Consider the following 110,804-nt stretch of genomic DNA (forward strand, 5'->3'; position numbering starts at 1 on the left):
CCGGCCGAGCACGACAGGCTGGATGCTGACCTCGAACCCGGCCTGCTTCATCTCGCCGGCAATCCAGTCCGCCGTCGCGCGGTCGCCGGGCGAGCCGAAGCGGTGCAGGCCGAAGGAGGCGTAGCGCGCGACGTCCGCATAGAGGCTCGCGCCCGAAAGCACATCCTTGGCTGCCGCCTGCCCGACCATGAGAACCGCCATCGTTGCGATGAAGATAAGCCGCATATGAATCGTCCCCGGACCGATCCTTTTTTTGGAGGGCCAGTTTCGGCCTTCCACGGCCTCCGTCAACCGCCTGTCGACCACGGGACTGGACGAAACAAGCGAAGATTTCATATGCTTTCCTTTCCCTTGGTCCTTTCACTTGGGCTGCGAACTGTGATGCCGTCACGTGCCGCGACGATCCTGACCGTGCTCTCGGTTCTCACAGCAGGAGAAGCCATGGCCTTGGATCTCGAGGCGCATCGCGGCGGGCGGGCGCTGCTGCCGGAAAACACCCTGCCGGCCTTCGCCAACGCGCTGTCGATGGGCGTGGACACGCTGGAGCTCGACGTCGGCGTCACCGCCGATGGCGCGGTCATCATCTCGCATGAACGCGGGCTCAATCCCGATCTGGCACGGGATGCGAACGGCGCCTATGTCGCTCCGCCCGGCACGCCCTTCGTACGACTGCGGCTCGAAGAGGTCGGGAGCTATGACGTCGGCCAGCTCCGTCCGGACAGTGCCTACGCCAAGCAATTCCCCGAGCAGCGCGCCGTGCCGGGGACACGCATTCCCACCTTGAGGCAGTTGTTCGCGCTGGTGCGCAAATCCGGCAACGATCGCGTGCGCTTCAACATCGAGACCAAGATCGATCCGAACCATCCGGACGAATCCCTCGACCCGCAAGGTTTTGTCACCAAACTGCTCGGGCTGATCGAGGCCGAGAAGTTTTCCGAGCGCGTCATGATCCAGTCGTTCGACTGGAGGACCCTGCAGCTCGTCCAGCAGCAGGCACCGACCATTCCGACCGTGTACCTGACGCTCCAGCGCGGTTCAGGACAGACCGTGGTGCTGGACAAGGCCACCAACTGGACCGCGGGTTTCAGCCCCGCCGATCACGGCGGCTCGCTGCCGCGAACCATCAAGGCTGCGGGCGGCGCGATCTGGTCGCCCTATTTCGGCGATGTGACTGCGGCCCTCGTCTCGGAGGCTCACGGGCTCGGGCTGCGCGTCGTGGTCTGGACGGTCAACAAGCCCGAGGACATGACGCGCATGATCGAGATCGGCGTCGACGGAATCATCTCGGACCGGCCCGACCTGTTGCGGCAGGTTGCGGGCGAGAAGGGACTTGCGCTGCCGGCGGGAACGCCGGTGGCGCCTTGAGCGGTCTCGTGTCCCGGACGCAGCGCAGCGTGCAACGCTGCTCTGCAGAGCCGGGACCCGGAATGATGGGCCCCGGCTCTGCAGCGCACCGCTGAAGAAGCGCTGCGCTGCGTCCGGGGCACGAGACATCGCAAAAACCTACTCCCCATCCCTCAAGCGCCGATACAGCGCGCCCAAAATGTTGGAATAATCGTCGGTCCAGACCCGCACCCTGTCGTCGGCTTCGGTCTGCTCCCAGACCTTGGACGAGGCGATCTTGCCGACGTCGGCCTCCTCGCGCGCGGAGATGACGACGTCGGTCGAGAAGATGTAGTCGGCATCCCGCCCGGAATCCTCGTTGAAGACCCAGCTCTTGAGATCGTTGGCGTCGGCGATGCCGACCACGACGGTTTCGAGATCGAGATGCCGGTTGGACACGTGCATCACCACGGCGCCGTGCGGAGCGAGCTTGTCCTTGTAGATCTTCATCGCCTCCTCGGTCGCAAGATGGATCGGGATCGCATCCGACGAATAGGCATCGACGATGATCAAGTCATAGGCGCCGTCCGGCTCCTTCGCGAAGGTCAGGCGTGCGTCCCCGATCACCGGCTTCAGGTCCGGCAGGCAGCTCGAGATGTAGCGGAAATTCTTCGGGTCGCGCGCAGCATCCACCATCGACTGGTCGATCTCGAAGAATTTCCAGCTCTCCCCGGGCTCGGCGGCGCAGGCGAGCGTGCCCGATCCGACGCCGATCGCGGCGACCTTCAGCGGCGCGCCCTTGCGCTCGCGGAGCGCGGTGATGGCCTGACCGATGCCGCCGTCCTTGTGATAATAGGTGATCGCCTCGGGCCGCCCGGTGACCGGCGTGCCGTCATTGTTGCGGAAGCGCTCGGCGCCGTGGATCGTGGTGCCGTGCATCAGCACGTGGAAATAGCCGCCGGGCGTCTCCACGATCTTGTGGACGCCGAAGAAGCTGCGCACGGTGGTGACGCGGCCCTCATCCGCCGGATAGACACGGATCAACGCCAGCGCGAGCGCAACCGTGGCAAAGATCTTCCAGCGGCCGGCATTGAGCGCCAATGCCAGCAGCGCGGCGAGCACGCCGACGGAGCCGGCGATCCAGACGCGGTGATCCTCGAACCAGGTCGAAAGGCTGCCTGTGGTGTAGGACGGCGCAACGAGCGCCACCGCGAGCGCGGCGAGCGCCAGCCAGTACCATTTGACGATGCCGGCAAGGCGCTCGTTGGCGGACGGGCGGCACAGCGCCGCGAGCGCGATCAGGATCGGATATTCGGCGATCCATGAGAAGGTGAATGGAGCAACGAGGCCTGCAAAGAGGCCGCCGACCATGCCGCCGAACGACAGCGCGACATAGAAGCCGGTGAGATATTTGGCGGCCGGCCGGGTCCGCGCCAATTCGCCGTGACAGGCCATGGCGATGACGAAGAAGCACAATTGATGACCGCCGAGCGTCAGCAGCAGATTCTGTTCGCCCCCGAAGGCCAGCAGGAAGACCACGCCCGCGATCGCGACCGGCTGGAGCATCAGCATCCATTTGTGCGGCAGCAGCGGCCGCGACTGGAACACCACCACCCAGGTGAGCAAGTACAGCGACAGCGGCAGCACCCACAGCAGCGGCGCCGCCGCGACGTCGGTCGATATATGCGCGGTGACCGCGATGAGCAGGCCCGACGGCACCGCGGCGAGGAAGATCCAGCGCAGCCGCGTCACGAGGCCGGGGGCCGGCGCATTGATCTCCTCGGTCCGCGCATCGACCACCGCCAGTTTTGGCGAGCGCAGCAGCAGCACGCCGCAGGCGGCGATCAGGAGAATCAGGAGGCCATAGCCGCCGGTCCAGAACCGGTTCTGCGTGTGCAGCGTGAACATCGGCTCCAGCAGGAACGGATAGGACAACAGCGCCAGGAAGCTGCCGATGTTGGAGGACGCATAGAGGAAATAGGGATCGTGTCCGGCGGGATGGCCGGTGCGGACGAACCAGGCTTGCAGCAGCGGATTGTTGGCGGCGAGCGCGAAGAACGGCAGCCCGATCGAGACCACGAACAGGCCGAGCAGCCAGACCGCATAGCCCGACGCGGGCGGCTCGCCATAGGCGGTGGCGATGCCGAGCGGCAGCGTGGCGAAGGCCAGGGCCAGCAACACCAGATGCACCACCACCGGAACGATCCGGTTCCGGACCTGCATCAATAGATGCGCATAGGCGTAGCCCGCCAGCAGCAGCGACTGGAAGAACACCATGGCGACCGACCACACCGCCGGCGAGCCGCCCAGACGCGGCAGCACCATCTTCGTGAACAGCGGCTGCACCGAGAACAGCAGCAGCGCGCTGACGAAGATCGCCGCGGTGTAGACCGCCAGCAGCAGCCGGTTGCGCGACGACGACGGCTGCTCCGTGGCGGCGGGTTGCACGATCGAATCCATGAAAGCTCCGGCAAAAGCGTTTTCCGGCGAAGTGGGCACCGGTTCGCGCGAGAAGACGCGTCGGATAGTTCCTCCGGCGGGCGCCGGACGGGGCGCAATGGAGCACAAGGCGCCTGAACGGGCAATAAAGGGGCTCGTGATGTTGCAGCGAGGAATGCTTGATATAGAGATGTCATTCCGGGATGGTCCGAAGGACCAGACCACGGGTGCGCAGTTGCGCACCGGGGAATCTCGAGATTCCGGGTTCGATGCTCCGGGCCGCGCTACGCGGTCCCGTCGCATCGCCCCGGAATGACTGTGGAACATTCAGAAACTCCCATGACCGAAACCGACGTCGTCATCATCGGCGCTGGCCATAACGGCCTCACCTGCGCGGCCTATCTCGCGATGGCGGGGCTGCGCGTGCGCGTGGTCGAGCGTCGCAAGGTGGTCGGCGGGGCGGCGGTCACGGAGGAGTTTCATCCGGGTTTCCGCAATTCTGTCGCAGCCTACACCGTGAGCCTGCTCAATCCGCAGGTGATCCGCGACCTCGGGCTTGCCGAGCAGGGCCTGCGTATCGTCGAACGGCGGGCGCAGAATTTTCTGCCAGCGCCGGACGGCAGCTATCTGCTCACCGGCGAGGGACGGACAAAAGCGTCAGTCGCGCGGCTGAGCGCGCATGATGCGGAGGCACTCGACGGCTTCTCGCGCGAGCTGGAAGACATCGCCGACGTGCTGCGGCAGTTCGTGCTGCGCGCGCCGCCGAACCTGCTCGACGGTTTTGGCACCAACGCGATCCGCGAGGCCGTGAACGCATTGCAGAGCGCCAACATCCTGCGCGGCCTCACGCTGGAGCAAAGCCGCAGCCTGCTCGATCTCTTCACCCGCTCGGCCGGCGAGATGCTTGACGAGCGCTTCGAGCACGATCTGGTCAAGGCGCTGTTCGGCTTCGATGCCATCGTCGGCAATTATGCGAGCCCCTACGCCGCCGGCTCGGCCTATGTGATGCTGCATCACGCCTTCGGCGAGGTGAACGGCAAGAAGGGCGTCTGGGGCCACGCCATCGGCGGCATGGGCGCGATCACCCAGGCGATGGCGCGCGCCGCGCAGGGCCGGGGCGTGGCGATCGACACGGACGCCGGCGTGCGCGAGGTGATCGTCGAACGCGACCGCGCCGTCGGCGTCGTGCTGGACAACGGCGCGACGATCCGGGCGAAATACGTCGCGGCCAACGTCAATCCAAAGCTGCTCTATACGCGGCTGATCGCGGCCGACGCCCTGCCGAAGGACTTCCTCGCCCGCATCCGGCACTGGAAGAACGGCTCCGGCACCTTCCGCATGAACGTGGCGCTGGACCGCCTGCCCTCCTTCACGGCGCTGCCGGATGACGGCGATCACCTCACCTCGGGCATCATCCTGGCGCCGAGCCTCGGCTACATGGACCGGGCCTTTCTCGATGCGCGCGCGCACGGCTGGAGCCGCGAACCCGTGGTCGAGATGCTGATCCCCTCCACGCTCGACGACACGCTGGCGCCCGAAGGCAAGCATGTCGCGAGCCTGTTCTGCCAGCACGTCGCGCCGGAGCTTCCCGACGGCAGATCCTGGGACGACCATCGCGGCGAGGTCGCCGATCTCATGATCGCGACGGTGGACAGCTACGCGCCGGGTTTTGCGTCAAGCGTGCTCGGCCGCCAGATTCTCTCGCCGCTGGATCTCGAACGGCAGTTCGGCCTCCTCGGCGGCGACATCTTCCACGGCGCGCTGACGCTGAACCAGCTGTTCTCGGCACGGCCGATGCTGGGCCATGCCGATTATCGCGGCCCCCTGAAAGGCCTCTATCACTGCGGCTCCGGCGCCCATCCCGGCGGCGGCGTCACCGGCGCCCCCGGCCACAACGCAGCACAAGCGATCCTGCGGGATCACCGGTCGCTGTTCGGAAGCCGTGGATAGGTCTGTGGATAGGCTGTGGACAGGCTGTCGAGAGGTGTGTGCCCGGGAAGAGGATGGCGGCACCGGACCATCGGGACAAGTCTGGGGAAAGGCGGTGGAAAACCGCTGGCCAACGACGGGACGAGCCGGTGGATAACGCTCTGGCAAATGGCGGACAACCCGTGGACACCGGCCGGGAATCGCACGCGGGAAAATGACTTCGCCCGCCAGGAGCAATTCCCGAGCGGGCGCTAGTCAGACATTGCCTACGAAGAAAGGTGCCCCCGCTGGGAAATGGGAGGCGGAAATTACTTCAAGGAGGTGCTAATCGAAGTGAACTTTTCGTTCATCGTGGTGCCCAGGCCGTTCACCACGGTGATGATCGCCAGCGCGATACCGGCCGCGATAAGGCCGTACTCGATTGCGGTCGCACCGGATTCATTGGACCAGAACTTCAAAATCATGCGCGTCAAGACTCGCCTCCATTTCTATTTCAAGCTGCGTTGGTTCGCCCCAACATCCGAAAATCTACGGAGCGCAACCTTCGGACGGGTTAATCCCGGAACCGCAAGTTATGCGGAAAATTGGGAACAAAAGTTCCAAAAATTGAACCTGACGGAACCCTAGCATGCAGCCTTCCCCCACCCATCGCGCCAGCTTTTCGATCGGCAGCGAGGCCGCCGCCCGGCGCGTCGTCGACGTGCTCACCGAGGTGTTTTTCGAAGGCGATGCCGCGGTCGCCGCCTTCGAACGGCCGGACGGACAATGGGACGTCACGCTGCATTTTGCGGATGCGCCGGACCAGGCTTGGCTGCGCGAACTCGTTGTAAATTCAGCAGGAAATGAGATCGCCGACACGCTTGCCTTCGACACAGTCGAAGCCAAGGACTGGGTCAAGGCCAGCCTGGAAGACCTCGTCCCGGTGCCGGCCGGACGCTTCGTCGTGCACGGCAGCCATGACCGCGACCGCGTCGCGCCGAACAAGCTCAAGATCGAGATCGAGGCGGCGCTCGCCTTCGGCACCGGCCATCACGGCACCACGCGCGGCTGTTTACTCCTGCTTGACCATGTCCTGAAGAGTTCCCGCCCGAGCAACGTGCTCGACCTCGGCACCGGAACCGGCGTGCTGGCCATCGCGGCGGCGAAGGCACTGCATCGCGCCGTGCTTGCCTCCGACATCGACCCGCCCTCGGTGCGGGTGGCGGCCGAGAACGGCCGCCTGAACGAAGTCGGTCACCATGTGCGGGTGATCCGCGCCACCGGCTTCGCCGCGCCGGATTTTGCCCGGGCGGGCCCGTTCGACCTGGTGCTGGCCAACATCCTTGCCAATCCGCTGCGGCACCTGGCGAGCCCGATGGCGCGGCACCTGGCGCCCGGCGCGCGCGTCATCCTCTCCGGCCTGCTGACGCACCAGGCCCCCGCCGTGATCGCCGCCTATCGCGCACGCGGCCTCGTGCCGCTGCGGCATTTGCGGATCGAGGGGTGGAGCAGCCTGCTGCTGCGGAAGGTAGGGTAAGCTGATCAAGCATCCGCGACGGCGGTGTGCTCCCTCGCCCCGCTCTTGTCCGCCGAAGCTGTGGCGAAGGCGGATGCGGGGCCGCGACGAGCTTCGCTCGCGCTGAGAGGGTTGGGGTGAGGGGGAGTCTCCACGGGGGCGGTGAGAACTGGACTCGCGGAGAGTCCCCCTCACCCGGATTGCTTCGCAATCCGACCTCTCCCCGCAAGCGGGGCGAGGTGAACAAACACCGCCTACTCCGCCGGCTTCTCGTCCCGGCGCATCGCGCGCTCGCCCTGCAAGGCGCGCCGGGCGCGGCGCTCGGCGAAACGGTCGATCATCTGGCTGATGAGACCGCGCGGCTTCTTCGGTGTGGTTGTGGCCGGGGCCCGGCGGGCCGGCGGCGAAATCTTCTCAAACGTGAACGCTGGCATCGTGTGTCCCCTCGCCGTTGAGTAGAAACACTTGCTCGAATTTCCCTGTTATCCGGACGGAGCTCAAAGGCCGCATCCCTTTACTCCACTCGACTCAAGCGGAACTTTTTCAAGCACAGTCCATGCCAGATGCGCCGCGAATGCGTCCACATTGCGGAGCGATCCCCATAATCCTAAAGTGGTCCACCATGTTCGAAGCACACTTCCAGACATTCGAAGAGCCCGAGGCCGGCGTCGCATTGACGGCGCGCCTTGCGGCGCTCCGCGAAGAACTCGCCCGCCGCAAGCTGACCGGCTTCGTCATTCCGCGCGCCGACCAGCAGCAGAATGAATATGTGGCGCCCTCGGAAGAGCGGCTCGCCTGGCTGACCGGCTTCACCGGATCGGCGGGACTGGCGGTGGTGCTGATCCGCGAAGCCGCATTGTTCGTGGACGGCCGCTACACGATCCAGGCGGCCAAGCAGGTCGATGCAAAGGCCTGGGCGGTGGAGTCGCTGATCGACCCGCCGCCGGAGAGCTGGGTGTCGGCGCATCTGAAAGCCGGCGACCGCCTCGGATTTGATCCATGGCTGCACACTTTTGCGGCAGCCGAGCGCCTCGCCGCCGCCTGCACCAAGGCCGGCGCCGAGCTGGTGGCGGTCGACAGCAACCCGGTGGACGCGGTCTGGCACGACCGGCCGCAGCCGCCGCTTGCTCCCGTCGCCGTGCACGGAGTGCAACATGCCGGCATCGGCGAGGCCGAGAAGCTGGCTCAGATCAAAAGCGAGATCACCAAGCTCGGCGCCGATGCGCTGGTGCTGTCGGACAGTCATGCGGTAGCCTGGACTTTCAACATCCGCGGCGCCGACGTCGCGCATACCCCGCTGCCGCTGTCCTACGCGCTGGTGCCGAAGGACGGCCGGCCGACCATCTTCATCGACCACCGCAAGCTCTCCAACCTGACGCGCGACCATCTCGAGCAATCGGCCGACGTGCGCGAGCCCGATGCGATGGCGCCGACGCTGATGGCGCTGGCCAAGAGCGGCGCCGCGATCGCGCTCGACAATGCCACCGCGGCCGACGCGCTGAGCCGGCTGATCGCCGGCGCCGGCGGCAAGCCGGTGCGCGGCAGCGATCCGATTGCGCTGCTCAAGGCGGTCAAGAACACGACCGAGATCAAGGGCACGCAGACGGCGCATCGCCGCGATGCCGTGGCGCTGGCGCGCTTCCTCGCCTTCATCGATCGCGAGGCGCCCAGCGGCAAGCTCACCGAGATCGACGCGGTGGAGGCGCTGGAGACATTCCGCCGCGACACCGGCGCGCTGAAGGACGTGTCGTTCCCGACAATATCGGGCACCGGCCCGAACGGCGCCATCGTGCACTACCGCGTCACCCGCAAGAGCAACCGGCGCATCGCGCCCGGCGACCTGCTGCTGATCGATTCCGGCGCGCAATATGAAGACGGCACCACCGACGTGACGCGCACCATGGCGGTCGGCGAGCCCACGGGCGAGATGCGCGACCGCTTCACCCGCGTGCTGCGCGGCCACATCGCGATCGCGCGCGCGATCTTCCCCGACGGCACCAATGGCGCGCAGCTCGACACGCTGGCGCGGCAATATCTCTGGGCCGCCGGCGTCGATTTCGAGCACGGCACCGGCCATGGCGTCGGCAGCTATCTCAGTGTTCACGAAGGACCGGCGCGGATCTCGAAGCTCGGCACCACGCCGCTGAAGCGCGGCATGATCCTCTCCAACGAGCCCGGCTACTATAAGACCGACGGTTTCGGCATCCGCATCGAGAACCTCGAGCTGGTCGTCGCCGCCGACATCAAGGGCGCCGAGAAGCCGATGAACGCGTTCGAGACGCTGACCCTGGCACCGATCGACCGCCGGCTGATCGATGTCGCCATGCTGAGCAAAGACGAGCTCGACTGGCTCAATGCCTACCACGCGCGTGTGCGGGCCGAGGTAGGGCCGGCGCTGGACGAGGCAACGAAGGCGTGGCTCGATCAGGCGACGGCGGAGCTGAAGGCGTAAGGTCGTCATTCAGAGTGCAGCGCATAGCACTACGCGATTTGTGCAAGGCTGTTCCCTCACCCACAGCCGTCATGCCCCGCCACCGGGTCTCGCCTTCGGCGAGCCCGATGACAGGCTCCGGCGGGGCATCCAGTACGCCGCAGCGTCTCCGTATCCCACTTCCGTCCCTGGAATGCTGGATTCCCCGCCTTCGCGGGGAAAGACACCGCATTTGTGGAACGAGACGTGCGCCCAGTCGGTCTCCATCGCGCTGTTATTATAACCGTCCCAAAATCCGAATAGCCGCATTCCGAAACGCCGATATCCGTCTTGCGCGAGCACGCTACAGTCCGATTCGAACTGTCAGAGACGGACACGCATGCACGGCATGATCAGCAGGCCGCCGGAAGCGGCAATGAAGACCATCGCGACCTCGCGCGTGGTGTTGCTGCTGCTCGTCGTCATGACCGGCATTGCGCCGATCTCGCTCTACATGCTGGTTCCGGCGCTACCGGTGCTGGCGACGAACTTCGGCAGCGACATCTCGATCGCGCAGATGACGGTGTCGCTCTTCATGGTCGGCATCGCCTGCTCGCAGCTGATCATGGGGCCGCTGTCGGACAAGTTCGGGCGGCGCCCGGTGCTGCTCGCAGGGCTCGCGCTGATGGTGGCGGCGAGCGTTGCCTGCATCTTTGCGCAGAACCTGCCGCAACTGATCGCCGCACGCTTCTTCCAGGCGTTGGGCGGCGCCACCGGCATGGTGGTGAGCCGCGCCATCATCCGCGACATCTACGAGCGCCAGCGCGTCGCCTCCATGATCAGCCTCGTCGTCGCGGCCCTGATGATCGGACAGATGCTCTCGCCGCTCACCGGCGGCCTGATCGAGACCGCGTTCGGCTGGCGCGCGATCTTCTACGCCATCACCATCGGCGCAGTTGCGGTCGCCGTCGGCATCGCCGTGGCGCTGCCGGAAACGCGTCGCAGCCGCGCCGCCGGCAGCGGCTTTCGCGCCGACATCGGCACCCTGATCAGGAACCGCGCCTTCGTCGGCTACGTGATGTGCCAGGTGCTGGCCTCGCAGATCATCTTCACCTTCGCCGGCGGCGGCCCCTACATCGTGGTGACGCAGATGGGCCGCAGCAGCGCCGAATACGGCGCGTGGTTTGCTACGTCAGGCTTTGCGTATCTCGTCGGCAATCTGCTCTGCGTGCGCTTTGCGCCGCGCCATTCGCTGGAAAAGCTGATCTGGTTCGGGCTCGGTCTTCAGCTCGGCGGCAGCCTTTTGAACCTGTTCTGGAGTTTCGCCGGCTGGAATGAAGCGCCCGCCTGGCTGTTCGGCACGCAGATGATCGTGATGGCCGGCAATGCCTTCGTGATGGCGAATTCCGCCGCCGGCGCGATCAGCATCCGCCCCGAAGCGGCCGGCACCGCGTCGGGCGCGATGGGCTTCCTCCAGCAGGGCATCGGCGCGCTGATGTCGCAATTCGGCGCCTATCTCGGCGGCCACTCCTCAACGACACTGCCGCTGACCTCCGCCGTGCTCGCGATCTCGCTGCTCTGCGCCTGCATGATGATCTTCGTCGTCCCCCGCCGCGAGGTCGTGGTGAGCGAGGAATTGATCGAACAGGCGGAAGAGGAAGAGAGCGGGATGATGTGAGGGGTTTTCTCCGTCATTCCGGGGCGCCTCAAAGAGGCGAACCCGGAATCTCGAGATTCCGGGTTCGATGCTTCGCATCGCCCCGGAATGACGGAATCAAGATCACTCCCCGATCAGCTTCAGCCACTCGTCTTCGGTCAGCACCTTGACGCCGTGCTTGTTGGCCTCGGCGAGCTTCGAGCCGGCGCCCGGGCCGGCGACGACGAGATCGGTCTTCTTCGACACCGAGCCCGACACCTTGGCGCCGAGCCGCTCAGCGGTGGCCTTGGCTTCATCCCGCGTCATCTTCTCCAGCGAGCCCGTGAACACCACGGTCTTGCCGGCGACGGCCGAGTTGCTCTTCGGCTTCTCGGCGTCGACGATCTCGACCTCCTTGGTCAGGCGCTCGACGATGCCGCGGTTGTGGCTCTCGCCGAAATAATCGGCGATGCTCTTGATCACGGTGTCGCCGATCTGGTCGAGCGCATCCATGTCCGCCATCGCCTCCTCGTCGCCCTTGGCGACCTTGAGGCAGGCGTCGTGGAACGCCTCCCAGGAGCCGTAGCCGCGCGCCAGCGCCAGCGCGGTGGTCTCGCCGACATGGCGCATGCCGAGCGCATAGACGAAGCGCTCGAGCGCGATTCTGCGCCGGCTCTCGATGGCGGCGAAGAGGTTGCGCACGGAGGTGGCGCCGTAACCCTCGATCTCCTCGAGCTTGAGTTTCGCGTTGCGCTTCTCCAGCGTGAAGATGTCGGCGGGCTCTTTCACAAAACCTTCGTCGAAGAAATACTGGAGCTGCTTCTCGCCGAGGCCGTCGATGTCGAAGGCGCGCCGCGACACGAACAGCTTGAGGTGCTCGATCTTCTGATAGGGGCAGGCGAACTCACCGGTGCAGCGGGCGCGCGAGCCCTCTTCGCCCGCGGCCGTCTCCTCGCGCGTGACGTCGGTGTGCAGCGGGCACGGGCACGTCTTGGGGAAGTGAAATTCCCTGGCAGTCTTCGGCCGCTTGTCGAGGACGACGTCGACCACCTGCGGGATGACGTCGCCGGCGCGCTGGATCACGACGGTGTCGCCGATCCTGATGTCGCGCCCCTCGCGCAGCACCTCGCCCTTGTTGCCGATGCCCTTGATGTAGTCCTCATTGTGCAACGTGACGTTCTGCACGATCACGCCGCCGACGCCGACCGGCTCGAGCTTGCCGACCGGCGTGAACGAGCCGGTGCGGCCGACCTGTATCTCGATGTCGCGCAGGACCGTCATGGCCTGCTCGGCGGGGAATTTGTGCGCGATGCCCCAGCGCGGCGTGCGCGAGACGAAGCCGAGCCGTTCCTGCCAGTCGATGCGGTCGACCTTGTAGACGACGCCGTCGATGTCGTAGTCGAGCTCGGCGCGCTCTTCCTCGATCCTCTGGTGGAACGCGATCAGCTCCTCGACCGAGTGGCACAGCCTGGTCAGCGGATTGGTCTTGAAGCCGCAGCGCTCGAACCAGTGGATCATGCCGGTCTGCGTCTCCTCCGGCATCGCGCTCATCTCGCCCCAGGCATAGGCGAAGAAGCCGAGGGGGCGCGAGGCGGTGATGGTCGGATCCTTCTGGCGGAGCGAGCCGGCCGCCGAGTTGCGCGGATTGGCGAAGATCGTATCGCCGGCGGCCTTCTGCCGCTCGTTGAGCGCGAGGAACGCCTTCTTGGTCATGTAGACCTCGCCGCGCACCTCGCAGATGTCGGGGACATTGCGGCCCTTCAGCTTCTGCGGCACGTCTTCGAGCATGCGGATATTGGCGGTGACGTCCTCGCCCTCCGCACCGTCACCGCGCGTCGCGGCAGTGACGAGCTCGCCGCCCTCATAGCGCAGCGACATCGAGAGACCGTCGATCTTCGGCTCGGCGGAGAAGTCGATCTTGTCGTCGTCGAGCTTCAGGAAGCGCACGATGCGGCCGACGAAGTCGCGCACGTCCTCTTCGGCAAAGGCGTTGTCGAGCGACAGCATGGGGACGGCATGCCGGACCTTCCTGAAGCGGCCTGACGGCGCCGCGCCGACCTTCTGCGAGGGCGATTCCGCGCTGACGAATTCCGGAAAGCGTTTTTCGATCGCATTGAAGCGCTGGCGCAACGCGTCGTATTCGGCGTCGGTGACGGTGGGCGCGTCATCCTGATAGTAGCGCTTGTCATGCCCTTCGAGCTCCAGCGCGAGCCGCATGAGCTCGACCTTGGCCTGCGCCTTGGTGAGCTCGGCGACGTCACGGAGCGGTTTGGATTTTGCTGCTCTTGCCATCATACTTAAGGTTCTAGCTCGTCGTTCCGGGATGGTCCGAAGGACCAGACCCGGAACCTCGAGATTCCGGGTTCGCACTTCGTGCACCCCGGAATGACGGTGGGGAGGGGCTCATGGCGTATTACGTCTATATCCTAGCAAGCCGCCGCGATGGAGCAATCTATGTCGGCATCACCAACGACCTCGTACGCCGCACCTACGAGCATCGAATCAAGGCTGTTCCCGGATTCACAACGAAATACAATATTACTCGGCTGGTCTGGTTCGAGATTTATGATAATCCGACAGCGATATCGCGTGAGAAGGAGTTGAAGAAGTGGAAGCGAGCCTGGAAGGTTCAGTTGATCGAGAAAACGAACCCGACTTGGGATGATCTGTACGAATCGATTTGCAGCTAAGCCCGTCATTCCGGGGCGGCGAAGAGCCGAACCCGGAATCTCGAGATTCCGGGTTCGATGCTTCGCATCGCCCCGGAATGACAGTGTGCAACTAAGCCGTCGCCGCCTTGAGCAGCCGGTCCGCGGCCGCCCGTGCCTCGGCGGTGATCTCGGCGCCGGCGAGCATGCGGGCGATCTCCTCGCGGCGGTGGTCGGCGGCCAGCGCGTTGACGCGGGTGGCGACGCGCTTGCCCTTGTCGAGGGCGTCCTTGGAGATGAGCAGATGCTGGTCGGCCCGCGCGGCGACCTGCGGGGCGTGGGTCACGGCCATCACCTGGACCTTGCCGGCAAGCCGCGCCAGGCGCCCGCCGATGGCGTCGGCCACCGCGCCGCCGACGCCGGTGTCGATTTCGTCGAACACGAGCGTCGGCGCCGAGCCGCGGTCGGACAGCACGACCTTGAGCGCCAGGAGAAAGCGCGACAGCTCGCCGCCGGAGGCGACCTTCATCAGCGGGCCCGGCTTGGTGCCCGGATTGGTCTGCACCCAGAACTCGACGCGATCAAAACCTTGCGGCCCCGGCGCGGCCTCGTCGGTCTCGACCTGGGTCATGAATTTCGCGCGCTCGAGCTTGAGCGGGGCGAGCTCGGCATTGACGGCCTTGTTGAGCTTCTCGGCCGATTTCTGCCGCGCCATCGACAGTTTCTTGGCGGCAGCGGCATAGCGGCTATCTGCCTCGATCGCAGCCTGCTCCAGCTTCTTCAGGCGCGAGGCACCGGCATCGATCAGCACGACGTCGGCGGCGTATTTGGCGGCGAGCGCGGCGAGCCCGTCGACCGGCGTAGAATATTTGCGCGAGGCGGCGCGCAGGGCGAACAGCCGCTCCTCGATGCGTTCGAGCTCGGCCGGATCGAAATCGGTTGCGGCGAGCGCGGCCTGAAGATGCTGGTCGGCTTCCTCCAGCGCGTTGATCGCGGCGTCGATCGCCTTGACTGCGGGCTCGACCAGCGCCGGCGAATTGACGCCGCGGCGCTCCAGCCGGCGCACCGCGGCCGACAGCGCCGCGACCGGAGAGTGGTTGCCGCCCACCGCCTCCTGCGCCTCGCGCAGGTCGGAGGCGATCTTCTCGCCCTGCATCATCGTGGTCCGGCGGGACGCCAGCGAGGTCTCCTCGCCGTCCTTGGGGGCGAGCTGCTTCAGCTCGTCGGAGGCGTGGCGCAGATAGTCGGCCTCGCGCGCGGCCCGCTCCATGCCGGCGCGATGCTCCTCCAGCTCGGTGTTGGCGGTGCGGCGCGCATCCCAAAGCGACTCAACGACTGCAACGTCCTTCTCGAGGCCGGAAAAGGCATCGAGCAGGCGGCGGTGCGTGGCGGCATCGACCAGCGCGCGCTCGTCATGCTGGCCGTGAATCTCGACCAGAGCGGCGCCGACCGCCTTCAGCGTCTGCACGCTGATCGACTGGTCGTTGATGAAGGCGCGGGTGCGGCCGTCGGCGAGCTGGACGCGGCGGAGAATCATCTCGCCGGTGTCGTCGAGACCGTTCTCGGCGAGGATCGTCGCCGCGGGGTGATTTTTGGGGATATCGAAGACGGCCGTGACCTGCCCCTGCTCCGCGCCGTGGCGCACGAGGCCAGCGTCGCCGCGGCCGCCGAGCGCCAGCGCAAAGGCATCGAGGAGGATGGATTTGCCCGCACCGGTCTCGCCGGTCAAAACCGCGAGGCCCGTCGCGAATTCGATATCGAGCCGTTCGATCAGGACGATGTCACGGATCGACAGACGCGCTAGCATGGAACCAAATTTCCTAGCCGAGGCCCATTTTCTTGAAGGTCTTGCTGATCCAGGACCCCTGATTCTCGCTCGGCTCGAGACCACCCGATTTTACAAGATTATAGGCGTCCTTGTACCAACGGCTGTCAGGAAAATTGTGGCCAAGCACAGCGGCCGCGGTCTGCGCCTCGCCGACGATGCCGATCGCCATATAGGCTTCGGTCAGCCGGTAGAGCGCCTCCTCGACATGGCGCGTGGTCTGGTACTGCGTGACCACGGCCTTGTAGCGGTTGATAGCCGCCGTGTAGTCGCGCTTCTGCATGTAATAGCGGCCGACGTTCATTTCCTTGCCGGCGAGCTGGTCGCGCGCGCCCTCGATCTTGGCCTTGGCCGAGGTCGCGTATTCGGACGTCGGATATTTGCGGATCACCTCTTCCAGCGAGGCGATCGCCTTCTCGGTGCGGCTCTGGTCGCGGCTGATGTCCGGGATCTGGTCGTAATGCGAGGCGGCGATCAGGTATTGCGCATAGGCCGCGTCCGGGCTGCCGGGATGCAGCGTGACATAGCGAGTGGCGGCGCCGATGCAGCCGTCATAGTCGCCGCCCTGGTAGGACGCATAGGCGGACATCAGCAGCGATTTGCGGGCCCAGTCGGAATAAGGATGCTGGCGGTCGACCTCTTCGAACTTCTTGTTCGCCGCCTTCATGTCCTTCTTTTCGTTCATGAGGTACAGGCCCTCATTGTAGATCTTGTCGGCGGGCTCCTCGACGAAGGTGTCGTCCTTGGCGGTGAACTTGTCCCAGAGCGCGCCGGTGCCGCAGCCGGCCAGCGGCAGCGCGAGCATGATGAAGGTGACGGCCTGAAGCGCCCCGCGCGCGCGAGGCGAGATCGAGAGATATCCGCGCGTCATACGCTGTGCCGACATGAGTTTTAAGCCCTGACGCCCTGTGATGCGGTGCCCGCCAGCCCACGAACCCCGTCATGGGCGCGAAATGGTGCCGTGGTGCCTGCCATGCGACCACGCCGATGTATCCGAAAAACGATCGTTAACCAACCGTATGGGCAGGCATTTCGCCCGGATTAAGGCGAACGTGCCGCAATGCTAGTCGATCATGGTTACCAGGAGTTTCCCGGGGACAGCCGCCGCCAGACGCCCGCGGCCACAGGTGTCTTCAGGACACGTCCGGTCCGTAGGCCGCGGCAATCCGGCCGCCGACAATACCGCGACCGGTTTCGGCCACGGGACGCGTGGTGCGGCGGACCGCCTCGCCCTCGACCACCCGCCAGGCGGTACGATCGGCAAGCAGCGCGGTCAGAACGGCGTGGTTGAGCTTGTGGCCGCCGCGCACCGAGCGGTAGGCGCCAAGCAGCGGCAGCCCGGCCAGCGCGAGGTCGCCGATCACATCCAGCACCTTGTGGCGGACGCATTCGTCGGCGTAGCGCAGGCCCTCGGTGTTGAGCAGCCGCTCATCGTCGAACACGACGGTGTTGTCGAAGGAGGCGCCGAGCGCGTAGCCCGCGCTCCAGAGCCGGGCGACGTCGCACATCAGGCCGAACGTCCGGGCGCGGCCGACTTCGCGGCGGAAACGTTCCGGGTTGAGGTCGAAGGCGTAGCTCTGCCGGCCGATGACGGGGTTGGTGAAATCGATCTCGACCTCGGCGCGGAACCCGTTGGCGTGGGGCCGGATCTCGCCGAAGGAGTCGCCGATCTTGACCGAGATCGGCTTCAAAACCTGAATGAAGCGGCGCTGCGCCGGCTGGGTGACGATGTCGGCCTGCTCGATCGCCGCAATGAAGGCCGCGGCGCTGCCGTCCATGATCGGCACTTCCGGCCCGTCGATCTCGATAGCTGCGTTGTCAACGCCCATCCCCCGCAGCGCAGCAAGCACGTGCTCGGCGGTGGAGACCAGCGGACCGTCGCGATCGCCGAGGACGGTGGCGAGATCGGTCGCGATCACCTGCTCGGCGGTCGCCTGAACTTCGCGGTCACTTCCCTCAAGGCCGGTACGGACGAAAACAAAACCTGCGTCAACAGGCGCAGGTCCAAGCGTGAGGGTGACGGGAAGACCGGAATGAACGCCGACGCCAACCACGGTGGCTTGCGCACGAAGCGTTGTTTGCCGGCTAAATTTCATCAGGAACCGCCCCACTACGACCACTGCGACTTATACAAACCTGACAGACTGGCCAAGGCCGCCGTCCGAATCCGTATCCCCAAGTCACGGCAAACCATAGTCACTGCCTCAAACAGCGCCAACTCACGCTTTTTTACCGATTGTTACCCCAAACCTGCCGTATTCGCGCCAAGGCTTAACCAAATTGCACCGAGGTTTTGGGCTGCTGCCGGCGGTTTTACTGAACCACCCAATGCATAATTAATGATTTAAAATCAGTTGCTTGGCCATGCAATCCGGGCATGCCCGGTGAAAATGGAAAGGCCCCGGCAAGCTTGCTGCCGGGGCCTCTTTGCGTCTGCCTTATTGTAACAATCCTCAGGTCGCCTGACGCCGCAGGAAGGCCGGGATATCAAGATGGTCGTCACCCTGTGGCGCCGGCGCAACAGGCGCGGAACGGCCATGCACGTCGAGGCCCTGCGGCGCGGGACGCCGCGCATACTCCGATACCGGTTCGGTGGCCGCGATCTGCTGTGCCACGCTCTTCTGCGGACGACGCTCCGGCAGCGGCGGTATCGCCGGACCAGCGGTGCGGGCGGCGACCGGCGGCTCACTCTCCTCGTCGCGGCGGCCAAGGCCGACATTGGCGAGGCGCTGGAGCAGCGACAGGCGGGTCTTCTGCGGGGTCTCTTCTTCGACTTCGCCGCGGGCCTGACGAATCTCGGCCTGGGCCGGCATCGGCAGCTCCTCGAGGCGCGGCATCCGCGGCGCACGCATCGGCGCACGCTCGGCCTGCGGCGGGATGAAGGTTTCCGGCGTCATCGGCTCCTGCATCGCGACCGAGGCCTGCTCAGGCTCCGGGAACAGGGTCGGCTTCTGCGCGATCGGGCGCACGGTGACGTCGCCATAGGTCTGCATCGGCGCGGGCGCCTGCGGAACGTCGGCAACGGCAGCCGCGATTGCGGCGAGCGCAGCACGCTCGACGTTCGGACGCGGCGCCACCGACGCGGCAGCGGCCGGCGCGAATCCAGACACCGGGGCCTGCGCATCCAGCTTCTGGGCACGTTCGGCCAGGCGCTGGTTGTCGGCACGCAGACGCGCGGTCAGGTCGGCGAGACGGCTCTCGGCCGCGGCCGCCGGAGCTGCGGGAGCCTGCTGCACCTGCGGCGCTGCGTTCGCGACCGGAGCGGAGGTAGCCTGGCTGTTGCGGGCGATCGCGGCCTGCTCGATGCCGGTGGCGACGACCGAGACGCGGATCAGGCCATCGAGCGCTTCGTCGAAGGTGGCGCCGACGATGATGTTGGCGTCCTGGTCGACTTCCTCGCGGATGCGGGTTGCGGCCTCGTCGACCTCGAACAGCGTGAGGTCCTTGCCGCCGGTGATGGAGATGAGGAGGCCCTTGGCGCCCTTCATCGAGCTATCGTCGATCAGCGGGTTGGCGATCGCGGCTTCCGCGGCGGTCAGCGCGCGCTTGTCGCCGGAGGCCTCGCCGGTGCCCATCATCGCCTTGCCCATCTCCCTCATCACCGCTCTCACGTCGGCGAAGTCGAGGTTGATCAGGCCTTCCTTGACCATCAGGTCGGTGATGCAGGCGACGCCCGAATAGAGCACCTGGTCGGCCATCGCGAAGGCGTCGGCGAAGGTGGTCTTCTCGTTGGCAACCCGGAACAGGTTCTGGTTCGGGATGATCAGGAGCGTGTCGACAACCTTGTGCAGCTCGTTGATGCCGGCTTCGGCGGTGCGCATGCGGCGGCCGCCTTCGAAGTGGAACGGCTTGGTGACGACGCCGACGGTGAGGATGCCCATGTCGCGCGCAGTCTTGGCGATGACGGGAGCAGCGCCGGTGCCGGTGCCGCCGCCCATGCCGGCGGTGACGAACACCATGTTGGCGCCCGAGAGATGGTCGCGCAGCTCGTCGATCACCTCTTCCGCCGCCGCGGCGCCGACGTTCGGCTGCGAGCCGGCGCCGAGACCTTGCGTGACCGCCGTGCCCATCTGCACGATGCGCTGCGCCTTCGACATCGTCAGCGCCTGCGCGTCGGTGTTGGCGACGACGAAGTCGACGCCCTGCAGACCCGCCGTGATCATATTGTTGACGGCGTTGCCGCCGGCGCCGCCGACGCCGAACACGGTGATCCGGGGCTTCAGTTCGTGAATGTCAGGAACATTGATGCTGATGGTCATGTTTGCCTCTCGATCACGCGCGCGTGGGTTCGCCCCGGCCGGCGGCCGCGGGAGTTGGTGAAAATCGACAATTACAATTGCGGAAAGGAGTCATCAGAAGCCCTCGCGTAGCCATCGTCCAACCTTTCCGAAATAACCGCCGGTCCCTGTCCTGACCTGCTGCCGCGTATGCCGCGGTTCGACATGTTCCTGGTGAACATATTGCGGGTAGACGAGGAGTCCGGCGGGCACCGCGAACGCGGCGTTCTTCGCCTCGTTGGGCAGCCGGCCGAAGCCGAGCGGACGTCCGACCCGCACGGGCCGGCCGAGAATCTGTGTTCCGAGTTCGACGAGACCGGTCAGTTGCGAGGCGCCGCCCGAGAGCACGACGCGGCCGTTGGGCTCTGATGCGAAGGGCGAATCCTTCAACCGGTCCCGGACCATTTCGAAGATTTCCTCGGCACGGTGCTTGACGATGTTGGCGATGGTAGCGCGGGAGACGATCTGTGGCAGATCCTGCTCGTCACCGGCTGTCGGCACAGACATCAGCTCACGCGAGTCCGATCCGCCGGTGATGACGGTCCCGTATAACGTCTTGATTCGCTCGGCATCGGCAATGGTCGCGGACAGTCCGCGCGCGAGATCCATCGTGATGTGTTGCCCGCCGACCGCAAAACCGGCCGCGTGCACGAAGCGGCCGCCGGCATAGACCGCCATCGTGGTGGTGCCCGCGCCCATCTCGACGACGGCCGCGCCGAGATCGGCCTCGTCGTCGGTCAGCACCGACAGGCCGGCGACATAGGGGCTCGCCGCCATGGCTTCGACATTGATGTGGCAGCGCTCCACCGCGAGCATCAGGTTCCGCGCCACGGTGGCGTCACAGGTGACGACGTTCATGTCGACACCGAACTGATGCGCGACCATGCCGCGGGGATCGCGGATGCCCTTGACGCCGTCGAGCGTGTAGCCGACCGGCAGCGCGTGCAGCACGGTGCGGCCCTCGCCGGTGGCGTGGCGCATGCCGGTGGAGGTGACGCGGCTGACGTCGGCCGGCGTCACGGCGCCGCCGCGGATGTCGGCGGCGGCTTCGACCAGCTGGCCGGAGAGCCGGCCGCCGGAGACCGAGAGCAGCACGGACTCGACCCGCACCTTGGCCATCTTCTCCGCAAGCCCGACGGCCTGGCGCACCGCCTGCTCGCATTCGCCGAGATCGACCACCGCGCCGGCCTTCATGCCGCGCGACTGGATCTGGCTGTAACCGATGAGCTCCACCGCGTGGGTGCGGCCGCGCAACGCCTCGCTCGGCGCCGACGGCTTCAGCCGCGCGATCATGCAGGCGATCTTGCTGGTGCCGATGTCGAGACAGGCGACGAGCCCGCCGCGCTTGTGCGGCATCTGGCGCGTCTTCGGCGTCTGGGTGCGATCAAGACCGGTCATGCAGCGTCCCCGGCCTTCTTTTTCTTCTTGTCCTTGAACTGCTCTTCGCGCGCCTTGGCGGCGTCCTCGGACAGCTGCACCACCAGGCGATCGGGCAGGCGCATGTCGACGGCGACGATGTCGCGGGAGAACAGCTTGTCTTCCTTGTCGAGCCTGGACAGCATCGCAAGCGCGTTGCCGACGTCCTGCTCGGGCAGGCGGATGTCGAGGCCGTCCTTGAGCCTCAGGTTCCAGCGCCGCTCGCCGACGAAGATCGCGGCCTTGGTGATCGAGTTGACCTGCGGATAGCGCGCCAGCAGCGCGAGGAAATCGCGGGCCTGCGTGTCGGCGCCCTTGCCGACCACGAGCGGCAGCGACAGGAACCGGCGCGAGACATAGGGCTCGAGCACGGCGCCGTCATCGGCGATGACGGAGAGGCGGCCGGCCTCCTGCCACAGCGCGAACGCCTTGCGCTCGGTGAGCTCGATCATGAGCTGGCCCGGATAGAGCTTGAGCACGGTCGCATCCGCGATCCAGGGATTGGCCTTGAGCTTGTCGCGCACGGCGTCGGCGTCGAGGAACAGCAGCGAGGAACGGCCGCTGACGCCGCCGATTGCGAGGATCTCGTCCTGGGTGAGCTGCTTGCGGCCGTTGATCACGACGGAGGTGATGCGGAAGCCGGCGGAATTGGCCATCGCGTTGCGGGCGTCGCTGACCGCCGTGACGAAATCCTGGAGATGGCCGCCTTTGACGATGCCGAAGCCGCAGCTGCCGATCAGCAGCAGCACGGTCATGCTGATCCCGACCCGGCGCGGCAGATAGCGCTCGACCAGCGCGACCACGCGCGGCGGCGGCTCGCGCTCGACCACGGCCTTCGCTTTGATCTTGTCCTTGGCGGCAGCGCGTGCGGCGTGAAGTCTTTCCTGGCGCTTGTCCTGCACCCACTCGCGCAGAAGCACGACCGCTCCGATAGCGGCCGCCTTCAGATCAGCTTGGGGCCTCAGCGATCTGAAAAACGACCGGGTGAGGCTTCCTGCACCATCCATTGCACGAGCTCGTCAACAGTTTGCCCGCGACATCGCGCGGGTCCTGGCGAACATGACGTCTCGGACTTGCCGGGTCGGATCAGCAGACGAAGCCTCTCCCATCAAAGCGTTCGCTGGAGGTGACATCACCCGCAACAGCTCACGCGCCGGCAGCCAAAGCGCCATATGCGCCGCCAGCGTTAACCTTCGGATGTCCTGGTAAACAAAAGGTAAAGTTCGTTAACGCGGGACGCTTTTTGCCCAGCCATGTGAGGCATTTATGCCGCGATCTCCGGCATTTTACCGGATTTGGGGCCCAAAACGGGCCGTTTCGCCCGTTTGGCCGTTAACCAGTCCTAATTATTTCCGTACACCCCGCCCGGCGAGCTCGACCAGGCCGCGCAGGAAGTCGACGAACGCGATGCCCTCGGCCTTCAGCGCCTTGGGGTAGAGCGAGGACTTGGTCAACCCGGGGAGCGTGTTGGTTTCGAGATAGACGAGCCCCTTGGCCGAGACGATGAAGTCCGAGCGGGAATAGCCGGTGCAGGACATCGCCCGGTGCGCCAGCATCGCCTGCTGCTTCAGCGCGGCGGTGATCTCGGGCGTGAAACGGCCGGGGCAGATCTCCTGCGTCGTCGACAGAAGGTACTTTGCGGCGTAGTCGAAATTGCCCTCGCCCGGAATGATCTCGATCGGCGGCAGCGAGACGATCGAGCCGTCGGTGCGCTCCAGCACGCCGCAGGTCGCCTCGACGCCGGCGATATAGGGCTCGATCACATACTCCTCGTGCTTCGCGGCATTGCGGACGGCGACGAGGTCCTGCCTGGCGTTGACGAAGATCAGGCCATAGCTCGACCCGTCCCGCGCCGGCTTTGCGATCAGCCGGCCGTATTCGGCGAAGGCCTCGTCGATATCGTCCAGCGCGATGTTTGCGGGCGGCGTCACGCCGCCGAGCGCGGCGAAATGCTTGGCCGCGATCTTGTCGAAGGCGAGATGCGAGGAGGCCGAGCCCGAACCGGTGAACGGCACGCCGCGCGCCTCGCACATCACCTGCAATTCGCCGTTCTCGGCACATCCGCCATGCAGGCCGAGCACCAGCACGCGATCTTCCGCCTTGGCCTGGTCGAGCGCCTGCACCAGCGGAATGCCTGATGTGCCGGGCTTGAACTCGTCCTCGAACGGACGGGCATGTTCGAGCAACTGCTTCGACTGGACGACATGCACCCTGTCCTCGACGTCCCACCACCACAGATCGGCCTCGGGCAGCGCCTGATGCAGCGCCTGGGCCGAGGCAACCGAAACCAGACGCTCCCGGTTGGAGCCGCCGAAGAGGATGGTGATGCGCATGTTCATAGTCCGCAATCTCTCTAGTTCGTCATTCCGGGGCGCGACGAAGTCGCGAACTACGATGCGCAATTGCGCATCTGAGAATCCATCTCTCCACCGTCTCTGCCGCCCGATGGATTCCGGGCTCTCGCTTCGCGAGCCACGGAATGACGGTGATCATGAAACCCCGATCCGCTTGATTTCCCAATGTAGCTCAATTCCGGAATTCGCCTTCACGCGCGCGCGCACGGTCTCGCCCAGCGTCTCGATGTCGTGCGCGGTGGCATCGCCCGTGTTGATCAGGAAATTGCAGTGCATCTCGGAGACCTGCGCGCCGCCGACGCGCAAACCGCGACAGCCGGCAGCGTCGACCAGCTTCCAGGCGGAATGGCCGGGCGGATTCTTGAACGTCGAGCCGCCGGTCTTTTCGCGGATCGGCTGCGCGGTCTCGCGATGGCTCTGCACCTCCGCCATGCGCGCGCGGATCGCGTCCGCATCCTTGACCTCTCCACGAAAGCGCGCAGACGTGAAGATGATGGAGGGATCGACGCCGCTGTTGCGATAGACGAACTTCATGTCGGCATTGGAGAAGACGTGCTTCTTGCCGTCGCGCCCGACGCCTCGCGCCTCGATCAGCACGTCCTTGGTCTCACCGCCATTGGCGCCCGCGTTCATGCGCAGCGCGCCCCCGATCGTGCCGGGAATGCCGAAATAGAATTCGAGGCCGCCGATGTTGGCGGATGCCGCCACCTCCGCCACGCGCTTGTCGAGCGCGGCAGCGCCTGCGGTGACGATGTCACCGCTCGCGCTCGCTTCGCCAAAGGCGCGCGGCGCGAGGCGTATCACCACGCCCGCGATGCCGCCGTCGCGCACGATCAGGTTGGAGCCGACGCCGACGACGTAGACCGGAATGTCGGACGCGAGATGCGCGAGGAAATAAGCGAGATCGTCCTCGTCCGCCGGCGTGAACAGCACCTGCGCGGGGCCGCCGACGCGAAACCAGGTCAGCTCGGCCAGCGACTGGTTGGCCAGCAGCCGGCCGCGCAGATCAGGCATCGTCGCTTTGAGTGAGGGTGTGATGTCGGGGAAGCTCATGCGCGAACGCTCCCCAAAAGTGAGGGACGCAGACTGCTTCCGTACCCTCCCCCCTTGTGGGGGAGGGTAAGGGAGGGGGGTAGCCCCAAGCGAGATCGGAGTTCGTGGCTACCCCTCTCCCCCACCCTCCCCCACAAGGGGGGAGGGAGCGCACCATTCCGTGTGGCAAGCAACGAGTGCAGCATCGCCGCCCTACCCCAGCGCCTTCAATTCGCCGGGCAGTGCATAAGCCCATTGCGTGATGTTGCCGGCGCCAAGGCACACGACGAGATCGCCGGACTTCGCCAGCCCCTGGACGATGCCCGCGAGCTCCGGCGCCGCCGGCAGCGGGACCACCTCGCGATGCCCGTGGGCGCGCAGGCCCGCGACGAAATGATCGCGATCGATGCCCTCGATCGGCGCTTCGCCGGCGGCATAGACGTCGGCGACGATCACCGCATCGGCGTCGTTGAAGCAGGTGCAGAATTCTTCGAACAGCGACTGCAGGCGGGTGTAGCGATGCGGCTGCACCACGGCGACGATCTTGCCGTTGGTGGATTCCCGCGCCGCCTTCAGCACCGCCGCGATCTCGACGGGGTGGTGGCCGTAATCGTCGATCACGGTGACGCCGTTCCATTCGCCGGTCTTGGTGAAGCGCCGCTTGACGCCGCCGAAGCCGGCGATCGCGCTGCGGATCGCTTCGTCCGACACGCCGAGCTCGCGCGCGACCGCGATCGCGGCCGTGGCGTTGGAGGCGTTGTGCCGACCCGGCATCGGCAGCATCAGATCGGGAATCTCGTGCACGGCACCGGTCTTGCGATCGCGGAACGCGACCTTGAACTTCGATCCACCACCCATCGGGGTGAGGTCGACCAGCCGCACATCGGCCTGCGGATTCTCGCCATAGGTGATGATGCGGCGATCCTCGATCTTGCCGACGAGACTCTGCACCACGGGATGGTCGATGCACATCACCGCAAAGCCGTAGAACGGCAGGTTCTCGACGAAATGGCGGAAGGCGTCCTGCACCGCCTCGAAGGTCTTGAAGTGATCGAGATGCTCGGGGTCGACATTGGTGACGATCGCGACATCGGTCGGCAGCTTCAGGAACGTGCCGTCACTCTCGTCCGCTTCCACCACCATCCAGTCGCCGGCGCCGAGGCGCGCGTTGGAGCCGTAGGCGTTGATGATGCCGCCGTTGATGACGGTGGGATCGAGACCGCCGGCATCGAGCAGCGTTGCAACCATCGTCGTCGTGGTGGTCTTGCCGTGCGTGCCGGCAATCGCGACGCAGCTCTTCAGCCGCATCAGCTCGGCCAGCATCTCGGCGCGGCGCACCACGGGAATGCGACGTTCGCGCGCCGCCATCAATTCCGGATTGTCGCGCTTGATCGCGGTGGAGACCACGACGACCTCGGCGCCGTCGACATTCTCGGCCTTGTGGCCGACCGAGACCTTGGCGCCCTTCTTGCGCAGACGGTCGAGATTGTAGTTGTCGGAGGCGTCCGAGCCCTGCACGGCATAGCCGAGATTGACCAGCACCTCGGCGATCCCGCTCATGCCGATCCCGCCGATCCCGACGAAGTGGATGGGTCCGATCTCGCGCGGCAGTCTCATGCTCTATCCCGTCGTTCGGTCGTCATGCCCGGGCTTGTCCCGGGCATCCACGAATCCCAGCGTCTTTCTTGCAAGACGTGGATGCATAGGCACTCGGTATACCGAGTGCCGTCATTTTTAAAAGAACCAAGTCGGATAAATCCGACTTGGTCGGACAAGCCCGGCCATGACGAGTAACATTCAAAAGTCGGCCCTTTTTCGTCATTCCGGGGCGCTCGCAACGCGCGCGAACCCGGAATCTCGAGATTCCGGATCGGTCCGCCTTGCGGCCCGTCCGGAATGACGAGTGCTAAAGGCCCGCGACCTTGACCACCAGATTGGCCAGCCGCTCGGCGGCATCGAGCCGCCCCGCCCCCTTCGCGGCCGCGGCCATGGCGGTAAGGCGCGCCGGCTCGGCGGCCAGGGCGGAGATTTCGGAAGCCAACCGATCCGAGGTGAACTCGGTCTGCGGGATGCGGATCGCGCCATCGACCTTGGCCAGCACGCCGGCATTGGCGAACTGGTCCTGGTCGATCGAGCCCGGCAGCGGCACCAGGATCGAGGGCCGGCCGATGGCGGCGAGCTCGGCGACCGTGCCGGCGCCGGAGCGCGACACCACCAGATGGTTGGAAGCGAGCCGCGCCGGCAGATCGGTGAAGAACGGCGCGAGCTCGGCGTTGATCTTGAGCTTGTCGTAGACGGCGCGCACCCGATTCATGTCCTCGTCGCGCACCTGCTGGGTGAGGATGAGCCGGCCCCACAGCGCTGGCTCGAGCCGCTCGATCGCGCCCGGCACGATGTCGGCCATGATGCGCGCGCCCTGGCTGCCACCGACGACGAGCAGGCGCAGCGGACCGTTCGCCTCGGGCGCGGCATAGGGCACGGCGGCAGCGGCAAGGACCGCCGGCCGCATCGGCGTGCCGACGGTCGTGGTCTTGCCCGATAGCGCGGGGTCGCGGTCGAGCACGCCCGGCAAGGACGTCGCGATGGCGCGGACGCGGCTCGACAGAAACCGGTTGGCGCGGCCGAGCACCGCATTGGCGTCATGGATGATGCCGGGCACGCCGGCGAACTTTGCCGCGACCAGCGGCGGCAGCGTCGGATAGCCGCCGAAGCCGACGACGGCGACGGGCTTCAATCGCTTGATCAGGCTGTAGGCCGATAGCGTGCCGGCGGCGAGCGTGAGGCCGGCATAGGCGACTTGGAACGGATTGCGGCCGCGCGCGGTCTCGCTCGAGACGACGTCGATCATATCCTTGCTGAACAGCCCGCTATAGCGCAGCGCCCGCTCATCCGTGACGAGGCGGACGCGAAAGCCGCGCCGGATCAGCTCTACGCCGAGCGCCTCGGCCGGAAACAGATGGCCGCCGGTGCCGCCCGCGGCGAGAAGAATCAAAGGGGAGGTATCCATGAACGCCCTTTTACAAGGCCTCCGCCGTCATTGCGAGCCGGGCAACGAAGGTGCTCGTGCCCCGGGCGCAGCGCAGCGCGCCGCCCCTCGCGGCGTGGTGCGCTGCTGAACCGGGGCCTACTGGTGCGGCATTCTGGGTCCCGGCTCAGCGGAGCGTCACTTCGTGCCGCACCGCGTCCGGGACACGAGAGCGGTCACGCGTAGCTGCGCATCGCTTCGGCGTGGCCGCTTGCCTCGACCTCGGTGCGCGGGCGCAGCCGCGTCAGCGCCAGCATCATGCCGACGCCATAGGCGAGCGACACGATCGAGGAGCCACCATAGGAGATGAAGGGCAGCGTCATGCCCTTGGCGGGGATGAGCTGAAGGTTGACCGACATGTTGATCGCCGCCTGCACGCCGAACAGGATCGCAAGGCCGGAGGCCGCAAAGCGCGAGAACATGTCCTCATTGGCGTAGGCCCGCGACAGCGTGCGGATGACGACGAAGGCGAACAGCGCCAGCATGGCAAGGCACAGGATGATGCCGAACTCTTCGGCGGCAACCGCGAACACGAAGTCGGTATGACTGTCCGGCAGGCTGCGCTTGGCGATGCCCTCGCCCGGTCCGAGCCCGAACCAGCCGCCGTTGTAGAAGGCCTCCATGGCGGTATCGACCTGGAAGGTATCGCCCGAGGCCGGATTCATGAAGCGCTTGATGCGGCCGGCGACGTGCGGGACGAACAAATAGGCGCTGAACAGCCCGGCGGCGCCGAGACCGGCGAGCCCGAACACCCAGATCATGCGCATGCCCGCGATGAAGAACAGCGAACCCCACACCATCAGGATCAGCATGGTCTGGCCGAAGTCGGGCTCCATCACCAGCAGCGAGACCAGCATCAGGAGCAGCACCAGCGCCATCGAGGTCGCCGGCATCTCAGGCCGCCTGGTCGATTCCGCGAACAGCCAGGCAGCAATGACGACGAACGATGGCTTTGCGATTTCGGAGGCCTGGATGTTGACGCCGAGCAGCGTGATCCAGCGCCGCGAGCCCTTCACTTCGGGGCCGATCGCGAGCGTCACCGCGATCAGGATGATGCTGACCGCGAAGATGAGTAGCGCGCTTCGCCGGATCGCGCGCGGCGACAGGAAGGAGACGCCGAGCAGCACCAGGCAGGACGGCGCCAGGAACATCACGTGCCGGCTGAAGAAGTGGAACGGGTCGAGCCCGATGCGGGTCGCAACCGGCGGGCTCGCCGCCAGCGACAGGATCACGCCGGTCAGCATCAGCGCCAGGATGGCGCCCATCAGCGGCTTGTCGACGGTCCACCACCACTCGGAAAAGGGGGTGCGTTCTTCACGGGAGAGCATGGGCGGCCGCTTTCGGACAGAGGTCGGTCCATTGGTCGCCGAGGTTGGTTACCGGGGGGTTAAGGAAAAGCGGATGTTTCGAGATAGGGGGAGCGCTCACCTCACATGCTCGTCATGCCCCGCGCAGGCGGGGCATCCAGTACGCCGCGGCCGCTCGGCTCAAGCACCGTCTCTGGGATACTGGGTCGCCCGGTCAAGCCGGACGACGACAGCGGAGATGTGGAGCCAGTGCACCCTCACACCACCGGCTTCACACCCGGCAGCGCCTGCACCAGCTCGCGGAACTTGGTGCCGCGGATCTCGAAGTTGCGGTACTGGTCGAAGGACGCGCAGGCCGGCGACAGCAGCACGACCGCGTCGGTGAGACCCGAGGCTTCCGCATCGCGCGCAGCGTGCTCGACGGCAACGTCGAGCGTCTGGCTGATCTCGTGGGCGACCTGTGTCCCCAGCGTGCCGGAAAACTCCTGCGCGGCTTCGCCGATCAGATAGGCCTTGCGGATGCGCGGGAAGTAGCCGGTCAGGCTGGTGATACCGCCCGCCTTCGGCTTGCCGCCGGCGATCCAGAAGATTTCCGAAAAGGACGACAGCGCATGCGCGGTGGCATCCGCATTGGTGCCCTTGGAGTCGTTGACGAACAGCACGTTGCCGCGGCGGCCGACCTGCTCCATGCGATGCGCGAGGCCCGGAAAGCTGCGCAGGCCGTCCTGGAGCACCTCAAAGCTGATGCCCATCGCGAGCGCCGCGGCGGCGGCGCAGGCCGCGTTCTGCGCGTTGTGCAGGCCGCGCAGCGAACCGATGCCGCCGAGCTTGGCGACTTCGCTGCGGGCGCCGCCCGCGGTGCGCACGATGGTGCCGTGCTCGACATGGATTCCGCTCGCCAGCGGGTTCTTGACGGAAATGCGCACCACGTTCTTACCGGCGCGGTCGAGCCGGTCGGCGATGTCGCGGCAATAACCGTCGTCGACGCCGACGATCGAGGTGCCGCCTGCCTGCACGCCCGCAACAAGGCGCTCCTTCACCGCGGCGTAGTGCGCGATGGTGCCGTGGCGGTCGATGTGGTCTTCGCTGACATTGAGCAGGATGCCGACGGAGGGATCGAGCGAGGGCGTGAGGTCGATCTGGTAGGACGACATCTCGATGACGTGGACGCGGCCCGTGCGCGGCGGCTCCAGCGACAGGATCGCGGTGCCGATATTGCCGCCCATCTGGGTATCGTAGCCGGCGACCTTGGTCAGGTGCGCGATCAGCGCCGTCGTGGTCGACTTGCCGTTGGTGCCGGTGATGGCGACGAACGGTGCATCCGGCGCGTGCCGCCGCCGCTCGCGGCAGAACAGCTCGATGTCGCCGATGACTTCGACACCGGCCTCGCGCGCCTTCAGCACGCTCCAGTGCGGCACGGGATGGGTCAGCGGCACGCCGGGTGCGAGCACCAGCGTTGCGAAACCGGCCCACGAGACGTCGCGCAAGTCCGCGGTGATGAAGCCGGCCTGCGCGGCCTTGGCGACGTTCTCGGCATTGTCGTCGGCGGCGATCACCTCGGCGCCGCCCGCTTTCAACGCGTGACAGGACGCGAGCCCCGAACCGCCGAGGCCGAACACCGCGACTGTCTTGCCGGCGAAGGACGTAACCGGGATCATGACCTCGCCCTCGTCATTCCGGGGCTCGCGAAGCGAGAACCCGGAATCTCGAGATTCCGGATCGCCGCTTCGCGTCGTCCGGAATGACAGCGAAAATCAACCACCATAGAAGTCACCGCAGCTTCAGCGTCGACAGGCCGGCCAGCGCCAGCATCACCGAGATGATCCAGAAGCGGATCACGATCTGCGGCTCGGTCCAGCCGAGCTGCTCGAAATGGTGGTGGATCGGCGCCATGCGGAAGATGCGTTTTCCGGTGAGCTTGAACGACACCACCTGCACGATGACGGAGACCGCCTCCAGCACGAACAGGCCGCCGATCACCGCGAGCACGATCTCGTGCTTCACCGCGACCGCGATCGCGCCCAGCATGCCGCCGAGCGCCAGCGAGCCGGTGTCGCCCATGAAGATCGAAGCCGGCGGCGCGTTGAACCAGAGGAAGCCGAGGCCGGCGCCCAGCAGCGCGCCGCAGAGCACGGCGAGCTCGCCGGTGCCGGCGACATATTTGATCTGGAGGTAGTCGGCGAACACCGCGTTGCCGGCGAGATAGGCGATCATCGCAAAGCTCGCGGTCGCGATCATCACGGGCACGATGGCGAGGCCGTCGAGACCGTCGGTGAGATTCACCGCATTGCCGGCGCCGACGATGACGAAGGCGCCGAACACGACGAAGAACCAGCCGAAATGCAGCACGGTGTCCTTCAGGAAGGGAATCGTCAGCGCGGTGGACGCGGGATCGCGGTTCAAGCGTACCAGCGCGTAGCAGGCCACCAGCGCGATCGCCGCCTCGATCAGCAGGCGAAGTTTGCTGCCGAATCCGGTCGTGGTCTGCTTGGTCACCTTGAGGTAGTCGTCATAGAAGCCGACGAAGCCGAAACCGAGCGTCACCGCCAGCACGATCCAGACATACGGGTTGAGCGGATTGGCCCACAGCACCGTGCCGACCGTGAGGCCGGACAGGATCATCAGCCCGCCCATGGTGGGCGTGCCCTTCTTGGCGAGATGCGATTGCGGACCATCGGTCCGGATCGGCTGGCCCTTGCCCTGGCGGATGCGCAAATGATCGATGATCCAGGGCCCGAACAGGAACACGAACAGCGCGCCGGTGACCACCGCGCCGCCGGTGCGGAAGGTGATGTAGCGGAAGACGTTCAGGAAGGTGCGAAAGGCACCGAAGCCCGGAAATGTGTTGGAGAGCTCGATCAGCCAGTAAAACATTCAGACGGTCCTATGGCGCCTTTCGCACGCGGCCTTGTTATCGGCCTTGGCCTTATCGACGTGCCTCACGCGCATTCGCTGGTCTTCATCATGGGTCGGGCGACCTGTGGGAAAACGGACGGCTTCGCGCCGAAAAGGGAGGATTCGGAAACAGCGCCTTCCAAGCAGTTTACGCCTTTGCCTGCAAGGCGGCCACTAGGCCCGGCACAAACTTGTTGACCCAGAACATCTTCTTGCTGCCCTTGACAACCACCACATCGCCTGCCTTCAGCAGGCTTGCGACCTCGCCCGGCTTCAGCGTGGCGGGATCGTCGTGCCAGCCAAGCGCCTTGCCCGATGGAAGCACCTCGAAGAGGTGACGCATGAGGGGGCCGACACAGTACACACCGTCGATGCCGTCCAAATGCTTGGTGAGGCCGGTGTGGTAGCTTGGTGCGTCATCGCCCAGTTCCAGCATATCGCCGAGCACGGCAATGCGGCGGCCGCCGGTTACGTTGCGCGCCTGCAGGCTTTGCAGCGCAGCAGCCACGCTGGCCGGGTTGCCGTTGAAGCTGTCGTCGATCACGGTGACACCGCCGACCGCCTGCTCGACGCCGCGGCCGGTCATGATGCCGACCCGATCGAGCTTGATCGCGAGCGTCGCGGCATCGAGGTTCGCCGCGCGGATCGAAGCGAGCGCGGCGAGCGCATTCTGCACGCGGTGCGGCGCGCCCGGCGTCAGGCTGAAGGCGATCTGCTTCTTGCCGATCATCGCCACGACCTGCCAGCTCTCGCCATGCGGCGCGTGCGTGACCTCGTGCACCTCGGCATGCTCGCCGAAGCGTACCACCTTGCCCTTCCATTCGGACGCCTTGAGCCCGGCGGGCAGCACCAGCACGCCGTCCTCGGGCAGGCCGAGCGCGATCGACACCTTCTCGCGCCGGATCGCCTCCAGCGAGCCGAGCTTTTCCAGATGCACGGGCTGGACGTTGACGACGAGCGCGACCGTCGGCCGCGTCAGCTCGCTGAGCCGCGCGATCTCGCCCGTCTGGTTCATGCCCATCTCGACGACCCAGAGGCTGGCATCGGGCCGCGCATTGCACAGTGTCAGCGGCACGCCCCAGAAATTGTTGAAGCTCGACGGGCTGGCATAGGCGTTCGGATAGGCCGCCAGAAATTCCTTGGTGCTGGTCTTGCCCGCGCTGCCGGTGAGCCCGATCACCGGCCCGTTGAAGCGCGCGCGTGCGGCGCGCGCGAGGCCCCAGAGGCCGTCGATCAGCGTGTCCTTCACGACGATCTGCGGGACGCGGATGCCCGCGATCTCGTGCGGCACGATCATCGCGGCCGCGCCCGCGGCTTCCGCCTTGTCGGCGAATTCCCAGCCGTCGCGCGCGCTGGCGAAGGCCGAGATGAAGCCGCCGCTCGGCGTGCCGCTGAGCGCGACGAACAGGCTGCCGGGCTTCACCAGGCGGCTGTCCTGCGTCACGAAGTCGATCGGCGTGTCCGGGAATGATCCGGCAGCGCCCAGCGCGCGCGCGACCTCCGCAACCGTCCATATTGGCGCGCTCATGCAACCCTCGACGCTAGGGCGGCGGCAACCGCCTCGTGATCACTGAAGGGCAACACCTCGCTGCCGACGATCTGCCCGGTCTCGTGGCCCTTGCCGGCGATGAGCAGCGCATCGCCCTGTTCCAGTTCCTCGATCGCGGCGCGGATCGCCGCGGCGCGGTCGCCGATCTCGCGGGCGCCTTTTGCGGTGGCGAGGATCGCCGCGCGGATCGCTTCGGGCTGCTCACTGCGCGGATTGTCGTCGGTGATGATGACGCCGTCGGCATTCTCCGCGGCGATCTCGCCCATGATCGGACGCTTGCCGGCATCGCGGTCGCCGCCGGCGCCGAACACGACGACCAGCCTGCGCTTGGCGTAAGGCCGCAGCGCCTGCAACGCCTTCGCCAGCGCGTCGGGCTTGTGCGCATAGTCGACGAAGATCGGCGCGCCGTTGCGCTCGCCGACGCGCTCGAGCCGGCCCTTGGCACCTTCGAGATGTTCGAGGCTCGCGAACACGTTGGCGGCATCGCTGCCGGTGCCGATCGCGAGGCCGGCCGACACCAGCGCATTCTCGATCTGGAATTCGCCGGCGAGCGGCAGCCGGACCACATAACGCTTGCCGCAATGTTCAAGTGCGAGCTTTTGCGAGAAACCCTCGACCTCGACACCGGCGAGACGGATGCCCTCGCCTGCCCCGTCGCCGTTGCGGCCGACCGCCATCACGCGCAGGCCACGCGCCTTCGCGGCACTGATCGCTTCGGCCGAGCAATCATGATCGGCCGAAATCACGGCGGCGCCGCCAAGCGGGACCAGTTCGCGGAACAGCCGGAGCTTCGCCGCTAGATAATGCGCGACGGTCGGGTGGTAATCCATGTGGTCGCGCGACAGATTGGTGAAGCCGCCGGCGGAGACGCGCACGCCGTCGAGGCGATATTGATCGAGACCGTGCGAGGACGCCTCGAACGCAAGATGGGTGACGCCCTCGCGCGCGATCTCATCGATCTGCCGGTGCAGCGCGACCGGATCCGGCGTCGTCAGCGAGCCGTAGACGGTGCGCTTCGGCGACACGAGACCGATGGTGCCGATGCTGGCGGAGGCATGGCCCAGCCGCTCCCAGATCTGGCGCGTGAACGCCGCGACCGATGTCTTGCCGCTGGTGCCGGTCACCGCGACGATGGTCGCGGGCTGCGCGGGAAAAAATCTGGCGGCGGCCAGCGCCAGGGCGCGACGCGGATTGGGGACGGCGATGAACGGCACCTTGCCGCCACCGGGCGCATGATCGCCGACGATCGCAACCGCACCTGCGGCGACCGCCGCATCGATGAAGCGTGCGCCGTCGGTCTTGCTGCCCGCGAGCGCGAAGAAGAGATCGCCCGGCCTGACCACGCGGCTGTCGAGCGCAAGCCCCGTCACCTCGAGCGCCGCGATAGCGGGCTCGATTGCGGCGTCATTGCCTATGAGATCGCGCAGTTTCATGGTCGTCCAGTCGACATGCCGGAAAGCCGAAAACCTCCGACTCAGCACCGGCGATGGCCTACCCGGTTGATTACTGGGTTGTCCTGGATGCTGCAAGAATAAGGCGGTCGGACGGCGGCAGGTCGAATCGCGGCTCGATGCCCAAAAGCGGCGCGATCCGCTCGATCACCTTGCCGCCCGTGGGCACCGCGTTGAAGCCCGAGGTGATGAAGCCATGCGTCTCAGGCAGCGCCTGCGGCTCGTCCAGCATGACGAGAATCTGATATTTCGGATCGTCGGACGGCATGATCGCGGTGAAGGAGTTGAGCACCCGCTTCTTGGCATAGCGGCCGTTGATGACCTTCTCGGACGTGCCGGTCTTGCCGCCGACATAGTAGCCCTTCACGTCGGCGGATTTGGCAGTACCGATTTCGGCATTGAGCCGCATCAGATACCGCATCTTGTCGCTGGTCTCCTGCTTGATCACGCGCTTGGCCATCGCCCGCGCCTCGTCTTCGCTGCGTTTCATGAATGTCGGCGGAATCAGATAGCCGCCGTTCATCAGGGCGTTGATGCCCATCACCGCCTGGAGCGGCGCGACCGACAGGCCCTGACCGAACGCGATGGTGACCGTGTTCAGCTCACCCCAGCGGCGCGGCACCAGCGGAGCCGCGCTCTCCGGCAACTCGGTGCGCAGCCGCGTCAATTGTCCCATCTTGGCCAGGAACGCCTTGTGCGCCTCGACACCCTGGTTGAGCGCGATCCGCGCGGCACCGATGTTGGACGAGTAGGTGAACACTTCCTTGGTGTTGATGAACCGTCCGAGCGAGTGGCTGTCGTGGATGGTGAACTTGCCGTAGTGCAGGTTTCCACGCGCATCCCACGACGAGTTCAGATTGATCTTTCCGGAATCGAGAGCCATCGCCAGCGTGAACGCCTTGAACGTCGATCCCATTTCGTAGACGCCTGTGGTCAGGCGGTTGATGCGATCGGGATCGTGCGCTTCCTTCGGATTGTTGGGATCGAAGTCCGGCAGCGAGACCATTGCCACGATCTCTCCGGTCTTGACGTTGGAGATGATGCCGGAGGCCGCCTTGGCGTGGAACTTCTCCTTGGCCTTCAGCAATTCGTCGCGCAGCGCGTGCTCGACGCGGAGGTCGACCGAGAGCTCGATCGGCTTTTGCAGGCGGTCGGTGGCAAAGCCTGCGCGATGGAGATCGGCGAGCCCTTGATTGTCGAGCCACTTCTCCATGCCGGCGATGCCCTGGTTGTCGATATTGACGAGACCGATGAGGTGGGCGACCTCGTTGCCGGTCGGATAGACGCGCTTGTTCTCGCGCAGGAAGCCGATGCCGGGAATGCCGAGCTTGTGGATGTCCTGCTGCTGCTTCGGCGTGATCTCGCGCTTGAGCCAGACGAAGCCCTTGCGTGTCTTCAGGCGCTCGCGCACCTCGGCCTCGTCGAGGTCGGGCACGGTGGCGGTCAGGAGCTCGATCGCCTCGTCCTTGTCGATGATGCGGCGCGGCTCGCCGAACAGGCTCGCCGCCTTGACGTCGGTCGCAAGGATGGCGCCGTTGCGGTCGACGATGTCGGGCCGCGCCGTCGCAACCACCTCCTGCGCCGCCGCTCGGCGCGCACTGTGGGCGTCGGCACCGATCGCGAACATCACGAGCCGGCCACCGATCAGGGCGTAGACCGAGGCGAAGGCGAGCATCGCAAGTCCGACGCGCGCGCGCGCCTTCGCGGCGCGGTCGACGTTGCGCCCGTAGAGCAGGCTGCGGATCAGCCGCTGCCGCCAGGGCTCGGTGGGTTTTGCAGGCGTCGCCGGGCTCATTGCTTGTCCTCGGGCTGAGGCACGGAGCCCGTCACGGTATCGGGATCGCTCGCGGCTTCGATGGTGTTGAGCATGGCCCCGATCGGGTCGGGCTCGCCGGGCCTGAACATCCGCGGCGGGCGCTCGGGCAGGTTCTTCAGCGAGTCATATTGCGTGCCGTTGACCGGCTTGAGCGGCAGGTGCCGCTCGGACAGGCCTTGCAGGCGCAAGGGCGCATCGAGCTTGGCCCATTCGGAGCGGAGCGAGGCGATCGCATCGCGCTGCTCGCGGATTTCCGCATGCAGCCGCAACACCTTCTCCGTGCGCGCGGTGGAGTCCATCTTGATCCGGTAGACATAGGCCGCCGCGAAGATCAGCGCGCCGATGACGAGGAGGTGGATGAAGCGCATGCGCTAGCCTCCCCTCATCACGTCGGAGAGTCTTGGCCAGGACGAAGACTGATCGTCCTTGTGCGCCGGCGCCGAGGTGCGCTCCGCGGCGCGCAGTTTTGCCGAACGCGCGCGCGGGTTATGCGCAACTTCGTCCTCGCCGGCGACGACGGGCCGCCGCGTCAGGAGCTGGAAGCTCGGCGCGGTTTGCGCGACTTCCGGCAGGTGCCGCGAGCCGCCGCCGGTCTTCGACCGCTCGGCGAGGAAATTCTTGACGATGCGGTCTTCCAGCGAATGGAACGAGACCACCACGAGGCGTCCGCCGGGCTTGAGCACGCGCTCGGCCGCGGTGAGCGCGGCCTGGAGTTCCTCGAGCTCCTCGTTGACGAAGATGCGCAGGGCCTGGAACGTCCGCGTCGCGGGGTGAATGTCGCCGGGCTTGGAGCGAACCACCCTGCCGACGAGGTCGGCGAGCGCGCGCGTGGTCGTGAACGGCGTCTCCTGCCGGTCCGCGACGATGGCGCGGGCGACGCGGCGCGAATGCCGCTCCTCGCCGAGGAGATAGATGATGTCGGCGAGATCGGCTTCCGAGGCGCGCGCGACGACGTCGGCCGCGGTCGGGCCCGCCTGCCCCATCCGCATGTCGAGCGGACCGTCGAGGCGGAACGAGAAGCCGCGCCCGGCCTGGTCGAGCTGCATCGAGGACACCCCGACGTCCATCACGACGCCGTCCACGGCATCGACGCCTTGTGCCGCGCAGACTTCGGCGAGATGGGAGAAACGGTCCTCGACAAGTGTCAGCCTACCGGCGGAGCGTTCGACCAGCTCGGCGCCGCCTGCGATTGCGGTGCGGTCGCGGTCGATGGCGATCAGTCGGGTTCCAGGCACGTCGAGGATGGCGCGGCTGTAGCCGCCGGCGCCGAAGGTGGCATCGACATAGATCCCGCCCTCGCGCGGCGCGAGATGAGCGATGGCCTCGCGACCGAGCACGGGAATGTGAGGAGCGGAGCTCATGCGCCACGCCTGCCGAACAACCAAGCCAGATCCGGGGCGAGCCAGCCCATAACGCCTCGAATGATTCCGCGTCGCGGCGGTTCCACGACCCAACCCTTGTCCAGCATGGTTACCGAGCCCGGTCGTCCCCGGCCGCCAACCCAGTGTTCCCAGTGGAATTTGTCGGGCAGCCATGGGATTTCGAGCCAAAATACGCTTTGGCCGCCTCCGGACGCGGGTCGGCTCTTCATCCCTCAGTAACGGCCCTTAGCGTTAAGAAAGCGTTGATCGGCCCGTTACAAGTCGAAAAGGTGAAGCGGCAGTGATGCCTCATCCACACACCCGCCCAAAATGCATCCGTTAACCGCGACGCGCGATTGCGCACGGCGGAGGGTAAAGGAATAGTAAAGAGAAGGGCTTGGCCCTCTCCTATTCCGACTTGAGCTGTTTATGTCGTCCGGTTCGTCCACGCCATCTGGTTCTGATTCGAAGCGTCAACGCGTTCTCCCGGTTCCCAAGGCCGCGGCGAACATGCGGACGTTCGAGCCGGATTCGTCGATCGTCTCCGACATCATTCCTTCGCCGAACCATGGCGAGCGCAGCAAGGGACGCCAGCCGGACATGATCGTGCTGCATTACACCGGCATGCCCGACGTCGAGGGCGCGCTGGCGCGGCTGTGCACGGCGGGGACGGAAGTGTCGGCGCATTACGTCGTGCTCGAGGACGGCCGCATCGTGCAATGCGTGCCCGAGGCGAGGCGCGCCTGGCACGCCGGCGTCTCGTCCTGGGCCGGCGAGGACGATGTCAACTCCTGCTCGATCGGCATCGAGATCGTCAATCGCGGCCACGACTGGGGCTATCCGGAGTTTCCGCTGCGCCAGATCGCCGCCGTGATCGCGCTGTGCCGCGGCATCATGCTGCGCCGAAAAGTGCCGGCGCACCGCGTGCTCGGCCATTCCGACGTTGCGCCCGCGCGCAAGAAGGATCCTGGCGAGAAATTTCCGTGGCATTCGCTGGCCAATTCCGGCGTCGGGCACTGGGTCACGCCCACGCCCGTCGTGCGCGGCGAGAGCCTGATGCTCGGCACCATCAGCGACGAGGTGCTGAGCCTGCAGCAGGCGCTCGCGCGATACGGTTATGGCGTGCCGCTGACCGGCAAATACGACGCCGCGACCATGGAGGTCGTCACCGCCTTCCAGCGCCACTTCCGCCCGGCACGGCTGGACGGTGTTGCGGATCATTCGACACTGTCGACCTTGCAAGCGTTGCTGGCGAGCCTGCCGGACGGGACGGCGGTCGCGTCGAAGTGACGGCGTAGCCGTCATTCCGGGGCGCATGAAGTGCGAACTATGGTGCGCAATTGCGCACCTGAGAATCTCGAGATTCCGGGTTCGATGCTTCGCATCGCCCCGGAATGACGGTGCTAGTTGCCCATCTCCCTCATCCTTCGCGCATAGAGCCGCCGCAGCGGCTCGAGCTGCGTCGCTGCCGTCGCCGCGACATACGCCTCGCGCGCCTCGTCCTTGCGGCCGAGCCGTCGCAACAGATCCGCGCGCACCGCGGGCAGCAGCTCGTAGCCGCCAAGCCCGCCGCGTGCGGTGATCGCGTCGACGAGATCGAGCGCGCGCGCCGGGCCGTCGACCATCGAGATTGCGGCGGCGTGGTTGAGCTCGATCACCGGCGAAGGATTGATCCGCAGCAGCACCTCGTAGAGCCCGGCGATCTGCGGCCAGTCGGTCGCCTCAAAGCTCGGCGCGCGCGCATGCAGCGCGGCGATCGCGGCCTGCACCGCATAGGGTTGCGGCCGGCCGGGTATGCGCAGTGCGTCGTCCACGAGACGCAGACCCGCCTCGATCTGCGCGCGATCCCAGAGCGTGCGGTCCTGCTCTTCCAGCAGCACGATGTCGCCGGCCGACGTCGCGCGCCCGGCGCGGCGCGCGTCGTGCAGCAGCATCAAGGCCAGCAGGCCCTTGATCCCGGCCCGGTCAGGCATCAGCCGGTCGAGCAAACGGCCGAGCCTGATGGCTTCGACCGCGAGATCCGGCCGCATCAGGTCTGCGCCCGAGGTTGCGACATAGCCTTCGGTGAAGACGAGATAGATGACGGCGAGCACGCCGTCGAGCCGCTGCGCCAGCGCGTCGCGTTCGGGCACCTCATAGGGAATGCCGGCGAGCCTGATCTTCTGCTTGGCGCGGACGAGGCGCTGCGCCATCGCCTCCTCTCCGACGAGGAACGCGCGCGCGACCTGCGCGGTCGAGAGGCCGCAAACGGTGCGCAGCGTCAGCGCGACCTGGACCTCCGGCGCGAACGCGGGATGGCAGCAGGTGAAGATCAGCCGCAGCATGTCGTCGTCGAGCGTCGCCGGAGGCTCGTCGGGCGCCTGCGCGTTGAGCTCGAGCTCATGCACGAACGCCTGCTGCTTGCCGCGGAACACGGCCTGCCGCCGGATGCGATCAATCGCCTTGTTGCGGCCGACATTGACGAGCCAGGCGCGCGGATTATCGGGCACCTCGCCCGCCGACCAGCGTTCGAGCGCGACCGCGAAGGCATCCTGGAGTGCGTCCTCGGCGAGATCGAAATCGCCGACGAGGCGGATCAGCGTGGCAAGCACCCGCCCCGCCTCGTCGCGAAAGATCCGAGCGATGTCGGCAGGAGAGATCACTTGTAGATCATGACCGGCCTAACCTCGATGGATCCCTCCTTGGCCCCGGGAATCCGCGCGGCCAGCCCAATGGCGGTGTCGAGATCCTTGGCCTCGACCAGATAGTAGCCGCCGAGTTGCTCGCGGGTCTCGGCGAACGGACCGTCGGTGGTCAGGGTCTTGCCATCGCGAACGCGCACGGTGGTCGCGGTCGTGGTCGGCTGAAGCCCGTCGCCGGCCTTGAAATGGCCGCTCTGGACGATGGACTGCGTATAAGTGCCGTACTCCGCCGACATCGCCTGACGGTCTGCGGGGGTCATCTTGCTCAATTCCGCTTCGCTCCGGTAGATCAGCAGCAGATACTGCATCGCTTAACTCCTGTTGTTCGGGGGATCACCGACATCCAGTCGAACGGGGCGCACATCGAACGACATCTTCAGGATAAATTATTTGCAGATCGCGTGCGCGACGATCTCGGCTTGACGAAACCGTCACAAATGCCCATGCCTAACCCCGTCAGTCGGCCGGACGGCCGCTCCGGCAACGGTCGAAAGGCCGCCGGGGAGGAAAGTCCGGGCTCCCTTGACATACGGTGCCGGATAACGTCCGGCGGGGGCAACCCCAGGGAAAGTGCCACAGAGAACGAACCGCCCTGCTTCGCCTTCGGGCTTCGCAGGGTAAGGGTGAAAAGGTGCGGTAAGAGCGCACCGCGGCTGCGGCAACGGAGCCGGCATGGTAAACCCCACCGGGAGCAAAACCGAATAGGGACGGCGTAGCGGGCTGTTCGCGCAAGCGATAACGCCGCGGGGCGATGTCAGGCCCGCCGTCCGGGTAGGTTGCTCGAGGCCATGTGCAAACATGGCCCCAGAGGAATGGCCGTCACGTATCGTGCGCGCAAGCGAACGGTGCCCTACAGAACCCGGCTTACAGGCCGGCTGATGTTCTAAAGCGTTTTCGAGCGAAGTGGTTTTTCCGGCTCGCGTGAAGAAAACGCGTCTTACTAAGAAGTGACGAGGGGTTCGATGCTGACCGCATCGGACCCCTCACCATTTTGTCCGAGCGCGCAGCCATTCAAATGGTGTCATTCCGGGGCTCGCGAAGCGAGAACCCGGAATCCATCAGGCGGCAGAGACGGAGGAGAGATGGATTCCGGGTTCGTGCTGCGCACGCCCCGGAATGACGGCTGTGGGTCAGGCGGCGATCTCGTTCAACACCGCCATCAACGCCGCCGGCGCCGTCACGTTCGGCGCATGACTCGCGTCGAGCTCGAAATAGCGCCAGCCATCCTCGTTCTTCGTGCGCTTCGCGAACTGCCCGAACACGTCGCCCGGCGGAAAGCGCGTGCAATAGATGTAGCTGCGCGGCATGGCCGGCTCGCCATGCTCCAGCTTCAACTTCGTCTCGAAGCATTTGATCGGCATGTTGATGCGGCGCGCGTTGAGCCAGTCGAGATCGGCCTGCGGCGTATCCGGCGGCGGCGGGTTCGGCGGGATGCGGTAGCCATCGCCGGCGGCCGCCGCCTTGCGCATCGGCTCGCGCCCGCTCTCGTTGAGATCGAACAGCGACTGGCCGTCGCGCGGCACGAAGGCATCGAGATAGATCAGTTGCGTCACGCGCTCGCGTGCGCGGTCGGCAACGCCGGTCGCGACCATGCCGCCATAGCTGTGGCCGAGCAGCACGAGATCGCTGAGGTCCTCGAATTTGATGACGTTGAGGATGTCCCGGATGTGCGTCTCGAGATCGATCGCGGGATTGGCCAGATGCGCGCGCTCGCCGAGCCCGGTGTAGGTCGGCGCGACCAGGCGGTGGCCCGCCTGCGCCATCAGCGGATGCATCTTCTTCCAGGCCCATCCGCCGGACCACGCGCCGTGACAGAGCAGGAAGGTCTTCGCGCGTGCGGCCATCGGCGTTTCCATCGTTCTTGTTTGTACGATGGAGTGTAGTGGCCGCACGCGCGATGTAAACGCTACCCGCTCAGACCGCGCGCGTATTCACTTTTGCGAGGACGAGCGCACCGGCCTCGCGCCGCAACTTGCCAGCCTCAAAGCCATGCATGCCGATCTGCCATTGCAGGCCGACGATGGCGCCTTTGGTCGGTTGCAGCAACGCAAGCGAAGCGAACAGCGTCACCGGCAGCCACACGGCCAATTGCAGCCAGACCGGCGGGGCATAGGCGGTCTCGACCGCGAGGATCGCCGGGACCACGAGATGGCCGACCACGACCATTACGAGATAGGCCGGAAAGTCATCGGCGCGCTGATGGAACAGCTCTTCGCCGCAATGATCGCAGCTGTCTGCCACTTTCAGGAAGCGTCCGAACATGTGCCCTTCGCCGCAGTTCGGACACTTGCCGCGAAAACCGCGCCACATCGCCTTTGCCAGGGAAACCGAACCGGTCGTCATGACGACACCTCTTCCGTTCTGATGATCCATACAATAATATCCTGCATCCATACATTCAAAGGATATGGGCCTAAATTGCATGGATTGGACCCCTACAATCTCGGAGCTGAGCGGGCCGCGCTACCAGCGCATCGTCGATGCCATGGAGGCCGACATCGCAGCCGGCCGGCTGGTGCGCGGCCAGCAGTTGCCGACGCAGCGCGCGCTCGCAAAAGCGCTCGACATCGACCTCACCACGGTGACGCGCGCCTACACCGAGGCGCGGCGCCGCGGCATCCTGGAGGCCCGGGTCGGCCAGGGCTCGTTCGTATCGGAGACCAGCGCGCGCCGCGCGGTCGATCTGCCGCATCCCGTCGCGATCGACCTCTCGATGAACGTGCCGCCGCATCCGCTCGAGGCACAGCTCGACGAGCGCATCGTCGCAGGGCTGGAAGCTCTCCGCGCCCAATCGGGCCTGACCGCGTTCCTGAACTACCAGCCACCCGGCGGCAGCGTGCATGAGCGGGAGGTCGCAGCGCGCTGGATGCGCGCACGCGTCCCGCACGCGCATGCCGACAGGCTCGTGATCTTTCCCGGCACGCAGACCGTCCTGTTCAATCTGCTCGCCCATCTCGCGCGGCCCGGTGACATCGTGCTCACGGAAGCCCTCACCTTCCCCGGCATCAAGGCCGCCGCGGCGCGGCTCGGCGTCAAGCTCGTCGGCGTCGCCATGGATGACGGCGGCATCCTGCCCGATGCACTGGCGAAGGCCTGCCGTGTCCACAAGCCGAAGGCCGTCTATCTCATTCCGACGCTGCACAATCCGACCACCGCGACGCTTCTTCCCGAGCGGCGCAGCGCGATCGCCAGGATCATCCGCGATGCCGATACGATCCTGATCGAGGACGACGCCTACGGGCTGCTCGACCGCTCGGCGGCGCCGATCGCCAATCTCATTCCGGAGCGGACGTATCTCGCAACCACGCTGTCAAAATGCATCGCGCCGGCGCTGCGCGTTGCTTACCTCGTGACGCCCGACAACGCCGCGCAGCAGGAGATGCGTTCTTATTTGCAGGCCACCGTGCAGATGCCGGCGCCGCTGATGGTCGCGCTGGTGACGCATTGGCTCGAAACCGGCATCGCCGATCGCATCATCACCGCCATTCGCAACGAGGCAGTAGGCCGCCAGCAACTCGCGCAGCGCGCACTGAAAGGCCTTCAGTTTCTGGCCAAGCCCGCGGCCCATCATCTGTGGCTGCGGCTGCCGGAGGGCCGCCCCGATGTCGCGGCGCATCTGCTACGGAATGGACTCGCGGTCGTGGCCGGCGATGCCTTCACCGTCGACGGGACACCGCCGCATGCGGCACGCATCTCGCTGGGCGCAGCGCGCAACAGGGCGGAATTGACGGAGGCGTTGCGCATCCTGGTCGGCGCGCTGCACAAGCCCGCCGACACCAGGCAGATCGTCTAGCAGAAACCTATTGATGCTGGCGGCGATGGCGCGGGCGGACGACCGGCGTCATGCCTGACGGATAGGCCGCATAGGCCTCGCTCGGTGCCACCGTCTCGCCACGGGCTGCGCGTGCCGCGGGTGTGAGCTGGCCGCCATTGAGCACGTCGCGGTCGGGATGGGCGGCCTGATAGGCCGCGGGCTCCGAAAACTGCGCCTGTGCCAATGTCGGCATCAACGCCGCCGCCGACAGCAGCGCGGCCGCAACGGCAATGTTGGTGCGGGTCATGGTCATTCTCCACCTTCTTATTCGGGGCTGTCCGATCGGAGCGCACGATGGCGTCGGGCGGGCCTTTAGATTGAAGTACGACCATCATGTAGGCATGTCTTTCCCAAAAGCCCGACGCCGCAGATCACGCCTGCGTGCAGCATGGATTGACCTGCACGGCCGCACCCGTGCTATGCGGGCGGTGGCGATCAACAGTTCGGGATCGCCGGTGGCGACAAGGACAATCCGTTGGAAACCTACGGTTACGCGCTGCTGCCGCTCGGCGCATTGGCCGGCGGCTTCGTCTCGGGCCTGGCCGGGTTCGGCACGGCGCTGATGGCGCTCGGCATCTGGCTCTACGTGCTGCCGCCCTCGCTCGCGGTGCCCCTGGTGCTGATCTGCTCGGTGATCGCCCAGACCTCGACGCTGCCGTCGATGTGGAAGAGTTTTAACCTCTCGCTGGTCTGGCCGTTCCTGATCGGCGGGCTGATCGGGGTGCCGCTGGGGACCATGATGGTCGCCTCCGCCGATCCCAAGGTGTTCAAGCTGAGCATCGGCGTGCTGCTGCTGATCTTCTCGAGCGCGCTGTATCTGAACAAGAGGCCGCTCGCCATCACGTTCGGCGGCCGGATCGCCGACGGTGCGATCGGCTTTGCCGGCGGCATTCTGGGCGGCCTTGCCGGATTGTCGGGGCCGCTGCCGATCCTGTGGGCCAACATCCGCGGCTGGAACAAGCACGAGCGGCGCGGCATCTTCCAGCTCTTCAATTTCACCGTGCTCGCCACCGCGCTGGTGTTGCAGACGGCATCGGGCCTCGTCGCCTTCAAGGTGGTCTGGCTCGCGCTGGTCGCGTTTCCCGGCACGTTGATCGGCGCATGGGCCGGCGCACGCGTCTATCACGCGCTGAGCGACAAGCACTTTGGCGATGTCGTGCTCGGTCTGCTGTTCCTGTCGGGGCTCGGCCTCGTCTGGAACAGCCTTGGTGCGCATTAGCCTTCCTTGCGTCGGCAGGTCACAAGCCGTCGCTACGCAGGGACGCGCGCAGGAGGCGCGACGGGCTCGGGCTCGACCTGCTTCGAAGCCTCGTCCTGCCGGAGCGGCGCCAGGCGTTTGTCGAACTCGCGGCGCAGCAGCCACAGGCTTAAGCCCGCCTGGAGCGTGGTCGCCGCGATCGACAGGTACCAGACGTACTCGATGCGGAAGCCCGGACGCGTCGAGAGCCAGATCGCCGGCAGCGAATAGGTGAACACGCGCGTCGCCGAGCTCAGCAGCACCGGCTTGGTATTGCCGAGACCCTGGAACATGCTCGAGCAGGTGAAGATCAGGCCCTGCGCCACCATGTTGAGCGAGATGATCCGCAGGAACAGATAGGCGATCGCCATCGTCTCCCGGTCGTTCGAGAATCCGGCGAGCAGCAGCTCCGGCTTCGTTTGCGCCAGGATCATGAAGCCGATCATCACGGCGGAAGTGATCAACGCCGACTTGACGAAGGTCTCCCGCACGCGCGCCCCGTTGGCAGCGCCGACGTTCTGGCCGGCGATTGGCCCGGCGGCCAGCGCAACGGCAAGCGCCGGCATCTGGATCAGGGCCAGCACGCGCTGGCCGATGCCGAACCCAGCCTGCGCCGCCGCGCCGAAATCGCCCAGCACGTAGTAAACCACCGCCATGAAGATGAACATCATCGCGAACTCGCCGCCGGCCGGCAGGCCGACATTGAGGATGCGCTTCAAGTGATGCGGCTGAGGACGCCACTGCGCCGGGTTGAAGGCGACGTAGCGCTCGGCCTTGCGGAAATGCGCCAGCAGAATCAGGACGCCGATGGCCACCGCGATCGAGCTCGCCAGCCCCGCTCCGGCGACACCAAGCGCATGGCCGGTGCCCCAGCCCGAGATCAGCACCGGCGCGAGTGCGATATTGACGGCGACAGCGAGCACCCGCACCAGCATCGCGGGGCGCACGATGCCGGTCGCCCGCAGCGCAGATGCCAGCACTTGCATCGCGAATTCCAGCGCGAGCGCCGGCATGAACCACAACAGATAGGTGGTCCCCGCCTCGATCGTGGCTTGGTCCGCGGCGATCGCACGCATGTAGGGGCGCGACAGCGCCGCGCCCATCGCCAGGGTCAACAGGCCGAACAGCACCGACAGCGCGATCGCCTGGTTGAAGATCAGATTGGCATCCGGCCGATCCTTGCGGCCCACGGCATGCGCGATCAGCGCCACCGTGCCGACGCCGAGCACCTGCATCAGGGCGTTGATGAGAAAGCCGGCATTGCCGGCCGCGGCGACGCCCGCAACGGCGGCATCGCCCAGTCCCGACACGAAGTACAAATCGACCAGCTGGCAGATCATGATCGTGACCATGCCGACCATGATCGGGGGCGCCATGGCCAGGATGTGTCGCACGATGGAGCCGTTCGTCAGGTCTTTCATCTCATTCCATCCTTGGCGCATTCCGTGGGCGGCGTGACGGCGGGACTTTCGTCCCGCCGCCGCGCGCCTCTCATTCCGCTGCTGCGAGGTGCCCGAGCACCTGGCGCTCGAACAGGCCGCGATAGATGCCGCCGGGCTTGCCTGCGAGCACGGCGTGGGTGCCCTGCTCGACGATCTCGCCGCGGTCGAACACCAGGATCCGATCGAGGCTGCGCACCGTCGACAGCCGGTGCGCGATCACGATCGAGGTGCGCCCCTTCATCAGCCGCTCCATCGCCTGCTGGATCAGCGCTTCGGATTCCGAATCGAGGCTCGAGGTCGCCTCGTCCAGGATCAGCACCGGCGCGTCCGCCAGGAAGGCGCGCGCCAGCGCCACGCGCTGCCGCTCGCCGCCCGACAGCTTCACGCCGCGCTCGCCGACGAGCGTGCCGTAGCCCTTGGGCAGACGCAGGATGAAGTCGTGCGCATTGGCCAGCCGCGCCGCCTGCTCGATCGCCTCCAGGCTTGCGCCGGGCCGGCCATAGGCGATGTTCTCGGCGAGCGAGCGGTGGAACAGGATCGGCTCCTGCTGCACGATCGCGATCTGGCTGCGCAGCGATTGCTGCGTAGCCAGCGCGATGTCCTGCCCGTCGATCAGCACGCGACCACCGGAGACGTCGTAGAGCCGCTGCACCAGCTTGACGAAGGTGGTCTTGCCGGAGCCGGAGCGGCCGACCAGGCCGACCCGTTCGCCGGCGCGGATCGTGACCGACAGGCCGTCGTACAGCGGCGCGCGGTGGCCGCCATAGTGGAACGTGACGTCGTCGAACGCGATCTCGCCGCCCTCGATCGCGATCGGCCGCGCGTCCGGCGCATCGACAATCCCGATCGGCTCGTCATGGATCGCCACCAGCTCGTCCATGTCGTTGACCGAGCGCTGCAGGTTGTTGATGTGCATGCCGACGTCGCGCAGATATGCGTGGATGACGTAGTAGCTCGTCAGCACATAGGTGACGTCGCCGGGCGAGGCATGCCCGCTCATCCACAGCAGCACCGAGCCGCCGATCACGGACGCACGCAAGGCCAGCAGCAGCGAGAGCTGCGCCATGGCCGTGTAGTTGTAGCGAAACCAGGTCCGCCGCACCCGAACGCGCCAGCGGTTGATGACGCGGGCGAGCCGCGTATCCTCGCGCAGCTCGGCGCCGAAGGATTTCACCACGGCGTTGCAGGTCAGCGCGTCCGCCAGCGTGCCGCCGACCTTGGTGTCCCAGGCGTTGGAGATTCGCGCGGCCGGCGCGATGTAGCGCGTCGAGAACAGCACGGTGATGGCGACGTAGAACAGCGCTCCCACCGCGATCACCGCGCCGAGCGAGGCCCAGTGCAGGCCGATCAGGACCATGGAGCCGATCAACACCAGCAGAGACGGCGCCAACGCCATCAGGATGGTGTCGTTGAGCAGGTCGAGCGCCCACATGCCGCGGGTGATCTTGCGCACCGTGGAGCCGGCAAAGGAGTTGGCGTGCCAGTCGGTCGAGAAGCGCTGCACACGCATGAAGGCGCCCTGGGCGACATCCGACATGATCTTGAGCGTGAACGGGACGATCGCCTGGAGACCGATCAACCTCAGCACCACGGAGGCCGCACCGAGCGCCACGATGGCGCCGAACGCAACCAGCGCCCCGTGGCGCGCGTCAGGATCGGACGAACCGCGTGTCAGCGCATCGACCAGATGTCCGGAGAAGACCGGCATGAACAGGTCGGCGACGGTCGCGCCCAGCAGGCCACCGGCCACGATCAGGCCGCGACCGGGCTGGTTCAGCCAGTGCCGGAACACGAAGGGCAACACCACGCGTATCGCCGCGGGCCTTTTTGAGAGAGAGGTCATGACATCATCCAGCCGCTTTTGGCGCGGGCCGGCTCCATCAACGGACGCAAGTCGGCCACGAAGGGCAGACGGCGTCACTCACAGGTGATTTTGACTTGGGGAAGTGGGGCGATCGGGACTCGTGACCCGATCGAATCTGGCGGAAGAGGCCTCTAACAGGCCGCCGACATACCGAACCAGAACAACGAACGCGGGCGAACGATCTGCGAATGCGACGAAATCATGCAAATCCCTCCCGGTTCGATTGAATGAGGTGCGCTTTATAGATGTGCCGTTCGCGGTTTGCAACGGGGCTCGCGCGAGATCACGAACGAGTGTTGCAATTTGGTTCGCAGCTGCCGTCGATCTCATCTTCCACTGTCATGCCCCGCGAAGGCGGGGCATCCAGTACGCCGCGGCCTCTCGGCTCAACCACTACCGTCCCGGAGTACTGGGTCGCCCGGTCAAGCCGAGCGACGACAGCGTGCGTGGCGTCAGTGCGCGTCGCCGCCGCCGGTCATCGAGGCCGGCTTGTTCAGCAGCGTGACCAGCAGGCTGAGGCCGAGATAGAACAGCGTCAGCATGAAGAAGGCATCGCCGAAGCTCATCACCACGGCCTGGCGGTGCACCAGCTGCGAGAGCTGCCTCATCGCCATCAGCGCGGAATCGCCGAGCCCCTGGAACTTCTGCATGAACATGGTCAGGGTTTCGGTCGCGGTCGCGTTGCCCCAGGTCACGCGCTCCTGGAGGCGCGTGATGTGCAGGTCGGTACGGTTGTTGAGCACGGTGTTGATGACGGCAAGCCCGACCGCGCCGCCGAGATTGCGCATCAGGTTGAACAGGCCCGAGGCGTTCTTCACCCTGTCAGGGGCCAGCGTGCCGAGCGCGATGTTGTTGGTCGGCACCATTGCGAACATCATGCCGACGCCGCGCAGGATCTGCGGCACCAGCAACTCGTAGAAATCGTAGTCGCGGGTGATCCAGGTCATCTGGTAGGAGCCGATCGCGAACACGACGAGGCCGAAGGCGATCATGTATCGCATGTCGATCTTCACCATGAGACGACCGACCAGCGGCGCGACCAGGAACATGGTGATGCCCGACACGAACATGGTCTCGCCGATCATCAGCGCGCTGTAGCCGCGCACCTCGGCGAGATAGCGCGGATAGATGTAGGTCAGGCCGTAGAGGCCGATGCCGATGCAGAATTGGAGCACGCAGCCGACCGCAAAGTTGCGGTTGGAGAAGGTGCGCAGATTGACGATCGGCTCGGCCGCCGTGAAGACGCGCCAGAAGAAGGCGATCGCCGAGATGGCGCAGATCCAGGCGCAGATCGCCACTGTCGTGTCCTGCAGCCATTCATATTGCGGGCCTTCCTCCAGCACGTATTCCAGCGTGCCGAGGAAGCCGGCCATGAACAGCAGGCCCCACCAGTCGAAGCGGTCGAGCAATTCGAAATGCGGCTCGTCGAAATCGACCAGCGCCAGCACGCCCAAGGTAATGGCGATGCCGGGCACGACGTTGATGAAGAACAGCCAGTTCCACGACATCAGGTCGGTGATGTAGCCGCCGACGGTCGGCCCGATCGTGGGAGCCAGGGTCGCGACCAGCCCGATGATGGGACCGACGATGTGGAATTTCGAGCGCGGGAACACGGTGTAGGCCGAGGCGAACACGGTCGGGATCATGCCGGCGCCGAGGAAGCCCTGGAGCGCGCGCCAGAGGATCATCTCCTCGATGGTGGTGGCGAAGCCGCAGAGCAGGCTCGAGGCGGTGAAGCCCGCGGCCGAGATCGCGAACAAGAGCCGCGTGCCGAAGGCGCGCGACAGGAAACCCGACAGCGGGATCGCGATGACTTCGGCGATCAGATAGGCGGTCTGGACCCAGGAGACTTCGCTCGAGCTCGCCGACAGGCCGGCCTGGATTTCACTGAGGGACGCCGAGACGATCTGGATGTCCAGGATCGACATGAACATCCCGAACACCATGATGATGAAGGCGAACAGCCGCTTCGGCGCGATGCGCTCCGAAGCGGGGGCCGCCATCATGGCAGGTGAAGCAGTGGTGGCGTTGGCCATGGTCCGACCTCGCAGCGTTTAAGGTGCTCTTACTGCGGATGGATCATGGTGGGATCGTCGAGATCGACCTCGCTGTCGGCGTCGGCCGCGCCCTTGTTGGTGTCGACGGTCGCGTAGACCGACATGCCGGCGCGGAGCAGGTTCTGCTTCGCCACCGACTTCGGCACGCGGATGCGGACCGGCACGCGTTGCACGATCTTGGTGAAGTTGCCGGTGGCGTTGTCAGGCGGAAGCAGCGTGAACACCGAGCCCGCGCCCGCCGCGATGCTGTCGACGACGCCGGAGAACTTGCGCATGCCATAGGCATCGACCTTGATCGTCACCGGCTGGCCGGGGCGGATGCGCTTGAGCTGCGTTTCCTTGAAGTTGGCGTCGATATAGACGTCGTCGAGCGGCACGACGTTGCCGAGCCGCTGGCCGACCGCGACGAAGTCGCCGGCGCTGACGAGGCGATTCGAGAACGTGCCGTTGACCGGCGCGCGCACCGCGGTGAAGGCGACATCGCGCTCGGCCTTGGCGAGCGAGGTCTTGAGCTCGGCAAGCTGGGCCTGGGCTTCGGCCTGCTGCGCCTTGGTGACGTCGACGTTGCTGACGGCGACGTCATAGGCGGCCTGCGCGGCCTTGACCGCGGCGGCGCCCTGGTCGCGTCCGGCTTCCGAGCTCTCGAAGGTGGCGCGCGAGGCAAAGCCCTTGCTGCTCAGCGCCTGCTGGCGCTCATAATCGAGGTCGGCGCGCTTGAGGCCCGCTTCAGCCGAGACGAGCTGCGCCTTGGCCTGGGCAACCTGGCTCTCGAGCGCCGCGATCTGGCGACCGATGCGATCGATGGTGGCCTGCTGGGTCGCGATCCTGGTCGCGGCGGCATCGACCGCGATCTTGTAGTCGCCGTCGTCGATGCGGAAGATGACGTCGCCGGCGCGCACCGTCGTGTTGTCGCCAGCAAGGATCGAGGAAATGTGGCCGGCAACGCGCGCGCCGAGCATGGTGTTGTTGGCGCGGACATAGGCGTCGTCGGTGGCGATGTAGAAGCGGCCGACCAGCGTGTAATAGCCGGCATAGCCGGCTGCCGCGAGCGCCAGCACGAGACCGACGCCCACCAGGACGAATTTGCGCTTGCCGGATTTCGGCGTGCCGCTAGCAGCGGGCGCGTCTGACCCGGGTGTGGCCGGCTTGTCGGTCACGGGCTTCCCCGGCGCCTCGCTGCGGCGCTTCGCTTCCTCGGCCACATGGGAGCGCAACTGCTCGGCGAGAACGGCGGACGTCTCGGTCACAGGTTCAACGTTCGCCGAATTCGTCTCCACCGTATCCTGGCGAAGGACGCGCGCAGCCTGGTCTCTCGATACGGCCATAAAGGCCTCCTCAAAAAAAAGCGCGATGAAGGACGGCCGCCTGCGGCGTGTTCCCCTCGCTTAACCCAAATATCATTGACCGAACCGTTCGGTCAATATACATAATATCAAGCGTCGGACCCTACTGGCCCGAATCCTTTATTTGCGTTTCATAGTTCGGCACCTCGTCCAGAAACCTTCCGAGACCCTGAACCAATGGTTGTAGCTGCCAGCGAACATCTGCACGTCATCCAGGAGGAGGACAGCTCCAAGCGCCGCCAGATCCTGGACGGGGCCCGCAAGGTGTTCATGGATCTCGGCTTCGACGGTGCCAGCATGGGCGAGATCGCGCGCGCGGCGCAGGTCTCCAAGGGCACGCTCTATGTCTACTTCGCCGACAAATGCGCGCTGTTCGAAGCCATCCTCGAGCAGGAGGCGCTACAGCACGGTCAGGTCGTGTTCAATTTCGATCCCGCCCGCGATGCCGAGACCACGCTGAATGAGTTCGGCCGGGCCTACATCCATCTGCTCTGCCGGCCGGGCGGCGGATCGGCGATCCGCACCGTGATGGCGATCGCCGAGCGCATGCCCGATGTCGGCCGCCGCTACTACGCGCGGGTGCTGGACAAGACCATCAACCGCCTCTCCGATTATCTCAAAGCCCACGCCGCCGCCGGCGATCTCACGATCGACGATTGCGACCTTGCCGCCTCGCAGTTCATGGAACTGTGCAAGGCCTCGCTCTTCCTGCCCTTCGTCTTCCAGGCCGCGCCCGCACCGTCGGAAGAGCGCATGACCGAGGTGGTCAACAGCGCGACGCGGATGTTCCTGGCGGCGTACCGGGCGAAGTAACGGCGAGCACGCCACGCGTTGCGCATGCCGGTCTCGCGGCATTATATTTGCGGCCATGTCCCGTGATCTTCGCCCGCCTGTCGATATCCTCCATTATGAGATCGTCCAGGAACAGGCCTCGGCGCTTGGACGGATGGGCCGCACACTCGAGCAGAGCCTTGCGCGCTTGCGCGAGTTCGACGCCGCCCACGCAGCCTCGGGGACGCCGGCCTCGATGCAGGCGGCGAGGCGCAAGCTGGTGATGGAAGCCGGCCAGGCGCTCTGGATGTTCGTGGTGCAACGTGAGGCGTCCGGCTTGCGCGACAGCCGCCATATCATGCGCACCTACAACGTCCCCGGCGAGGTGCAGCTGTGCATGGGGGTGGTCCCCGCACCGTCGAAGCCGGCCTCGAAATAACTTTCTGACTGCGTAGGGCTACTCGCGAACGCGCCTAATCGTCGGCGTACTCGTCTTCTTCCTGCTTGCGCGTCGTTGCCTTGCGCGCTCCGAGCGAGCCGGTGACATAGGGATCGCGCCTGCCGGCGTAAGGGTTGCGCTGCTGCGCGCGCCCGGCGACCTCTTCGCCGGAGACGGCGGCCGGCTGGCAGATCAGCCGGCGGCTGGCCCGGCGCATCAGATCGACGTGGATGTGATCGTAGTGATAGACGTTCGAGCCCGGCGCGAGCACCGTGGTGAAATGCGCGCACGCCCCTGACTGCACGTCGCGCAGAAAGCCCTGCTCTTCCGGCATGCCGCGCCAGCCGTCCTTCACCGTGACGCGGCGGCCGTCGGCGAGCACGAAGGCGGCGATGTCGAGCGCGTTGCCGAAGGCATGCTCGGAAATGTGGGCGTGCGGATTGCCGTTCATGCCGCGGCAGGAATAGGCCGAGATCTGCTTGAGCTCGACGACGCGGGCGCCGAACCAGCGCATCGCCGACGGCTGCACGGTGTCGGCGAGCCAGCGGTCGAGCTCGGACACGATCGGACAGGCCAGCGTCGCGGTCGGCTTTACCGCGACGGGGCCGACGGCGGTGACGGGATTGCCCTGCGCGGGACCGAGCCGCGGCAGCGGCTGCTGCGCTGGCGCCTGCGAATAAGGTGCGGGACCGGGCTGCCGCGCCGGATAGCTCGGCGCATTCATGTAGCGCGCCGCGCCCGCGGCATCGGTGCCCTCGGGCGGCAGGTCGATCTCGTCTTCCTGCGGCGCCACGCCGGGCGCGTTCAGCGACATCGGCCCGGCCGAGGCGCCATAGCCGGACGGCTGGCGCACGGCGCTCTCGGGATAGTTCGACCGCTGCGGATAGGAGGATGCCGGACTATTCTGGCTCTGCGGATGATTCGATCGCGGCTGCGTCACCGGCCAGCGCGGCTGGCTGCCGATATTGCCCGGCGGGCGCAGCTCTTCGTCGGCAAAGCCGTAGCTGCTCGAGGCTTCGCCGATGGCGGCGACCTTGAGCGGAAACTCCGCTCCACAGCTGCCGGGCCCGGAGATCGGGTCGATGCGGACGATGTCCGCACTCTCTTTCACCGCGCCGGATTTCAGGCATGCGGCTTCCGCCTCGGCCCGCCACGGTTCACGTTCGGCCTGGAAGAAGCCGCGTCCGCAACCCGCTAGCGAAACAAGGACGATGGAGCCGACGAGATACAAACGAACTCCGCGCGTCATGCACGCACGTTCGGTGAATTTACTTAAAGACTCTTCAACGTGTTGATTTCAGCCTTCCTTAACCATGCCGGCCCCGGCCGTGCGCCAGCTCCTGGGGATGAGCGACAGCAAGGCTGACTTTTTCACAACGTGACTTTCTGTTAACCATGTTGGTTGGGCGCGCGAGCGGCGGGAGCCTGCTCCAGCGGAGCATCCTCCAGCGCAGGATTCTTGGGAGCCAGGATTCTTGGGAGCCAGTATTCTTGGGAGCAACGGCATGACGTTCGCCGGGAGACTGAGCGTGATCACCGCGTACCTCGCCATGGCCTTCGTCGGCGCCATCGTGCTCGGCATGATCTAGCGGCCATCGATCAACCACACCGGAGACCGCTTACCTTCCCCGGGAGGGCGAGCGTAAGCCGAGTGCATTGCTACGACCGCACACCCCACTGCCGCGATGTCGTGGCCAACTGCTCCTGCGGCTCCTCAATGCGCATCCAGTCGTTGCCGGAGCACCAGAAGCGGCCGAGCGCGCAGGCCTCGACGTAGAGCTTGCCGGCGCTCTTCAGCGTCATTCTCGCATAATAAGTGTTGCCGGTGGAGCGGCTGTAGATGCTGCCGGTCCAGACGTCGTGTGATTTCTGCTTCATGTTGACGAGCACGCTCTCGCCCCTGCTCGACGCCTCGGTCAACGCATAGCCGCATAGCGCAGAGCCGCAGCGTTCGATGCGGACCGTGCCCTTGGCGCCGTCGCTTTCCCACTGCCCGAGTGGCATGCCGGGCGACTCGTCGTCACTGCGCTGTGCGATCGTGGTAGTCGGCTTGATCTCGAGCTTCGGCGCGACGACCGGCGGCTCCATGCGCGGCGGATCGAGCGCGATCGGCTTCGGCGGACCTGTGCGCGAGAGCTCAACCCGTGGCGGATTGGGGCCGAGTGCATCGATCCGTGGTACCTCGGATCTTGGCGGCGGCGGCAGCACAACGGGCTGCGACGTCGTCGCGGCGAGCACGGGCGGCGGCGCAGGTAGCGGCGCGACCGCAATCGCCTGTGGCGGCCGGGCCGGGGTTGCCGGATAGACCGGCAGCGGCGCCTGGACGACCGGCGGTGGGACAGGCGCAGCAGGCGTCGTGGCGACGTCCTCCGCCGGCCGAAAGCTGCGATTGGAGGAAATCGAGACGCAGGACGCGGACCGGCAATTCCTGGGCGCCTCGACATGGAACCGGTGGCCGCCGATCGAGAAGGAGTAGGAACCGGCCCGGGCTGAAGGCGCAACCGCCAGCAGCGCGATCAATATGCCAAGCGAAATCGCAAGCCGCGTCATCGGCGCCTCCCTCTCTCTGTCGCGACGAGGTTACGCGGGATGAAATGCGGCTGAGTGTGCGCTGGCTCACCCAGGCGCCACGGGTCCTTGTGATGTCCATCACGGAGGACGGGACGGGCCGGGCGTAGGGTCGAACCACGCTTCATCCACCAGCGACTTCAGTCCAGATCGGGACCACGCATTTTCCGGAGGTTGTCATGAACAAGCTCACCGTCGCCGCCACCGCACTCCTCCTCGCGTCGACCGCGGCCGCGCATGCCGGCAATTCGATCTCGTTCCAGATCGAGGGTCAGCACATCCGCATCGAGACGCCGCGCAACTGCGCCTCGCTCAACTGCGTGACCATCGTCGCGCCGGGCCTGTCGGACAAGCCGATCAAGCTGAACAACATCAACCTCAAGGGCCTTGGCTCCAAGGACGATGACGTCGACACCACGCCGGCTCCGGTGCAGCCGCAGCCCGTGCAGCAGGCGCCGGTCCAGGCGAGCGCGCCGGCCGCGCCTGCGGTTGCCGCCCCCGCAGCTCCCGCCACGACGGTTGCCGCCGCTCCGTCCGTCGGCTTCGACAACACGGTGCAGCCCGCACCCGCCGCGGCTCCCGTTGCTGCGCCCGCGCCGGTCGCCGTTGCTCCCGCGCCCGCTCCGGCTCCGGTGGTCGCTGCGCCGGCGCCGGCCGCCAACACGCCGATCGGCGTCTGGGCGACCGAAGAGAACAAGGGCAATGTCCGCGTCGAGCAGTGCGGCGCCAATCTGTGCGGCTACGCCGAGAAGACCAACGAGCGCATCCTGATCAACATGAAGCCCGAAGGCGCGAAGTGGAGCGGCCGCATCCACGACCCCGACTCAGGCCGCAACTACGACTCGACGATCGCGATGAAGGGCCCGAACGCGATGCGCGTGCAGGGCTGTGCCTTCGGCGGCATGTTCTGCGGCGGCCAGACCTGGAAGCGCGTGAGCTGACGCGCGGAGCGCGTCATCCCGGGGCGATGCGAAGCATCGAACTATGGTGCGCAATTGCGCACCTGAGGATCTCGCACCACAAACGCGCACCACAACTTCTAGATTCCGGGTTCGCGACGTTGTCGCGCCCCGGAATGACGAGCAAGAATAGAGCGCCACGTCCCTAACACGGGGACGTGGCGTTTGAACGTTCGCCCCGTCCATGCGACAGATGTTCATCCGCCATTCAGCTCAATCAGGCTGAAATCGGCCGATCTCGCCTCGCGTTTCTCACCGGGACTCCCTCGTGATTTCAATGGTGGCCTGGCGCCGCTTCGTGTTCGCGCTTCCGCTGCTGGCCTTGCCGCTGGCCGGCGCGAGCGTGGCTTGTGCATCCGATGCAATCGAGCTCGCGCAGGCGCAGCCGCAGGCACAGCCGGTGCCCGCCCCCTCCCCGACGCCCGCAGCTTCGCCGACACCGGCCGCGGACGCTCAATCCGCCGCCGTCGAGCCGATCGGCAACGTTGCGACCGTCACGGGGATCGCGACCGTGATCCGCGACAAGAATTCCTATCCGCTGCGCGTGCGCGACGACATCTATCTCAACGACGTCGTGCAGACCTCGTCGAACTCCTCGCTCGGCATCACCTTCAACGATGCGACCACGTTCAACCTTTCCGCCAGCGCCAGGATCACCATCGACAATTACGTCTATGAGGACGGCGGCAAGCAGAATTCGGCGATCTTCGACATCGGCAAGGGCACGGTTGCCTTCGTTGCGGCGGCGGTGGCAAAGACCGGCGACATGAAGATCGCGACGCCGACCGCGACGCTCGGCATCCGCGGCACCACCGGCGTCGTCGACGTGCCCGAGGGTGCGGCCGCGAGCAGCGCCAGCAACGTCAACATCAAGCTCTATCCCGACGCCGACGGCCGGGTCGGACACATCGAGGTCAACGACCGCACCAGCGGCACGCGGCTCGGCGCGCTGACGCAAGCCGCAAGCGGCTTTGCGATCCGGCCGGGCACCGGCGGCACAAGTGGCATGCGCTTTGCGGCCGTGCCGATCACCATTGCCCCGCAGCAGATCGCGCGCGACCGCAGCTTCGTCAGCCAGGTGCATCTGGCGCAGACCACGGGCCGCCAGATCGTCACCGAGCAGCGCGACTTCCGCCGCGCCAATCCGAGCGCGATCAGCCGTATTCCGCGACCGGCGCAGCCGCCGCAGCAGCAACAATTGCGGCCGACGACGGCGCCGGGCCAACAGCCGCAGCGGCCGAACGGTCAGCCTGGCCAGAACAACCGTCCGGGTCAGCAGCAGCCGGGCACGCCAAACCGGCAAGGCGCTCAGCCGCCGCAGCGGCAGGGCCAGGGACAACAAGGACAAGGCGGCGCGGTGCAGCCGGGTACGCCGCGCGCGGGCCAGCAGCAGCAGGGTCAGCAGCAGGGTCAGCGGCAAGGTGCGGGCCGGCCCGCCGGCGCACCTCGCACCGGACCCAGCGTCCAACCCGGCGGCACGCCGCAAACCCAGCCGCCGCGCGCCGGCCAGACTCCCGCACAGCCGGGAGGAGCCGTGCCGCCGCAGCCGGGCACGACACCGCAGCCGCAAGCGCCGCGCACCGGATTGCAGCCGGGCCAGCCGCCCGCAGTCCAGCAGCCCGGCGGCATCCAGCGCCAGGGCGGATTCCAGCAGCGCCCGCCCGCCGCACAACGCCCCGCAGCGCCGCGCAAGCCGGCGCCCGCTCCGAAGGAGAAGAAAGAGCGGCGGTAGGCATCGAGTGCGCCACATCGCCGGTGCGCTCCCTCGCCCCGTTCTTACGGGGGCGCGACGAGCTTCGCTCGCGCTGAGAGGGTTGAGGTGAGGGGCTGCTTCCGCGAGCTCGATTTCAATTGTCGGCGGAGCACCCAGCTCGATAATTGTCGTGCGTGTCGGATGGACTTCCATTTTTGCAACGGTGTGCCCTGCCCCTCACCCGGATCGCTTGCGCGATCCGATCTCTCCCCGCTGAAGCGCGGGGAGAGGTAAGAAACGACAACTCACGCCTCGCCGCGCAGCCAGGCCTTCACCTTTTGCAACAGGCCGTGGCGCAGCTCTTCGACCGACGCAGCCTCGGCGGGCGTCAGCGTCTGCAAGGCTGCGTCGACGTCGTCGCTCGCCGGCCGCGGCTCGGGTGCGGCCGAAGATGCAAGGCCGGCGGCGGCGATCGCGATCGGGCCGATCTGGATCAGGAAGGCGCGCTCGTATTCGCGCGACAGGCGCACGATCGCATCGTCCAGCGTCAGCCAGTCGACCGCCTTGATGTCGTTCATCAGCTTGCGGACCGGACCGCCCTCGGCCTCCATGCGCCAGAAATGCACGACCTTGGAGCGGCCGCCCGACTGATAGACGAGCGTGCCCAGGAATTCGTGGATGGCGACCTCGTGACCGGTCTCTTCCAGCACCTCGCGGTGCGCGGCCTGTTTCGGCGTCTCGCCGTCGTCGAGCTTGCCCTTCGGCAAGACCCATTCGTTGCGCTTGCGCTGGCGCACGACCGCGACCAGCGGCGGCGCACCACGCCGTAGCACAATCCCCCCCGCCGCCATCACCGGCGCCCGCGCCATCGCCCAATCCGTATCGATCTATTCGTCCCCGCCGACCATATAGGCGGCGGGGACGGCGGATTGAAGGCTACTTTCTCCTCAGCAGCGCTTGACCGGCGCGAATGCGAGTGCCCTCGGCGATGCCGTCGCAAAACGCAAAATCGCCGGGCGCGAGGATGATGATGGTCGAGCCGTGCTCGAACCAGCCGAGCTCCTCGCCCTTGCTCACGTTGACGTCGCAGGGGAAGTTGACCGGGCCCTTCGTCTGCGCGTTCAGCACCATGTCGAGGAAGTGCAGGCGGATGCTCGCGACGAGAATCGCTGCGACCGGCACCAGCGTCACCGCCTCGCCGGTGGACAGATGCGTGCGGATCACCGCGCGCTCGTTCTTGCAGAACAGGCGCTCGACCCGCTTCAGCGCGATCGGGTTGACGTTCCAGACATCGCCATGGATCAGCGTGACCCGCTCGATATGCGCGTCATAGGGCGCATGGAAGCGATGATACATGCTCGAGGTCAGCCGCAGTGTGACGAAGGATCCGTTGCGGTGCTGGTCGACCAGCGCGGAATCGCCCAGCAGATCGAGCAACGAATAGGGCGCGCCCTTGACCTGCAACAGCTCGGTATCCGCGATCCGGCCATGCGCGCCGACGATGCCGTCGGAGGGGCTGGCGACAATGGATGGGTCGGGATCAAACGGACGCAGGCCCGGCTTCAGCTCCCGGGTGAAGCAGTCGTGCAGGCTCTTGAAATGCGTTTTCCGCGCCTCCGACAGGTCGAGATCGGAGAACAGCTTCCACAGCGCGATCGAGAAATCCCGCACCAACGGATTCTCGATCTTGGAGAACCAGCCTATGAAGCGGGTCAACGCGGCGCGGGGGATGCGGTTGGTCAACAGGAAGTTGAGGTCTTCCTGCTGGGTGAAAGAGGCGATGAGGGCTTTGACTGTCATGAATCTGTCAGCTCGCAGTATTAGCGCTTGTTGTCATGGAAACGACACTCCCGATTCTCTCGATGTCCGTGGCCGCCGCAGCGTCCGCTGCCGCCGCCTTCCCGAAGCTCAAGGCGCGGATCGAACTCTCCCGCGCCAAGCACCGCTCGCTCGCCGGGCACTCCAAGATGTCGCGCCGGGTGGCCCGGCTGCTCCCGTTCTACGAGTTCGGAGAGAACGACTACTTCTCTTGCGACGGCGCGCCCGCGAACATCGCGGCGCAGCGCAAGGACGGCTTCTTCCGCCTCGCAAGCCTCTACGCCCAGCGCTACCCCAAGGGGCGCGCGATGACGAAGGAGGCCGCGGAAAAGATCTCCGACCTGAACTTCACCGAGAGCTACCGCGTGCCGTTCCAGTTCTCGCGCCTCGTCCGCGAGCACCTGGGCACCTCGACCTTCATGGAGTCTTCGCGCGGCGTCACGGTCACCGATGTCGACGGCAACACGTCCTACGACCTCACGGGGTCCTACGGCGTCAACATCTTCGGCAACGACTTCTACAAGGAGTGCATCGAGGGCTCCGAGAAGCGGGCGCATGCGCTCGGACCCGTGCTCGGCCCCTATCACCCCGTTATCCTCGAGAACGTGACCCGACTGTGCCAGATCTCCGGCCTCGACGAGGTCTCGTTCCACATGTCCGGCACCGAAGCCGTGATGCAGGCGGTGCGGCTCGCGCGCTACCACACCAGGCGCACCCATCTCGTCCGCTTTGCGGGGGCCTATCACGGTTGGTGGGGCGATGTGCAGCCCGGCGTCGGCAATCCGATTCCCGCGCACGAGACTTATACCCTCGCCGAGATGTCGGAGAAGACGCTGCATGTCCTGCGCACGCGCAAGGACATCGCCTGCGTGCTGGTCAATCCGCTGCAGGGCCTGCATCCCAACGCCAACGCGCCCGGCGACTCCTCGCTGGTCGACAGCTCCCGCGGCGGCAATTTCGATCGCGCGGCCTACACCGCGTGGCTCAAGAAGCTGCGCGAGGTCTGCACCGAGCGCGGCATCGTGCTGATCTTCGACGAGGTCTTCGTCGGCTTCCGCCTCGCCGCGGGCGGCGCCCAGGAATACTTTGGCGTGCGCGCCGACATGGTGACCTACGGCAAGAGCCTCGCCGGCGGCCTGCCGGTCGGCGTCGTCTGCGGCAAACGCGAGCTGATGCGCCGCTTCCGCGACGATCGTCCCGCCGACATCTGCTTCGCGCGCGGCACCTTCAACTCGCATCCCTACGTCATGACGGCGATGGACGAGTTTTTGAGCCGGCTCGCCAGCCCGAACTTCCGCGCCATCTACGACGGGCTGGACGCGACCTGGAACGGCCGCGCGGAAAAGCTCAACCAGATGATGGAGAGCGCCGGCCTGCCGGTGCGGTTCGCAAACTTCTCGTCGATCTGGACGGTGAAATACACCACGCCGTCCCGCTACAACTGGATGCTGCAATACTATTTGCGCGCCGAAGGCCTGGCGCTGAGCTGGGTCGGCACCGGCCGGCTGATCTTCAGCCTGAACTACACCGACGCCGACTTCACCGAGGTCGCCGAACGCTTCGTCCGTGCGGCCGGGAAGATGAAGGCCGACGGCTTCTGGTGGCACGACGGCGCGCTCACCAACAAGAACATCAAGCGGCAGATTTTGAAAGAGATGCTGGCCAAGCGTTTTGGGCGCTGAGGCTTTTCGCTGCGCCCCGAACACCGCCCTATCCTCCCCCTCTCCCCGCTTGCGGGGAGAGGGTTGGGGTGAGGGGGACTCACCGCGAGCGCGGTGAGAGTTGGCGAGCGATCGGCTAGCCACGCCCCCGCGGAGAGCCCCCCTCACCCGCCGCGCTACGCGCGTCGGCCTCTCCCCGCGCGCGGGGAGAGGCGAAAAGGCCCCCAAGACGTGGATGCCCGGGACGAGCCCGGGCATGACGCAACCATCAGACATCGGAGTGTTGTGTGTACGCAGCGCGCTCAGGCGTGCTGCTCTTCGAGCGTGGGCTCGGAGATCAGGCCCAGCGTGTGCTCGGGGTTGAGGTGCAGGCCGGGGTCCATCAGCTCGCCGCGCATCAGGGCGAGCGGCGCGCTGCGATAGAGCATCAGATCGTGGAAGGGGTCGGTCAGGATTTTGGTCATCCAGACAAGGCCGGTCTCGACGTCGCGGATGAAGAACAGGTGCACGGTACGGAACAGAAGACCGCCGCCGCCGACCACGAGCCAGATCTTGGCGACCTGCCGCATGAAGTCGGTCGCGCTCGCCCAAGGCGTGAACAGGCCGAACAGCGTCGGATCGGCAAGCAACACCAGCGGCGAGGCCGCCCAGATCGCCATCAGCACCACCTTGCGCTGAAGGTTGTAGCCGACCTTGATCTCTTCCTTGTACTCGTGCGTCGCCTGGTTGATGTGGTCGTAAGTGTGCGGCTCGAAGAAGAAGTGACCGGCCTGGCGCGAGGTCATCGAGACCAGCCAGCCGACCAGCGCCGAGATCACGGGATCGACGAACAGCCAGACATAGGCGAAGAGGAAGCTCAGTGCGCTGATGAAGTGCAGGCTCTGATTGATGCGGCTGTGGTGATAGTAGCGATGGTCGTCCCAGCGCTGGATCCGCAGCTGCTCGAGATAATTCTTGATCATGCTCTCCCCCAAAATGCTTTCGGGTACGGGATTACAGGGATTCGATGTACGCCGTGTGACATCATCATTTTGTCATGTGACGATGTGCAGCGGCGCGATGACGCACGTGTTACTCTCCCCCCTCATCCTGAGGAGCGCGGAACGCGCGTCTCGAAGGTTCTCCGAGCGATGCGAAGCATCGTCCGGGAGACGGCGCCACGCGCCTCCTCACCATGAGGAGCAGCAGTCACGCAGCCTTGGCGACGTCGACCTTGCGGAAGCGCACCAGCGAGAAATGGCCGAGCGGCGGAATCAGCCGGCGCTCGGCGAGCTCGATGCCGGGGGCGCCGGCCAGCCACTTGGCATAGCGCGACCAGGCGAACTCGGCGGTGCGGAAGCCGAGCGGACGCACCACCGGCTGCAGCTTCTGCTCGATGAAACGGCGCATGCCGGCATCGGCGCTGACGCGGGTCAGGATGATCAGCTCGCCGCCCGGACGCAGCACGCGGGCGAATTCGTCCAGCGCCTTCTCCGGGTTCGGCACGGCGGTGACGACATATTGCGCCATTACGACGTCGAAGGAATTGTCGGGGAATTCGAGCTTCTCGGCATCCATCACCGCAAGGCCTTCGACATTCTTCAGCTTGCCGTCGGCGACGCGCTGGCGCGCCTTGTCGAGCATCGCTTCCGAAATGTCGGTGCCGAAGATGCGCAGGTTCGGGGCATAGAGCGGCAGCGAGATGCCGGTGCCGACGCCGACCTCGAGCACGCGGCCGCCGATCTTGTTGGTGGCTGCGATCGCGGCCTGCCGGCCCTTGGCGAACACGCCGCCGAACACGAGATCGTAGACGGGCGCCCAGCGATCGTAGGCCTGCTCGACCGTGCCGCGGGTGAGGTCGAGCTGCTGGGTGCCGTCAAGGTTCATGATCTTAGCCATCGGTGAGGTTCTCGCTGTGGGTCAAAAGGTCGATCAGCCGCGCACCGGCCGCCGCGCCATGACTGGCGAGGCGCGCAGGATGCGGCTGGGCTGAAGTGAGGTGAGGTTTCCGACGAACTGGCGCGCGCTGTTCTCCCAGGAGCGCTCCAGCGCAAAATTGCGGCAGGTCTCGCGCGACATGGTGAGCGCGCGGAGGCACGCGGTGCGCAGATCGTGGTCGATCGCACCGATCGGATGATCGGCGATGACGTCCTTCGGGCCCGTCACCGGGAACGCCGCAACCGGCGTGCCGCAGGCGAGCGCCTCCAACTGCACCACGCCGAACGTGTCGGTCAGGCTCGGAAACACGAAGACGTCGGCAGCCGCGAGGTGCGCCGTGAGATCCGCGCCCTTCTTCTCACCGAGGAAGACCGCGTCCGGATATTTCTTTTCGAGCGCCGCCTTCTGCGGGCCGTCGCCGACCACGACCTTGGTGCCGGGCAGATCGAGCGCGAGGAACGCTTCGAGATTCTTCTCCACCGCCACCCGGCCCATGGTCATGAAGATCGGGCGCGGCAGATCGAGCTTGGCCGGAGAGTCCGGGTGGAACAGCTCGGTGTTGACGCCGCGCGTCCAGAAGCCGAGCCGCTTGAAGCCGCGCTCGGACAGCTCCTGCCGCAGCGAGGGCGTCGCCACCATGGTCATGGCGGCGGCATCGTGGAAGTGGCGCAGCACGGCATAGCCAACGCTCGCGGGGATGCCGGTCCGCACCGAGACATATTCCGGAAAGCGCGTGGTGTAGGAGGTGGTGAAGGCGAGCCGGTTGCGGCGGCAATACGCCCGCGCGGCCCAGCCGATCGGCCCTTCGGTCGCGATGTGCAGCGCTTCCGGTGCGGCCTTCTCGATCCGCCGCGCGATCTCCTTAGCGCTCGGCAGCGCAATACGCAGGCCCGGATAGGTCGGCAGCGGCCACGACGGAAAGCCTTCCGGCGTGAGGAAGTCGATCTCGACGTCGAGCGCCTTGGCGGCGCCCGCCAGCGAGGTGAGCGTCCGGACCACCCCGTTAACCTGCGGATGCCAGGCGTCAGTCGCGATTAATACCCGCATGGGGAAATCCCGAGAGTTTGATGATTCTCGGCTTTGGACCATCAACCACGGATATTTCAGGCGTGTGACGTCACAGAAGTGTCGGCCCGGTGTTTTGTTCGTTAACGGACCCACGCGGCCACGAAACTGTCATGAAACAATCCTTGCCGCGATGAAACCGTTTTCGGTTTTCCGCGCAAACGTCCCGAAACTTCTTTCCGTTAGTGATCCAGGCAACAGAGCACCGCAACGGTGCCGGGGTGACCACGAACACCCGCGCAAACAGGGGCGACCACATGTTCAATCTGGACACGTTCAAGACGTACTCGCGCGCCGTTGCTTTCAGTGCAGTGGCGATCTCCGCAATCGCATTCGCAGGTCCGGCCAAGGCCGCGCCGGTGCAGCTCTTCCCCTTCTTCCAGCCGCTGCCGCCGATGGCCGCGCCGCAGCCCTATCAGCCCTATCAGCCCTACCAGGCGCCGACCTATCAGAGCGCGCCCTCCGAGGACCAGGACGCGGTCGAGATGCCGGCCCGCTTCCGCCGCCAGACCGTCTCCTACGCGACGCGCGAAGCGCCGGGCACCATCATCATCGATACGCCCAACACCTATCTCTATTACGTGCTGGGCAACGGCCAGGCCGTTCGTTACGGCATCGGCGTCGGCCGCGACGGCTTCACCTGGTCCGGCGTCCAGTCGGTGACCAAGAAGGCCGAGTGGCCAGATTGGACCCCGCCGCCGGAGATGATCGCCCGCCAGCCCTATCTGCCGCGCCACATGGCCGGCGGCCCCGGCAACCCGCTCGGCGCCCGCGCCATGTATCTCGGCGGCACCATCTACCGCATCCACGGCACCAACGCGCCGGACACGATCGGCAAGCACGTCTCCTCAGGCTGCATCCGCCTGACCAACGACGACGTCACCGACCTCTACTCCCGCGTCAGCGTCGGCACCAAGGTGATCGTGCTGCCGATGACCGAGCGCCGCGCGGAGCTCGGCGCAGCGACCCGCTAAAGCGACAGGACATTGTGACGCAAACGGCCCCGGAACCCACCGGGGCCGTTTTCGTTGGCCCTCGACATCCCGATGCGCGCCTGTTGCGGCGCGATCCTCGATGGAGGCGCAGATGCAATCCCGCCTGCAAACGTCGCCAAGCAGATGGCTGCGCCCGATCGCCCGCGCCGGGGCATTGACGCTGCTCCTGTCCGCGCCGTCTTCGCGCGCCCAGCAGCCGGCGAACGACGAGGCAGCTCAGCAGGCGTTCAACAATTCCTGCCGCACCTGCCACTCGGTGAAGGAGGGCGACAATCGTCTGGGCCCCAATCTCAGCAAGATCGTGGGACGGAAGGCAGGCTCGCTGCCCGACTACAACTACTCTCCGTCGATGAAGGAAGCCGGCTTCGTCTGGGACCACGACAAGCTCACCCGCTTCATGGTCAAGCCGGATGAAGTTGTCTCCGGCAACAAGATGCAGCCCTACGGCGGCGTCTCCGCGGACGAAGCAGCCAAGGTGGTTGCGTATCTGCAGGCGGCGTCGGGCGCACAATAGCGGCGCCGGTGCCACGTGTTGAGGCCCGGATCGGAAATCGCAGCGCATCCTTCGAGACGCCCACCTTCGGCGGGCCCTCGGGATGAGGACTGAGTGTGTGGCTTCAAATCATTCCCGAGGCGTCCGTTAGCTCGAACAACCACGACTCATCTCTTGCACCAAGCCGCAGATGCCAGTTAGCCTCATCCTGAGGAGACCGCGAAGCGGTCGTCTCGAAGGACGAGGCGTGCACGATGACTGAAGGCGTGTGGCTCTACATTCTCAGATGCACCGATGGCAGCTACTACATCGGTACAACACGAACCGAACTCGAAATCAGGATCGCGCAGCACAACACCGGCGCGTTCGCGGGCTATACAAAGTCACGCAGGCCAGTGACGCTCGTATTCTCGCAATGGTTCGACAGGGTCACGGACGCGATCGAATGCGAACGCAAACTCAAGAAATGGAGCCGCGCCAAGAAGGAAGCCTTCATGCGCGGCGATTTTGCCGAGCTGCATGAATTGGCGAAGCGCGGATCACATCATCCTTCGAGACGCCCGCCTGCGGCGGGCCTTCAGGATGAGGGCTGAGTGTGCGGCGACACTTTGCTGAAGCACGGATGCCAGTTGATCCTCATCCTGAGGAGCCGCGTCAGCGGCGTCTCGAAGGCCGAGGCGTGCACGGGATAGCCTCTCACCCGCCTCTCACCCGCCGCCCGCCCCTCGCCACTCCGCGATCAGCCTCAGCCACGCCGCCGCATGAAACGCGCTCATCAAGAGATACATCGGCACCATGCCGCCGAGCAGAGAGCCCTGCCCGGCGCCGCACAGCATGTCCGCCGGGCCGCCGCCGAGCGCGGCGGTCAGCATGGCCATGACCGCGAAGGTCGGCGTCGCCGCCAAGGCCAGCCATCTGGCGAGGCGGCGCGCGGCAGTCACGCCATCGCAGCTGGCGGGCGCAGTTGCGCTGACGGGACTAGTCACGACCCTCCGCGGCCTCCTCGCGAAACGCCTTCTCGCCGGCGTCCGTGACCTCGACCCATCGCTTGTCGGGCGCAGCGCCCTCGACATAGCTGTCGTGCCAGTTCCACCATTTGTAGGTCGGCGTCTGCGGATAGCCCTTGGGTGAATCCTCCCAGACCTCCTGCCGGCCGAGCGGCGTGATGTCGAGATAGTTCCAGGTGCCGCCCATCTGCTCGTCGCCGCGGCTCTTGACGAAATAGGTGCGAAAGATGCGCGTCTCATCGCGGTAGAACACGTTGGTGCCGTGCCACTCGTCCACGCCGAAATCGGCATCGAAGCTGTCGGTGATGGTGACCCACGGCATGGTCCAGCCCATCCGCTTCTTCAGCCTGGCGATATCGGCCTGCGGCGCGCGCGAGGCGAACACCAGCGTGGTGTCGCGGGCGTTCAGGTGCGAGACATGGGCGACCTGGTCGGCGACCATCGAGCAGCCGCGGCAGGCATGATCCGGCCAGCCGAACACGCCGGGCTCGAAGAAGGCCCGGTAGACGATCAGCTGCCGCCGGCCCTGGAACAGGTCGAGCAAACTGACCTTGCCGCCGGGCCCCTCGAACGCATAGGTTTTGTCGACGACCATCCAGGGCATGCGCCGGCGCTCGGCGGCCAGCGCGTCGCGGGCGCGGGTATGCGCCTTTTCCTTCACGAGCAGTTGCTGACGGGCTGCCTCCCAGTCCTGCGGCGACACCACCGGCGGTGTTTGCATGGCGGCCTGTCCGTTACTTCCTGCTTTTTCTGCCGATGTCGTCATGGCTCTCCAAACCTTTCTCCTGGGCGCTCATTCCGCGCCTGACAGACGTGGAACCGCTGGCCCCTCACCGCACATTGTCGGCCGTCAACGATTTCTGGCACCAAGCGGTTGCGTGGTGGGAGTAACAAGTGTGGCGGGATTGAAATGGAGTCGCTGATCACCGCCGCGGCGCGTGCGCTCGAAGCCGGCGATCCGCTCGGCGCACTGAATCGTGTCGCCTTGCGCAACGATGCACCGTCGCTGGCGCTGCGCGGCATCGCGATGGCGCAGCTCGGCGATCTCGCAAAGGCGAAGACGCTGCTGCGCAGCGCCGCGCGTGCCTTCGGTCCGAGAGAGGCGGTGGCACGCGCAAGATGCGTCGTGGCGGAAGCCGAGATCGCGCTCGTCTCGCGCGACCTGAGCTGGCCCGCGAAGACGCTCGCGGCCGCGCGGGCGACGCTCGAAAAGCATGGCGATCTCGCCAATGCCGCCCATGCCGGCCACATCGAGGCGCGCCGTCTCCTCCTCCTCGGGCGCATCGACGAGGCCGAGCGCACGCTGGCCGAGGTCGGCAGCGCATCGCTCCCGCCTGCGTCCCAGGTGGCGCGCGAGCTGGTGGTCGCGGGCATCGCGATCCGACGGCTCAGGACGGAAGCCGCGCGCACCGCGCTCAGCCTCGCGGCGAAGGCAGCGCGGCTGTCAGGGATCCCGGCACTCTCGGCCGAGGTCGACAGCGCGAACCGCATCCTCGACACGCCGGCCGCGCGCCTGATCGCTCGCGGCAGCGAACACCCGCTGTTGCTCGGGGAGGTCGAAAGACTGGCGACCTCGACGGCGCTCGTCGTCGACACCTTCCATCATGTGGTGCGCAGGCAAGGCGTTGCCGTGTCGCTCGGAACGCGCCCGGTGCTGTTCGCGCTCGCCCGTCTTCTGGCGCAGGCCTGGCCCGCGGATGTCTCGCGAGAGGTGCTGATATCAGGTGCGTTCCAGGCGAAGCACGCCGATGAATCGCATCGCGCGCGATTGCGCGTCGAGATCGGGCGGCTGCGCACCCAGCTCAAGCCGCTGGCCGAAATCAGCGCGACAAAGCAGGGTTTCGTGCTGGCGCCGCGCAAGACGCGCGACGTCCTGGTGCTGGCCCGGCCGGTCGAGGAGAAACACGCCGCCGTCCTGGCCTTTCTCTCCGACGGCGAGCCGTGGTCGAGCTCGGCGCTCGCGCTGGCGCTCCGAACGAGCGCGCGCACCGTGCAGCGCGCGCTCGAGGAGCTCGCGCGATCGAACAAGGTGCAGTCGTTCGGACACGGACGGGCGCGCCGCTGGATGACCCCGCCCGTCCCGGGCTTCCCGACAGGCTTGTTACTCCCCACGCCGCTGCTGAAGACGTAAGGTGGATCAGTTCACAGGGATCAAGCACATGAAACGTTCAGCCGCCGAGATCGTCAGGGAGTACGGGCCCTTTCCGGGCGTCGAGGCCGTGCACGGCGTGACCTATGACGGCACGCATGTCTGGTTCGCATCCGGCGACAAGCTGAACGCGGTCGATCCGGCCAGCGGCAAGCTTACACGCTCGATCGATGTCGCCGCGCACGCCGGGACGGCGTTCGACGGCCGGCACCTGTTCCAGATCGCCGAGGACCGCATCCAGAAGATCGACGCCGCGACCGGCAAGGTGGTGAACACCATCCCGGCGCCCGGCGGCGGTGGCGATTCCGGACTCGCCTGGGCGGAGGGTTCGCTGTGGGTCGGCCAATATCGGGAGCGCAAGATCCATCAAATCGATCCGGAGACCGGGGCGGTGCTCCGCACCATCGAGAGCAAGCGCTTCGTGACCGGGGTGACGTGGGTCGACGGCGAGCTCTGGCACGGCACTTGGGAGGGCGATGACAGTGACATCAGGCGGATCGACCCGGAGAGCGGCAAGGTGCTGGAGCAGCTCGACCTGCCGGCGGGCACAATGGTCTCGGGCCTTGAGTCCGATGGCGGTGACCGCTTCTACTGCGGTGGCGGAGATCGCGGCAATGTGAGAGCGGTCCGCCGTCCGCGGCGCGGCTAGCCCCGCGATGACGGCCTGAATGTGCGGCAACGGCGCGCACGCGGCCGTTAACACATTCGCCCCAATTCCACCCCATCGATGCGCTCTAGCGCCCTCCTCTCCCGCCCTGTAAAATCCCTCGCGGGCGGCCTGGGGGTGAGATGCGTCTGTCGTTGAATTTCAAGACTATCCTGATTGCCGTGGCGGTGCTCGCGGCGTCGTTCTTCATCAGCCTGAAGGCGATGGACTGGCTGTCGCCGCGCGCGACCAATTCCGCGCCCCCGGTCGCGCAGCTGCCGCCGCTGCCGCCGGCCTCGAAGAGCTCGATCGTGGTCGCGCCGGTCGCCATCGCGATCTCGGCGATCCGCGAGCAGGCCGAGAAGGCCGCGCCGCGCAATTTCGCCGGCAAGGCCGACAATCCGATCTCGCAGATCCTTGAGAACGCCGACATCGGCTGGTCGGCCGTGCGCGGACCGACGGCGGCTGCCGGCGACAAGGACGTGCTGACCATCTCGACGCCGCTCAGCGGCAAGCTGAACGTGACGGGCTCGCTGTCCGCCAAAGCCACGGGCGCACTCGGCGACGCGCTCGGCAGCGTGCTCGGCGGTGACGCGGCGAAACGGATCGGCGCGGTCAACATCAAGAACTTGAACGCCAGCGCCGAGATCAAGGGCAACGTGGTCGTCACCTCGCGTCCGAAGCTCGCGGCCAACTGGCATCTCGAGCCCAATCTCGGGGCGCAGGTCAACCTCGGCGACACCAACCTCAACGTCTCCGGCGCCAAGGTCAACGTGCCGGCGCAGGTCAAGCCGCTGATCGACAAGAACGTCGGCGAGCAGATCAACATCGTCTCCGAACGCATCCGCAACGATCCGTCGCTGCGGGAGAATGCCAAGCTGCAATGGGCCAGGGCCTGCCGTACGATCCCGCTGCAAGGCTCGGGCTCGTCGGCCGCGCTGCCGCCGCTCTGGCTCGAGATGAAGCCGACCCGCGCAATCGCGGCACAGCCGCGCGTCGACGCACAGAACGTGACGCTGCTGCTTGGCCTCGAGCTGGAGACGCGCGTGACCTCGGCGCCGTCCAAGCCGGACTGCCCGTTCCCCGACAAGATCTCGATCGTGCCGCCGACCGGCACCGGCGTGAGCATCGGCGTGCCGATCGACGTGCCCTTCACCGAGATCAACAAGCTCATTGCGGCGCAGATGGTCGGCCACACCTATCCCGAGGACGGCTCGGGCCCGGTCGACGTCACCGTGAAGAGCGCCAACGTGGTTCCGTCCGGCGACCGGTTGCTGATCTCGCTTCTGGTGCGCGCGAAAGAAAAGAAGAGCTGGCTCGGCCTCGGCGCCGAGGCGACCGTGCATATCTGGGGCCGGCCGATGCTCGACCAGGCGCAGCAGACGCTGCGGCTCGCCGACATCCAGCTCGCGGTGGAATCCGAGGCGGCCTTCGGGTTGCTCGGCGCGGCGGCGCGCGCGGTGGTGCCGCAGATGCAGCAGGCGCTGGTGCAGAAGGCGACGCTCGATCTGAAGCCGATCGCCGCCAACGCCCGCGAGAAGATCGCGGCCGCGATCGCCGACTACCAGAAGAGCGAGGACGGCCTCAAGGTCGACGCGAAGATCGACAGCCTGACGCTCGCCGACATCGCCTTCGATTCCAAGACGCTGCGCGTGGTCGCGGAAGCCGGCGGCTCGCTCAACGTGTACGTGACGAAGCTGTCGGGGATGTAGCGCGTCTTCACTCACCAAGCCCGCGCGTGTCTTCGTCGCTTGCGCCGCTAGCATTCTCATCGGAGGATGCTAAGCTGTTCTTCGCAACCTCGAACGAGGTCCTGACAGCACTGTAGCCGATGACGCGAGGACAACATGGAAGCCGGCATGGTCACGCTTGCGCCGGCACTGGTGCGATTTTCCGGCATACAGAAGACCTATGATGGCGAGCACCTCGTGGTGAAGAACCTCGACCTCGACATCAGGAAGGGCGAGTTCATCACCCTGCTCGGCCCGTCGGGCTCGGGCAAGACGACCACGCTGATGATGCTGGCTGGCTTCGAGGTTCCGACCCATGGCGAGATCTATCTCGCAGACCGGCCGATCAAGAACATGCCGCCGCACAAGCGCGACATCGGCATGGTGTTCCAGAACTATGCCTTGTTTCCGCACCTGACGATCGCGGAGAATATCGCCTTCCCGCTCTCCGTCCGCAAAATCAACAAGGCGGAAGCGCAGGAGCGCGTCAGGGCGGCGCTCCGCATGATCAAGATGGAAACCCTTGCGCACCGGCGGCCCGGGCAGCTGTCCGGCGGTCAGCAGCAGCGCGTGGCGCTGGCCCGCGCGCTGGTTTTCAATCCGCAACTCGTGCTGATGGACGAGCCCCTTGGCGCCCTCGACAAGCGCCTGCGGGAGCAGATGCAGCTGGAGATCAAGCAACTGCACGAGACGATGGGCATCACCGTCGTCTACGTCACCCACGATCAGAGTGAAGCGCTTACCATGTCGGACCGCATTGCCGTGTTCAACGACGGCATCGTGCAGCAAATCGACAGGCCCGACGCGCTGTATGAGCATCCGGTGAACAGCTTCGTCGCTCACTTCATCGGCGAAAACAACGTGCTGGCCGGCACCGTCGAGACGGTCGACAAGGACTATTGCCGGGTCGCGCTGGCGGGTGGCGGCGCCGTCACCGCACGGGCGGTCAATGTATCAGGCGCGGGCGCATCGACCTCCCTGTCGGTGCGGCCGGAGCGCGTCGCCATTGTCCCGGATGGCACCTCCGGCGAAGGACCGAACCGGCTGCCGGCCAGGGTGCAGAACACCATCTATCTCGGCGACCACGCGCTGGCCGTGCTCGATGTCGCCGGCAACGGGGAGTTCATGGTCAAGCTTCAGCCGGGGGCGCATCACAGTCTCATTCCTGGCGAAAGCGTGTTCATCACCTTCCGGCCCGAAGATTGCCTCGCCCTCGATCCCGTTTGATCCGAACCTGCAACGATCAACGTCAACGTAACGCACATGAAGAAGGAACAAGGACCATGCTGAAGCGCAAAACTGGCAGGATTGCTCTGGGTTTCGTCGCGGCATTCAGCGCCAGCGCTGCGCTGGCCACGGTCGCACAGGCGCGTGACCTCACCGTCGTGTCGTGGGGCGGCGCGTATCAGGATGCGCAGAAGAAGGTCTATTTCGAGCCGTTCAAGAAGGCGGCCGGGGCTCCGATGAACGACGAGTCCTGGGACGGCGGTGTCGGCGTGCTGCGCGCCAAGGTGCAGGGTGGTGCCGCCACCTGGGACGTCGTGCAGGTCGAGAGCGATGAACTGGCGGTCGGCTGCGAGGAAGGCCTGTTCGAGAAGCTGGACTATTCCAGGATCGGCGGCGAGGCCGCCTATATCCCGCCGTCGGTCAACGCTTGCGGCGTCGGCGCCATCCTCTACGATTTCGTTCTCGGCTACGACAAGGACAAGCTGAAGCAGGCCCCGAGCGGCTGGGCCGACTTCTTCGACACCAAGAAGATTCCGGGCAAGCGCGCCTTGCGTCAGGGCCCGAAGACCACGCTGGAGATCGCCCTCATGGCCGACGGCGTCGCGCCGAAGGACGTCTACAAGGTGCTGGCGACCGACGAAGGCGTCGAGCGCGCGTTCAAGAAGCTGGACACCATCAAGGGCGACATCGTCTGGTGGAAGGCCGGCGCGCAGCCGCCGCAACTGCTCGCCTCCGGCGAGGTGGCCATGACCTCGGTCTACAATGGCCGCATCGACACCGCGAACAAGAACGAGAAGAAGAATTTCGGCATGGTGTGGGACGGCGCGCTCTTCACGCTCGACAGCTGGGTCATCCTGAAGGGTAGCCCGAACAAGGACGCGGCCTACAAGTTCCTGGACTTCGCAGGCAAGGCGGAGAACCAATCAAAACTGTCGGAGAACATTGCCTATGGCACCTCAAACAAGGACGCAGCCGCTCTGCTCGCGCCCGCCGTTCTGAAGGACCTGCCGACAGCGCCTGACAACATCAAGAACGCGGTCGAGATCAACGTTGCCTTCTGGCTCGAGAACATCGACCGTCTGACCGAGCGCTTCAACAAATGGGCCGCGAAATAGCGCGCCCTGCAAGGCTCGACCAATGACGAATGCGCTTTTAACCGGCGCCGATGCGCAGACCGAAGTGCCGCTCAAGCGCCGATTGAGGCGTGCCGAGCGGACACGCCAGGTCAAGGCATTGGCGCTGGTAGCGCCGCTTCTCGTCTTCCTGCTCTTCACCTTCGCAGGCCCGATCGCCGGCATGCTGTGGCGCGCCGTCGATGACCGGGAGGTGCGCCAGGTTCTGCCGCAGACCATAGCTGCTCTCGCCGACTGGGACGGCAAGGACCTGCCGGACGAAAAGGCCTTTGCAGCGCTGGCAAGCGACATCCAGGCGGCGCGCGCGTCCGGCACCATGGCCGTCGCGGCCAAGCGGCTCAACTACGCGCTGAACGGCTTCCGCACGATCCTGACCAGCACGGCACGCAATCTGAAGGCGGCGCCGGAGCAAGGGGCGGCCAAGGAGACCCTGGGCAAGATCAATCCGGCCTGGCGCGAACGCGCCACCTGGACGACGATCAAGGACGCCAGCGGCCCAACGACAGGCTTCTACCTTCTGGCGGCGCTCGACCTGACGCGGAACGCGGACGGCGCGATCGTCGCAGCTCCGCCGGATCAGGCGATCTACCGCGACGTGTTCGCCCGCACCTTCCTCATCAGCCTCAGCGTCACGGCACTCTGCCTGATCCTCGGCTTCCCCGTCGCGTACCTGCTGGCGACGCTGCCGCCGGGCCGGTCGAACCTGCTGATGATCTTCGTCCTGCTGCCGTTCTGGACATCGCTTCTGGTCCGCACCTGCGCCTGGATCGTGCTGTTGCAGAGCAAGGGCGTCGTGAACGACAGCCTGCAGTGGCTTGGCATCATCGACCAGCCGTTGCGCCTGATCTACAATCGCTTCGGCGTCTGCGTGGCCATGACCCACGTTCTCCTGCCCTTCATGATCCTGCCGCTGTACAGCAGCATGAAGGCGATCTCGCCTGCTTACATGCGCGCCGCCGCCTCGCTCGGTGCGCCACCACTTACCGCCTTCCTGCGGATCTACCTGCCCCAGACGCTGCCCGGCATCGGCGCGGGAAGCCTGCTCGTCTTCATCCTGGCGCTCGGCTACTACATCACACCGGCACTCGTCGGGGGCGCCGCCGACCAGATGATCAGCTACTTCATCGCGCTCTACACAACCGAGACGGCCAATTGGGGCCTTGCTTCGGCGCTGGGTGCGGTGCTGCTGCTCGCCACTGTCCTGCTCGCTCTCGTCTACGGCAAGCTGGTGCAGGGCCAGCAGGTCACGGGAGGAATGAAGAATTGAGCGACAATTCCACCCTCCGCACGCCCAGCCAGCGCATCGCGTGGACCGCGACGATCATCATCTCCACGCTGGTGTTCATCTTCCTGATCGCGCCGATCCTGGCGATCATGCCGCTGTCGTTCAGCTCGGGCTCGTACCTCACCTATCCGCTGCCGGGCCTCTCCTTGCGCTGGTACGACGATTTCATCAATTCGCCGCGCTGGATGAATTCGCTGAAGAACAGCATGATCATCGGCGTTGCCTCGACTCTGCTGTCGATGGTGCTTGGTACTTTGGCCGCGCTGGGGCTGGCGCAGTGGAAGAGCCGGTTCAAGCCGCTCGTGCTGGCTTTCGTGCTGTCGCCGGTCGTCGTGCCCGGCGTCATCACCGCGGTCGGCCTGTATTTCTTCTTCGCGCCGATCGGGCTGACCGGCAGTTACCTCGGCTTGATCCTGGCCCACACCGCGCTGGCAACGCCCTTTGTGGTGATCACGGTCGGCGCGACGCTGCAAAGCTTCGACACCAATTTGGCGCGCGCCGCCGCCTCGCTCGGCGCCTCGCCGCTCTATGCGTTCCGCCGCGTGATCCTGCCGCTGATCCTGCCTGGCCTCGCCTCAGGTGCGCTGTTCGCCTTCGCGACCAGCTTCGATGAGGTGGTGATCGTGCTGTTCATGGCAGGGCCGGAGCAGCGCACCCTGCCGCGCGAGATGTTCAGCGGCATCCGCGAGAACATCAGCCCGACCATCACGGCAGCGGCGGTGATTCTGACCACGGTATCGGTCATCCTCCTCGCCACCCTGGAAGGCCTGCGCCGACGCAACGAACGGCTGAAGGGCAGCAGCGCCTGAAAGGCCCCCGCTGTCATTCCGGGACGCGCGCAGCGCGAGCCCGGAATCCATCGGGCCGCAGCGACGGTGGATGAATGGATTCTCTGATGCGCAACTGCGCATCAAAGCTCGCGCCCAAGGGGGCGCGCCCCGGAATGACGACAGATCCCCCTGCTTATTTCTCATCCCCCTCACGCATCTTTGGCTTAGCTGCCGCGACCGTTTGTCGCTAGAACAGTCCCCGCAACAACGCCCAAACAACAACACACAGGGAGAAACAACATGCAAAAACTCATCGCCGCCACAGCAGTCGGTCTCGCGCTCGCCGCTACATGCGGCACGGCGCGGGCGCAGATTTCCGACGATGTCGTCAAGATCGGCGTGCTCACGGACATGTCGAGCCTCTATGCGGACGCGACCGGCAAGGGCTCGCTCGCCGCCGTCGAGATGGCGGTCGCCGATTACGGCGCCAAGGTCGCGGGCAAGCCGGTCCAGGTGGTTGCCGCCGATCACCAGAACAAGCCCGATGTCGGCGTCAACATCGCCCGCAACTGGTACGACAACGACAAGGTCGACGCGATCTTCGACGTGCCGACCTCATCGGTCGCCCTGCCGATCTCGGCGCTGACGCGGGAAAAGAACAAGATCAACATCAATTCCGGCGGCGGCTCCTCCGATATCACCGGCGTCGCCTGCTCGCCCAACACGGTGCACTGGACCTACGACACCTATGCGCTGTCGAACGTCGCCGGCAAGGCGATGGTGAAGCGCGGCGAGGACACCTGGTACTTCGTCACCGCCGACTACGCCTTCGGCATGGCGCTGCAGCGCGATGCCGCCAACGTGGTCAAGGAGAGCGGCGGCAAGGTGCTCGGCGAAGTCCGCCATCCGCTCAACTCGTCGGACTTCTCCTCCTTCCTGCTCCAGGCCCAGGCCTCCAAGGCCAAGGTGGTCGCGCTGGCCAATGCTGGCGGCGACACCACCAATGCGCTGAAGCAGGCCGCCGAGTTCGGCCTCACTCAGGGCGGCCAGAAGATGATCGCGCTCCTGCAGGAGATCACCGACACGCATTCGCTCGGCATCAAGGCGACGCAGGGCCTGATCGTCACCGACGCGTTCTACTGGGACATGAACGAGGAGACGCGCGCCTTCTCGAAACGCTTCAACGAGAAGGTCGGGCACATGCCGACCATGATCCAGGCCGGCCTCTATTCGGCAACCATGCACTATCTGAAGGCGATCGAGGCCATCAAGACCGACGAGGCGCCGAAGGTGATGGAGCAGATGCGCTCGACGCCGGTCAACGACTTCTTTGCAAAGAACGGAAAGATCCGCATCGACGGCCGCATGGTCCACGACATGTATCTGTTCGAGGTCAAGAAGCCCGAGGAGTCCAAGGGCGAGTGGGATCTCTACAAGCTGATCGCCACCGTGCCCGGCGACGAGGCATTCCGTCCGCTCGACAAGGGCGGCTGCCCGCTGGTGACGCACTAAAAGTGCTCTCCCTCTCCCCGCTTGCGGGGAGAGGGTTGGGGTGAGGGAGTCTCCACAACGACGGTGACAGTTAGACTCGCGGAGAGTCCCCCTCACCCACTTCGCATCTTCGATGCGAAGTGACCTCTCCCCGCAAGCGGGGAGAGGTGGGGAAGAGCACGACAGCGCGCCCGGCGAAAACCGGGCGCGCGTCGTTCAAATCGTCACGCGAACCGCATTACTCCGAGTACTTGAACTCGGGCATGTTCTTCAGCTCGTCCTTGCTCGCGTTGAACACGGCGTGGTCCGGATACCACTTCGACGAAGCCGTCACGGTCGTCGCGGTCTTGTCGGTGCCGGTCGCGGCACCCGTGGTTGTGGTCGTCGCCGGCTTGGCGTTCGGATTTGTGCCGGCCGCGCCGGTATAGGCGACGGCCTCATTGACGAACTTCAGCTTGTCATAGGGCACGGCAACCAGATGCTCGCCCATGCCGAGGAAGCCGCCGACGCCGATCACGGCGATCTTGATGGCGCCGCTCTTGTCCATCAGCAGATCGTTGATCGAGCCGATGTTCTCGTTGGCGTCGTTGTAGATCTTCAGGCCCGGCATCTTCGACGTGCGCCATTCACCCGAGGCCGACGTGGTCGTCGTGGTGGTGGCGGCGGTCGGCGCCTTGTCGGTGGTGGCGGTCGGCGATTGCGCAAACGCAGCGGTCGCAAGCAGCGCGGTGCCGGCAAGGCCGGCGGCGATTGATTTCATCAGCATTGTTGTCCTCTCCTTCAGCAAAAACTCGTATGGAGAGAACAGCGCCGATCACGCGCAGTTCCTAAGCTGCGGCGATTTCGTCGCACAACGGTGGCGCTGCGTTGCAGTGAAAGTTCCTCACGTCACGCAGGAACGTTCCAATGCACAGTTCCCCGCCGACGATCATGCGCCCTGGGTGAAGCACGAGCGCGGCGGGGAACGCGCCGACCTGCGTCGCTCAGGTCAGCTCTTGTAGTCGATCAGGAGTGCGGAGAAATCCGAGTTGCTGGACGAGTTGCCGTTGGCACCATACGACGACGCCGACGATTGCGACTGCTGAAGCGCCTGGAGGAATTGCTGGAGAATCTCCGCCGTCGTCGAATAGCTCGACATGCTGCTGGTGGAGTCCGTCGACGACGGATCCGAAGAACCGTCGTCCGGCGGCGGGCCGGGCGGCGGTCCGCCTGCGCCACCGGCTCCGCCCGCACCACCGGGACCGCTCGCGAAGGCGGACTGAAACACGCCCTTGAGCTGTTCGGCCTGGTCCGAGGTCAGCGTCCCGTTCGACACCTCGTTGGAGATGAGGTCGTCGATCTTCGACTTCATGTCGTCCCTGGAGGGACGCGCGCCGCTCGACTGGTCGCTCGAGCGGCTCTGCTGGAGCGCCGTGTCGATGTCGGTCAGCGCGGTCGAGAGCGCGGACTGGTCCGAGGACGAGATCGTGCCGGCGGAAACTTCCGATTGCAATTCCTGCTGCAGCCGCTGGAGCGGCGACTGATGGGTACCGGCGGAGGCCGCCGAAATCGAGGTCATGATGGCTCCGTGGATCTTGCGGGGTTTCTTGGATAGCCGCGCCACGGTATGGTTAACGGCCTTAACGAGACCTTGCCGCGCCAGTGCGCGGGTGTGTCCCGGCATTGCGACGGGGCCTGCAGAAACAATCCGAAACAAAAATCTTCGCCTTTTGGCCCGAATCTTGGACAAACAAAGCGCATGGCCATTCCCAATCCCAACATCCTGGTCGTCGAGGACGATCGCGAAACGCGGACGTTGATTGCGAAGTACCTGCGCAACAACGCCTGTAACGTCACCGCCGTGAGCGATGGCCGCGAGATGTCGCGCGCCATGGCCGATCATCGCGTGGACCTCATCATCCTCGACGTCATGCTGCCGGGCGAGGACGGCCTGAGCCTCTGCCGCAAGGTGCGCTCGGAGGCGCAGACGCCGATCATCATGCTGACCGCGCGCGGCGAGGACGTCGACCGCATCGTCGGCCTCGAGATGGGCGCGGACGACTATCTGGCAAAGCCCTTCAACCCGCGCGAGCTGCTCGCCCGCATCAACGCGGTGTTGCGCCGCCAGGCCGCAGCCCAGGCGGCGAGCTCGATCGAAGGCGCGAGCACGCTCGCCTTCGAGGGCTGGCGCATCGACCTGCGGCTGCGCGAGCTGCGCAATCCGGAAGGCGCGCGCGTCGCGGTGACCAGCGCCGAGTTCGATCTGCTCAGGACGTTCTGCGAACGGCCGGGCCGCGTGCTGTCGCGCGACAGCCTGCTCGACCTCACGCAGGGCCGCAACACCGGCTCGTTCGAGCGCTCCATCGACGTGCTGGTCAGCCGCATCCGCCGCAAGATCGAGCCCAATCCGCACGATCCGACCATCATCAAGACGGTGCGCTCCGGCGGCTATCTGTTCACGCCAAGAACTGAAGCAGCGAGAACTGAAGCAGCAAGCACCGAAGCGGTCGCGGCCCCCCTGGGCAACTGAGGGGGCGCCGACGATGAAGCCGTTCGGGTTCTTCCATCTCAAGGGTATCGGCGGGCAGATCGCCGCGCTGGTGCTGGCTTCCACCGTCGCGCTCCATCTCGTCGTCACCGCCGCCTTCCTGATCAGCCGGCCGGACCGCCCGGACACGCCGCCGGACGGCGCCCATCAATTGACCGATGCCGCGCTGCTGCTCGGCTCGACCGAGGCCGGCGAGCGGCCGCGCCTCGTCGCCGACCTTTCGCGCGCCTTCCCCAAGCTCGGCATCGAGATGCACGCGCCCGGCACGGCGGCCATTGTCGAGACGAGCGACAGTCAGCACCTGCGCGGGATGCGCCGTCATCTCGGGCGCGGCTACAAGGTGGTGCAGCTCGCCGCCGACGACACCGCGCACCGCGTCGGCGTCGAATTGCCAGACGGCAGCGTGATCGCCGGCCGTGTCGATGGCGGCCCGCGGCCGTGGTTCTGGGGCGCACCGTGGCTGACGGCGCTGATGACCACCTTCATCTGCGTCACCGTGCTCGGCCTGTGGGCGGCGCGCGCGCTGGCCGCGCCGCTGTCCTCCTTCGCCGAAGCCGCCGAGAATTTCAGCCTGGACGGCGAAGCCGATCCGCTGCCCGAGCGCGGCCCGGAGGAGATCCGCTCGGTGGCGCGCGCGCTCAACCGCATGCATGAGCGGATCGCGCGGCTGATGTCGGATCGCACCAGAATGCTGGCGGCGATCAGCCACGATCTGCGCACGCCGATCACGCGGCTGCGCCTGCGCGCCGAGTTCATCGAGGACGAGGTCAACCGCAAGCGCATGCTGATCGATCTCGACCAGATGCGCTCGATGCTGGAATCCGTGCTGTCGCTCCTGCGCAACGACCGCAACGTCGAGGCGGTGACGCTGGTCGACATCGCCAGCACGCTCCAGCTCATTGCCGACCAATTCGGCGACATGGGCCATGTCGTGCACTATGACGGCCCCGCTTCGGCCACCGCGGCGGCGCGTCCCGACGACCTGCATCGCGGCGTCACCAACCTCGTCGAGAACGCCGTGCGCTACGGCGCCGAGGTCACGATCCGCCTCGACATATCCGGCACCAGGCTCGTCATCGACGTCGAGGACGACGGCCCCGGCATTTCGGATGCACGCAAGCAGGAGATGCTGGAGCCGTTCGCGCGCGGCGACGATGCGCGCACCATGGACGAGTCCACCGGCTTCGGCCTCGGCCTGTCGATCGCGCACGCGATCGCGATCGCCCATGGCGGGACGCTGTCGCTGCACGACCGCGAGCCGCACGGGCTGATCGTGCGGATGGAGCTGCCGGTCTGGCAGGAGCCGCGGCTCGCCGCGTAGAGCGCCGCTTAAGCCGCGAGCGGGGTGTGCGTGACGGCGACCTCGTCGAAGATCGCCACCGCCTCGAACTGATAATTGCAGGCGCGGCACGTCCAGAGATAGGAGATGCGCCCCTCGCCCGGCTCGATCCAGTCGGGCTTCGGAATCGGCGCGCCGCATTGAGCACAGGGATTTTGCCGGGGGATGTCGCCGAAATGTGCCTTGGCCAAGTCCGCGCTGACAAAGTCCGCGCTGACAAAGTCCGCGTTGACAAAGTCCGCGTTGGCCATGTTGGTTTTTGTCATGGCACCTCTCCCGATTTGCAGCGTTTTCATCCTCGCTTTCGCGTCTGCGCGCGAATAGACAGACGTGCTGTCGCGAGCGGGGGTCGTCCGCCCCGAAGCTCAGCTACGCCAGCATTGCGTCGTAACAGCGGCTCGGCGCCGCAACATCGTCAGCGGCGGCGTTTGGTCACATCATCGCCGTGTTCCGGAGTCCTAAAGCATGATCCGGAAAAGTGCACCGCGGTTTTCCGAACAGATCATGCTCAAACAATAACGACAGCCGGGCGCAGGTCGCTCAGGGACGTCAGGGATATCTGATGAAAATTTTACGTGTCGCCGCGCTCATCGCGGCCGGACTGGTGTCGCCGCAGGCCGCATTCGCGGGTGAAGCCGAGTACGCCGAGATGGTCGCGGCCCATGCCCGCGCCAACGGCGTGCCTGAAGCGCTGGTGCATCGCGTCATCATGCGCGAAAGCCGCTATCAGCCCGGCCTCGTCGGCCATGGCGGCACCATCGGCCTGATGCAGATCAAGCTCGCGACCGCCCGCGGGCTCGGCTACACCGGCGATGCCGCCGGCCTGCGCGATCCCAACACCAATCTCACTTACGCGGTCAAATACCTCGCCGGCGCCTATCGCGCCGCCAATGGCGACCATGCCCGAGCCGTGCGTTATTTCGCTGGCGGCTATTACTACGTTGCAAAGCGGCAGCGCCAGGAAACGGCGCAGCAGATGGTGCGAGAGGCCAGGCCTGGCTGGAGCCGAACGGCAACCCGCAGCCGATGTTCGGCACCACGCCGCACAAAAAGCTCGCCCAGCGCGTCCGTAACGCGCGGGCCCAGGTTCCACACTAACCGCTGTCATTCCGGGGCAGTCCGCAGGACTGAACCCGGAATCTCGAGATTCCGGGCTCGATGCTTCGCATCGCCCCGGAATGACTGCCCTGTGGCTAACGCGTTGACCACCCCGCCCCGCTGGCATACATTGGCACCGTTCCGAGGGGTGCTCCGAGGAGGAGCTGAGATACCGCTAAATGGGCAAATCCGCCCAGGACCGCGGTGACCCTTTGAACCTGATCCGGGTCATGCCGGCGAAGGGACAGGGATGTTACAGACGATCAAGCGAGCGGATTCCGCGGTATCCATCATCGGCGCAGGCATTGCGGGCGCCTGGCAGGCACTGCTGTTCGCGCAGGCCGGCCACGCCGTGACCTTGCACGAGCGCGGCGACGCTGCGATGACGGACTCCACCAGCCACTGGGCCGGCGGCATGCTGGCGCCCTGGTGCGAGGCCGAGGTCGCCGAACCCATCATCAGCCGGCTGGGCCAGCGCTCCCTCGACATCTGGCGGCGCGAGCTGCCCGACACACCCTTCAACGGTTCCCTGGTCGTCGCCCATCCGCGCGAGCGCAACGATTTCGAGCGCTTTGCCCGGATGACCGAAGAGCACCGCCGGCTCGATGCCGCCGGCCTTGCCGAGCTCGAGCCGTCGCTGGAGGGCCGCTTCCGCGACGCCCTGTTCTTCCCGACCGAGGGCCATGTCGAGCCGCGCCGCGTGCTGCCGAAGCTGCACGAGCGCATCCGCGCCGCCGGCGGCACCATCAAGTTCTCCAGCGACGTCAGCGCCGCCGATCTCGACGGCATCGTGATCGACTGCCGCGGCCTGTCCGCACGCGACGAGCAGCCTGACCTGCGCGGCGTCAAGGGCGAGATGATCCTGATCGAGACGAGCGAGGTGCAGCTGGCGCGCCCGGTGCGGCTGATCCATCCGCGCTGGCCGCTCTACGTGATCCCGCGCGAGGACAATCTGTTCATGCTGGGGGCGACCTCGATCGAGGCCGAGGACACCGGCGTCAGCGTCCGCTCGGCGCTGGAGCTCTTGGGTGCGGCCTATACGGTGCACCCGGCGTTCGGCGAGGCGCGCATCGTCGAATTCGGCTCGGGCCTTCGCCCCGCTTTCCCCGACAATCTGCCGCGCATCGGCATTCGCGGCGGCAGGATCACCGTCAACGGTCTCTACCGCCACGGCTTCCTGATCGCGCCGGCGCTCGCCGAGCTGACGCTGCAATACGTCCAGCGCGGCCAGATCGACAACGAGGTGATGCAATGCGGGTGATCGTGCAATGCTTGTGATCATCAACGGTGAGCAGCGCGAGGTGGCTTCAGTCAGCGTGGACGCGCTGCTCTCCGAGCTCGACTACGAAGGCACCCATTTCGCGATCGCGCTGAACTACGACGTCGTGCCGAAAAGCCGCTGGGCCGAGACGAGCTTGAAGGCCGGCGACGAGATCGAGATCATCACGCCGCGGCAGGGAGGGTGAGGGGATGATAGCACACTCACTTCGCGAGGACGGCTGCATTGGCCCGTCATTCCGGGGCACGCGAAGCGTGAACCCGGAATCTCGCGACACAACTTCGAGATTCCGGATCGGTCCGCGTTCCGCGGCCCGTCCGGAATGACGGGGAATTCGACATGGTGACCTTCTACGGCAAAACCTTCGCCTCGCGCCTCCTCATCGGCAGCGCGCTCTATCCTTCGCCGGCGATCATGCAGGCGGCGATCCGCGCCTCCGGCTCGAACATCGTCACGGTGTCGCTGCGTCGCGAATCCGCCGGCGGCAAGACCGGCGATGCGTTCTGGAATCTGATCCGCGAGCTCGACGTCGCCGTGCTGCCGAACACCGCCGGCTGCCGCAGCGTGCGCGAGGCGGTGACGACCGCAAAGCTCGCGCGCGAACTGTTCGGCACAAGCTGGATCAAGCTGGAAGTGATCGCCGACAACGACACGCTCCAGCCCGACGTCGTTGGCCTCGTCGAAGCAGCAAGCCTCCTGATCAAGGACGGTTTTGAGGTGTTCCCCTATTGCACCGAGGATCTCTCGGTTGCAAACCGCCTGGTCGATGCCGGCTGCAAGGTGGTGATGCCGTGGGCAGCGCCAATCGGCTCGGCCCGGGGCATCACCAACCGCGATGCGCTGAAGCTCTTGCGCGACCGCCTGCCCGACATCACGCTGGTGGTCGACGCCGGCCTGGGCGCGCCGAGCCACGCGGCGCAGGCGCTCGAGCTCGGCTATGACGCCGTGCTGCTCAACACCGCGATCGCCAAAGCCGCCGATCCCGTCACCATGGCCAACGCCTTCCGCCTCGGTGTCGAGGCCGGCCGCACCGCCTTTGAGGCCGGGCTGATGAACGCCCGCGACTTCGCCTCCCCTTCCACCCCTGTCGTTGGGACCCCGTTCTGGCATGCCGTATCCTGATCGCAACGCGTATCCTGATCGCTTCTATCCCGTCGTCGACAGCCTCAACTGGGTCGAGCGCCTGACCAAGCTCGGCGTCGGCACCATTCAACTGCGCGCGAAAGACCTGAACGACGCCGAAGCGCTCCAGATCGTCACCGACGCGCTCGCCATCACCGAGGGCACGCAGGCGAAGCTTGTGGTGAACGATTACTGGCGCGCGGCGATCGTCGCCGGCGCAAAGTATCTGCATCTCGGCCAGGAAGACCTCGCCGACGCCGATCTCAAGGCCATCCGCGAGGCCGGCTTGTCACTGGGTATCTCCACCCATGACGACGCCGAGCTTGCGACCGCGCTGGCCGCCAAACCCGACTATGTCGCGCTGGGCCCGATCTTCTTCACCACCTTGAAGTCGATGCGCTTCGAGCCGCAGGGCATTCCGAAGATCACGGAATGGAAAAAGCGCATCGGCACCATCCCGCTGGTCGCGATCGGCGGCATCAAGTTCGAGCACGCCGCGGAGATTTTTGCCGCGGGCGCCGATTCCATCGCCGTCGTCAGCGACGTCACGCAAAATGCCGACCCCGACGCGCGGGTGCGGCAATGGCTCGGCCTACCTGCGGAGGCGGCGTGATGCGCCTCGCTCTCTCTACACACTCCGCCGTCATCGCCCGGCTTGACCGGGCGATCCAGTACGCCGCGCCCTCTCCGTATCCCACTACGGCCTCTGGAATACTGGATCCCCGCTCCCGTGCGCAATTGCGCACTAGGCGGGGATGACAGCGGTAATTGTCTCTCGTGCAGCGATGCCAACGAACTGAATTAAGGAGGATCCCATGAACATCCGCTCCAATCCCGACAAGACCGTTCCCGCCGTCACCACCGGCCCGCTGCCGTCCTCGCGCAAAATCTTCGCATCCCCGGACGCCGCGCCCGACCTGCGCGTGCCCTTGCGCGAGATCATCCTGTCCGAAGGCGCCGGCGAGCCGAACCTGCCGGTGTACGACACCTCCGGCCCCTACACCGATCCGTCCGTGACCATCGACGTCAACGCCGGCCTTGCCCGCAACCGCAAGCAATGGGTGCTGGAGCGCGGCGGCGTCGAGGAATATGAGGGCCGCCAGGTCAAGCCGGAGGACAACGGCAACCTCTCGACCGACAAGGCCGCGCGCGCGTTCAGCGCCTATCACAAGCCGCTGCGCGGCCTCGACGGCCACAAGATCACGCAGCTCGAATTCGCCCGCGCCGGCATCATCACCAAGGAGATGATCTACGTCGCCGCGCGCGAAAACCTCGGCCGCAAGGAGCAGCTCGAACGCGCTGAAGCCGCGCTCGCCGACGGCGAGAGCTTTGGCGCGGAAGTCCCCGCCTTCATCACCCCGGAGTTCGTGCGCTCCGAGATCGCGCGCGGCCGCGCCATCATCCCCTGCAACATCAACCACAGTGAACTCGAGCCGATGATCATCGGCCGCAACTTCCTGACCAAGATCAACGCCAATATCGGCAACTCGGCGGTGACCTCGTCGGTCGAGGAAGAGGTCGAGAAGATGGTGTGGGCGATCCGCTGGGGCGCCGACACCGTGATGGACCTCTCCACGGGGCGCAACATCCACACCACCCGCGAATGGATCTTGCGCAACGCGCCGGTGCCGATCGGCACCGTTCCCATTTATCAGGCGCTGGAGAAGTGCAACGGCGATCCGGTCAAGCTGACCTGGGAGCTCTACAAGGACACGCTGATCGAGCAGTGCGAGCAGGGCGTCGACTATTTCACCATCCACGCCGGCGTGCGCCTGTCCTACATCCACCTCACCGCCAACCGCGTCACCGGTATCGTCAGCCGCGGCGGCTCGATCATGGCGAAGTGGTGCCTGGCGCATCACAAGGAGAGCTTCCTCTACACCCATTTCGACGAGATCTGCGACCTCATGCGCAAGTATGACGTCTCGTTCTCGCTCGGCGACGGCCTGCGTCCGGGCTCGATCGCCGACGCGAACGACCGCGCGCAGTTTGCCGAGCTCGAAACGCTCGGCGAACTGACAAAAATCGCGTGGGACAAGGGCTGCCAGGTCATGATCGAAGGCCCCGGCCACGTGCCGATGCACAAGATCAAGATCAACATGGACAAGCAGCTCAAGGAATGCGGCGAGGCGCCGTTCTACACGCTTGGACCGCTGACCACTGACATCGCGCCGGGCTACGACCACATCACCTCAGGCATTGGCGCGGCCATGATCGGCTGGTTCGGCTGCGCGATGCTCTGCTACGTCACCCCGAAGGAGCATCTCGGCCTGCCCGATCGCAACGACGTCAAGACCGGCGTCATCACCTACAAGATCGCGGCCCACGCCTCCGATCTCGCCAAGGGCCACCCCGCCGCCCAGCTCCGCGACGACGCGCTCTCCCGCGCCCGTTTCGACTTCCGCTGGAGCGACCAGTTCAACCTCGGCCTCGACCCCGACACCGCGAAAAACTTCCACGACGAGACCCTGCCGAAGGAAGCCCACAAGGTCGCTCATTTCTGCTCGATGTGCGGCCCGAAATTCTGCTCGATGAAGATCACGCAGGACGTGCGCGACTACGCGGCGACGCTGAACGACCCGAACTCGATCGGCATGTCGATGAGCGGGACGGCCGAGGACGGCATGAAGCAGATGAGCGCGAAGTTCAAGGAGATGGGGTCGAGCGTGTACCTGGATGCGGAGAAGGTGAAGGAGAGTAATCGGGTGTTGTGAGACTCATCCTACGAATTGTGAGCGCAGCAGCGAGTCGCGCGCGCTGCGCTCATTTCGTCTCATGCAACTCCATCGCCTCTAAGAGATACCTGTCAAGAAGATCCTTGATAGCCGTTCTGGCAGACTCCAAACCGCGAGGAATGGCGACCTGAATAAAGCTGGCGTCTGACCTTTCTTAACTCACGTCCCTACAGCCATCGACAACCGCCAACTCGGCTGACAGCCTAGATTCGAGCTGACTTCGGCGGCAATTGATCGAGGACTGGATGCAGAACTTCCTGCAGGAGCTTGATCTGTCGAATAAGATCGAGCGCCTCGCTAGAAGACAAAGCTTCCTCACCTTTTCCATGCGCCGCCGCGTTTCGCGCTTCGCGCAAGCTCTGAAAAAGAGTAATCGCACTCTGAGGAATAAATTGCTGCTTCTCCAAAGCCTTCAGAACTTCATACAAATTCCGGGCCGGACGATCGTCCGGCATTCTTGCGCGAAGCTTGAGAATTAGAGCCTCCAGCTCCTTGAATGACTGGATCAGCGCAGCTTCGGGAAATGACTTAGCCAACTGTAAAAGGGTTGGATCCAAGCCAATGACATCGGGCGCTACTACGCCCTTCTCAGCTTGGACAACTTCGCCCGCATCAACGGCTTCCTCGACTTTTTCAGAAAGCTCGACATTGACACCTGCGGCACCAATCTTTCTTATGTGAACAATCAAAAGTCGGAGCTGATTTTTGAAAACAAATACAATCGCAACAAGCGCCGCTGGCCACGCCAACGATCCAATCACGCTTGCAAGAAACTGCTTCCAGTCCATTAAATTTTCCCGGTCTAAAACTGCTGCAACTTCATACGTTGATTCGGCCATCACAATTCAAGATTGAATTGCGCTATTAGACCAAAGACTACATCTTGTGACTGTACGGACGTTCGAGACCTTGCCTTGGACCGCCTCCCCGACCAGCTCCGCCCCCACCTCCGCCTCGTCTTCGTCGGCACCGCCGCCTCTAGGCGCTCGGCCGAACTCGGGCACTACTACGCCCATCCCGGCAACCGCTTCTGGCGCGCGATCCATGAGGCCGGCATCACGCCGCGGCGTTATCAGCCGGGCGAGTTCGCGTCGCTGCTCGATCTCGGGATCGGCTTCACCGATCTCTCCAAGACCGGCGCCGGGATGGATCACCAGATCGCGACTGACACGATCGACGTGCCCGGCTTCAGGGCCAAGATCGAGAAGTATCGGCCGAGGACGATTGCGTTCACGAGCAAGAAAGCGGCGAGCTTGTTTTACGGCAGGCCGTCGAGCGGGATTTCGCTGGGGCGACAGGCGCGCGATGGAAGCTGGCCCGAGGTGTTCGTGCTGCCCTCGCCGTCCGGTGCTGCGTCCGGGCATTGGACGCTGGAGCCGTGGCGAGAACTGGCGGCGTGGATTGCTGCGCTGGACGTTCAACACCCACAGACCTCATCCTGAGGAGACCGCCACCGGGTCCGCGCAATGCGCGGCCCGATGACAGGCTCCGCAGTCGTCTCGAAGGATGGCCGCGGGCGAGATGGTGGGGCCTGCATGGTTCGAGACGGCGCTTCGCGCCTCCTCACCATGAGGAATGGACACCGTCACCCGCGCATGCGCCCTAAAGATCGAAATTGGTCGGCAGCATCACCACGTCTCGAATGGTCATGCCGCGCGGCCGCGTCAGCATGAACATCACGACCTCGGCCACGTCGCTGGCTTCCAGCAGGCTTCCCGAGTCCCTGGCTTCCTTCAGCTTCTCGGGCGGCCAGTCCGCGAGCAGCGCGCTGACGACCGGGCCGGGCGAGATCGAGCCCACGCGAATGCCATGCTTGAAGACCTGGCGCCGCACCGTCTGGACGAAGCAGTTGATCGCCCATTTGGACGACGCATAGACCGGCTCCCACGGCGTCGGAAAATGCGCCGCCAGCGAACTCGTGACGATGATGTCGCCGGTCCGGCGTTCGATCATGTGCGGTAGCACGTCGTGCACGTTTTTCATCACGACGTTGACATTCAGGTTCAGCATCCGGTCGATCGCCATGGTGTCGGCATCGACCAGATCGCCGCCGACATACGTGCCTGCGTTTGCATGCAGGATGTCGAGCTGGCCGGCCTTCTCCAAGACGCGCGGCAACAGCGTTGCGCAGTCTTCTGGATCGAGCAGGTCGACGACCAGCGGGATCACGGTGTCGCCGTGCTTGTTGCAGAGCGCCTTCAGCGCAGCCTCGTCGCGATCGACCATCACCACGCGCGCGCCCGCAGCCAGCATCGCCTCGGCACTCGCCAATCCGATGCCGGACGCGGCTCCGGTCACGGCGGCAACCTTGCCTTCCAATTCTCTCGCCATGGGGGCACCATCCTGCTGAGATTGGCAGTATAGCGATCCAAAGCGACCTGGCGAAGTGGATCACGTCGCAAAACGGTCAACGCGCGTAGGCAATGGGTTTCGCTTTGTTCTACCCATCCTACGCGCCAGAAAACGCGATAGGTTGTCGGAACCCACCCCGCCCGTTCGTCCTCTGGACAATACGCCACCACCCCGGAGCCCCCCGATGCCCACCATCACCGCCTTCGAAAGCTCGCCCGACCGCGGCAGGGGACAGGCCCGCGACATGCGTGTCCGGTGGGCGCTGGAGGAAGTGGGCCAGCCCTACGACGTCCGCCTCGTTTCGTTCGCGGCGATGAAGCAACCGGCGCATCTTGCGCTGCATCCGTTCGGGCAGATCCCGACCTTCGAGGACGGCGATCTCGCCCTGTTTGAATCCGGCGCGATCGTGCTGCATCTCGCCGAGCGCCATGCCGGGCTGTTGCCGGTTGAGGCGGATGCGAGGGGCCGCGCGATTGCGTGGATGTTTGCCGCGCTCAATACGCTGGAGCCGCCGATCGTCGAGCTCGGAATGGCGCTGCTGTTCGAGCGTGACAAGAGCTGGTACGAGGCGCGCCTGCCTATGTTGCAGGATCGCGTCCGTATCAGGCTCGGCGAGTTGTCCCGTCGCCTCGGCGATGCCGACTGGCTCGACGGCGCGTTCAGCGCCGGCGATCTCATGATGGTGACGGTGCTGCGCCGGCTCAACACCTCCGGCCTGCTGGACGAATACCCTGACATCGCCGCGTACGTCGCCCGCGGCGAAGCCCGGCCGGCGTTCAGGCGTGCGTTCGAGGCGCAGTTGGCGGTGTTCAACGCCGCATCGCGTTCGTAGGAGCAAGGTTCGGAGCGGTGCCGCACACTCAGTCGTCGTCCCGGCGCAGGCCGGGACCCATACCCCCAGGGAGAGGTTTGGCGAAGACTCATTGTTCGGTACTACGCCCGCCCACAACACATAGATCACGCGGTATGGGTCCCGGCCTGCGCCGGGACGACAGCGTGGGTTTGACGAATTCCGCCGGCCCATTGCGTCCGTCTCCCCGCCCCTGCATGCTGCCTCCGCCAACACGGAGGAGCCCGCTCATGCTGACGCTCTACTCCTACCCCGAACTGTTCGGCGTCGCCGACAACAACGGCTACGGCCTCAAGGTCTACGCCTTCCTGAAGCTCGCCGGCGTGCCGTTCGCGCACGAGCATGTCTTCGATGCCTCCGCCGCGCCGCGCGGGCAGCTGCCCTACATCGTCGACGACGGCGAGACCATCGGCGACAGCGAGACGATCATCGCGCATGCGATCGCGAAATATCGCCTGAGCATCGATGCCGGGCTTTCGCAGGACGCACGGAGGACCAATCACTTCGTCACCCGCATGCTGGACGATCTCTACTGGGTGATGTCGTACTCGCGCTGGAAGGACGAGCGCTACTATCCGGCGTTCCGTGACGCCTTCATCGCGCAGCATCCGCAGATCGATGCGGAAGGATTCGAGAAGGCGAAGGCGTACAATGCGCAGCGCTATCATTACCAGGGCATCGGCCGCTACACGCCGGAGCAGGCCTATGCGCGAGGCCTTGCGGACCTCGAGGTGCTGGCCGAGATCGTGCCCGCCACGGGCTTCGTGCACGGCAAAGCGCCGACCAGCTGTGATGCGGGCATCTACGGCTTCATCGCCAACATTTACTACTTTCCGATCCCGACGCCGCTGAAGGCGTTCGTCGATGCGCACACCAATCTCGTCGCGCATTGCGAGCGGATTCATGCGGCGGTCGGAAAATCGTAGGGTGGGCAAAGCGAAGCGTGCCCACCAACTCTTGCGTCCGAGCTGACACCGATGGTGGGCACGGCGCTTACGCGCCTTTGCCCACCCTACGCACCTACCGCATCGTGATCGCAAGCCCGCTGAGATCCGCGTTCGCCATCAGGCCGGTCTGGTAGCCCGACAGCTCCAGCACCGCGCCCTTCTGGTTGGTGAGCACGATGGCGCGGGCGCCGCGGCCGACGGCAAGGCCGGCGCCGGCGGCGCCGTAGACGCCGGCGACGTCAGAGGGACGGTTGATGTTGGAGACGCGGCCGCGCAGCACGGTCTTGGAGCCGCCGAACACGAGGCCGTAATCGAGCCCGCCGGTGGAGAGCGCATAGGAGCGGCCGCGGAAGTTCAGGACGCCCGAGCCGCCGGAGCCGCCGATGATCCAGCCCGCCTTGTAGATCGTCAGCACCACGGTGCCGCCGTCGGCCAGCGCCGAGGTCGAGAGCCCGGCAAGCGCCGCGATGGCGACCAGCGCGGCGCGAAGGGTGGATGCGATCTTCATGGGGCGTCTCCGGGGGATATTTTTCAAGGGAGGGATCGAATCAGACCGGACGAATCTATCCGATCGATCGCGGCGGCAACATGATGGGGGGCGTGAGGTGCAGCAGCGCATTCAGCTGTCATCGCCCGCGCAGGCGGGCGATCCAGTATTCCAGAGACGGCGGGGGCTGAACCGGGAAGCCGCGGCGTACTGGATGCCCCGGTCAAGCCGTGGCATGACGGCGGAGTTTGGTGCCGCAGGACGGGCAACTTCATGATGCCATTCTGCCCCTGTTTTGCCCGACGGAGCAAGCGATTGCTTCGGCGTTACCGAATTCAAAAAAGCCCAATGATTTCGGCGTGATCCCTACTGTGCATGGGGTTGTTTTCGCGGTTTTTGTCTTGCCCCCTTGCGCCGCCTCCCTCATGGCGATTGCAACTCCCCCGCATGTCGCTACGCTGATGGGCCCTGCACGACCCCCGAGGTGATCCCATGCCGATCCAGCATTTCGCGCCCCCGCCGCATGTGAAGGCACCGCCGCTGTCCTTTGCGACGCGCGTCGGCGATCTCCTGTTCGTCTCCGGCATTCCCGGCTTCGACGGCAATGGCGCGCTGCCCGACGGCTTCGAGGCGCAGTTCGCCAACGTCGCCATCAACATCAAGCGCGTGCTGGCCGAGGCCGGCGCAACCGTGCGCGATCTCGTCAAGGTCAACGTGCTTCTGACCCGCGCCTCCGACGTTGCCGCCATGAACGCGCTCTATGCCGGCGCCTTCGGTCCGCCGCCCTATCCGGCACGCACCACCTGCGTGGTGCACGCGCTGCCCGATCCGCGGATGCTGATCGAGATCGAGGCGGTGGCGTCGCTTTCGAAGTGAGCAGTGTGACTTGCCGGGCACGCGGCCAAACCAAGTGCCCTGCATCGCCTGACATGTCCGTGAACGGCGGCTCCCCGGCTTGCAAAGGACCGGCTTTTACCGCACGAATTTTCGGGTCACACTTCCCCACAAGGAGATATTTCATGCGTCGCGTTCTCGCCCTCTGTGCCGTTGCCGGCATCGCCACCTCCGTCTTTGCCGTGCCGGCCTCGGCAGCCGCCGGCTATTACTTGATCCGCTGGGACAACACCGGCATCTGCCAGGTCTGGAACGAGGACCTGAAGTACAAGCCGTTCCAGTGGGGCGCCTCGACCTACAAGGTTGTCAGCAAGCCGCTCCCGACCTTCACGGCCGCCTCCGACCTCCAGATCAAGCTGCGCGGGGAGCGCCGCTGCACGCTCTGAGCCTGACGCGACAGACGGGATTTGAAAGGGCGGATCGCGCGAGCGATCCGCCCTTTTCTTTTGGCGCGCGGCCGCTCATTTTCCGGCCGAAATCCCGCATTTCCGGCGCACGCGCCTTGAACCTGATCAGCAGGCGGAACTACTCACATCTTGTCCGGGGCGTGCTCCCCCAAAGCGCCCCGCACCACCCCTCCCGTCATTGTCGGGAGGCGCATCACATCTTTCATTTGAGGAGCTGATCATGCGTCGTATTTCCGTGCTGTGCGCTGCCGCCGGTCTTGCCGTCACCGCCTTCGTCGCCGCGGGCCCTGCGGAGGCCAGCTATCACCTGATCCGCTGGCAGGACACCGGCTTCTGCCAGATCTGGGACGAGAGCATCCCGACCGCGCCGTGGCCCTCCGACTACGCCCGCGTCAGCGCCACCGTGCCGACCTTCGTCGACGCACTGGCGCTGAAGGACCACGCGCTGAGGAACGGCCACTGCACCTGGTAGGATTCGATCGGCGGACGACAAGGGTCGGGCAAGGATGCGATGCCAGCATCCTTGCTCGATCGCGTTTCTATTCAGCTTCCGCGGGATCAATCGATGCGCACGCTCACCATGACGGCAGCGGTCCTCGCTGCATCGCTCGCACTCGTCTCCACATCGCCGGCGCAAGCGCCGCAATCCTTCCGCGTGATCTCGCCGATCTTCGGCCAGCTCGTCAGCTTCGCGATGCCGTCGAACTTCGTCGCGGTGTTCGAGAACACCAAGGGCGGCCACTACATCCGCGAAGCCGTGCTGAAGGGCGAGACGCCGGAACGCTGGACGCAGATGATCACGGTCACCGGCGAGAAGGGCATGACGCTGACTCAAGGTGCCTCGCCCGAGGCACTCGCAGGCTCCATCGCCGGCGGCTTCAAATCGGCCTGCCCCGACAGCTTTGCGGCACAGCCGCTCGGCGCCACGAATTTCGGCCGCTTCGAGGGTTTTGTCGCGGTGATCGGCTGCGGTCGCGTCGACAGCGGCCCGACCCGCCACAGCGAGACCGCGCTGCTGGTCACGCTGAAGGGCACGACCGACTACTACACCATCCAATGGGCCGAGCGCGGCCCCGAGAGCGACGAGCCGCCGGTCAATGACGAACGCTGGCAAACCCGCCTGCGCGAGCTCAGCCCGATCGAGCTCTGCCCGATCGTACCGGGGGAAGCTGCGCCCTATCCGAGTTGCGTGAGCAAGAGCTGAGATTAGAAACAGCGCAGACGCCGTAGGGTGGGCAAAGCGAAGCGTGCCCACCATTCCATCCATCGCGAAGATGGTGGTCACGGCGCAAATGCGTCTTTGCCCACCCTACGAGATCTCGTCTGAGCGCTCTCACGCGTCCTTGTGCGCGCCGGGATGGATCAGGAGGTCGCGCGCGGCGGCGAGGTCGATGAAGGCTTCCGCGCTGCCGCCGCGGTCGGGATGCATGCCCTTGGCGGCGCGACGGTAGGCCTGGTTGATGTCCTCGCAGGTGAGCTGCACCGCGAGCGGCAGGCCGAGCACCTTGCGGGCGCGATCCTCGCTCGAGAGTTTCTTCGGCGTCGCGTTGCGGCGGCCGAAGCGCGGCGCGGTCAGACCATGAACGACATCGAGGACCACGCCGAGGCGGCGCTGGGCTGCCAGCATGACGCTGCGATCGTCATTGTCCACAGCCTGGCGCAGCACCGGAAGCGCCTGCTCGGCGGCCTGTCGCAGCGTGACATCGGTGCTCATCCGCGCGATCTCGGCTATGAGCCGGCCCGCCTCGGCCCAATCGACCGGCTCCGCCGACCGCAGGCGCTCGAGCGCCAATTTCCAGGATTCAAGCCGTTCCATCATGCGCGCAACGTTTAGCAATGAGAATCAGTATGCCAAGGCCGCCGTTTCCGACCCCTTAATTTCGAGTTAGCCTTTCATGAAATTTCGAAACGAATCCGGGAGGAAAATGTCATGGCATTGCTTGCAAATCACATCGCCGTCGTCACCGGCGCCGGTTCCGGCATCGGCCGGGCGATCGCGGCCGGCTACGCGCGCGAGGGCGCACAAGTGGTGCTGCTCGACGTCAACGCCGGCACCGTCGCGGAAGGGGCGCAGGAGATCCGCAAGGCCGGCGGCAGGGCCGAGAGCTTCGCGCTCGACGTGACCCGGCGCGACGACTGCTTTGCGCTGGCCAAGCAGGTCGCCGACAAGGTCGGGCAGGTCTCGATCCTCGTCAACAATGCCGGCATCACCCGCCGCAACGCCTTCACCGCGGAGACGGAGACGGTGGCGAAGGACTGGAACGACATCATCTCGCTCAACCTCAACGGCGTCTTCAACATGACGCAGGCCTTCCTCGCTCCCTTGCGCGCAGCCAAGGGCCGCATCGTCAATATCGGCTCGATCCAGTCCTTCGTGCATCTGCGCACGCCGAGCTCGGCGGCCTACACCACCTCCAAGCACGGCGTGCTCGGCTTCACCAAGGCGCTCGCGGCCGAGCTCGGCAAGGAAGGCGTGCGCGTCAACGCGATCGGGCCGGGCTTCATCGAGACCAACATCAACGCCAATGTGCGCGCCACCAATCCGGCGCTGGTGCAGGCCTTCGTCGATCACACCCCGCTGGCGCGCACCGGCAAGCCCGAGGACATCGTGGGTCCCGCGATCTTCCTTGCGTCGGATATGTCGGCCTACGTCACGGGAACGATCGTGATGGTGGACGGCGGATATCGGACGGTGTGAGGGGGACGCGACGATCTATCGACACACACGGTGTCATGCCCCGCGCAGGCGGGGCATCCAGTATTCCAGAGACGCCAGAGGTCCCACGAGGTGCCGCGGCGTACTGGATTGTCCACCCCCAGTGCGCCATTGCGCACAAGACGGACGATGACGCCGAGTGCGGCGCAAGATACGTCCGCATCACCATGCATCTCGCGCCAATCGCGGCGGCTTCGCGGCAATCCCAAGGTCAATTGGTGCGATCGCCCGCGGTTAACCTTTCATTAACCAAACCCGCCCACCGTGGATTTACGGCTTGGGGGTCGTTTGTTCTCGATCCGCTTCCAACGATGGAAGCGGGCGTTGGTCGGGAGGTATATTGATGACCACTGTTCATGTCGCCGCGCCGCAGGGCGCAGAATTCCTTGCTCCAAACCAGATCGTTCCGCTGCTGATCGGTGCGACCGTCGACGAGGTCGAGCGCGAGCTCGTGCTCCAGACGCTCGCCCGCTGTGACGGCAATCGCACACGCGCCGCGCGCGTGCTCGGCCTGTCGGTACGCACGCTGCGCAACAAGATCAGGCTCTATGCCGCCTCCGGCATCGTCGTGCCGGCCTATCAGGACTAACCAGCGCGTGGCCGCGCGGAGGTCGATCAGTCCGCCGGCGGCGGCGCGCGGCGCGACGATGTGCTGCGAAACAGCCGGCGCAGCTCCTGCTGCAGGTACGCGCCGGCGAGAACCGCGAGCGCGATGATCGCGACCGCGGCCGCGATCAGCTCGATCGCGCGGAGAACGAAGGCCGTCATGACAGCCCATGACCCCTGCGGCTCTTCGGCGAAAGCAACCGGCACGATATCGGGCACCAACAGCTGGGCAAGGCCGAGCGCAGCGGCAAAAGTGACTGCAGACAAGCAGAACATTTTCCACGCTTCGCGCATCGGTCGCTCCTCGTGAGGTTGTGGCCGCGCGCCCTTCAGTGACACGCCATCGCGTGCCGCCGGTTGATGTTGATCAAGCGTGGTGCGATGCGCGGACAGAATTGCTGCTGTCGTCAAACGACGCTAAGTAGCTTGCTTCCGGTCAAGGGAGCAGTGGCGTGGCAGACGAACAGAAACGGCAGGGACCCCAGGGTCCGCGCGGGCGGCAAGGCGAGCCGGGACGGCCGGGACCGCAGGGTCATCCGGGCCGGCGCGGCCCGGACGGCGCGCGCGGCAAGCCGGGACCGCAAGGCAAGCCGGGACCGATCGGAAAGGCTGGCCCCGCAGGCAAGCCCGGCCCGCAAGGCAAGCAGGGCGAGGCCGGTCCGCGTGGCGCTGCCGGGGCGCAGGGACCTGTCGGACCGCAAGGCCCAGTGGGTCCGCAGGGCCCGCGCGGCGAGGCCGGCCCGCCCGGCCAGTTGCCGTCGATCGAGCAGGTATTGCCCTGGCTCGAACAGCTCTTCGACGCCTGGGACGAGCGCCGCCGCCAGCGCGAGCGTGAAGCCGCCGAGCGCGAGGCGCTGGAGGCCGCCGTGCAGGAAACCGACGAGCCGATCGCCGGTGACGAGAGCGACGACGGCGAAGACGACGACCACAAGAAAAAGAAGAAAAAGAAGAAGCACGGCAACAGGGATTAGCAGCCCCGGCTCAGCAAGAGATCCGCTCACGATTCCGGGTCCCGGCTCTGCGGCGCACCGCTGAAGAAGCGCCGCGTCCGGGACACGAGCCCGGATCAGGAAGCCCTTGAGGAATCATCCTTACGTGGCAGCATGCCCATGCGCTCGAACTGCCAGCGCATGGCGCGATACCAGAGATAGCCGACCGCCGCGCCGCACAGCGCCAGGATGACGACGCTCGCGCTCGAGAACGAACCGCCCCACCACATCATCCACGCGGTCCACAGCAGCGTGAAGATGATGGCACCTGCTTTGAGCGGAAGAAGGGGGCGGGTCATGGTCGTGCTCCGGGTTGGCAAAACCCCGGCAGACATCATCGCAAGTCGAGGCGCCCCATACCGTGAGCCAGATCACGGAACGGGACAGTGGATCCGCTAGCCAAAGCGCAGCCGCGAGCGCTCCTTGGCCCTTTCCGCCTCGACCTCGCGGTCGCGCGCCGGCGCATGGGTGTGCAGCGAGGTGAGGAGCTTTCGCGCCGCCTCCGAGACCTCGGCCACGGCGCGGTCGAACGCCGCCTCGTTGGCCTGCGACGGCCTGTTGAAGCCCGACAATTTGCGCACGAACTGCAAGGCCGAGGCATGGATCTCGTCCTCCGTCGCCGGCGGTTCGAAGTTGAACAGCGTCTTGATGTTGCGGCACATGCAGTCACTCCCGATGTTTACCTCGAGGACGATCGGCGGAGCCAAAATCCTACATCCTTCTGGAGAGTTTTGCTAAGATCCGCCGCAACGCGGCCGCCGGATACGAGCCGCATGGGGAGAGAAACATGAAGACTTCTTGCGCGGCGCTGTCGGCCATCCTGCTGTCCATCTCGGCGTCGGCGATGGCTGCCGATTATCCTGCACCGAAACAGGGCGACTGGACCGCCAGGGATTTCAAGTTCCACACCGGCGAGGTCATGCCGGAGTTGCGGCTGCATTACACCACCGTCGGCGAGCCGAGCGGGCAACCGGTGCTGGTGCTGCATGGCACCGGCGGCTCGGGCGCAAGCATGCTGACGCCAAGCTTTGCCGACGAGCTGTTCGGCGCGGGCCAGCCGCTCGACGCCGCCAAATACTACATCATCATTCCCGACGGCATCGGCCATGGCAAATCGTCAAAACCGTCCGACGGCATGAAGACCGGCTTTCCGAAATACGACTACGACGACATGGTCGAGGCGCAGTACCGCCTCGTGACGGAAGGACTCGGCGTCAAGCATCTGCGGCTCGTCATCGGCAATTCGATGGGCGGCATGCACACCTGGCTGTGGGGCGAGAAATATCCGAAGGCGATGGACGCGCTGATCCCGATGGCCTCGCAACCGACCGAGATGGCATCGCGCAACTGGATGCTGCGGCGGATCATGCTCGACACCATCCGCAACGACCCCGACTACAATGGCGGCAACTACTCCAGCCAGCCGCGCATGATGAAATACGCCGTCACCGCCTACGGCATCGCGAGCATCGGCGGAACGCTGGCCTATCAATCGCAGGCGCCGACGGCGGCCAAGGCCGACAAGATCGTCGACGAGCGGCTCGCGACGCCGATCACGGCCGATGCCAACGACTTCGTCTACCAGTGGGAGTCCTCGCACGACTACAATGCCGGGGAGAAGCTGGAGCAGATCGAAGCCTCGTTGCTGCTGATCAACTCCGCCGACGACGAGCGTAACCCGCCGGAGACCGGCCTCACGGACGCGGCGATGAAGCAGGTCAAGAACGGCCGCCTGTATCTGATCCCCGCCAGCACCGAAACGCGCGGTCACGGCACCACCGGCAATGCAAAGTTCTACAGCGAACAGGTCAGGCAATTGCTGCAAACCGCGCCGCAACGGACGATGTAGAATCGGCGGGCTGCACGTCCTCATATCGCAATGCATCATGTGCGGCGCCTCTCGCGCCGCATATTATTTGAGCATGCAATGCGCTGACAGCTCGGGCTTAATCGCGTCAGCGACACGAATCGAGGCGCGGAGCGATCGCGCGCCATTGGCACGACACGCGATGAGGAGGATCGCATGCGCAGGCTCGCACTGTGCGTTTGGCTGGCTGCGATGACGGCGCTGACGAGCGCGGCGCTTGCGTTCGACAACGGGCAATATGATCACGTCCCGCCCGACATCCGCGCTTGGTTCAAGAGCGTGATCGCGCCGAACGGCGTGCCCTGCTGCGACATCTCCGACGGTCATCGCACGGACTATGACGTGCGCAACGGCGCCTATTGGGTACCGATCGAGGGACAGTGGATGGCAGTGCCCGAACGCGCCATCATCCGCGACCGCGGCAACCCGGTCGGCCAGGCCGTGGTGTGGTACGTCCACCATCGCGGCACCATCATCATCAGCTGCTTCGTGCCCGCCGATGCAGTGTAGCGCGTCGTGATGGATTTCATTGGCTGGGGCGGCCCGATCGGGTAGCTTGCCCCCAAGCTGATGCGGAGACACGCCGTTGACCGATCTTTGCGCCGAAGACCTCGCCACCATCTATGCCAAGCCGAGCCCGCGCGTGATAGCAAAGGCACGTCCCGCGATCGATGCGCATGCAAAGAAGTTCATCGAGATGTCGCCGTTCTGCGTGCTCGCGACGTCAGGCGCGGACGGCAGCGTCGACGCCTCGCCGCGCGGCGGCGGCATCGGCTTCGTCCACGTCGCCGGCCCCAACCAGCTGCTGATGCCCGACCGCTCCGGCAACAACCGGATCGACAGTTTTCGCAACGTCGTCGAAGGCTCGGGCTTCGTGCATCTGCTGTTCTTCGTCCCCGGCATCGACGAGACGCTGCGCGTCGGCGGGCGCGGCACGCTGTCCGCCGATCCGGATCTGCTTGCCTCGATGGTGGAATTCGGCAAGCCACCGCGCGCGGTGCTGAACGTCGCGGTCAGCGAAGTCTATTTCCACTGCGGCAAGGCGCTGATGCGCTCGAAGCTGTGGTCGCCGGAGAAGGTGCAGCGCTCGGTGATGCCGAGCATCGTGGAAGTCATTCACGACCAGACGGGCCTGGGCGAACCGGAGAGCCAGGAGATCGTGGAAGAGCGCTACAAGCAGCAGCTGTAGCTCTGGCGCCAACCACAGTGTCGTCCCGGACAAGCGCAGATTCCGACAACGCGCAGCGTTGTCGGAAGCGGAGCGCAGATCCGGGACCCATAACCACAGGGCGTGGTTACTTGGCGCGCTGATAGCCACGAGTCTTCGCCAAACTGCTCCCTGGGGTTATGGGTCCCGGCTTTCGCCGGGACGACACCGGAGTATGCAGCTAAGGCGGAGTATACGGCCAACGCCGGAGCTTAATGCCCCTCGCCCTCGAGCCCGCCGACGTGCTTCTGGGTGTAGAGCTCGAGGCCGATGCGGCCGATCAGGTCGAGCTGGGTTTCGAGGAAGTCGATGTGGTGCTCCTCGTCGCTCATCAGCTTCTCGAACAGGTCGCGCGTGACGTAGTCCTTGACGCCGTGGCAGTAAGTCGCCGCTTCCTGGTAGAGCGCCCGCGCGCTCATCTCGGCGGCGAGATCGCACTCGATGATCTCCTTGACGTTCTGGCCGATGCGCAGGGGATCGAGCACCTGCATGTTCGGGAAGCCGTCGAAGAACAGGATGCGCGCGGTGAGCTTGTCGGCGTGCTCCATCTCCTCGATGGATTCCTTGCGCCAGACCTTGGCCATGTCCAGCAGGCCCCAATTGTCGAGGAAGCGGTAGTGCAGCCAGTACTGGTTGATCGCAGTCAGCTCGTGACGCAGTGCCTTGTTGAGGTAGTCGATGACTTTTGCGTCGCCCTGCATGGTTCACTCCAGCTCTTGCAGTCCAACTCGATCCTAAACCGAATTTAGAACGCTTCTAAATGAGTTTACGGAAGGGGGCAACCGGCTACGGGGACGCAGCGGGGGAAAAGCTCAGCCGACAGCGCGGAAGATTTCAGCAGGCCGCGAGCGCGAACTGGGCGGACTCGGCCGTCTCGTCATTGGCGGCCACGGTGTGGCTGTGCGGGCAGCCGGAGCAGCAGGACTTGGCGCACGGGCCAAGCGCTTCATCGATGATGGTCTTGATCGTCCGCGCGCAGCGGCCGCATTCGGCGCTACAGCCGAGGCAGCCATAGACCTGCTTGGCATGGCGCACGGCGTCGTCGGACTCGGCCACAGCGGCGCGGATGTCGTCATCGCTCAGCACGTTACAGGAACAAACGATCATGGAAGCGGCAGGCCCTTCGGTGATGCGCCATCATCGATATTTAACGGGCCAGCCGGATGCAAAGGGAAAAACCGGTATTTGAAGCTATTCCAAACTGACCCGGAAACAGCCTAGAACGGCTCTAAAATAGGGTGTTGCGCTGGATCAAGATGGCGGCCGGATCTAGTCGCCGCCACCGCCTCCCCCACCGTCGCCGCCGCCTCCGCAATCCGCGCCGCTGCTGCCGCTATCGCTGCTGGAACAGCTGCCGGTGTCGGTCGAGTTCCCCGAGCTGTCGCTGGAAAACCAGCTTCCCAGCGAGAAGCCGTCGCTGGTCCCCGAATAGCTGTCGCCACCGCCATCGCTCCCGGCCCCTGCGCGGGAGCGGCGCTGGCCGCGATTCTGGAGGTGGGTGATCCAGCCGTAGCCGATGGCGAAGACGATCCCGGCAGCAATCAATGCATTGATCATCGCGTTGCCCATCATCGCCTCCCTGGCGGAGCTGCGGTCCACACCAATTCGTCGCACCCGGCCAAGGTGCCGTTCATTGATCATTCAAACGAAGTATGGAACTTTACCCCCCAAAGAGTTCCCGCGTGTTTGTGCGAAAGGTCAAGCCAATGAAGAAGTCGCTCCTGGCAGTCGCTGCCCTCACCGCTGTGGCCCTGACGGCCGGGACGCCGGCCCATGCGCAGCGCGGCGTCGCTGCCGGCGTGGCGGCTGGGATCATCGGCGGCGCCATTGTCGGCGGCGCGCTCGCTTCCCCGTATTATTACGGACCCGGGCCGGGCTACGCGTATGGTCCGGGTTATGGCCCTGGTTACTACCCGCCCCGCTACTACGCGCCGGGCCCGGGTTATGTCGCCGACGACTATTACGGCGGTTGCGTCTGGCAGAGGCAGCGCTTCTGGGACGGCTATGGCTGGCGCGTCCGCCGCGTCAGGGTCTGTGGCTGAGGCGCCAAAAGCCGGTTCACGACGGATGCGCCGTTCATCTCGGAGCCCGAAAAAGACCGCTTTTTCTCGTCACAGCTCTGTGTGCGTTTACCGTGGATTGACCATTTGCGCGCTTCCTAGCTGCAAGGCTAATTCCATCAGAGTGTGCGTGAATCTTTGAACCCCGGGCGCCTCTAACAAGGGGACCCATCTCCCAGGAGAGCCAAGAGCATGAAGAAGACTTTAGTTGCCGCCCTCACGGTTGCGACGGTCGCCGGTTCGCTGGTGACCGCTGCTCCGTCCGCAAAGGCCCATGACGGCGTCGGCGCGGGCATCGCGGCCGGCCTGATCGGCGGCGCCATCGTCGGCGGCGCGATCGCCTCGAGCCGTCCGGCCTATGGCGGCCCCGTCTACGTCGCCGAGCCCCCGCCGCCCGCGCCCTGCTACTGGCAGCGCCAGCGTTACTGGGACGGTTACGGCTGGGTCATCCGCCCGGTTCGCGTCTGCTACTGATCTGATCGCCATGGCGCTCGTGAGCGCCGCGATCGAAGCCCGGCCGAGACCATCGGCCGGGCTTTTTCTTTTGGTCCCGCGCGCTATCGCGCCGCCTCGATCGAGCGCAGCACCTCTTCGCTCGGCCAGCAATCGACCTTCAGGCCCGCCGACTTTTGATAAGCACCGAGCGCTGCGCGCGTCTGCATGCCGGCCTTGCCGTCGATCTTGTCCTTGTAGAGCCCGGCGCGCGTGAGCCCGCGCTGCATGGTCTCGACATCCCTGGTGCGCAATTGCTTCGAGGCCGACCACGGCGTTGCGAAGGGCAACGGGCTCGTCATGCGGTCGCTGAGATGACCGACGAACAGCACGTAGAGGTCGGAGAAATTGTATTCCTTGATGACGAAGTAGTTCTTCGTGGTCAGGAACGACGGGCCGTAGATCCCTTCCGGCTGCAGCAACGAGGCCGGCTGCGCCTGCTCCGCGGCGCTGAGCTTTTGTCCACGCACCGGCACGAAGCCTTCGCGCAGCCATTGGCTGATCGGCTTCGTCACCTCTGGCACCCCGGTGGTGCAATCGACCTTCGCCGGCGCCTGCACCTCGTAGGCCCAGCGCACGCCGCTCTGCCAACCCTTGTTGACGAGTTGCTGGGCGGCGGAGGCGAGCGCATCCGGCACCGAGTGCCAGATGTCGATGCGGCCGTCGCGGTCGAAGTCGACGCCGTGCTTGTAATATTCGGACGGCAGGAATTGCGTGAGCCCGGTGGCGCCGGCCCAGGACGAGCGCATGTCCTTGCGCGTCACCACGCCCTCGCCGAGGATCTTCAGCGAGAGGATGAACTCGTTGCGATAGGTGTCCTTGCGGCGGCCGACATAGGCCTGCGTCGCCAGCACGCGCACCAAATCATACGGCAGCGTGTAGCGGCCGTAGTCGGTCTCGCGGCCCCAGATCGCGAGCATGACGGTCGCCGGCACGCCGGAGGTCTTCTCGATCTCGGTCAGCGCGGGACGATATTTCTGCAGGAGCCGCTGCCCCTCGCCCGCAAGGCGCGCGATCGAGGCGTCCCTGACGTAGTCGGCCGGCACCTGCACGAACTCGGCCTGCGACGGCGCACCGGTCGCCGGCCGGCCCGGCAGGATCAGATCCGGCAGCTTGTAGTCCGGCTCGAGCCCGCGCGTCTCTTGCTCGAACGTCGCGCGCGACACGCCGGCCGCCTGCGCCTCCGGCCAGAGCGAGGCGATGAACTGCGTGAAGGCGGCGTCGGCGGCGCGGGCGGACGACCAGCCGCAGGTGACAACGATCACCGCAGCGATGAGCGCCCGCCGCATCATGCCGCCATCACCGCGTCAGCTTCTTGTACTTCACGCGGTGAGGAATGATGCTGTCCTGGCCGAGCCGGCGCATCTTGTCCTTCTCGTAGTCCTGGAAGTTGCCTTCGAACCATTCGACATGGCTGTCGCCCTCGAAGGCCAGGATATGGGTCGCGATGCGGTCGAGGAACCAGCGATCATGGCTGATGATGACGGCGCAGCCGGCGAAATCCTCCAGCGCCTCTTCGAGCGCGCGCAGCGTGTCGACGTCGAGGTCGTTGGTCGGTTCGTCGAGCAGCAGGACGTTGGCACCGGACTTGAGCATCTTGGCGAGATGCACGCGGTTGCGCTCACCGCCGGAGAGCGCGCCGACCTTCTTCTGCTGGTCGGCGCCCTTGAAGTTGAACGACGAGCAATAGCCGCGCGAATTGACTTCCTTCTTGCCGAGCAGGATCAGCTCGTTGCCGCCGGAGATCTCCTCCCACACGTTCTTGTTGCCGTCGAGCGCGTCGCGCGACTGGTCGACATAGCCGAGATGCACGGTCTCGCCGACCGTGATAGTGCCCTTGTCCGGCGTTTCCTGCTTGGTGATCATCTTGAACAGCGTGGTCTTGCCGGCGCCGTTGGCGCCGATCACGCCGACGATGCCACCAGGCGGCAGCTTGAAGGTGAGATCGTCGATCAGCAGGCGATCGCCGTAACCTTTGCTGAGGCCTTCGAAATCGACCACGTTGGCGCCGAGCCGCTCGGCGACGGGGATGATGATCTGCGCGGTCTGGGTCTGCTTCTCGCTCGCCTGCTTCAGCAGTTCCTCGTAGCGCTGGTAGCGCGCCTTGGACTTGGCCTGGCGTGCCTTCGGCGAGGACGCGACCCATTCCTGCTCGCGCGCAATCGTCTTCTGGTGCGCGGCGTCCTCGCGGCCTTCCTGCTCCAGCCGCTTCTGCTTCTGCACCAGCCAGGACGAGTAGTTGCCCTCGTAGGGAATGCCCTTGCCGCGATCGAGCTCGAGGATCCAGCTGGTGACATTGTCGAGGAAGTAGCGATCGTGGGTGACGATCAGGATCGCGCCGGGATAGTTGCGCAGATGGCCTTCCAGCCACGACACCGACTCGGCGTCGAGATGGTTGGTCGGCTCGTCCAGCAGCAGAAGCTCGGGCTGGTCGAGCAGCAGCCGGCACAGCGCGACGCGGCGGCGCTCACCGCCGGAGAGTTTTGTGACGTCGGCATCGTCGGGCGGGCAGCGCAGCGCGTCCATGGCCTGGTCGACCTTGCTGTCGAGATCCCAGAGGCCCTGGGCCTCGATCTCGTCCTGCAGCTTGGTCATCTCGTCGGCGGTCTCCTCGGAGTAGTTCATCGCCAGCTCATTGTAGCGATCGAGGATGGCCTTCTGCTTGGCGACGCCCAGCATGACGTTCTCGCGCACGGAAAGCTTGGCATCGAGCTGCGGTTCCTGCTCGAGATAGCCGACGCGGGCGCCCTGGGCGACCCAGGCCTCGCCATTATACTCCTTGTCGAGGCCGGCCATGATCTTGAGCAGCGTCGACTTGCCCGAGCCGTTGACGCCGAGCACGCCGATCTTGGCGTCCGGGTAGAAGCTCAGATGGATGTTATCGAGCACCTTCCGGGTCGGGTAGCTCTTGGTCAGGCCCTGCATGAAATAGATGAACTGGCGCGCCATCGGTCCCGTGAAACCTTCGATTTGAGGAAATTTGCTTGCCGCCGATGTAGCGATCCCGCCCCCAAAGGGCAACGTTTTCCCTCCGTTCACCACGGATGAATACGGGACGGACACCATGCTGACGCCAATCCGGACAATTGAAACCATTTTTTAATAAAGCAGGCCAAAGCTCGTCACGGCGCCGAAAAAGACGCCACCCGCGGCAGAAGCGGCGGGGAGAACAGCGAGGCCGCACCATGGCTCTGACCGAGACCAATTCCTTTCCCGTTCCGGCAGAAGCCGGCAGCACCTCCGCGCTCGTCGCGGAGATCAAGGGCTTCTGGAAGGGCTTCTTCGCCACCGCCTTCAACCCCTACCGGCCCGAGCTGCACTACATGCGCGGCCCCGGCCCCGCCTGGCGCGCCAAGCACGGCATGGATGCGCCGGTCCGGTTGAAGCCCCGCGACCTCTGAGCCCTTTCCCCGCTATCGGATTTTTGAAGACGCGAGCTGCTTGCGCGCAGGTGTGATTGCGCGCAACCATGGCCCGGTTCCGACGATGGCCCCCGCCTGGCGCCATCACCTCTCGCCATGGATGAACGCTGATGACGCGGCTGCGCTGTGCAATTCTCGACGACTATTTCAACATCGCCCTCGACGTCGCCGACTGGCCGAAACTGTCCGACCGCATCGACGTCACCGTGTTCAGCCATCCCTTCACCTCGGAGCAGGCCGCGGCCAGCGCGCTCGCCGATTTCGAGATCGTCTGCGCGATGCGCGAGCGCACGGCGTTCCCCAAGAGCCTGTTCGATGGCTTGCCGAAGCTGAAGCTGCTGCTGACGTCAGGCATGCGCAACGCCTCGATCGACATGGAGGCCGCGAAGGCGAAGGGCGTTGCGATCGGCGGCACGCAATATTCCCGCGATCCCACGGCACCGCTGACCATGGGCCTGATCCTGGAGCTGACCCGCGGCATCGGCCGGGAGAATGCGCGCATGCATGCCGGCGAGCCCTGGCAGACCTTTGCCGGCGTCGAGATCGAGGGGCTGACGCTCGGCATCGTCGGGCTCGGCAAGCTCGGCAGCAAGATGGCGGGCATTGCGAAAGCATTCGGCATGAACGTGATCGCCTGGAGCCCGAACCTCACGCCGGAGAAGTGCAAGGCGGCCGGCGTCGGCTACGCCACCAAGGAGGAGCTGTTCGCCAAGGCCGACATCGTCACCATCCATGTGGTGCTGAGCGAGCGTTCGCGGGGACTGGTCGGCGCTGCGGACCTCGCGCGGATGAAGCCGACGGCCTTCCTCGTCAACACCGCGCGCGGGCCGATCGTGGACGAGCAGGCCCTGCTGGAGGCCTTGCAGCAGCGGAAGATCGCGGGCGCCGGCTTGGATGTGTTCTCGGTCGAGCCGCTGCCGGTCGACCATCCCTTCCGCAAGCTCGACAATCTCGTGCTGACGCCGCATCTCGGCTACGCCACCGAGGACGGCTTGCGCATCCATTACGGCCAGATGGTCGAGGCGATCGACGCCTGGACCAAAGGCGGCGAGCTGCCGCGCAAGCTGGCCTGAAACGAAAAGGGCGCGCCGACGGCACGCCCTTTTTTGATCTGAATTGTCTCGAAGCGCCTTAGCGCACGGTGACCGGTGCGGGCAGCGGCGGCACCACGGTCGGCTGCGTACCCGGGACGGGGCCGGCCTGGGCCGCCATCGGGGCCGGCGCACCGGGGGTGGGTGCGGCGGACGCAGTCGCCGTTCCCGGCGCCGGACCACCCGGCATCACCACCACGCGCGTGCCGACCTTGACCCGGTCGAACAGGTCCGAGACGTCCTCGTTCAGCATGCCGATGCAGCCGGAGGAGACGAACTTGCCGATCGTCGAGGGCTGGTTGGTGCCGTGGATGCGGTAGACGGTCGAGCCGAGATACATCGCGCGGGCGCCGAGCGGATTGCCGGGGCCGCCGGCCATGAAGCGCGGCAGATAGGGCTGGCGCTCGATCATCTCGGTCGGCGGATGCCAATCCGGCCACTCGGCCTTGCGGGTGATCTTCTGCACCCCGGTCCAGGTGAAGCCGTCGCGGCCGACGCGGACGCCGTAACGAACCGCGCGGCCATTGCCGAGGACGTAGTACAGATAGGTGTTCGGGGTATCGACGATGATCGTTCCGGCCGGCTCCTTGGTCGCGAGCGAGACCTCCTGGCGGCGCAGGTTCGGCGGCAACTGTGCCGGCGCGGCGTCGGGCTGCTCCTCGGGCGGGAGCGAGGCGATCGCCATCGGCCGGCCATCGGCGCCAACCGGCGGCTGCCCTGCCTGGACCGCTCCGGTCGCGGCGGGACCACCGACGGCTTCCGGCGGACGCAGGCCGTCGCTGCCGGGGGCCTGCTGAGCGGGACGGTCGGCATAGATCACAGCGGGCGGGCCGGCGGGGCGGCCGTAGCGGGGATCGTCGGGCGACATCACCGGCCCCTGCGGCGGCGCAGCCGAGTAGACGGGAGCGCCGGCGGGACGGCCATAACGGGGATCATCCGGCGACATCACCGGCCCCTGCGGCGGCGCAGCCGAATAGACCGGAGGACCAGCGGGGCGGCCGTAGCGGGGATCGTTGGGCGAGATCGGACCGCCCGGGCCGGGCGGCGGCAGCGATGCCTGCGGCAGCGCGTCGTCGTCATCTTCCAGCGCGTCGAAACTCGGCGTGCGGTCGCCGGGGCGGTATTCAGCCGGAGCGCCGTAGCTCGGCGCCTGCTGGACCGGATAGCTCTGGGCCTGTGCGAGCGAGGTTCCCGCCGCAGCGACTGTTGCGGCAGCGCATATCGTCAGAAAATGTTTGATCATCATCGCTCTTGTATAGTCCCCAGGCCCTATCGGACCGCTAACGGCCAGATGACCGAAGATAGCGGCACATTCAAGACATTACAGGCCGATTTGCGCCGGATTTGCCGATTTGTGATCCGCAAGACTACCGTTGCTCCGTTGCATCACGGGGGCGGAAATCGCATTCCGCCGTGGATTGCCGGAGTCATCGACCCCGATTTTAAGGGAACGGCGCGGAGGGGTTGCGATATGTTCGAATCAGCCTGATTCGCCGCCGCTTTGAGCTCCGATTCCGCGTGGCGAACGCGGCAACCAGTACCGTCACCGCGTTCAGATGGCTCATTGGCCCTGGCCAGCTCGCCGCCGGGGCGGAAATTCGCAATCCCTCGATGCTTCCCGGCTTTCGCTTCCTGCTTGCCGCGATCCTGCTGTCAACCTCCATCCTGGTGTTCGGCTTGGGCGCCGCCGCGCTGCTGCGGGCGAGCCACGAGCAGTATGTCAGCAACCCCTCCTGGCGGAACGGCCCGCAGGAGCGGATGTTTGCCCAGGCGTCCGAGCCGGCCCAGCCGGTGCTCGCGGCCTTGCGGGCGGAGCCGGAGCCGGCCGAGCCCACCGCGCCGTCGCTGCGCGACCAGGTGCCGACCATCGCCCT

107 protein-coding genes, 1 other RNA gene, 2 pseudogenes and 1 riboswitch (2 of these 111 running past the window's edge) are annotated in these 110,804 nt (G+C 65.8%); of the genes and pseudogenes, 52 read left to right on the forward strand and 58 right to left on the reverse strand.

Features of this window, described 5'->3' with window-relative positions:
* Positions 1-225, reverse strand: the start of a protein-coding gene (locus ACE10W_RS30625) for a hypothetical protein (protein ID WP_375762296.1). It extends 1,038 nt beyond the left edge of the window; 225 of the gene's 1,263 nt are visible here — the first part of the coding sequence; the start codon lies at positions 223-225; its stop codon lies off the left edge, out of view.
* A 156-nt stretch (positions 226-381) separates the two neighbouring features.
* Between ACE10W_RS30625 and ACE10W_RS30630 the strand changes: the two genes are divergently transcribed.
* The gene (locus ACE10W_RS30630) at positions 382-1,365 is read left to right on the forward strand and encodes a glycerophosphodiester phosphodiesterase (protein WP_063921532.1); all 984 of its coding nucleotides are present in this window, start codon (positions 382-384) and stop codon (positions 1,363-1,365) included.
* 138 nt (positions 1,366-1,503) lie between these two features.
* Here the strand turns inward: ACE10W_RS30630 and ACE10W_RS30635 are convergent, their stop codons facing one another.
* Entirely contained in the window at positions 1,504-3,783 is a 2,280-nt protein-coding gene (locus ACE10W_RS30635; protein ID WP_375762297.1) for a spermidine synthase, read from the reverse strand.
* 318 nt (positions 3,784-4,101) lie between these two features.
* Here ACE10W_RS30635 and ACE10W_RS30640 point away from each other — a divergent pair, with 318 nt between their 5' ends.
* The gene (locus tag ACE10W_RS30640; protein ID WP_375762298.1) at positions 4,102-5,712 is read left to right on the forward strand and encodes a phytoene desaturase family protein; all 1,611 of its coding nucleotides are present in this window, start codon (positions 4,102-4,104) and stop codon (positions 5,710-5,712) included.
* Positions 5,713-5,999: 287 nt separating this feature from the next.
* Here the strand turns inward: ACE10W_RS30640 and ACE10W_RS30645 are convergent, their stop codons facing one another.
* Entirely contained in the window at positions 6,000-6,155 is a 156-nt protein-coding gene (locus tag ACE10W_RS30645; protein ID WP_011089327.1) for a Flp family type IVb pilin, read from the reverse strand.
* Positions 6,156-6,319: 164 nt separating this feature from the next.
* Here ACE10W_RS30645 and ACE10W_RS30650 point away from each other — a divergent pair, with 164 nt between their 5' ends.
* Complete coding sequence (locus ACE10W_RS30650; protein WP_011089328.1) at positions 6,320-7,207, forward strand: 50S ribosomal protein L11 methyltransferase; 888 nt, start codon at positions 6,320-6,322, stop codon at positions 7,205-7,207.
* A 233-nt stretch (positions 7,208-7,440) separates the two neighbouring features.
* Here ACE10W_RS30650 and ACE10W_RS30655 read toward each other — a convergent pair whose 3' ends face one another.
* Positions 7,441-7,620, reverse strand: coding sequence for a hypothetical protein (locus tag ACE10W_RS30655; protein ID WP_375762299.1), 180 nt, complete (start codon positions 7,618-7,620; stop codon positions 7,441-7,443).
* 188 nt (positions 7,621-7,808) lie between these two features.
* Between ACE10W_RS30655 and ACE10W_RS30660 the strand changes: the two genes are divergently transcribed.
* Together ACE10W_RS30660 and ACE10W_RS30665 are read left to right on the forward strand one after the other, a co-directional pair.
* The gene (locus tag ACE10W_RS30660) at positions 7,809-9,638 is read left to right on the forward strand and encodes an aminopeptidase P family protein (protein ID WP_375762300.1); all 1,830 of its coding nucleotides are present in this window, start codon (positions 7,809-7,811) and stop codon (positions 9,636-9,638) included.
* Between the two features lie 358 nt (positions 9,639-9,996).
* Positions 9,997-11,274 (forward strand): multidrug effflux MFS transporter, encoded by a 1,278-nt coding sequence (locus tag ACE10W_RS30665; protein WP_375762301.1) that lies wholly within the window; start codon positions 9,997-9,999, stop codon positions 11,272-11,274.
* Between the two features lie 102 nt (positions 11,275-11,376).
* On the opposite strand, the gene ligA is transcribed toward ACE10W_RS30665, so the two are convergent.
* The gene (ligA, locus tag ACE10W_RS30670) at positions 11,377-13,524 is read right to left on the reverse strand and encodes an NAD-dependent DNA ligase LigA (RefSeq protein ID WP_375762780.1); all 2,148 of its coding nucleotides are present in this window, start codon (positions 13,522-13,524) and stop codon (positions 11,377-11,379) included.
* A gap of 113 nt (positions 13,525-13,637) precedes the next feature.
* On the opposite strand from ligA, the gene ACE10W_RS30675 reads away from it, so the two are divergent.
* Complete coding sequence (locus tag ACE10W_RS30675; RefSeq protein ID WP_375762302.1) at positions 13,638-13,922, forward strand: GIY-YIG nuclease family protein; 285 nt, start codon at positions 13,638-13,640, stop codon at positions 13,920-13,922.
* A 91-nt stretch (positions 13,923-14,013) separates the two neighbouring features.
* Here the strand turns inward: ACE10W_RS30675 and recN are convergent, their stop codons facing one another.
* The 18 genes from recN to rsmH all read right to left on the reverse strand — a co-directional run bounded on the left by recN (position 14,014) and on the right by rsmH (position 38,188).
* Positions 14,014-15,687: a DNA repair protein RecN gene (recN, locus tag ACE10W_RS30680; protein ID WP_375762303.1), complete on the reverse strand. Its 1,674-nt coding sequence runs from the start codon at positions 15,685-15,687 to the stop codon at positions 14,014-14,016.
* Between the two features lie 13 nt (positions 15,688-15,700).
* Positions 15,701-16,591 carry an outer membrane protein assembly factor BamD gene (locus ACE10W_RS30685; protein ID WP_375762304.1) on the reverse strand — a complete coding sequence of 297 codons (891 nt, stop codon included), beginning with the start codon at positions 16,589-16,591 and terminating at the stop codon, positions 15,701-15,703.
* Between the two features lie 247 nt (positions 16,592-16,838).
* Positions 16,839-17,801, reverse strand: a complete 963-nt coding sequence (gene lpxC, locus ACE10W_RS30690) for a UDP-3-O-acyl-N-acetylglucosamine deacetylase (protein ID WP_375762305.1) — start codon at positions 17,799-17,801, stop codon at positions 16,839-16,841.
* A gap of 357 nt (positions 17,802-18,158) precedes the next feature.
* Positions 18,159-19,964 (reverse strand): cell division protein FtsZ, encoded by a 1,806-nt coding sequence (gene ftsZ / locus ACE10W_RS30695; protein ID WP_375762306.1) that lies wholly within the window; start codon positions 19,962-19,964, stop codon positions 18,159-18,161.
* A gap of 93 nt (positions 19,965-20,057) precedes the next feature.
* Entirely contained in the window at positions 20,058-21,380 is a 1,323-nt protein-coding gene (ftsA, locus tag ACE10W_RS30700) for a cell division protein FtsA (RefSeq protein ID WP_011089337.1), read from the reverse strand.
* Entirely contained in the window at positions 21,377-22,405 is a 1,029-nt protein-coding gene (locus ACE10W_RS30705) for a cell division protein FtsQ/DivIB (RefSeq protein ID WP_028176241.1), read from the reverse strand. The genes ftsA and ACE10W_RS30705 overlap by 4 nt, the downstream gene beginning before the upstream one ends.
* A gap of 339 nt (positions 22,406-22,744) precedes the next feature.
* Positions 22,745-23,731, reverse strand: coding sequence for a D-alanine--D-alanine ligase (locus tag ACE10W_RS30710; RefSeq protein WP_375762307.1), 987 nt, complete (start codon positions 23,729-23,731; stop codon positions 22,745-22,747).
* A 156-nt stretch (positions 23,732-23,887) separates the two neighbouring features.
* A complete protein-coding gene (murB, locus tag ACE10W_RS30715; RefSeq protein WP_211433520.1) occupies positions 23,888-24,805 on the reverse strand; it encodes a UDP-N-acetylmuramate dehydrogenase in 918 nt (305 codons plus the stop codon).
* Positions 24,806-24,997: 192 nt separating this feature from the next.
* A complete protein-coding gene (murC, locus tag ACE10W_RS30720; protein WP_060908604.1) occupies positions 24,998-26,401 on the reverse strand; it encodes a UDP-N-acetylmuramate--L-alanine ligase in 1,404 nt (467 codons plus the stop codon).
* A 289-nt stretch (positions 26,402-26,690) separates the two neighbouring features.
* Positions 26,691-27,791 (reverse strand): undecaprenyldiphospho-muramoylpentapeptide beta-N-acetylglucosaminyltransferase, encoded by a 1,101-nt coding sequence (murG, locus tag ACE10W_RS30725; RefSeq protein ID WP_211433521.1) that lies wholly within the window; start codon positions 27,789-27,791, stop codon positions 26,691-26,693.
* 194 nt (positions 27,792-27,985) lie between these two features.
* Positions 27,986-29,137, reverse strand: coding sequence for a putative lipid II flippase FtsW (gene ftsW, locus ACE10W_RS30730; protein WP_028176246.1), 1,152 nt, complete (start codon positions 29,135-29,137; stop codon positions 27,986-27,988).
* A gap of 236 nt (positions 29,138-29,373) precedes the next feature.
* Entirely contained in the window at positions 29,374-30,774 is a 1,401-nt protein-coding gene (gene murD, locus ACE10W_RS30735) for a UDP-N-acetylmuramoyl-L-alanine--D-glutamate ligase (protein WP_375762308.1), read from the reverse strand.
* A gap of 112 nt (positions 30,775-30,886) precedes the next feature.
* On the reverse strand, positions 30,887-31,990 hold the full coding sequence (gene mraY / locus ACE10W_RS30740; RefSeq protein WP_011089345.1) for a phospho-N-acetylmuramoyl-pentapeptide-transferase: 1,104 nt from the start codon (positions 31,988-31,990) through the stop codon (positions 30,887-30,889).
* Between the two features lie 169 nt (positions 31,991-32,159).
* The gene (murF, locus tag ACE10W_RS30745) at positions 32,160-33,539 is read right to left on the reverse strand and encodes a UDP-N-acetylmuramoyl-tripeptide--D-alanyl-D-alanine ligase (RefSeq protein WP_375762309.1); all 1,380 of its coding nucleotides are present in this window, start codon (positions 33,537-33,539) and stop codon (positions 32,160-32,162) included.
* The gene (locus ACE10W_RS30750) at positions 33,536-34,993 is read right to left on the reverse strand and encodes a UDP-N-acetylmuramoyl-L-alanyl-D-glutamate--2,6-diaminopimelate ligase (RefSeq protein WP_375762310.1); all 1,458 of its coding nucleotides are present in this window, start codon (positions 34,991-34,993) and stop codon (positions 33,536-33,538) included. The genes murF and ACE10W_RS30750 overlap by 4 nt, the downstream gene beginning before the upstream one ends.
* A 70-nt stretch (positions 34,994-35,063) precedes the next feature.
* Positions 35,064-36,806, reverse strand: a complete 1,743-nt coding sequence (locus ACE10W_RS30755; protein ID WP_028176250.1) for a penicillin-binding protein 2 — start codon at positions 36,804-36,806, stop codon at positions 35,064-35,066.
* On the reverse strand, positions 36,803-37,195 hold the full coding sequence (locus ACE10W_RS30760; protein WP_011089349.1) for a hypothetical protein: 393 nt from the start codon (positions 37,193-37,195) through the stop codon (positions 36,803-36,805). The genes ACE10W_RS30755 and ACE10W_RS30760 overlap by 4 nt, the downstream gene beginning before the upstream one ends.
* A 3-nt stretch (positions 37,196-37,198) precedes the next feature.
* A complete protein-coding gene (rsmH, locus tag ACE10W_RS30765) occupies positions 37,199-38,188 on the reverse strand; it encodes a 16S rRNA (cytosine(1402)-N(4))-methyltransferase RsmH (RefSeq protein WP_375762311.1) in 990 nt (329 codons plus the stop codon).
* Between the two features lie 510 nt (positions 38,189-38,698).
* On the opposite strand from rsmH, the gene ACE10W_RS30770 reads away from it, so the two are divergent.
* Positions 38,699-39,478: an N-acetylmuramoyl-L-alanine amidase gene (locus tag ACE10W_RS30770; protein ID WP_039185808.1), complete on the forward strand. Its 780-nt coding sequence runs from the start codon at positions 38,699-38,701 to the stop codon at positions 39,476-39,478.
* Between the two features lie 113 nt (positions 39,479-39,591).
* Here the strand turns inward: ACE10W_RS30770 and ACE10W_RS30775 are convergent, their stop codons facing one another.
* Together ACE10W_RS30775 and ACE10W_RS30780 are read right to left on the reverse strand one after the other, a co-directional pair.
* A complete protein-coding gene (locus tag ACE10W_RS30775) occupies positions 39,592-40,830 on the reverse strand; it encodes an RNA polymerase sigma factor (RefSeq protein WP_375762312.1) in 1,239 nt (412 codons plus the stop codon).
* On the reverse strand, positions 40,827-41,177 hold the full coding sequence (locus tag ACE10W_RS30780) for a YciI family protein (protein WP_011089353.1): 351 nt from the start codon (positions 41,175-41,177) through the stop codon (positions 40,827-40,829). The genes ACE10W_RS30775 and ACE10W_RS30780 overlap by 4 nt, the downstream gene beginning before the upstream one ends.
* Positions 41,178-41,325: 148 nt before the next feature.
* On the opposite strand from ACE10W_RS30780, the gene rnpB reads away from it, so the two are divergent.
* Positions 41,326-41,752, forward strand: an RNA gene (gene rnpB, locus ACE10W_RS30785) — RNase P RNA component class A.
* A gap of 247 nt (positions 41,753-41,999) precedes the next feature.
* Here rnpB and ACE10W_RS30790 read toward each other — a convergent pair.
* Both ACE10W_RS30790 and ACE10W_RS30795 read right to left on the reverse strand, forming a co-directional pair.
* Positions 42,000-42,713: an alpha/beta fold hydrolase gene (locus tag ACE10W_RS30790; RefSeq protein WP_028176253.1), complete on the reverse strand. Its 714-nt coding sequence runs from the start codon at positions 42,711-42,713 to the stop codon at positions 42,000-42,002.
* A gap of 70 nt (positions 42,714-42,783) precedes the next feature.
* Complete coding sequence (locus ACE10W_RS30795) at positions 42,784-43,212, reverse strand: DUF983 domain-containing protein (RefSeq protein WP_028176254.1); 429 nt, start codon at positions 43,210-43,212, stop codon at positions 42,784-42,786.
* A 79-nt stretch (positions 43,213-43,291) separates the two neighbouring features.
* Between ACE10W_RS30795 and ACE10W_RS30800 the strand changes: the two genes are divergently transcribed.
* Positions 43,292-44,662 carry a PLP-dependent aminotransferase family protein gene (locus tag ACE10W_RS30800; protein WP_162603757.1) on the forward strand — a complete coding sequence of 457 codons (1,371 nt, stop codon included), beginning with the start codon at positions 43,292-43,294 and terminating at the stop codon, positions 44,660-44,662.
* Positions 44,663-44,669: 7 nt separating this feature from the next.
* Here the strand turns inward: ACE10W_RS30800 and ACE10W_RS30805 are convergent, their stop codons facing one another.
* The gene (locus ACE10W_RS30805) at positions 44,670-44,930 is read right to left on the reverse strand and encodes a hypothetical protein (RefSeq protein WP_039186092.1); all 261 of its coding nucleotides are present in this window, start codon (positions 44,928-44,930) and stop codon (positions 44,670-44,672) included.
* Positions 44,931-45,158: 228 nt separating this feature from the next.
* Here ACE10W_RS30805 and ACE10W_RS30810 point away from each other — a divergent pair, with 228 nt between their 5' ends.
* Positions 45,159-45,902 carry a sulfite exporter TauE/SafE family protein gene (locus ACE10W_RS30810; protein WP_375762313.1) on the forward strand — a complete coding sequence of 248 codons (744 nt, stop codon included), beginning with the start codon at positions 45,159-45,161 and terminating at the stop codon, positions 45,900-45,902.
* 32 nt (positions 45,903-45,934) lie between these two features.
* Here ACE10W_RS30810 and ACE10W_RS30815 read toward each other — a convergent pair whose 3' ends face one another.
* The 4 genes from ACE10W_RS30815 to ACE10W_RS30830 all read right to left on the reverse strand — a co-directional run bounded on the left by ACE10W_RS30815 (position 45,935) and on the right by ACE10W_RS30830 (position 52,608).
* Positions 45,935-47,341 carry an MATE family efflux transporter gene (locus ACE10W_RS30815; protein ID WP_375762314.1) on the reverse strand — a complete coding sequence of 469 codons (1,407 nt, stop codon included), beginning with the start codon at positions 47,339-47,341 and terminating at the stop codon, positions 45,935-45,937.
* A gap of 70 nt (positions 47,342-47,411) precedes the next feature.
* Positions 47,412-49,205 carry an ABC transporter ATP-binding protein gene (locus tag ACE10W_RS30820; protein WP_375762315.1) on the reverse strand — a complete coding sequence of 598 codons (1,794 nt, stop codon included), beginning with the start codon at positions 49,203-49,205 and terminating at the stop codon, positions 47,412-47,414.
* Positions 49,206-49,678: 473 nt separating this feature from the next.
* Positions 49,679-51,262, reverse strand: coding sequence for a DHA2 family efflux MFS transporter permease subunit (locus ACE10W_RS30825; RefSeq protein ID WP_375762316.1), 1,584 nt, complete (start codon positions 51,260-51,262; stop codon positions 49,679-49,681).
* A 29-nt stretch (positions 51,263-51,291) separates the two neighbouring features.
* Positions 51,292-52,608, reverse strand: coding sequence for an HlyD family efflux transporter periplasmic adaptor subunit (locus tag ACE10W_RS30830; protein WP_375762317.1), 1,317 nt, complete (start codon positions 52,606-52,608; stop codon positions 51,292-51,294).
* 195 nt (positions 52,609-52,803) lie between these two features.
* On the opposite strand from ACE10W_RS30830, the gene ACE10W_RS30835 reads away from it, so the two are divergent.
* Both ACE10W_RS30835 and ACE10W_RS30840 read left to right on the forward strand, forming a co-directional pair.
* A complete protein-coding gene (locus ACE10W_RS30835; RefSeq protein WP_304567410.1) occupies positions 52,804-53,439 on the forward strand; it encodes a TetR/AcrR family transcriptional regulator in 636 nt (211 codons plus the stop codon).
* Between the two features lie 55 nt (positions 53,440-53,494).
* Positions 53,495-53,836, forward strand: coding sequence for a DUF6665 family protein (locus tag ACE10W_RS30840; protein ID WP_028176263.1), 342 nt, complete (start codon positions 53,495-53,497; stop codon positions 53,834-53,836).
* 34 nt (positions 53,837-53,870) lie between these two features.
* Here ACE10W_RS30840 and ACE10W_RS30845 read toward each other — a convergent pair whose 3' ends face one another.
* A complete protein-coding gene (locus tag ACE10W_RS30845) occupies positions 53,871-55,085 on the reverse strand; it encodes an extensin family protein (protein WP_375762318.1) in 1,215 nt (404 codons plus the stop codon).
* Positions 55,086-55,495: 410 nt separating this feature from the next.
* Entirely contained in the window at positions 55,496-56,386 is an 891-nt protein-coding gene (locus tag ACE10W_RS30850) for a DUF2147 domain-containing protein (protein ID WP_375762319.1), read from the reverse strand.
* A gap of 197 nt (positions 56,387-56,583) precedes the next feature.
* Here ACE10W_RS30850 and ACE10W_RS30855 point away from each other — a divergent pair, with 197 nt between their 5' ends.
* Together ACE10W_RS30855 and ACE10W_RS30860 are read left to right on the forward strand one after the other, a co-directional pair.
* Positions 56,584-57,345, forward strand: coding sequence for a DUF2147 domain-containing protein (locus ACE10W_RS30855; RefSeq protein ID WP_375762320.1), 762 nt, complete (start codon positions 56,584-56,586; stop codon positions 57,343-57,345).
* Between the two features lie 295 nt (positions 57,346-57,640).
* Complete coding sequence (locus ACE10W_RS30860) at positions 57,641-59,095, forward strand: FecR domain-containing protein (protein WP_375762781.1); 1,455 nt, start codon at positions 57,641-57,643, stop codon at positions 59,093-59,095.
* A 266-nt stretch (positions 59,096-59,361) separates the two neighbouring features.
* Here ACE10W_RS30860 and ACE10W_RS30865 read toward each other — a convergent pair whose 3' ends face one another.
* Positions 59,362-59,925 carry an NUDIX hydrolase gene (locus tag ACE10W_RS30865; protein ID WP_375762321.1) on the reverse strand — a complete coding sequence of 188 codons (564 nt, stop codon included), beginning with the start codon at positions 59,923-59,925 and terminating at the stop codon, positions 59,362-59,364.
* 67 nt (positions 59,926-59,992) lie between these two features.
* Positions 59,993-60,856 carry an archaetidylserine decarboxylase gene (gene asd / locus ACE10W_RS30870; RefSeq protein ID WP_375762322.1) on the reverse strand — a complete coding sequence of 288 codons (864 nt, stop codon included), beginning with the start codon at positions 60,854-60,856 and terminating at the stop codon, positions 59,993-59,995.
* 35 nt (positions 60,857-60,891) lie between these two features.
* Between asd and ACE10W_RS30875 the strand changes: the two genes are divergently transcribed.
* Positions 60,892-62,556, forward strand: a complete 1,665-nt coding sequence (locus ACE10W_RS30875) for an aminotransferase class III-fold pyridoxal phosphate-dependent enzyme (RefSeq protein ID WP_375762323.1) — start codon at positions 60,892-60,894, stop codon at positions 62,554-62,556.
* A gap of 281 nt (positions 62,557-62,837) precedes the next feature.
* Here the strand turns inward: ACE10W_RS30875 and ACE10W_RS30880 are convergent, their stop codons facing one another.
* The 3 genes from ACE10W_RS30880 to ACE10W_RS30890 form a co-directional block, all read right to left on the reverse strand.
* Positions 62,838-63,497: a hypothetical protein gene (locus ACE10W_RS30880; protein ID WP_060908622.1), complete on the reverse strand. Its 660-nt coding sequence runs from the start codon at positions 63,495-63,497 to the stop codon at positions 62,838-62,840.
* A 226-nt stretch (positions 63,498-63,723) separates the two neighbouring features.
* Positions 63,724-64,413 carry a methyltransferase domain-containing protein gene (locus ACE10W_RS30885; RefSeq protein WP_375762324.1) on the reverse strand — a complete coding sequence of 230 codons (690 nt, stop codon included), beginning with the start codon at positions 64,411-64,413 and terminating at the stop codon, positions 63,724-63,726.
* A 33-nt stretch (positions 64,414-64,446) separates the two neighbouring features.
* Entirely contained in the window at positions 64,447-65,499 is a 1,053-nt protein-coding gene (locus ACE10W_RS30890; RefSeq protein WP_375762325.1) for a glycosyltransferase family 4 protein, read from the reverse strand.
* 275 nt (positions 65,500-65,774) lie between these two features.
* On the opposite strand from ACE10W_RS30890, the gene ACE10W_RS30895 reads away from it, so the two are divergent.
* The 3 genes from ACE10W_RS30895 to ACE10W_RS30905 all read left to right on the forward strand — a co-directional run bounded on the left by ACE10W_RS30895 (position 65,775) and on the right by ACE10W_RS30905 (position 67,598).
* Positions 65,775-66,491 (forward strand): L,D-transpeptidase, encoded by a 717-nt coding sequence (locus ACE10W_RS30895; protein ID WP_375762326.1) that lies wholly within the window; start codon positions 65,775-65,777, stop codon positions 66,489-66,491.
* Positions 66,492-66,603: 112 nt separating this feature from the next.
* Entirely contained in the window at positions 66,604-67,026 is a 423-nt protein-coding gene (locus ACE10W_RS30900; protein WP_375762327.1) for a c-type cytochrome, read from the forward strand.
* A 233-nt stretch (positions 67,027-67,259) separates the two neighbouring features.
* On the forward strand, positions 67,260-67,598 hold the full coding sequence (locus ACE10W_RS30905; RefSeq protein WP_011089378.1) for a GIY-YIG nuclease family protein: 339 nt from the start codon (positions 67,260-67,262) through the stop codon (positions 67,596-67,598).
* Positions 67,599-67,712: 114 nt separating this feature from the next.
* Here ACE10W_RS30905 and ACE10W_RS30910 read toward each other — a convergent pair whose 3' ends face one another.
* The gene (locus ACE10W_RS30910; protein WP_011089379.1) at positions 67,713-67,991 is read right to left on the reverse strand and encodes a hypothetical protein; all 279 of its coding nucleotides are present in this window, start codon (positions 67,989-67,991) and stop codon (positions 67,713-67,715) included.
* Entirely contained in the window at positions 67,984-68,778 is a 795-nt protein-coding gene (locus tag ACE10W_RS30915) for a DUF899 domain-containing protein (RefSeq protein WP_375762328.1), read from the reverse strand. The genes ACE10W_RS30910 and ACE10W_RS30915 overlap by 8 nt, the downstream gene beginning before the upstream one ends.
* 144 nt (positions 68,779-68,922) lie before the next feature.
* On the opposite strand from ACE10W_RS30915, the gene ACE10W_RS30920 reads away from it, so the two are divergent.
* The 8 genes from ACE10W_RS30920 (at position 68,923) to ACE10W_RS30955 (ending at position 78,464) form a co-directional block, all read left to right on the forward strand.
* Positions 68,923-70,143 (forward strand): helix-turn-helix domain-containing protein, encoded by a 1,221-nt coding sequence (locus ACE10W_RS30920; RefSeq protein ID WP_375762329.1) that lies wholly within the window; start codon positions 68,923-68,925, stop codon positions 70,141-70,143.
* Between the two features lie 28 nt (positions 70,144-70,171).
* Positions 70,172-70,810, forward strand: a complete 639-nt coding sequence (locus ACE10W_RS30925; protein WP_038966417.1) for a PQQ-binding-like beta-propeller repeat protein — start codon at positions 70,172-70,174, stop codon at positions 70,808-70,810.
* A gap of 140 nt (positions 70,811-70,950) precedes the next feature.
* Positions 70,951-72,519, forward strand: a complete 1,569-nt coding sequence (locus ACE10W_RS30930) for a DUF4403 family protein (protein ID WP_375762330.1) — start codon at positions 70,951-70,953, stop codon at positions 72,517-72,519.
* A 135-nt stretch (positions 72,520-72,654) separates the two neighbouring features.
* On the forward strand, positions 72,655-73,764 hold the full coding sequence (locus ACE10W_RS30935) for an ABC transporter ATP-binding protein (RefSeq protein WP_375762331.1): 1,110 nt from the start codon (positions 72,655-72,657) through the stop codon (positions 73,762-73,764).
* A gap of 56 nt (positions 73,765-73,820) precedes the next feature.
* Positions 73,821-74,879: an ABC transporter substrate-binding protein gene (locus ACE10W_RS30940; protein ID WP_011089385.1), complete on the forward strand. Its 1,059-nt coding sequence runs from the start codon at positions 73,821-73,823 to the stop codon at positions 74,877-74,879.
* A 22-nt stretch (positions 74,880-74,901) separates the two neighbouring features.
* Positions 74,902-76,164, forward strand: coding sequence for an ABC transporter permease (locus ACE10W_RS30945; RefSeq protein WP_375762332.1), 1,263 nt, complete (start codon positions 74,902-74,904; stop codon positions 76,162-76,164).
* A complete protein-coding gene (locus ACE10W_RS30950) occupies positions 76,161-76,991 on the forward strand; it encodes an ABC transporter permease (RefSeq protein ID WP_028176285.1) in 831 nt (276 codons plus the stop codon). The genes ACE10W_RS30945 and ACE10W_RS30950 overlap by 4 nt, the downstream gene beginning before the upstream one ends.
* Positions 76,992-77,252: 261 nt before the next feature.
* The gene (locus ACE10W_RS30955; RefSeq protein ID WP_375762333.1) at positions 77,253-78,464 is read left to right on the forward strand and encodes an ABC transporter substrate-binding protein; all 1,212 of its coding nucleotides are present in this window, start codon (positions 77,253-77,255) and stop codon (positions 78,462-78,464) included.
* 217 nt (positions 78,465-78,681) lie between these two features.
* Here the strand turns inward: ACE10W_RS30955 and ACE10W_RS30960 are convergent, their stop codons facing one another.
* Complete coding sequence (locus ACE10W_RS30960; protein ID WP_011089389.1) at positions 78,682-79,209, reverse strand: PRC-barrel domain-containing protein; 528 nt, start codon at positions 79,207-79,209, stop codon at positions 78,682-78,684.
* A gap of 222 nt (positions 79,210-79,431) precedes the next feature.
* A complete protein-coding gene (locus tag ACE10W_RS30965) occupies positions 79,432-80,001 on the reverse strand; it encodes a hypothetical protein (protein WP_375762334.1) in 570 nt (189 codons plus the stop codon).
* 180 nt (positions 80,002-80,181) lie between these two features.
* Between ACE10W_RS30965 and ACE10W_RS30970 the strand changes: the two genes are divergently transcribed.
* Positions 80,182-80,952 (forward strand): response regulator, encoded by a 771-nt coding sequence (locus tag ACE10W_RS30970; protein WP_375762335.1) that lies wholly within the window; start codon positions 80,182-80,184, stop codon positions 80,950-80,952.
* 13 nt (positions 80,953-80,965) lie between these two features.
* A complete protein-coding gene (locus tag ACE10W_RS30975) occupies positions 80,966-82,291 on the forward strand; it encodes an ATP-binding protein (protein ID WP_375762336.1) in 1,326 nt (441 codons plus the stop codon).
* An 8-nt stretch (positions 82,292-82,299) separates the two neighbouring features.
* Here ACE10W_RS30975 and ACE10W_RS30980 read toward each other — a convergent pair whose 3' ends face one another.
* Positions 82,300-82,500, reverse strand: a complete 201-nt coding sequence (locus tag ACE10W_RS30980) for a hypothetical protein (protein WP_028176290.1) — start codon at positions 82,498-82,500, stop codon at positions 82,300-82,302.
* 24 nt (positions 82,501-82,524) lie between these two features.
* Positions 82,525-82,605 (reverse strand): annotated as a pseudogene (locus ACE10W_RS30985) (hypothetical protein); the annotation flags it as partial.
* Between the two features lie 266 nt (positions 82,606-82,871).
* Here ACE10W_RS30985 and ACE10W_RS30990 point away from each other — a divergent pair.
* The 6 genes and pseudogenes from ACE10W_RS30990 (at position 82,872) to thiC (ending at position 88,522) form a co-directional block, all read left to right on the forward strand.
* Positions 82,872-83,407 (forward strand): annotated as a pseudogene (locus ACE10W_RS30990) (transglycosylase SLT domain-containing protein).
* 134 nt (positions 83,408-83,541) lie between these two features.
* Positions 83,542-83,670, forward strand: a riboswitch (TPP riboswitch).
* Complete coding sequence (locus ACE10W_RS30995; RefSeq protein ID WP_375762337.1) at positions 83,658-84,668, forward strand: FAD-dependent oxidoreductase; 1,011 nt, start codon at positions 83,658-83,660, stop codon at positions 84,666-84,668. It overlaps the preceding riboswitch by 13 nt.
* A gap of 7 nt (positions 84,669-84,675) precedes the next feature.
* Positions 84,676-84,873, forward strand: coding sequence for a sulfur carrier protein ThiS (gene thiS, locus ACE10W_RS31000; RefSeq protein ID WP_011089396.1), 198 nt, complete (start codon positions 84,676-84,678; stop codon positions 84,871-84,873).
* A 152-nt stretch (positions 84,874-85,025) separates the two neighbouring features.
* Positions 85,026-85,808, forward strand: coding sequence for a thiazole synthase (locus ACE10W_RS31005; protein ID WP_375762338.1), 783 nt, complete (start codon positions 85,026-85,028; stop codon positions 85,806-85,808).
* A complete protein-coding gene (locus ACE10W_RS31010) occupies positions 85,795-86,421 on the forward strand; it encodes a thiamine phosphate synthase (RefSeq protein WP_375762339.1) in 627 nt (208 codons plus the stop codon). Before ACE10W_RS31005 ends, ACE10W_RS31010 begins: the two co-directional genes overlap by 14 nt.
* A gap of 202 nt (positions 86,422-86,623) precedes the next feature.
* Positions 86,624-88,522, forward strand: a complete 1,899-nt coding sequence (thiC, locus tag ACE10W_RS31015; RefSeq protein WP_375762340.1) for a phosphomethylpyrimidine synthase ThiC — start codon at positions 86,624-86,626, stop codon at positions 88,520-88,522.
* Between the two features lie 224 nt (positions 88,523-88,746).
* Here thiC and ACE10W_RS31020 read toward each other — a convergent pair whose 3' ends face one another.
* Positions 88,747-89,382 (reverse strand): DUF4145 domain-containing protein, encoded by a 636-nt coding sequence (locus tag ACE10W_RS31020; RefSeq protein ID WP_375762341.1) that lies wholly within the window; start codon positions 89,380-89,382, stop codon positions 88,747-88,749.
* A 75-nt stretch (positions 89,383-89,457) separates the two neighbouring features.
* Here ACE10W_RS31020 and ACE10W_RS31025 point away from each other — a divergent pair, with 75 nt between their 5' ends.
* Complete coding sequence (locus ACE10W_RS31025) at positions 89,458-89,985, forward strand: mismatch-specific DNA-glycosylase (protein WP_375762342.1); 528 nt, start codon at positions 89,458-89,460, stop codon at positions 89,983-89,985.
* A gap of 160 nt (positions 89,986-90,145) precedes the next feature.
* Here the strand turns inward: ACE10W_RS31025 and ACE10W_RS31030 are convergent, their stop codons facing one another.
* Positions 90,146-90,874 (reverse strand): SDR family oxidoreductase, encoded by a 729-nt coding sequence (locus ACE10W_RS31030; protein ID WP_028176297.1) that lies wholly within the window; start codon positions 90,872-90,874, stop codon positions 90,146-90,148.
* Positions 90,875-91,079: 205 nt separating this feature from the next.
* On the opposite strand from ACE10W_RS31030, the gene ACE10W_RS31035 reads away from it, so the two are divergent.
* Together ACE10W_RS31035 and ACE10W_RS31040 are read left to right on the forward strand one after the other, a co-directional pair.
* Positions 91,080-91,727, forward strand: coding sequence for a glutathione S-transferase family protein (locus tag ACE10W_RS31035; protein WP_375762343.1), 648 nt, complete (start codon positions 91,080-91,082; stop codon positions 91,725-91,727).
* A gap of 248 nt (positions 91,728-91,975) precedes the next feature.
* On the forward strand, positions 91,976-92,671 hold the full coding sequence (locus tag ACE10W_RS31040) for a glutathione S-transferase family protein (protein WP_375762344.1): 696 nt from the start codon (positions 91,976-91,978) through the stop codon (positions 92,669-92,671).
* Positions 92,672-92,765: 94 nt separating this feature from the next.
* Here the strand turns inward: ACE10W_RS31040 and ACE10W_RS31045 are convergent, their stop codons facing one another.
* On the reverse strand, positions 92,766-93,200 hold the full coding sequence (locus ACE10W_RS31045) for a hypothetical protein (protein ID WP_060908642.1): 435 nt from the start codon (positions 93,198-93,200) through the stop codon (positions 92,766-92,768).
* Between the two features lie 471 nt (positions 93,201-93,671).
* Here ACE10W_RS31045 and ACE10W_RS31050 point away from each other — a divergent pair, with 471 nt between their 5' ends.
* The 4 genes from ACE10W_RS31050 to ACE10W_RS31065 all read left to right on the forward strand — a co-directional run bounded on the left by ACE10W_RS31050 (position 93,672) and on the right by ACE10W_RS31065 (position 95,684).
* Complete coding sequence (locus tag ACE10W_RS31050) at positions 93,672-94,055, forward strand: RidA family protein (RefSeq protein ID WP_011089407.1); 384 nt, start codon at positions 93,672-93,674, stop codon at positions 94,053-94,055.
* A gap of 143 nt (positions 94,056-94,198) precedes the next feature.
* Positions 94,199-94,459, forward strand: a complete 261-nt coding sequence (locus ACE10W_RS31055; protein WP_375762345.1) for a hypothetical protein — start codon at positions 94,199-94,201, stop codon at positions 94,457-94,459.
* Between the two features lie 241 nt (positions 94,460-94,700).
* A complete protein-coding gene (locus ACE10W_RS31060; protein ID WP_375762346.1) occupies positions 94,701-94,952 on the forward strand; it encodes a hypothetical protein in 252 nt (83 codons plus the stop codon).
* A 93-nt stretch (positions 94,953-95,045) separates the two neighbouring features.
* Positions 95,046-95,684, forward strand: a complete 639-nt coding sequence (locus tag ACE10W_RS31065) for a hypothetical protein (protein WP_375762347.1) — start codon at positions 95,046-95,048, stop codon at positions 95,682-95,684.
* A 129-nt stretch (positions 95,685-95,813) separates the two neighbouring features.
* Here the strand turns inward: ACE10W_RS31065 and ACE10W_RS31070 are convergent, their stop codons facing one another.
* A complete protein-coding gene (locus ACE10W_RS31070) occupies positions 95,814-96,299 on the reverse strand; it encodes a molecular chaperone DnaJ (RefSeq protein ID WP_060908646.1) in 486 nt (161 codons plus the stop codon).
* A 111-nt stretch (positions 96,300-96,410) separates the two neighbouring features.
* On the opposite strand from ACE10W_RS31070, the gene ACE10W_RS31075 reads away from it, so the two are divergent.
* Complete coding sequence (locus ACE10W_RS31075) at positions 96,411-97,178, forward strand: SDR family NAD(P)-dependent oxidoreductase (protein ID WP_161533647.1); 768 nt, start codon at positions 96,411-96,413, stop codon at positions 97,176-97,178.
* 361 nt (positions 97,179-97,539) lie between these two features.
* Positions 97,540-97,785, forward strand: coding sequence for a helix-turn-helix domain-containing protein (locus ACE10W_RS31080; protein WP_011089412.1), 246 nt, complete (start codon positions 97,540-97,542; stop codon positions 97,783-97,785).
* 26 nt (positions 97,786-97,811) lie between these two features.
* Here the strand turns inward: ACE10W_RS31080 and ACE10W_RS31085 are convergent, their stop codons facing one another.
* Complete coding sequence (locus ACE10W_RS31085; RefSeq protein WP_375762782.1) at positions 97,812-98,078, reverse strand: hypothetical protein; 267 nt, start codon at positions 98,076-98,078, stop codon at positions 97,812-97,814.
* Between the two features lie 176 nt (positions 98,079-98,254).
* Between ACE10W_RS31085 and ACE10W_RS31090 the strand changes: the two genes are divergently transcribed.
* Entirely contained in the window at positions 98,255-98,773 is a 519-nt protein-coding gene (locus ACE10W_RS31090; RefSeq protein WP_038966398.1) for a collagen-like protein, read from the forward strand.
* A 95-nt stretch (positions 98,774-98,868) separates the two neighbouring features.
* Here the strand turns inward: ACE10W_RS31090 and ACE10W_RS31095 are convergent, their stop codons facing one another.
* Both ACE10W_RS31095 and ACE10W_RS31100 read right to left on the reverse strand, forming a co-directional pair.
* The gene (locus ACE10W_RS31095) at positions 98,869-99,090 is read right to left on the reverse strand and encodes a hypothetical protein (protein ID WP_028176308.1); all 222 of its coding nucleotides are present in this window, start codon (positions 99,088-99,090) and stop codon (positions 98,869-98,871) included.
* A 96-nt stretch (positions 99,091-99,186) separates the two neighbouring features.
* Positions 99,187-99,453 carry a DUF2277 domain-containing protein gene (locus ACE10W_RS31100; protein WP_028176309.1) on the reverse strand — a complete coding sequence of 89 codons (267 nt, stop codon included), beginning with the start codon at positions 99,451-99,453 and terminating at the stop codon, positions 99,187-99,189.
* 125 nt (positions 99,454-99,578) lie between these two features.
* Here ACE10W_RS31100 and ACE10W_RS31105 point away from each other — a divergent pair, with 125 nt between their 5' ends.
* The 3 genes from ACE10W_RS31105 (at position 99,579) to ACE10W_RS31115 (ending at position 101,847) form a co-directional block, all read left to right on the forward strand.
* Positions 99,579-100,640, forward strand: coding sequence for an alpha/beta fold hydrolase (locus tag ACE10W_RS31105; RefSeq protein ID WP_375762348.1), 1,062 nt, complete (start codon positions 99,579-99,581; stop codon positions 100,638-100,640).
* A 174-nt stretch (positions 100,641-100,814) separates the two neighbouring features.
* Positions 100,815-101,168 (forward strand): hypothetical protein, encoded by a 354-nt coding sequence (locus tag ACE10W_RS31110; protein ID WP_271551368.1) that lies wholly within the window; start codon positions 100,815-100,817, stop codon positions 101,166-101,168.
* Positions 101,169-101,244: 76 nt separating this feature from the next.
* On the forward strand, positions 101,245-101,847 hold the full coding sequence (locus ACE10W_RS31115) for a pyridoxamine 5'-phosphate oxidase family protein (protein WP_038966396.1): 603 nt from the start codon (positions 101,245-101,247) through the stop codon (positions 101,845-101,847).
* A gap of 230 nt (positions 101,848-102,077) precedes the next feature.
* Here ACE10W_RS31115 and bfr read toward each other — a convergent pair whose 3' ends face one another.
* The 3 genes from bfr to ACE10W_RS31130 all read right to left on the reverse strand — a co-directional run bounded on the left by bfr (position 102,078) and on the right by ACE10W_RS31130 (position 103,437).
* Positions 102,078-102,566: a bacterioferritin gene (bfr, locus tag ACE10W_RS31120; RefSeq protein WP_011089420.1), complete on the reverse strand. Its 489-nt coding sequence runs from the start codon at positions 102,564-102,566 to the stop codon at positions 102,078-102,080.
* 133 nt (positions 102,567-102,699) lie between these two features.
* Entirely contained in the window at positions 102,700-102,972 is a 273-nt protein-coding gene (locus tag ACE10W_RS31125; protein WP_011089421.1) for a bacterioferritin-associated ferredoxin, read from the reverse strand.
* Between the two features lie 162 nt (positions 102,973-103,134).
* A complete protein-coding gene (locus ACE10W_RS31130) occupies positions 103,135-103,437 on the reverse strand; it encodes a hypothetical protein (protein ID WP_304568622.1) in 303 nt (100 codons plus the stop codon).
* A gap of 134 nt (positions 103,438-103,571) precedes the next feature.
* Here ACE10W_RS31130 and ACE10W_RS31135 point away from each other — a divergent pair, with 134 nt between their 5' ends.
* A complete protein-coding gene (locus ACE10W_RS31135; protein WP_028176314.1) occupies positions 103,572-103,907 on the forward strand; it encodes a hypothetical protein in 336 nt (111 codons plus the stop codon).
* Positions 103,908-104,117: 210 nt separating this feature from the next.
* A complete protein-coding gene (locus tag ACE10W_RS31140) occupies positions 104,118-104,399 on the forward strand; it encodes a hypothetical protein (protein WP_011089423.1) in 282 nt (93 codons plus the stop codon).
* 83 nt (positions 104,400-104,482) lie between these two features.
* Here the strand turns inward: ACE10W_RS31140 and ACE10W_RS31145 are convergent, their stop codons facing one another.
* Positions 104,483-105,709: a lytic murein transglycosylase gene (locus tag ACE10W_RS31145; protein ID WP_375762349.1), complete on the reverse strand. Its 1,227-nt coding sequence runs from the start codon at positions 105,707-105,709 to the stop codon at positions 104,483-104,485.
* 7 nt (positions 105,710-105,716) lie between these two features.
* On the reverse strand, positions 105,717-107,366 hold the full coding sequence (ettA, locus tag ACE10W_RS31150) for an energy-dependent translational throttle protein EttA (RefSeq protein WP_011089425.1): 1,650 nt from the start codon (positions 107,364-107,366) through the stop codon (positions 105,717-105,719).
* A gap of 236 nt (positions 107,367-107,602) precedes the next feature.
* Here ettA and ACE10W_RS31155 point away from each other — a divergent pair, with 236 nt between their 5' ends.
* Positions 107,603-107,818, forward strand: a complete 216-nt coding sequence (locus ACE10W_RS31155; RefSeq protein WP_060908653.1) for a hypothetical protein — start codon at positions 107,603-107,605, stop codon at positions 107,816-107,818.
* Between the two features lie 131 nt (positions 107,819-107,949).
* Positions 107,950-108,912, forward strand: a complete 963-nt coding sequence (locus tag ACE10W_RS31160) for a D-2-hydroxyacid dehydrogenase family protein (RefSeq protein WP_060908654.1) — start codon at positions 107,950-107,952, stop codon at positions 108,910-108,912.
* 58 nt (positions 108,913-108,970) lie between these two features.
* On the opposite strand, the gene ACE10W_RS31165 is transcribed toward ACE10W_RS31160, so the two are convergent.
* On the reverse strand, positions 108,971-110,173 hold the full coding sequence (locus ACE10W_RS31165; protein WP_039185840.1) for a L,D-transpeptidase: 1,203 nt from the start codon (positions 110,171-110,173) through the stop codon (positions 108,971-108,973).
* Between the two features lie 368 nt (positions 110,174-110,541).
* On the opposite strand from ACE10W_RS31165, the gene ACE10W_RS31170 reads away from it, so the two are divergent.
* Positions 110,542-110,804, forward strand: partial view of a hypothetical protein gene (locus tag ACE10W_RS31170; protein ID WP_375762783.1) — the 5' portion only. The gene runs 505 nt beyond the window's last position; the window shows 263 of its 768 coding nt (coding positions 1-263); the start codon lies at positions 110,542-110,544; the stop codon falls past the right edge of the window.

The organism is Bradyrhizobium sp. B025, assembly GCF_042257955.1.
GTDB classification, from domain to species: Bacteria; Pseudomonadota; Alphaproteobacteria; order Rhizobiales; family Xanthobacteraceae; genus Bradyrhizobium; species Bradyrhizobium diazoefficiens.

Excerpts from the sequence above, each read along its gene's own strand:
- ACE10W_RS30830 (WP_375762317.1), bottom strand. The coding sequence starts at position 52,608 with ATGGCCGTATCGAGAGACCAGGCTGCGCGCGTCCTTCGCCAGGATACG.
- ACE10W_RS30855 (WP_375762320.1), top strand. The coding sequence starts at position 56,584 with ATGAACAAGCTCACCGTCGCCGCCACCGCACTCCTCCTCGCGTCGACC.
- ACE10W_RS30820 (WP_375762315.1), bottom strand. The coding sequence starts at position 49,205 with ATGACCTCTCTCTCAAAAAGGCCCGCGGCGATACGCGTGGTGTTGCCC.
- ACE10W_RS30750 (WP_375762310.1), bottom strand. The coding sequence starts at position 34,993 with ATGAAACTGCGCGATCTCATAGGCAATGACGCCGCAATCGAGCCCGCT.
- ettA (WP_011089425.1), bottom strand. The coding sequence starts at position 107,366 with ATGGCGCGCCAGTTCATCTATTTCATGCAGGGCCTGACCAAGAGCTAC.
- ACE10W_RS31160 (WP_060908654.1), top strand. The coding sequence starts at position 107,950 with ATGACGCGGCTGCGCTGTGCAATTCTCGACGACTATTTCAACATCGCC.
- ACE10W_RS30825 (WP_375762316.1), bottom strand. The coding sequence starts at position 51,262 with ATGGCCAACGCCACCACTGCTTCACCTGCCATGATGGCGGCCCCCGCT.
- ACE10W_RS31145 (WP_375762349.1), bottom strand. The coding sequence starts at position 105,709 with ATGATGCGGCGGGCGCTCATCGCTGCGGTGATCGTTGTCACCTGCGGC.
- ACE10W_RS30970 (WP_375762335.1), top strand. The coding sequence starts at position 80,182 with ATGGCCATTCCCAATCCCAACATCCTGGTCGTCGAGGACGATCGCGAA.
- murD (WP_375762308.1), bottom strand. The coding sequence starts at position 30,774 with ATGATCCCGGTTACGTCCTTCGCCGGCAAGACAGTCGCGGTGTTCGGC.
- recN (WP_375762303.1), bottom strand. The coding sequence starts at position 15,687 with ATGCTAGCGCGTCTGTCGATCCGTGACATCGTCCTGATCGAACGGCTC.
- lpxC (WP_375762305.1), bottom strand. The coding sequence starts at position 17,801 with ATGAAATTTAGCCGGCAAACAACGCTTCGTGCGCAAGCCACCGTGGTT.
- ACE10W_RS30930 (WP_375762330.1), top strand. The coding sequence starts at position 70,951 with ATGCGTCTGTCGTTGAATTTCAAGACTATCCTGATTGCCGTGGCGGTG.
- ACE10W_RS30835 (WP_304567410.1), top strand. The coding sequence starts at position 52,804 with ATGGTTGTAGCTGCCAGCGAACATCTGCACGTCATCCAGGAGGAGGAC.
- ACE10W_RS31010 (WP_375762339.1), top strand. The coding sequence starts at position 85,795 with ATGCCGTATCCTGATCGCAACGCGTATCCTGATCGCTTCTATCCCGTC.
- thiS (WP_011089396.1), top strand. The coding sequence starts at position 84,676 with ATGCTTGTGATCATCAACGGTGAGCAGCGCGAGGTGGCTTCAGTCAGC.
- ACE10W_RS30860 (WP_375762781.1), top strand. The coding sequence starts at position 57,641 with ATGGTGGCCTGGCGCCGCTTCGTGTTCGCGCTTCCGCTGCTGGCCTTG.
- ACE10W_RS30845 (WP_375762318.1), bottom strand. The coding sequence starts at position 55,085 with ATGACGCGCGGAGTTCGTTTGTATCTCGTCGGCTCCATCGTCCTTGTT.
- ACE10W_RS31055 (WP_375762345.1), top strand. The coding sequence starts at position 94,199 with ATGCGTCGCGTTCTCGCCCTCTGTGCCGTTGCCGGCATCGCCACCTCC.
- ACE10W_RS31165 (WP_039185840.1), bottom strand. The coding sequence starts at position 110,173 with ATGATCAAACATTTTCTGACGATATGCGCTGCCGCAACAGTCGCTGCG.
- ACE10W_RS30850 (WP_375762319.1), bottom strand. The coding sequence starts at position 56,386 with ATGACGCGGCTTGCGATTTCGCTTGGCATATTGATCGCGCTGCTGGCG.
- ACE10W_RS30905 (WP_011089378.1), top strand. The coding sequence starts at position 67,260 with ATGACTGAAGGCGTGTGGCTCTACATTCTCAGATGCACCGATGGCAGC.
- ACE10W_RS30780 (WP_011089353.1), bottom strand. The coding sequence starts at position 41,177 with ATGCAGTATCTGCTGCTGATCTACCGGAGCGAAGCGGAATTGAGCAAG.
- ACE10W_RS30940 (WP_011089385.1), top strand. The coding sequence starts at position 73,821 with ATGCTGAAGCGCAAAACTGGCAGGATTGCTCTGGGTTTCGTCGCGGCA.
- ACE10W_RS30805 (WP_039186092.1), bottom strand. The coding sequence starts at position 44,930 with ATGACCCGCACCAACATTGCCGTTGCGGCCGCGCTGCTGTCGGCGGCG.
- murG (WP_211433521.1), bottom strand. The coding sequence starts at position 27,791 with ATGGATACCTCCCCTTTGATTCTTCTCGCCGCGGGCGGCACCGGCGGC.
- ACE10W_RS30675 (WP_375762302.1), top strand. The coding sequence starts at position 13,638 with ATGGCGTATTACGTCTATATCCTAGCAAGCCGCCGCGATGGAGCAATC.
- asd (WP_375762322.1), bottom strand. The coding sequence starts at position 60,856 with ATGACAGTCAAAGCCCTCATCGCCTCTTTCACCCAGCAGGAAGACCTC.
- ACE10W_RS31040 (WP_375762344.1), top strand. The coding sequence starts at position 91,976 with ATGCTGACGCTCTACTCCTACCCCGAACTGTTCGGCGTCGCCGACAAC.
- ACE10W_RS30705 (WP_028176241.1), bottom strand. The coding sequence starts at position 22,405 with ATGGATGGTGCAGGAAGCCTCACCCGGTCGTTTTTCAGATCGCTGAGG.
- ACE10W_RS30630 (WP_063921532.1), top strand. The coding sequence starts at position 382 with ATGCCGTCACGTGCCGCGACGATCCTGACCGTGCTCTCGGTTCTCACA.
- ACE10W_RS31065 (WP_375762347.1), top strand. The coding sequence starts at position 95,046 with ATGCGCACGCTCACCATGACGGCAGCGGTCCTCGCTGCATCGCTCGCA.
- ACE10W_RS31035 (WP_375762343.1), top strand. The coding sequence starts at position 91,080 with ATGCCCACCATCACCGCCTTCGAAAGCTCGCCCGACCGCGGCAGGGGA.
- thiC (WP_375762340.1), top strand. The coding sequence starts at position 86,624 with ATGAACATCCGCTCCAATCCCGACAAGACCGTTCCCGCCGTCACCACC.
- ACE10W_RS30915 (WP_375762328.1), bottom strand. The coding sequence starts at position 68,778 with ATGACGACATCGGCAGAAAAAGCAGGAAGTAACGGACAGGCCGCCATG.
- ACE10W_RS30965 (WP_375762334.1), bottom strand. The coding sequence starts at position 80,001 with ATGACCTCGATTTCGGCGGCCTCCGCCGGTACCCATCAGTCGCCGCTC.
- ACE10W_RS30865 (WP_375762321.1), bottom strand. The coding sequence starts at position 59,925 with ATGGCGCGGGCGCCGGTGATGGCGGCGGGGGGGATTGTGCTACGGCGT.
- ACE10W_RS30925 (WP_038966417.1), top strand. The coding sequence starts at position 70,172 with ATGAAACGTTCAGCCGCCGAGATCGTCAGGGAGTACGGGCCCTTTCCG.
- ACE10W_RS31155 (WP_060908653.1), top strand. The coding sequence starts at position 107,603 with ATGGCTCTGACCGAGACCAATTCCTTTCCCGTTCCGGCAGAAGCCGGC.
- ACE10W_RS31125 (WP_011089421.1), bottom strand. The coding sequence starts at position 102,972 with ATGATCGTTTGTTCCTGTAACGTGCTGAGCGATGACGACATCCGCGCC.
- ftsZ (WP_375762306.1), bottom strand. The coding sequence starts at position 19,964 with ATGACCATCAGCATCAATGTTCCTGACATTCACGAACTGAAGCCCCGG.
- ACE10W_RS30895 (WP_375762326.1), top strand. The coding sequence starts at position 65,775 with ATGTTCAATCTGGACACGTTCAAGACGTACTCGCGCGCCGTTGCTTTC.
- ligA (WP_375762780.1), bottom strand. The coding sequence starts at position 13,524 with ATGGCAAGAGCAGCAAAATCCAAACCGCTCCGTGACGTCGCCGAGCTC.
- ACE10W_RS30975 (WP_375762336.1), top strand. The coding sequence starts at position 80,966 with ATGAAGCCGTTCGGGTTCTTCCATCTCAAGGGTATCGGCGGGCAGATC.
- ACE10W_RS30900 (WP_375762327.1), top strand. The coding sequence starts at position 66,604 with ATGCAATCCCGCCTGCAAACGTCGCCAAGCAGATGGCTGCGCCCGATC.
- ACE10W_RS30890 (WP_375762325.1), bottom strand. The coding sequence starts at position 65,499 with ATGCGGGTATTAATCGCGACTGACGCCTGGCATCCGCAGGTTAACGGG.
- ACE10W_RS31075 (WP_161533647.1), top strand. The coding sequence starts at position 96,411 with ATGGCATTGCTTGCAAATCACATCGCCGTCGTCACCGGCGCCGGTTCC.
- ACE10W_RS30755 (WP_028176250.1), bottom strand. The coding sequence starts at position 36,806 with ATGAGCCCGGCGACGCCTGCAAAACCCACCGAGCCCTGGCGGCAGCGG.
- ACE10W_RS30960 (WP_011089389.1), bottom strand. The coding sequence starts at position 79,209 with ATGCTGATGAAATCAATCGCCGCCGGCCTTGCCGGCACCGCGCTGCTT.
- ACE10W_RS30920 (WP_375762329.1), top strand. The coding sequence starts at position 68,923 with ATGGAGTCGCTGATCACCGCCGCGGCGCGTGCGCTCGAAGCCGGCGAT.
- ACE10W_RS30710 (WP_375762307.1), bottom strand. The coding sequence starts at position 23,731 with ATGCGCATCACCATCCTCTTCGGCGGCTCCAACCGGGAGCGTCTGGTT.
- ACE10W_RS31070 (WP_060908646.1), bottom strand. The coding sequence starts at position 96,299 with ATGATGGAACGGCTTGAATCCTGGAAATTGGCGCTCGAGCGCCTGCGG.
- ACE10W_RS30790 (WP_028176253.1), bottom strand. The coding sequence starts at position 42,713 with ATGGCCGCACGCGCGAAGACCTTCCTGCTCTGTCACGGCGCGTGGTCC.
- ACE10W_RS30655 (WP_375762299.1), bottom strand. The coding sequence starts at position 7,620 with ATGCCAGCGTTCACGTTTGAGAAGATTTCGCCGCCGGCCCGCCGGGCC.
- murF (WP_375762309.1), bottom strand. The coding sequence starts at position 33,539 with ATGAGCGCGCCAATATGGACGGTTGCGGAGGTCGCGCGCGCGCTGGGC.
- ACE10W_RS30955 (WP_375762333.1), top strand. The coding sequence starts at position 77,253 with ATGCAAAAACTCATCGCCGCCACAGCAGTCGGTCTCGCGCTCGCCGCT.
- ftsA (WP_011089337.1), bottom strand. The coding sequence starts at position 21,380 with ATGACCGGTCTTGATCGCACCCAGACGCCGAAGACGCGCCAGATGCCG.
- ACE10W_RS31110 (WP_271551368.1), top strand. The coding sequence starts at position 100,815 with ATGCGCAGGCTCGCACTGTGCGTTTGGCTGGCTGCGATGACGGCGCTG.
- mraY (WP_011089345.1), bottom strand. The coding sequence starts at position 31,990 with ATGTTTTACTGGCTGATCGAGCTCTCCAACACATTTCCGGGCTTCGGT.
- ACE10W_RS31050 (WP_011089407.1), top strand. The coding sequence starts at position 93,672 with ATGCCGATCCAGCATTTCGCGCCCCCGCCGCATGTGAAGGCACCGCCG.
- ACE10W_RS30945 (WP_375762332.1), top strand. The coding sequence starts at position 74,902 with ATGACGAATGCGCTTTTAACCGGCGCCGATGCGCAGACCGAAGTGCCG.
- ACE10W_RS31030 (WP_028176297.1), bottom strand. The coding sequence starts at position 90,874 with ATGGCGAGAGAATTGGAAGGCAAGGTTGCCGCCGTGACCGGAGCCGCG.
- ACE10W_RS30665 (WP_375762301.1), top strand. The coding sequence starts at position 9,997 with ATGCACGGCATGATCAGCAGGCCGCCGGAAGCGGCAATGAAGACCATC.
- ACE10W_RS30815 (WP_375762314.1), bottom strand. The coding sequence starts at position 47,341 with ATGAAAGACCTGACGAACGGCTCCATCGTGCGACACATCCTGGCCATG.
- ACE10W_RS30885 (WP_375762324.1), bottom strand. The coding sequence starts at position 64,413 with ATGGCTAAGATCATGAACCTTGACGGCACCCAGCAGCTCGACCTCACC.
- ACE10W_RS31135 (WP_028176314.1), top strand. The coding sequence starts at position 103,572 with ATGAAGAAGTCGCTCCTGGCAGTCGCTGCCCTCACCGCTGTGGCCCTG.
- ACE10W_RS31060 (WP_375762346.1), top strand. The coding sequence starts at position 94,701 with ATGCGTCGTATTTCCGTGCTGTGCGCTGCCGCCGGTCTTGCCGTCACC.
- ACE10W_RS30645 (WP_011089327.1), bottom strand. The coding sequence starts at position 6,155 with ATGATTTTGAAGTTCTGGTCCAATGAATCCGGTGCGACCGCAATCGAG.
- ACE10W_RS30635 (WP_375762297.1), bottom strand. The coding sequence starts at position 3,783 with ATGGATTCGATCGTGCAACCCGCCGCCACGGAGCAGCCGTCGTCGTCG.
- ACE10W_RS30800 (WP_162603757.1), top strand. The coding sequence starts at position 43,292 with ATGGATTGGACCCCTACAATCTCGGAGCTGAGCGGGCCGCGCTACCAG.
- ACE10W_RS31085 (WP_375762782.1), bottom strand. The coding sequence starts at position 98,078 with ATGTTCTGCTTGTCTGCAGTCACTTTTGCCGCTGCGCTCGGCCTTGCC.
- ftsW (WP_028176246.1), bottom strand. The coding sequence starts at position 29,137 with ATGCTCTCCCGTGAAGAACGCACCCCCTTTTCCGAGTGGTGGTGGACC.
- ACE10W_RS31005 (WP_375762338.1), top strand. The coding sequence starts at position 85,026 with ATGGTGACCTTCTACGGCAAAACCTTCGCCTCGCGCCTCCTCATCGGC.
- ACE10W_RS30995 (WP_375762337.1), top strand. The coding sequence starts at position 83,658 with ATGTTACAGACGATCAAGCGAGCGGATTCCGCGGTATCCATCATCGGC.
- ACE10W_RS31045 (WP_060908642.1), bottom strand. The coding sequence starts at position 93,200 with ATGAAGATCGCATCCACCCTTCGCGCCGCGCTGGTCGCCATCGCGGCG.
- ACE10W_RS30935 (WP_375762331.1), top strand. The coding sequence starts at position 72,655 with ATGGAAGCCGGCATGGTCACGCTTGCGCCGGCACTGGTGCGATTTTCC.
- rsmH (WP_375762311.1), bottom strand. The coding sequence starts at position 38,188 with ATGAGCTCCGCTCCTCACATTCCCGTGCTCGGTCGCGAGGCCATCGCT.
- ACE10W_RS30650 (WP_011089328.1), top strand. The coding sequence starts at position 6,320 with ATGCAGCCTTCCCCCACCCATCGCGCCAGCTTTTCGATCGGCAGCGAG.
- ACE10W_RS30880 (WP_060908622.1), bottom strand. The coding sequence starts at position 63,497 with ATGATCAAGAATTATCTCGAGCAGCTGCGGATCCAGCGCTGGGACGAC.
- ACE10W_RS31130 (WP_304568622.1), bottom strand. The coding sequence starts at position 103,437 with ATGATGGGCAACGCGATGATCAATGCATTGATTGCTGCCGGGATCGTC.
- ACE10W_RS30875 (WP_375762323.1), top strand. The coding sequence starts at position 60,892 with ATGGAAACGACACTCCCGATTCTCTCGATGTCCGTGGCCGCCGCAGCG.
- bfr (WP_011089420.1), bottom strand. The coding sequence starts at position 102,566 with ATGCAGGGCGACGCAAAAGTCATCGACTACCTCAACAAGGCACTGCGT.
- ACE10W_RS30840 (WP_028176263.1), top strand. The coding sequence starts at position 53,495 with ATGTCCCGTGATCTTCGCCCGCCTGTCGATATCCTCCATTATGAGATC.
- ACE10W_RS31080 (WP_011089412.1), top strand. The coding sequence starts at position 97,540 with ATGACCACTGTTCATGTCGCCGCGCCGCAGGGCGCAGAATTCCTTGCT.
- ACE10W_RS30685 (WP_375762304.1), bottom strand. The coding sequence starts at position 16,591 with ATGTCGGCACAGCGTATGACGCGCGGATATCTCTCGATCTCGCCTCGC.
- ACE10W_RS31100 (WP_028176309.1), bottom strand. The coding sequence starts at position 99,453 with ATGTGCCGCAACATCAAGACGCTGTTCAACTTCGAACCGCCGGCGACG.
- ACE10W_RS31095 (WP_028176308.1), bottom strand. The coding sequence starts at position 99,090 with ATGACCCGCCCCCTTCTTCCGCTCAAAGCAGGTGCCATCATCTTCACG.
- ACE10W_RS31140 (WP_011089423.1), top strand. The coding sequence starts at position 104,118 with ATGAAGAAGACTTTAGTTGCCGCCCTCACGGTTGCGACGGTCGCCGGT.
- ACE10W_RS30660 (WP_375762300.1), top strand. The coding sequence starts at position 7,809 with ATGTTCGAAGCACACTTCCAGACATTCGAAGAGCCCGAGGCCGGCGTC.
- ACE10W_RS30795 (WP_028176254.1), bottom strand. The coding sequence starts at position 43,212 with ATGACGACCGGTTCGGTTTCCCTGGCAAAGGCGATGTGGCGCGGTTTT.
- ACE10W_RS30770 (WP_039185808.1), top strand. The coding sequence starts at position 38,699 with ATGCGGACGTTCGAGCCGGATTCGTCGATCGTCTCCGACATCATTCCT.
- ACE10W_RS30640 (WP_375762298.1), top strand. The coding sequence starts at position 4,102 with ATGACCGAAACCGACGTCGTCATCATCGGCGCTGGCCATAACGGCCTC.
- ACE10W_RS31020 (WP_375762341.1), bottom strand. The coding sequence starts at position 89,382 with ATGGCCGAATCAACGTATGAAGTTGCAGCAGTTTTAGACCGGGAAAAT.
- ACE10W_RS30760 (WP_011089349.1), bottom strand. The coding sequence starts at position 37,195 with ATGCGCTTCATCCACCTCCTCGTCATCGGCGCGCTGATCTTCGCGGCG.
- murC (WP_060908604.1), bottom strand. The coding sequence starts at position 26,401 with ATGAGACTGCCGCGCGAGATCGGACCCATCCACTTCGTCGGGATCGGC.
- murB (WP_211433520.1), bottom strand. The coding sequence starts at position 24,805 with ATGAGCTTCCCCGACATCACACCCTCACTCAAAGCGACGATGCCTGAT.
- ACE10W_RS31105 (WP_375762348.1), top strand. The coding sequence starts at position 99,579 with ATGAAGACTTCTTGCGCGGCGCTGTCGGCCATCCTGCTGTCCATCTCG.